Origin of the sequence: Oceanispirochaeta sp. M1 (assembly GCF_003346715.1) — a bacterium.
Classification (GTDB): domain Bacteria; phylum Spirochaetota; class Spirochaetia; order DSM-2461; family DSM-2461; genus Oceanispirochaeta.
In genome coordinates this window covers 57,539-172,881 of the sequence record NZ_QQPQ01000004.1, presented here as the reverse complement: position 1 = coordinate 172,881, position 115,343 = coordinate 57,539, and the positions used below count along the sequence as shown (strand labels likewise).

General features: G+C 44.5%; 106 protein-coding genes and 1 pseudogene (2 of these 107 running past the window's edge). 63 read left to right on the top strand and 44 right to left on the bottom strand.

All coding sequences use genetic code 11. The features are described 5' to 3' along the window. Together galU and DV872_RS04035 are read right to left on the bottom strand one after the other, a co-directional pair. Positions 1 to 427, bottom strand: partial view of a UTP--glucose-1-phosphate uridylyltransferase GalU gene (galU, locus tag DV872_RS04040; RefSeq protein ID WP_199563423.1) — the beginning only. Its footprint begins 500 nt before the window's first position; only the first 427 of its 927 coding nucleotides appear in the window; the start codon lies at positions 425 to 427; its stop codon lies off the left edge, out of view. Positions 428 to 455: 28 nt separating this feature from the next. Then, positions 456 to 1,457, bottom strand: a complete 1,002-nt coding sequence (locus DV872_RS04035) for a mevalonate kinase (protein ID WP_114628609.1) — start codon at positions 1,455 to 1,457, stop codon at positions 456 to 458. Between the two features lie 84 nt (positions 1,458 to 1,541). On the opposite strand from DV872_RS04035, the gene DV872_RS04030 reads away from it, so the two are divergent. Continuing rightward, positions 1,542 to 1,727, top strand: coding sequence for a hypothetical protein (locus DV872_RS04030; RefSeq protein WP_114628562.1), 186 nt, complete (start codon positions 1,542 to 1,544; stop codon positions 1,725 to 1,727). A 7-nt stretch (positions 1,728 to 1,734) separates the two neighbouring features. Here the strand turns inward: DV872_RS04030 and DV872_RS04025 are convergent, their stop codons facing one another. Together DV872_RS04025 and asd are read right to left on the bottom strand one after the other, a co-directional pair. Further along, complete coding sequence (locus tag DV872_RS04025; protein ID WP_114628561.1) at positions 1,735 to 2,397, bottom strand: outer membrane beta-barrel protein; 663 nt, start codon at positions 2,395 to 2,397, stop codon at positions 1,735 to 1,737. 78 nt (positions 2,398 to 2,475) lie between these two features. Continuing rightward, on the bottom strand, positions 2,476 to 3,597 hold the full coding sequence (gene asd, locus DV872_RS04020) for an aspartate-semialdehyde dehydrogenase (protein WP_114628560.1): 1,122 nt from the start codon (positions 3,595 to 3,597) through the stop codon (positions 2,476 to 2,478). 436 nt (positions 3,598 to 4,033) lie between these two features. Between asd and DV872_RS04010 the strand changes: the two genes are divergently transcribed. The 4 genes from DV872_RS04010 to DV872_RS03995 all read left to right on the top strand — a co-directional run bounded on the left by DV872_RS04010 (position 4,034) and on the right by DV872_RS03995 (position 7,602). Then, the gene (locus tag DV872_RS04010; RefSeq protein ID WP_114628558.1) at positions 4,034 to 5,746 is read left to right on the top strand and encodes an AMP-binding protein; all 1,713 of its coding nucleotides are present in this window, start codon (positions 4,034 to 4,036) and stop codon (positions 5,744 to 5,746) included. 177 nt (positions 5,747 to 5,923) lie between these two features. Beyond that, the gene (locus tag DV872_RS04005; protein ID WP_114628557.1) at positions 5,924 to 6,313 is read left to right on the top strand and encodes an STAS domain-containing protein; all 390 of its coding nucleotides are present in this window, start codon (positions 5,924 to 5,926) and stop codon (positions 6,311 to 6,313) included. Beyond that, on the top strand, positions 6,313 to 6,933 hold the full coding sequence (locus tag DV872_RS04000; RefSeq protein ID WP_114628556.1) for a response regulator: 621 nt from the start codon (positions 6,313 to 6,315) through the stop codon (positions 6,931 to 6,933). Before DV872_RS04005 ends, DV872_RS04000 begins: the two co-directional genes overlap by 1 nt. A gap of 24 nt (positions 6,934 to 6,957) precedes the next feature. Continuing rightward, positions 6,958 to 7,602, top strand: a complete 645-nt coding sequence (locus DV872_RS03995) for an ion channel (protein ID WP_114628555.1) — start codon at positions 6,958 to 6,960, stop codon at positions 7,600 to 7,602. Between the two features lie 217 nt (positions 7,603 to 7,819). On the opposite strand, the gene DV872_RS03990 is transcribed toward DV872_RS03995, so the two are convergent. Next, the gene (locus tag DV872_RS03990; RefSeq protein WP_158546821.1) at positions 7,820 to 9,124 is read right to left on the bottom strand and encodes a Y-family DNA polymerase; all 1,305 of its coding nucleotides are present in this window, start codon (positions 9,122 to 9,124) and stop codon (positions 7,820 to 7,822) included. Next, positions 9,121 to 9,603 carry a LexA family transcriptional regulator gene (locus tag DV872_RS03985; RefSeq protein ID WP_114628608.1) on the bottom strand — a complete coding sequence of 161 codons (483 nt, stop codon included), beginning with the start codon at positions 9,601 to 9,603 and terminating at the stop codon, positions 9,121 to 9,123. Before DV872_RS03985 ends, DV872_RS03990 begins: the two co-directional genes overlap by 4 nt. Positions 9,604 to 9,661: 58 nt before the next feature. Here DV872_RS03985 and DV872_RS03980 point away from each other — a divergent pair, with 58 nt between their 5' ends. Both DV872_RS03980 and DV872_RS03975 read left to right on the top strand, forming a co-directional pair. Continuing rightward, positions 9,662 to 11,059 (top strand): MATE family efflux transporter, encoded by a 1,398-nt coding sequence (locus DV872_RS03980; protein WP_114628553.1) that lies wholly within the window; start codon positions 9,662 to 9,664, stop codon positions 11,057 to 11,059. A 29-nt stretch (positions 11,060 to 11,088) separates the two neighbouring features. Next, positions 11,089 to 14,499, top strand: coding sequence for a DEAD/DEAH box helicase (locus tag DV872_RS03975; protein WP_114628552.1), 3,411 nt, complete (start codon positions 11,089 to 11,091; stop codon positions 14,497 to 14,499). A 6-nt stretch (positions 14,500 to 14,505) separates the two neighbouring features. Here DV872_RS03975 and DV872_RS03970 read toward each other — a convergent pair whose 3' ends face one another. After that, positions 14,506 to 17,316, bottom strand: coding sequence for a hypothetical protein (locus DV872_RS03970; protein WP_114628551.1), 2,811 nt, complete (start codon positions 17,314 to 17,316; stop codon positions 14,506 to 14,508). Between the two features lie 271 nt (positions 17,317 to 17,587). On the opposite strand from DV872_RS03970, the gene DV872_RS03965 reads away from it, so the two are divergent. The 3 genes from DV872_RS03965 (at position 17,588) to DV872_RS03955 (ending at position 19,722) form a co-directional block, all read left to right on the top strand. Further along, positions 17,588 to 18,253, top strand: a complete 666-nt coding sequence (locus DV872_RS03965; RefSeq protein ID WP_114628550.1) for a TIGR00266 family protein — start codon at positions 17,588 to 17,590, stop codon at positions 18,251 to 18,253. A gap of 74 nt (positions 18,254 to 18,327) precedes the next feature. Then, positions 18,328 to 19,023 (top strand): TIGR00266 family protein, encoded by a 696-nt coding sequence (locus DV872_RS03960; protein WP_114628549.1) that lies wholly within the window; start codon positions 18,328 to 18,330, stop codon positions 19,021 to 19,023. 3 nt (positions 19,024 to 19,026) lie between these two features. Next, positions 19,027 to 19,722, top strand: coding sequence for a TIGR00266 family protein (locus DV872_RS03955; protein WP_114628548.1), 696 nt, complete (start codon positions 19,027 to 19,029; stop codon positions 19,720 to 19,722). A gap of 49 nt (positions 19,723 to 19,771) precedes the next feature. Here DV872_RS03955 and DV872_RS03950 read toward each other — a convergent pair whose 3' ends face one another. From DV872_RS03950 to DV872_RS03925, 6 genes are all read right to left on the bottom strand, one after another. Beyond that, entirely contained in the window at positions 19,772 to 20,512 is a 741-nt protein-coding gene (locus tag DV872_RS03950; RefSeq protein WP_114628547.1) for a lipopolysaccharide assembly protein LapB, read from the bottom strand. Positions 20,513 to 20,624: 112 nt separating this feature from the next. Next, entirely contained in the window at positions 20,625 to 21,455 is an 831-nt protein-coding gene (locus tag DV872_RS03945) for a carbohydrate ABC transporter permease (RefSeq protein ID WP_114628546.1), read from the bottom strand. Further along, positions 21,452 to 22,375, bottom strand: a complete 924-nt coding sequence (locus DV872_RS03940; protein WP_114628545.1) for a carbohydrate ABC transporter permease — start codon at positions 22,373 to 22,375, stop codon at positions 21,452 to 21,454. The genes DV872_RS03945 and DV872_RS03940 overlap by 4 nt, the downstream gene beginning before the upstream one ends. Before the next feature lie 129 nt (positions 22,376 to 22,504). Beyond that, complete coding sequence (locus tag DV872_RS03935) at positions 22,505 to 23,767, bottom strand: ABC transporter substrate-binding protein (RefSeq protein WP_114628544.1); 1,263 nt, start codon at positions 23,765 to 23,767, stop codon at positions 22,505 to 22,507. Positions 23,768 to 23,887: 120 nt separating this feature from the next. After that, positions 23,888 to 24,532, bottom strand: coding sequence for a response regulator transcription factor (locus DV872_RS03930; RefSeq protein WP_114628543.1), 645 nt, complete (start codon positions 24,530 to 24,532; stop codon positions 23,888 to 23,890). Beyond that, on the bottom strand, positions 24,525 to 25,772 hold the full coding sequence (locus tag DV872_RS03925) for a sensor histidine kinase (RefSeq protein WP_114628542.1): 1,248 nt from the start codon (positions 25,770 to 25,772) through the stop codon (positions 24,525 to 24,527). Before DV872_RS03925 ends, DV872_RS03930 begins: the two co-directional genes overlap by 8 nt. 196 nt (positions 25,773 to 25,968) lie before the next feature. On the opposite strand from DV872_RS03925, the gene DV872_RS03920 reads away from it, so the two are divergent. The 17 genes and pseudogenes from DV872_RS03920 (at position 25,969) to DV872_RS03845 (ending at position 40,678) form a co-directional block, all read left to right on the top strand. Continuing rightward, complete coding sequence (locus DV872_RS03920) at positions 25,969 to 26,793, top strand: hypothetical protein (protein WP_114628541.1); 825 nt, start codon at positions 25,969 to 25,971, stop codon at positions 26,791 to 26,793. 375 nt (positions 26,794 to 27,168) lie between these two features. Beyond that, complete coding sequence (locus DV872_RS03915; protein WP_114628540.1) at positions 27,169 to 27,666, top strand: Na+/H+ antiporter subunit E; 498 nt, start codon at positions 27,169 to 27,171, stop codon at positions 27,664 to 27,666. Next, complete coding sequence (locus tag DV872_RS03910) at positions 27,659 to 27,919, top strand: monovalent cation/H+ antiporter complex subunit F (RefSeq protein WP_114628539.1); 261 nt, start codon at positions 27,659 to 27,661, stop codon at positions 27,917 to 27,919. The genes DV872_RS03915 and DV872_RS03910 overlap by 8 nt, the downstream gene beginning before the upstream one ends. Next, complete coding sequence (mnhG, locus tag DV872_RS03905; protein ID WP_114628538.1) at positions 27,919 to 28,254, top strand: monovalent cation/H(+) antiporter subunit G; 336 nt, start codon at positions 27,919 to 27,921, stop codon at positions 28,252 to 28,254. Before DV872_RS03910 ends, mnhG begins: the two co-directional genes overlap by 1 nt. Beyond that, positions 28,251 to 28,505 (top strand): hydrogenase subunit MbhD domain-containing protein, encoded by a 255-nt coding sequence (locus tag DV872_RS03900; RefSeq protein ID WP_114628537.1) that lies wholly within the window; start codon positions 28,251 to 28,253, stop codon positions 28,503 to 28,505. The genes mnhG and DV872_RS03900 overlap by 4 nt, the downstream gene beginning before the upstream one ends. Then, complete coding sequence (locus DV872_RS03895) at positions 28,498 to 29,184, top strand: Na(+)/H(+) antiporter subunit B (protein WP_199563422.1); 687 nt, start codon at positions 28,498 to 28,500, stop codon at positions 29,182 to 29,184. Before DV872_RS03900 ends, DV872_RS03895 begins: the two co-directional genes overlap by 8 nt. After that, positions 29,181 to 29,540: a sodium:proton antiporter gene (locus tag DV872_RS03890; RefSeq protein WP_114628536.1), complete on the top strand. Its 360-nt coding sequence runs from the start codon at positions 29,181 to 29,183 to the stop codon at positions 29,538 to 29,540. The genes DV872_RS03895 and DV872_RS03890 overlap by 4 nt, the downstream gene beginning before the upstream one ends. Next, on the top strand, positions 29,534 to 32,122 hold the full coding sequence (locus DV872_RS03885) for a proton-conducting transporter membrane subunit (protein WP_114628535.1): 2,589 nt from the start codon (positions 29,534 to 29,536) through the stop codon (positions 32,120 to 32,122). Before DV872_RS03890 ends, DV872_RS03885 begins: the two co-directional genes overlap by 7 nt. 60 nt (positions 32,123 to 32,182) lie before the next feature. After that, on the top strand, positions 32,183 to 32,623 hold the full coding sequence (locus tag DV872_RS03880; RefSeq protein WP_158546819.1) for a hypothetical protein: 441 nt from the start codon (positions 32,183 to 32,185) through the stop codon (positions 32,621 to 32,623). Continuing rightward, positions 32,620 to 33,534: a respiratory chain complex I subunit 1 family protein gene (locus DV872_RS03875; protein WP_114628533.1), complete on the top strand. Its 915-nt coding sequence runs from the start codon at positions 32,620 to 32,622 to the stop codon at positions 33,532 to 33,534. The genes DV872_RS03880 and DV872_RS03875 overlap by 4 nt, the downstream gene beginning before the upstream one ends. Positions 33,535 to 33,549: 15 nt before the next feature. After that, the gene (gene nuoB, locus DV872_RS03870; RefSeq protein ID WP_114628532.1) at positions 33,550 to 34,206 is read left to right on the top strand and encodes an NADH-quinone oxidoreductase subunit NuoB; all 657 of its coding nucleotides are present in this window, start codon (positions 33,550 to 33,552) and stop codon (positions 34,204 to 34,206) included. A gap of 74 nt (positions 34,207 to 34,280) precedes the next feature. Continuing rightward, positions 34,281 to 34,817, top strand: a complete 537-nt coding sequence (locus DV872_RS03865; protein WP_114628531.1) for an NADH-quinone oxidoreductase subunit C — start codon at positions 34,281 to 34,283, stop codon at positions 34,815 to 34,817. Then, positions 34,814 to 35,983, top strand: coding sequence for an NADH-quinone oxidoreductase subunit D (locus DV872_RS03860; protein ID WP_114628530.1), 1,170 nt, complete (start codon positions 34,814 to 34,816; stop codon positions 35,981 to 35,983). Before DV872_RS03865 ends, DV872_RS03860 begins: the two co-directional genes overlap by 4 nt. Before the next feature lie 5 nt (positions 35,984 to 35,988). Then, positions 35,989 to 36,768: pseudogene (locus tag DV872_RS27225) on the top strand (4Fe-4S binding protein); the annotation flags it as partial. A gap of 15 nt (positions 36,769 to 36,783) precedes the next feature. Further along, positions 36,784 to 37,773 carry an FAD-dependent oxidoreductase gene (locus tag DV872_RS27220; protein WP_370446648.1) on the top strand — a complete coding sequence of 330 codons (990 nt, stop codon included), beginning with the start codon at positions 36,784 to 36,786 and terminating at the stop codon, positions 37,771 to 37,773. 56 nt (positions 37,774 to 37,829) lie between these two features. Next, a complete protein-coding gene (locus DV872_RS03850) occupies positions 37,830 to 38,279 on the top strand; it encodes a ferritin family protein (protein WP_114628528.1) in 450 nt (149 codons plus the stop codon). Between the two features lie 128 nt (positions 38,280 to 38,407). Beyond that, complete coding sequence (locus tag DV872_RS03845) at positions 38,408 to 40,678, top strand: EAL domain-containing protein (protein WP_114628527.1); 2,271 nt, start codon at positions 38,408 to 38,410, stop codon at positions 40,676 to 40,678. A gap of 17 nt (positions 40,679 to 40,695) precedes the next feature. Here DV872_RS03845 and DV872_RS03840 read toward each other — a convergent pair whose 3' ends face one another. Next, entirely contained in the window at positions 40,696 to 42,426 is a 1,731-nt protein-coding gene (locus tag DV872_RS03840) for an ABC transporter ATP-binding protein (protein ID WP_114628526.1), read from the bottom strand. A gap of 104 nt (positions 42,427 to 42,530) precedes the next feature. Here DV872_RS03840 and DV872_RS03835 point away from each other — a divergent pair, with 104 nt between their 5' ends. From DV872_RS03835 to DV872_RS03815, 5 genes are read left to right on the top strand one after another with little or no spacing between them, the layout of a single operon-like run. Continuing rightward, positions 42,531 to 44,057 carry an NAD(P)/FAD-dependent oxidoreductase gene (locus DV872_RS03835; protein ID WP_158546818.1) on the top strand — a complete coding sequence of 509 codons (1,527 nt, stop codon included), beginning with the start codon at positions 42,531 to 42,533 and terminating at the stop codon, positions 44,055 to 44,057. Continuing rightward, positions 44,054 to 45,247: an iron-sulfur cluster-binding domain-containing protein gene (locus tag DV872_RS03830; RefSeq protein ID WP_114628524.1), complete on the top strand. Its 1,194-nt coding sequence runs from the start codon at positions 44,054 to 44,056 to the stop codon at positions 45,245 to 45,247. Before DV872_RS03835 ends, DV872_RS03830 begins: the two co-directional genes overlap by 4 nt. Positions 45,248 to 45,291: 44 nt before the next feature. Then, positions 45,292 to 46,155: a DegV family protein gene (locus tag DV872_RS03825; protein WP_114628523.1), complete on the top strand. Its 864-nt coding sequence runs from the start codon at positions 45,292 to 45,294 to the stop codon at positions 46,153 to 46,155. A gap of 17 nt (positions 46,156 to 46,172) precedes the next feature. Beyond that, positions 46,173 to 47,762, top strand: a complete 1,590-nt coding sequence (locus DV872_RS03820) for a DAK2 domain-containing protein (RefSeq protein WP_158546817.1) — start codon at positions 46,173 to 46,175, stop codon at positions 47,760 to 47,762. A 47-nt stretch (positions 47,763 to 47,809) separates the two neighbouring features. Then, complete coding sequence (locus DV872_RS03815; protein WP_114628521.1) at positions 47,810 to 48,517, top strand: glycerol-3-phosphate acyltransferase; 708 nt, start codon at positions 47,810 to 47,812, stop codon at positions 48,515 to 48,517. 33 nt (positions 48,518 to 48,550) lie between these two features. On the opposite strand, the gene plsY is transcribed toward DV872_RS03815, so the two are convergent. Genes plsY through DV872_RS03800 form a run of 3 tightly spaced genes read right to left on the bottom strand, consistent with a single transcriptional unit; the run spans position 48,551 to position 50,711 of the window. Next, positions 48,551 to 49,198, bottom strand: a complete 648-nt coding sequence (gene plsY / locus DV872_RS03810; protein WP_199563421.1) for a glycerol-3-phosphate 1-O-acyltransferase PlsY — start codon at positions 49,196 to 49,198, stop codon at positions 48,551 to 48,553. Further along, positions 49,195 to 49,992: a DUF1295 domain-containing protein gene (locus DV872_RS03805; protein ID WP_114628520.1), complete on the bottom strand. Its 798-nt coding sequence runs from the start codon at positions 49,990 to 49,992 to the stop codon at positions 49,195 to 49,197. The genes plsY and DV872_RS03805 overlap by 4 nt, the downstream gene beginning before the upstream one ends. After that, positions 49,992 to 50,711, bottom strand: coding sequence for a hypothetical protein (locus tag DV872_RS03800; protein WP_114628519.1), 720 nt, complete (start codon positions 50,709 to 50,711; stop codon positions 49,992 to 49,994). Before DV872_RS03800 ends, DV872_RS03805 begins: the two co-directional genes overlap by 1 nt. A 185-nt stretch (positions 50,712 to 50,896) precedes the next feature. On the opposite strand from DV872_RS03800, the gene DV872_RS03795 reads away from it, so the two are divergent. Genes DV872_RS03795 through DV872_RS03785 form a run of 3 tightly spaced genes read left to right on the top strand, consistent with a single transcriptional unit; the run spans position 50,897 to position 54,131 of the window. Next, positions 50,897 to 51,772, top strand: coding sequence for a cobalamin-dependent protein (locus DV872_RS03795; RefSeq protein ID WP_114628518.1), 876 nt, complete (start codon positions 50,897 to 50,899; stop codon positions 51,770 to 51,772). An 11-nt stretch (positions 51,773 to 51,783) separates the two neighbouring features. Then, positions 51,784 to 52,311 (top strand): lipocalin family protein, encoded by a 528-nt coding sequence (locus DV872_RS03790; RefSeq protein WP_114628517.1) that lies wholly within the window; start codon positions 51,784 to 51,786, stop codon positions 52,309 to 52,311. Continuing rightward, positions 52,308 to 54,131 carry a DegV family protein gene (locus DV872_RS03785; RefSeq protein ID WP_114628516.1) on the top strand — a complete coding sequence of 608 codons (1,824 nt, stop codon included), beginning with the start codon at positions 52,308 to 52,310 and terminating at the stop codon, positions 54,129 to 54,131. The genes DV872_RS03790 and DV872_RS03785 overlap by 4 nt, the downstream gene beginning before the upstream one ends. 10 nt (positions 54,132 to 54,141) lie before the next feature. Here the strand turns inward: DV872_RS03785 and DV872_RS03780 are convergent, their stop codons facing one another. Next, the gene (locus DV872_RS03780) at positions 54,142 to 54,759 is read right to left on the bottom strand and encodes a carbonic anhydrase (protein ID WP_114628515.1); all 618 of its coding nucleotides are present in this window, start codon (positions 54,757 to 54,759) and stop codon (positions 54,142 to 54,144) included. 68 nt (positions 54,760 to 54,827) lie between these two features. Between DV872_RS03780 and DV872_RS03775 the strand changes: the two genes are divergently transcribed. From DV872_RS03775 to DV872_RS03765, 3 genes are all read left to right on the top strand, one after another. Then, positions 54,828 to 55,718, top strand: a complete 891-nt coding sequence (locus DV872_RS03775) for a radical SAM protein (protein WP_114628514.1) — start codon at positions 54,828 to 54,830, stop codon at positions 55,716 to 55,718. A 64-nt stretch (positions 55,719 to 55,782) separates the two neighbouring features. Next, positions 55,783 to 56,490 (top strand): DUF2161 family putative PD-(D/E)XK-type phosphodiesterase, encoded by a 708-nt coding sequence (locus tag DV872_RS03770; protein WP_114628513.1) that lies wholly within the window; start codon positions 55,783 to 55,785, stop codon positions 56,488 to 56,490. Positions 56,491 to 56,560: 70 nt separating this feature from the next. Continuing rightward, positions 56,561 to 57,799, top strand: a complete 1,239-nt coding sequence (locus DV872_RS03765) for a 1-acyl-sn-glycerol-3-phosphate acyltransferase (protein ID WP_114628512.1) — start codon at positions 56,561 to 56,563, stop codon at positions 57,797 to 57,799. Between the two features lie 6 nt (positions 57,800 to 57,805). Here DV872_RS03765 and DV872_RS03760 read toward each other — a convergent pair whose 3' ends face one another. Further along, positions 57,806 to 58,198 (bottom strand): hypothetical protein, encoded by a 393-nt coding sequence (locus DV872_RS03760; RefSeq protein ID WP_147283091.1) that lies wholly within the window; start codon positions 58,196 to 58,198, stop codon positions 57,806 to 57,808. 202 nt (positions 58,199 to 58,400) lie between these two features. On the opposite strand from DV872_RS03760, the gene DV872_RS03755 reads away from it, so the two are divergent. After that, positions 58,401 to 60,416 carry an FAD-dependent oxidoreductase gene (locus DV872_RS03755; RefSeq protein ID WP_114628510.1) on the top strand — a complete coding sequence of 672 codons (2,016 nt, stop codon included), beginning with the start codon at positions 58,401 to 58,403 and terminating at the stop codon, positions 60,414 to 60,416. Between the two features lie 82 nt (positions 60,417 to 60,498). Here DV872_RS03755 and DV872_RS03750 read toward each other — a convergent pair whose 3' ends face one another. The 5 genes from DV872_RS03750 to DV872_RS03730 form a co-directional block, all read right to left on the bottom strand. Further along, on the bottom strand, positions 60,499 to 62,283 hold the full coding sequence (locus tag DV872_RS03750; protein ID WP_114628509.1) for an NADH-dependent [FeFe] hydrogenase, group A6: 1,785 nt from the start codon (positions 62,281 to 62,283) through the stop codon (positions 60,499 to 60,501). Then, positions 62,276 to 65,362, bottom strand: coding sequence for an NADH-quinone oxidoreductase subunit NuoF (gene nuoF, locus DV872_RS03745; protein ID WP_114628508.1), 3,087 nt, complete (start codon positions 65,360 to 65,362; stop codon positions 62,276 to 62,278). Before nuoF ends, DV872_RS03750 begins: the two co-directional genes overlap by 8 nt. Then, positions 65,352 to 65,891, bottom strand: coding sequence for an NAD(P)H-dependent oxidoreductase subunit E (locus DV872_RS03740; RefSeq protein WP_230391383.1), 540 nt, complete (start codon positions 65,889 to 65,891; stop codon positions 65,352 to 65,354). The genes nuoF and DV872_RS03740 overlap by 11 nt, the downstream gene beginning before the upstream one ends. Positions 65,892 to 66,122: 231 nt before the next feature. Continuing rightward, entirely contained in the window at positions 66,123 to 66,677 is a 555-nt protein-coding gene (locus DV872_RS03735; RefSeq protein WP_114628507.1) for a GNAT family N-acetyltransferase, read from the bottom strand. Continuing rightward, positions 66,667 to 67,329 (bottom strand): bifunctional 2-polyprenyl-6-hydroxyphenol methylase/3-demethylubiquinol 3-O-methyltransferase UbiG, encoded by a 663-nt coding sequence (locus DV872_RS03730; protein WP_114628506.1) that lies wholly within the window; start codon positions 67,327 to 67,329, stop codon positions 66,667 to 66,669. Before DV872_RS03730 ends, DV872_RS03735 begins: the two co-directional genes overlap by 11 nt. A 104-nt stretch (positions 67,330 to 67,433) precedes the next feature. On the opposite strand from DV872_RS03730, the gene DV872_RS03725 reads away from it, so the two are divergent. Next, a complete protein-coding gene (locus DV872_RS03725) occupies positions 67,434 to 67,745 on the top strand; it encodes a hypothetical protein (RefSeq protein WP_114628505.1) in 312 nt (103 codons plus the stop codon). A gap of 3 nt (positions 67,746 to 67,748) precedes the next feature. Here the strand turns inward: DV872_RS03725 and DV872_RS03720 are convergent, their stop codons facing one another. The 5 genes from DV872_RS03720 to DV872_RS03700 are packed head-to-tail and all read right to left on the bottom strand — an operon-like array spanning position 67,749 to position 72,417. Beyond that, complete coding sequence (locus tag DV872_RS03720) at positions 67,749 to 68,558, bottom strand: hypothetical protein (RefSeq protein ID WP_114628504.1); 810 nt, start codon at positions 68,556 to 68,558, stop codon at positions 67,749 to 67,751. Between the two features lie 59 nt (positions 68,559 to 68,617). Beyond that, positions 68,618 to 69,286, bottom strand: coding sequence for a CoA pyrophosphatase (locus DV872_RS03715; RefSeq protein WP_114628503.1), 669 nt, complete (start codon positions 69,284 to 69,286; stop codon positions 68,618 to 68,620). Between the two features lie 11 nt (positions 69,287 to 69,297). Beyond that, positions 69,298 to 70,191, bottom strand: coding sequence for a PfkB family carbohydrate kinase (locus DV872_RS03710; RefSeq protein WP_114628502.1), 894 nt, complete (start codon positions 70,189 to 70,191; stop codon positions 69,298 to 69,300). Positions 70,192 to 70,201: 10 nt separating this feature from the next. Next, complete coding sequence (locus DV872_RS03705; RefSeq protein ID WP_158546816.1) at positions 70,202 to 71,386, bottom strand: aminotransferase class V-fold PLP-dependent enzyme; 1,185 nt, start codon at positions 71,384 to 71,386, stop codon at positions 70,202 to 70,204. Between the two features lie 23 nt (positions 71,387 to 71,409). Then, complete coding sequence (locus DV872_RS03700; protein WP_114628500.1) at positions 71,410 to 72,417, bottom strand: aldo/keto reductase; 1,008 nt, start codon at positions 72,415 to 72,417, stop codon at positions 71,410 to 71,412. A gap of 140 nt (positions 72,418 to 72,557) precedes the next feature. On the opposite strand from DV872_RS03700, the gene ppk2 reads away from it, so the two are divergent. The 3 genes from ppk2 to DV872_RS03685 are packed head-to-tail and all read left to right on the top strand — an operon-like array spanning position 72,558 to position 75,257. Beyond that, positions 72,558 to 73,355 carry a polyphosphate kinase 2 gene (gene ppk2, locus DV872_RS03695; protein ID WP_114628499.1) on the top strand — a complete coding sequence of 266 codons (798 nt, stop codon included), beginning with the start codon at positions 72,558 to 72,560 and terminating at the stop codon, positions 73,353 to 73,355. Positions 73,356 to 73,364: 9 nt separating this feature from the next. Further along, positions 73,365 to 74,417, top strand: a complete 1,053-nt coding sequence (locus tag DV872_RS03690; RefSeq protein ID WP_216664356.1) for a DNA adenine methylase — start codon at positions 73,365 to 73,367, stop codon at positions 74,415 to 74,417. A gap of 3 nt (positions 74,418 to 74,420) precedes the next feature. Continuing rightward, positions 74,421 to 75,257 (top strand): DpnII family type II restriction endonuclease, encoded by an 837-nt coding sequence (locus DV872_RS03685; protein WP_114628498.1) that lies wholly within the window; start codon positions 74,421 to 74,423, stop codon positions 75,255 to 75,257. A gap of 72 nt (positions 75,258 to 75,329) precedes the next feature. On the opposite strand, the gene DV872_RS03680 is transcribed toward DV872_RS03685, so the two are convergent. Further along, on the bottom strand, positions 75,330 to 76,115 hold the full coding sequence (locus DV872_RS03680) for a hypothetical protein (protein ID WP_114628497.1): 786 nt from the start codon (positions 76,113 to 76,115) through the stop codon (positions 75,330 to 75,332). A gap of 352 nt (positions 76,116 to 76,467) precedes the next feature. On the opposite strand from DV872_RS03680, the gene DV872_RS03675 reads away from it, so the two are divergent. Continuing rightward, positions 76,468 to 77,004 carry a ferritin gene (locus tag DV872_RS03675; protein ID WP_114628603.1) on the top strand — a complete coding sequence of 179 codons (537 nt, stop codon included), beginning with the start codon at positions 76,468 to 76,470 and terminating at the stop codon, positions 77,002 to 77,004. Positions 77,005 to 77,138: 134 nt separating this feature from the next. Here the strand turns inward: DV872_RS03675 and DV872_RS03670 are convergent, their stop codons facing one another. After that, positions 77,139 to 77,417 (bottom strand): RNA-binding protein, encoded by a 279-nt coding sequence (locus DV872_RS03670; protein WP_114628496.1) that lies wholly within the window; start codon positions 77,415 to 77,417, stop codon positions 77,139 to 77,141. 405 nt (positions 77,418 to 77,822) lie between these two features. On the opposite strand from DV872_RS03670, the gene DV872_RS03665 reads away from it, so the two are divergent. The 3 genes from DV872_RS03665 to DV872_RS03655 are packed head-to-tail and all read left to right on the top strand — an operon-like array spanning position 77,823 to position 80,305. Next, positions 77,823 to 78,452 carry a GntR family transcriptional regulator gene (locus tag DV872_RS03665; protein ID WP_114628495.1) on the top strand — a complete coding sequence of 210 codons (630 nt, stop codon included), beginning with the start codon at positions 77,823 to 77,825 and terminating at the stop codon, positions 78,450 to 78,452. A 51-nt stretch (positions 78,453 to 78,503) separates the two neighbouring features. Further along, positions 78,504 to 79,643: a glycerate kinase gene (locus tag DV872_RS03660; RefSeq protein ID WP_114628494.1), complete on the top strand. Its 1,140-nt coding sequence runs from the start codon at positions 78,504 to 78,506 to the stop codon at positions 79,641 to 79,643. Continuing rightward, entirely contained in the window at positions 79,640 to 80,305 is a 666-nt protein-coding gene (locus DV872_RS03655) for an HAD family hydrolase (protein WP_114628493.1), read from the top strand. The genes DV872_RS03660 and DV872_RS03655 overlap by 4 nt, the downstream gene beginning before the upstream one ends. Here DV872_RS03655 and DV872_RS03650 read toward each other — a convergent pair. Further along, on the bottom strand, positions 80,289 to 81,254 hold the full coding sequence (locus tag DV872_RS03650; protein ID WP_114628492.1) for an alpha/beta fold hydrolase: 966 nt from the start codon (positions 81,252 to 81,254) through the stop codon (positions 80,289 to 80,291). The genes DV872_RS03655 and DV872_RS03650 overlap by 17 nt on opposite strands. A 191-nt stretch (positions 81,255 to 81,445) precedes the next feature. Here DV872_RS03650 and DV872_RS03645 point away from each other — a divergent pair, with 191 nt between their 5' ends. The 4 genes from DV872_RS03645 (at position 81,446) to uxaC (ending at position 86,659) form a co-directional block, all read left to right on the top strand. Next, positions 81,446 to 82,195, top strand: coding sequence for a FadR/GntR family transcriptional regulator (locus tag DV872_RS03645; protein ID WP_114628491.1), 750 nt, complete (start codon positions 81,446 to 81,448; stop codon positions 82,193 to 82,195). After that, the gene (locus DV872_RS03640) at positions 82,192 to 83,709 is read left to right on the top strand and encodes a tagaturonate reductase (protein WP_114628490.1); all 1,518 of its coding nucleotides are present in this window, start codon (positions 82,192 to 82,194) and stop codon (positions 83,707 to 83,709) included. Before DV872_RS03645 ends, DV872_RS03640 begins: the two co-directional genes overlap by 4 nt. Further along, positions 83,706 to 85,184 carry a UxaA family hydrolase gene (locus tag DV872_RS03635; RefSeq protein ID WP_114628489.1) on the top strand — a complete coding sequence of 493 codons (1,479 nt, stop codon included), beginning with the start codon at positions 83,706 to 83,708 and terminating at the stop codon, positions 85,182 to 85,184. The genes DV872_RS03640 and DV872_RS03635 overlap by 4 nt, the downstream gene beginning before the upstream one ends. Before the next feature lie 74 nt (positions 85,185 to 85,258). Next, positions 85,259 to 86,659, top strand: a complete 1,401-nt coding sequence (gene uxaC / locus DV872_RS03630) for a glucuronate isomerase (protein WP_114628488.1) — start codon at positions 85,259 to 85,261, stop codon at positions 86,657 to 86,659. Between the two features lie 48 nt (positions 86,660 to 86,707). Here uxaC and DV872_RS03625 read toward each other — a convergent pair whose 3' ends face one another. Further along, positions 86,708 to 88,297, bottom strand: coding sequence for a histidine kinase N-terminal 7TM domain-containing protein (locus tag DV872_RS03625; protein WP_147283090.1), 1,590 nt, complete (start codon positions 88,295 to 88,297; stop codon positions 86,708 to 86,710). A gap of 142 nt (positions 88,298 to 88,439) precedes the next feature. Between DV872_RS03625 and DV872_RS03620 the strand changes: the two genes are divergently transcribed. From DV872_RS03620 to DV872_RS03610, 3 genes are read left to right on the top strand one after another with little or no spacing between them, the layout of a single operon-like run. After that, positions 88,440 to 92,231, top strand: a complete 3,792-nt coding sequence (locus tag DV872_RS03620; RefSeq protein ID WP_114628486.1) for an ankyrin repeat domain-containing protein — start codon at positions 88,440 to 88,442, stop codon at positions 92,229 to 92,231. 59 nt (positions 92,232 to 92,290) lie between these two features. Then, complete coding sequence (locus tag DV872_RS03615) at positions 92,291 to 92,689, top strand: thioredoxin family protein (RefSeq protein WP_114628485.1); 399 nt, start codon at positions 92,291 to 92,293, stop codon at positions 92,687 to 92,689. A 60-nt stretch (positions 92,690 to 92,749) separates the two neighbouring features. Then, positions 92,750 to 93,556 carry a nitroreductase family protein gene (locus DV872_RS03610; protein ID WP_114628602.1) on the top strand — a complete coding sequence of 269 codons (807 nt, stop codon included), beginning with the start codon at positions 92,750 to 92,752 and terminating at the stop codon, positions 93,554 to 93,556. A gap of 48 nt (positions 93,557 to 93,604) precedes the next feature. Here DV872_RS03610 and DV872_RS03605 read toward each other — a convergent pair whose 3' ends face one another. From DV872_RS03605 to DV872_RS03580, 6 genes are read right to left on the bottom strand one after another with little or no spacing between them, the layout of a single operon-like run. Next, positions 93,605 to 94,255 carry a YdcF family protein gene (locus DV872_RS03605; RefSeq protein ID WP_114628484.1) on the bottom strand — a complete coding sequence of 217 codons (651 nt, stop codon included), beginning with the start codon at positions 94,253 to 94,255 and terminating at the stop codon, positions 93,605 to 93,607. Continuing rightward, complete coding sequence (locus DV872_RS03600) at positions 94,252 to 95,436, bottom strand: AGE family epimerase/isomerase (protein WP_158546815.1); 1,185 nt, start codon at positions 95,434 to 95,436, stop codon at positions 94,252 to 94,254. Before DV872_RS03600 ends, DV872_RS03605 begins: the two co-directional genes overlap by 4 nt. Positions 95,437 to 95,446: 10 nt before the next feature. Next, positions 95,447 to 96,508 carry a uroporphyrinogen decarboxylase family protein gene (locus tag DV872_RS03595; RefSeq protein WP_114628482.1) on the bottom strand — a complete coding sequence of 354 codons (1,062 nt, stop codon included), beginning with the start codon at positions 96,506 to 96,508 and terminating at the stop codon, positions 95,447 to 95,449. Continuing rightward, positions 96,505 to 98,190: a sulfatase gene (locus DV872_RS03590; protein WP_199563420.1), complete on the bottom strand. Its 1,686-nt coding sequence runs from the start codon at positions 98,188 to 98,190 to the stop codon at positions 96,505 to 96,507. Before DV872_RS03590 ends, DV872_RS03595 begins: the two co-directional genes overlap by 4 nt. A 19-nt stretch (positions 98,191 to 98,209) precedes the next feature. Further along, positions 98,210 to 98,890, bottom strand: a complete 681-nt coding sequence (locus DV872_RS03585) for a GntR family transcriptional regulator (protein WP_158546814.1) — start codon at positions 98,888 to 98,890, stop codon at positions 98,210 to 98,212. After that, positions 98,887 to 100,350: a sulfatase gene (locus DV872_RS03580; RefSeq protein WP_114628480.1), complete on the bottom strand. Its 1,464-nt coding sequence runs from the start codon at positions 100,348 to 100,350 to the stop codon at positions 98,887 to 98,889. Before DV872_RS03580 ends, DV872_RS03585 begins: the two co-directional genes overlap by 4 nt. Before the next feature lie 164 nt (positions 100,351 to 100,514). Here DV872_RS03580 and DV872_RS03575 point away from each other — a divergent pair, with 164 nt between their 5' ends. The 9 genes from DV872_RS03575 (at position 100,515) to DV872_RS03535 (ending at position 111,680) form a co-directional block, all read left to right on the top strand. After that, positions 100,515 to 101,441 (top strand): dihydrodipicolinate synthase family protein, encoded by a 927-nt coding sequence (locus DV872_RS03575; protein WP_114628479.1) that lies wholly within the window; start codon positions 100,515 to 100,517, stop codon positions 101,439 to 101,441. Positions 101,442 to 101,444: 3 nt separating this feature from the next. Continuing rightward, positions 101,445 to 102,950, top strand: coding sequence for a sulfatase-like hydrolase/transferase (locus tag DV872_RS03570; protein WP_114628478.1), 1,506 nt, complete (start codon positions 101,445 to 101,447; stop codon positions 102,948 to 102,950). Continuing rightward, positions 102,943 to 104,337 carry a sulfatase gene (locus DV872_RS03565; RefSeq protein WP_114628477.1) on the top strand — a complete coding sequence of 465 codons (1,395 nt, stop codon included), beginning with the start codon at positions 102,943 to 102,945 and terminating at the stop codon, positions 104,335 to 104,337. Before DV872_RS03570 ends, DV872_RS03565 begins: the two co-directional genes overlap by 8 nt. Before the next feature lie 102 nt (positions 104,338 to 104,439). Then, complete coding sequence (locus tag DV872_RS03560) at positions 104,440 to 106,134, top strand: ABC transporter substrate-binding protein (RefSeq protein WP_114628476.1); 1,695 nt, start codon at positions 104,440 to 104,442, stop codon at positions 106,132 to 106,134. A 131-nt stretch (positions 106,135 to 106,265) separates the two neighbouring features. Then, complete coding sequence (locus DV872_RS03555; RefSeq protein ID WP_158546813.1) at positions 106,266 to 107,705, top strand: sulfatase-like hydrolase/transferase; 1,440 nt, start codon at positions 106,266 to 106,268, stop codon at positions 107,703 to 107,705. Between the two features lie 44 nt (positions 107,706 to 107,749). Beyond that, a complete protein-coding gene (locus tag DV872_RS03550) occupies positions 107,750 to 108,736 on the top strand; it encodes an ABC transporter permease (RefSeq protein ID WP_370446647.1) in 987 nt (328 codons plus the stop codon). A gap of 8 nt (positions 108,737 to 108,744) precedes the next feature. Beyond that, complete coding sequence (locus tag DV872_RS03545; protein WP_114628473.1) at positions 108,745 to 109,659, top strand: ABC transporter permease; 915 nt, start codon at positions 108,745 to 108,747, stop codon at positions 109,657 to 109,659. 12 nt (positions 109,660 to 109,671) lie between these two features. Further along, positions 109,672 to 110,670: an ABC transporter ATP-binding protein gene (locus DV872_RS03540; protein ID WP_114628472.1), complete on the top strand. Its 999-nt coding sequence runs from the start codon at positions 109,672 to 109,674 to the stop codon at positions 110,668 to 110,670. Further along, complete coding sequence (locus DV872_RS03535) at positions 110,670 to 111,680, top strand: ABC transporter ATP-binding protein (RefSeq protein WP_114628471.1); 1,011 nt, start codon at positions 110,670 to 110,672, stop codon at positions 111,678 to 111,680. Before DV872_RS03540 ends, DV872_RS03535 begins: the two co-directional genes overlap by 1 nt. Before the next feature lie 80 nt (positions 111,681 to 111,760). Here the strand turns inward: DV872_RS03535 and DV872_RS03530 are convergent, their stop codons facing one another. From DV872_RS03530 to DV872_RS03510, 5 genes are all read right to left on the bottom strand, one after another. Continuing rightward, positions 111,761 to 112,447 (bottom strand): 4Fe-4S double cluster binding domain-containing protein, encoded by a 687-nt coding sequence (locus DV872_RS03530; protein WP_114628470.1) that lies wholly within the window; start codon positions 112,445 to 112,447, stop codon positions 111,761 to 111,763. Beyond that, on the bottom strand, positions 112,444 to 113,577 hold the full coding sequence (locus DV872_RS03525; RefSeq protein ID WP_114628469.1) for a uroporphyrinogen decarboxylase family protein: 1,134 nt from the start codon (positions 113,575 to 113,577) through the stop codon (positions 112,444 to 112,446). The genes DV872_RS03530 and DV872_RS03525 overlap by 4 nt, the downstream gene beginning before the upstream one ends. Positions 113,578 to 113,673: 96 nt before the next feature. After that, positions 113,674 to 114,291, bottom strand: a complete 618-nt coding sequence (locus DV872_RS03520; protein ID WP_158546812.1) for a GntR family transcriptional regulator — start codon at positions 114,289 to 114,291, stop codon at positions 113,674 to 113,676. A 97-nt stretch (positions 114,292 to 114,388) separates the two neighbouring features. Next, entirely contained in the window at positions 114,389 to 115,267 is an 879-nt protein-coding gene (locus tag DV872_RS03515) for a carbohydrate ABC transporter permease (protein WP_114628467.1), read from the bottom strand. A 13-nt stretch (positions 115,268 to 115,280) separates the two neighbouring features. Then, positions 115,281 to 115,343: the end of a sugar ABC transporter permease gene (locus DV872_RS03510; protein WP_114628466.1), read on the bottom strand. 870 nt of this gene lie beyond the right edge of the window; only the last 63 of its 933 coding nucleotides appear in the window; its start codon lies off the right edge, out of view; it ends in the stop codon at positions 115,281 to 115,283.

The following is a 115,343-nucleotide window of genomic DNA, read 5'->3' as shown; positions in this document are numbered from 1 at the left end:
CGGGAGGTGCACCGGCAGCTGCCTCCAGTACCGTATCTCCCAGAAGTACTGCAAAGGGTTCGTTCCCTACATGATCTTTTGCACAGCTTATTGCATGGCCCAGACCAAGCTGATCATGCTGCCAGACAAAATGAATGCGGACATCATCGGGTACTGTCTTAATCATTGCCAGTTCTTCGGTTTTGTTTTTCTCACGAAGCTGATATTCAAGTTCGAAATTTCTGGAGAAGTGCTCTTCAACGGATCTTTTTCCCCGACCGATTATCATCAATATATCTTTTATACCGGCATCTACAGCTTCCTGAACTACATACTGTATTGTCGGAGTATCAACCAGAGGCAGCATCTCCTTGGGCTGACTTTTAGTGGCCGGGAGAAATCTTGTACCATATCCTGCTGCGGGTATTACTGCTTTTTTTACCATCATCTGTGGCTCCTTTGTTCTGCTAGTTGTTTCAATGTAAGGTTATTCGGGGGCGTATCACACAGCAGCCCATGGCTTCCAGGGCTGCCTTCAGATGTCTGAAACCCTTTTCTCCATTGCTGATGCCGATAAGTGCACCGCCGGAACCGGTAAATTTGGCACTGGCTCCGGCCTCCCTTGCAGTCTGCACCATCCGGACATGATCAGGGTTCAGGTTCATAATGGAATGACGCAGGTCAAAATTGGCATTGATAATCCGGTCAAGAAGGGCTATTTCTCCTGCTTCCAGAGCAGCCCGGTAATCATCAGTCAGCCGGGCAAAACCCTTCATGGCTTTAATAATTTCTACATCACCGTTTTCCCAGCGGTAGCGTAGATTATTATGAAACAGCTCGGTGCCTTCCGCACTATCCACCTTATATGCGATGTAATAATCCGGGTGAACTACATTATCCAGCCGACTGTATTCGCCATAGCCTCTCTCTTCTATCAGACTTTTTTCAAAATCCATATGAACAATGCCGTTATATGCCTGGGCAACCCTGTCCTGAAGTCCTGCACCGATACCCAGCTCTTCTGTTTCAACCGAGAGCACCAGGGATGCCAGGAGATATTCGGGAATATCCACCTTGTAAAATGCCATGAGCACTCTCATTGATGCTGTAATTATTGCTGATGATCCGGCCAGTCCAAGATGGGCTGGAATATCAGTGTGATAGCGGATTGTGAAGTTACGTCTGTGTAAAGGGATTTCTCTCTTTGAACACCAGAAATGGAATTTTTTTAATGAGGCTTTTATCAGGCGGATGCCTCCGTAATATCCATACTGATCAACATCAGAGGCCATCGTTTCCAGGGAGGAAAATCGGGATTGATCTCTCCTGGCCGGAAGTATTTCCAGCTCCGGGCTGTCGTAAAGAGTCACGTCTGCATGAAAGTTACTGAAAGTGAATGCAATTGTTTTTCCAAAATAGCCGTCAGACGGATTTCCGATAAGGGCGGCCCGGGGATAGGCTCTAGCTTTATGAATCATAAGCAGTATTATCAAGCTGGGGAAAGGCCTTGTCAATTACATTTCCCTGCCTATACTTTATAGCAAATAAAAGAGGCTTGTTTTATGTTTGAACCCTTTAAAATCAGTGGAGATCGGGAGAACGATTATCCTCAGCTTATTGTTCCCATATCTAAAGGGGATGAAGTCCTGGCTGTTCTGGATATTGATAGTCCAGGCTTAAGCCGATTTGATGTTGTTGATGCCATGTGGATGGAACAGGCCGTAGAAATCATTTCCCGTTATTTCTGAATTTTTCTTAAAATTTAATACCACTGCCCAAGAGCAGCTCCAGGGTCTTGAATTCATTAGTACTGCCGTCGGGCAGTGAGTATTCTATTCTTACAGAGGCGGGAATAATCATTCTCATATCCAGAAACCAGGACATCTTTTTTTGTTTTCTGAACTCTAATCCACCACCCAGAACAAAGCCCATGGAAAAAGGCTTCAGATTTTTCATATCCGGTGTGAATCGTTCATTACCGTTGATTTCAATGCTTTGTTCAAGATGAAAGGAGTAGAGAAGTTGAAAACCGCCCAATATTCTGAATGCCTTATTACCCGAATCAAATTTGAAATCATGAGCAAGGGGAAGCATAATCTCTATTGAGTGGACTGTCTGTGTCCTTATGAAATTGTCAAAATCATCTGCCATTGAAGTTCCACGGTTCAGTACATAGTTAAGTTCCGGTGTAAATAATAAGTCCGGTGTCATATCGAATTCTGTAAACACACCTATTCCGACGGTAGGGATAACTTTGTTGAAACTGATGCTTCCGGCCTGGTCCAGAGTTTTGTACCATTCTGATCCTGTTCCACTGCTCAGTCCAAAATTGAAACGGACTCCGTAGTTGAATGCCCACAGAGGGGAGAGGGTAACTGTGGTTAAGAGAATCAATACTAGTTTCTGCCGACGGGTCATCAGAGCCTCCCTTACTATCAGTATAGCAAAGAAAACCCGCCTGAACAGGCGGGTTTTTATATTTTTTAATTTGACTGATTATCCTTCAAGATGATCCAGAGTTATATTCAGCATGCGTCTTACAGGTTCTGCTGCACCCCAGAGGAGCTGGTCACCTACGGTAAATGCTGTCAGATAATCTGGACCCATATTCAGTTTCCTGACTCTTCCTACAGGAACTGTCAGTTTTCCGGATACGGCTGCAGGTGTAAGGCCGGCCAGGGATTCTTCCTTGCTGTTGGGGATGAATTTTACCCAGTCATTGTCATTTTTAATAATATCTTCAATTTCATCCAGCGGCAGATCTTTGGTCATCTTGATGGTCAGTGCCTGGCTGTGACAGCGCATGGAACCGATTCTGACACAGAGTCCGTCAATTGGAATTGCAGGGTCGTTCATAAGAATTTTATTGGTTTCGGCAAATCCTTTCCACTCTTCCTTGGTCATCCCGTTATCCATGGCTTTATCAATCCAGGGGATCAGGCTGCCGGCCAGGGGAGCTCCGAACTGATCTGTCGGAAAATCAGCACTGCGCATTGTTTCGCTTATCTTTTTATCCAGTTCAAGTATGGCGCTGGCGGGATCAAGCATTCTTTCTCCGCTTTTACCCAGTACATCCATCTGTGAGATGAGTTCTTTCATGTTTCTTGCACCGGCTCCGGATGCTGCCTGATAGGTCATGGATGTCATCCATTCTACGAGGTTTTCTTTGAACAGTCCGCCCAGAGCCATCAGCATGAGGCTGACGGTACAGTTTCCACCCACATATGTGGTAATTCCAGACTTTAAGCCGTTGTCTATAACATTCCTGTTCACTGGGTCCAGTACGATAAGACTGTCTTCCTTCATTCTCAGGGTTGAGGCTGCATCGATCCAATAACCTTTCCATCCGGATTTTTTAAGTTCTGGGTATATTTTTTCCGTGTAGGAGCCGCCCTGGCAGGTAATAATTACGTCCTGATTTTTCAATAAATCAATATCAAAGGCATCTGCCAGCGGGGGCAGTTCTCTTCCGAAATCAGGGGCTTTCTGCCCGGCCTGGGATGTGGAGAAAAGCAGAGGCTCCATTGTTTTTCTGGTGAAATCGCCCTCGGACATCATTCTGTCCATCAGCACTGACCCTACCATTCCTCTCCATCCAATAATCCCGACTTTCTTCACGGTTTTCTCCTATTCTCTAGCAGAGTGAGTAACACCAGGATTCTAAATGCTCCCTGGTAGTGTAATCATCACTCTGATGTTTTTTCAGCACAGGGCTGAAGGGTTTTTGAAACTATACGTTTTAAGATAAATACTGTAAATAGGAGAGTTCTTGAAAGGATTTATTCCAGGAACTGGATTTTTTGTGGAATTGACTGTTTTTACGGTAATATGGTTTGAAACATTATATTTCATTCATAATTTCATGATTAGTTTGAATATACTGCACAAAATAGTGGAACTTTACTATTTTTCATACGATGAACATGTACTATTGTGTAAAAAAACTTTGACCATATGCATAATTGCGTTCAAGATGTGAGTGGTTATTCACAATACACTTTTTGAGTGAGTGATGTTAAAATAAAAGTACAAGTTTAAAAATGGAGTTTAATCAATGACATATGAACTAGATAAATACACATTGAGTGATACCTGGTCCAAAAGCCGCGAGGCCTATAAAGATCTGAATTTTCTCGGATATGCCGGAGAAGAGAGTGAGAGTTATGGTCAGGTAGCAAAAAATATTAAAAGAATCCAAAGCTATCTAAAAGATAACGGAGTACAGGTTGGTGACAAGGTTGCTCTGATCAGTGAGAGCCGCCCTGAATGGGGACAGATATATCTGGCCGTTGCAACTATGGGTGCTGTCTCTGTTCCCATCATGCCTGATTTTCCCAAAGAACAAACTCTCAATATAATTGATCATTCAGACTCTGTATTTCTTTTCATTTCCGAGAAAGTTCTGGAAAAAATTGCTGACAGTGCTCCTGCTAAATCCAATAAAATTGTTCTTATCAAAGATGGATTAAAATGCGGTAAAATACTAAAAGATAAAGATTCGGTCAGTTTTGAGGAATCAGGAAATCTGTTGAAGGATGACAGCTTCAAAGAAGATGATCATCTGTATGCTTCTGAAGAAGACGATATTGCAGCAATTCTGTACACATCAGGTACTACTGGTAATTCAAAGGGTGTAATGCTCTCTCATAAAAATATCACTCATAATGCCTATGTCGGAATACCGATTTGCGATGCTAATGAGGGAGATTCATTTTTTTCAGTTCTGCCTCTGGCTCATTCCTATGAATGTACCCTGGGACTCATTCTTCCCATGATAAGCGGAGCTTCGATTCATTACATCAAGGGTGCACCTACTGCAAGAATTATGCTGCCGGCGCTGCAGAAGGTCAGACCCCAGCAAATGCTCACTGTTCCTCTCCTAATTGAAAAAATATATAGAAGCAGTATTGCTCCCAAATTTGCTTCAAAAAAAATATTGAAGGCACTTTATGCCTTCAGACCTACCCGATTTCTTTTGAACCGTTTTGTGGCGGGTAAGAAACTGAAGGCTCTTTTTGGGGGGAATCTGAAATTTTTTGGAGTGGGCGGTGCTCCTCTTGCTCCAGATGTAGAGATGTTTCTCAGGGATGCGAAATTTCCATATTCTGTAGGTTATGGTTTGACAGAAACAGCGCCCTGTCTGGCAGGAGATACACCTGCCCTTTCAGTCTATAGAGCCATTGGCAAACCCTTTACCGATGTTCAGCTCAGAGTTGCTGATATCAACCCCGAGACCGGGGATGGTGAAATTCAGGCGACGGGACCCAATATTATGCTTGGTTATTACAAGGATGAAGAGAAGACCGCCGAAGTCTTTACTGAAGACGGCTGGTTTAAGACTGGAGACCTTGGATATCTGGATAAGAATAATGTCCTTTTTGTCAAAGGCCGTCTGAAAAATATGATTCTAGGACCCAACGGAGAGAATATTTATCCCGAGGAGATCGAGGCTGTGTTAAACAGAGACCCTTTTGTTCAGGAATCTCTTGTTGCAAGAATCGGTAATACCCTGGTAGGAAGGGTCCAACTCAATTCTGATAAACTTGATGATTTTTTTAAAAATTTGAAGGGAAAACCTGAAGAGCTGAATAAAATCAGAGAAGAGACTCTGGAGAAGATCAGACAGACTGCCAACAGCAGCCTCAATACCCTGAGCCGTCTGGGGAAAATGATTGAGCAGGAGGAGCCTTTTGAAAAGACTCCTTCTATGAAGATTAAAAGATTTCTTTATACATCACTCAAAAAAAAACCTGATACACATAAGTAGAAGATCTGAAGAGACAGGGAATCTGCAAGCAGTACAGCATTTGGTTGTACTGCTTTTTTTTTGACTCATAATGTCATATTTGATAAGAGCACTCTCTTATGTTACAATTATGCAGCTGGTACAAAGTTGTCAGTTAAGAATAAATTGGTCAGTTTAGATTAAAGGAGTAATTCTGTAATGTTGGATTTCAGCACATTAAACCGTCTAAATGATAATCAGGAAGGTTTGACTGTACAGTGCTCCATGAATGATCAGTTCGATCCACCTGCTGCTGTTGTGTCTCTTAAAGGATATCTTGACCATAGCAATTCAATAGAATTCGCAGATGCGGTTATGGACTTTTTCGGTTCTGACTGGGAAGATAATCCTTTTATCCTTGATCTGAGTGAGCTGCAGTATATTTCATCAAGCGGTATCGGAACATTCACCACAATACGTGTTCAGGCAGATCATAAAAACAGTCCTTTCTACCTCCTTAAGATGGATACGAAAGTCCGAGGTGTTTTTGATCAGCTCGGGTTTTCAGACTTTTTTAATATTATCGAAGATCTGGGGAGTATCGGCTGATGAAGGGGCGGGGGAGTATCTTTCATGATATGCGCTCGTCTTTGAACGGTGTCATCTGTATGGGAAGTCTTCTTGAAGAGACTGAGCTGACAGATGAGCAGATCGATATTCTTAAATACATGCTTTTATCAGCTGAAAAGACCCTGACTCTCATTAATGAATTTCAGAATAAGACAGTGGACAACGATTCTTCAAGGGGAAGCAGCAGTGTCAATGAAGAGGTCACCCCCCCAGGGAATAGTACTATAGAGCAAAATAAGACATTTTCAGTCCTTGTTGCTGAAGATGACTATGTGAGTCGCCTCTATCTGACAACCCTGCTCAGAAGGCAGAACTGGCATATCGATGAGGCCTGTGACGGCCTGGAAGCGCTGGAGCTTTTTGAGAAAAATAACTATCAGCTGATTCTTATGGATGTGAGTATGCCCGGTGTTGACGGCATACAGGCAGCTCAGAAAATCCGCAGTAAAAATAAAGATATTCCTATTCTGGCTATTACGGCACACGGTGAAAGTGAGCTGCAGGAAGACTTTATACAGGCCGGAATGAGCGATGTTCTCAGAAAACCGATTCATGATGAATTTCTTCTCAGTAAAATAAGATCACTTTGCTCTGTATGACAGCTTATACAGCAGGGAGTCCTGATGCTTCATAAATCCAGATTTCGTTCTCTTACTATTGTTTTGATTATTAACTTTGTCATACGTTATCTGCTGGTTGGGCAGACATCGGTTCAGAAGTTTTTTGGGGCTTTTCTGTATACTGTTATTGCTCTGGCTCTTGTCTGGGCGTATAGAAAAGAGAGACACCGACTTACGATCCTTCTGCTGCTCAATTTTATTATGACTGTTTTTAGATGGATCAATTTTTTTATAGAAAGTAATATTATCTATATATGCATCCTTATATCGGCTGTGCTCTTTTTTATGGCACTGGTTCAGAGTCTGTTCAGGAGTCTTGTCAGCTCACATGATGTGGATGCGGATACCCTCTATGGATCGGTTGCCATCTATCTTCTTATGGGAAATCTCTGGAACTCATTTTATTCCATTATCCTCTATTTCGATCCCCAGGCCTTTTATACGGCTCATGGAGACTTGGATCTTCTCTATTTCAGCTTTGTGACCCTGGTAAGTCTCGGCTATGGTGATATCGTTCCTGTGAGTGAGTTAGCCCGCCTTGCTGCTACATCTGAAGGCATTGTGGGAACCTTATACGTGGCCATTGTTATCTCGAGGGTTGTGGGATTATATGTCTCTGAAAAAGGATCTCTGAGAAGGGAGCAGTAACACTCCATTTATAAAAAACAGAAGCTGTCACAACGTAACAGCTTCTGAAATGGAGAAAGTAAAATGAAAAAATCTTAACTAACCCTGATTGTTAGGTTCATTACCTTGATAACAACAACGATTAGTTTATGTTACAGAATATAAAGAACTTATGTGTGAATCCTGTGATCATCTTATGGCCGTTTTCTGAATAGTAAACAAATATAGGGTGAAGTCTTTATGATTGTTCGGCTTTCAGGGGAGTCGGCAGCGGAGCTCCTGACCGGACAACAGGGATATCCTTCCACTTTGTTGTGTAGCAGGGAGACAGGTACTGCCTTTTCATCTGCCAGCAGCTTTCAGGCCGCAGGGGCATGCAGTGAAGTGTATGTCTGCCATAGCGGTTGTTTATATGATCCACCGCCTCCATTACCGCCGTTGATCTGTCATCCTTACTGTAAAAAAGATCCATCTGTTCCTCTCCCGTCTGTTCGATTTCACTGAGAAAAACGGATATTTTTTTGTAGCGGAAACCCGGACGGTAGAGCTTTTCCAGCTGTCTGCGGACAACGGCCACTATGGAGGGGGGATAATTCATGGGGAAACTGAGCTGTTCTGTTATTCCCCGGGCATATTGTCTGTCTGATTCCCTGAAGGGATTGGTCATGACCGAGGTATGGATTACCCGGCATGAGGAGCCCTGAGCCCGCATCTTTGCCGCGGCCCCCGAGGCGTAATCCGCACCGGCCTCCAGAATGTCCTCTTTTTCGGTCACGGGAAATGAGAAGCTCCGGGATGTCATTATTCCCTGTTTAGGGGAGGGTGTCTCTTCAAGGGTGAAACTGGGTCTGCCCCGGAGTTCCCAGAGGGTCTTGAGGCCTACCAGGGTCATCTCTTTTTTTACCCAGCTCTCCTCCTGAGCCATAAGGTCGGCGGCGCTGATAATTCCCCGGCTGTGAAGCTTGCGGGCATACTGTCTGCCGATGCCCCATATCTTCCCCACATCAGTGGCCTCCAGAATTTCCGGCCACTCTTCCTCTGCAGGGAAGCAGACTCCCCCGGGGATATTTTTAGCCCTTTTTCCGGCTATTTTAGCCAGAGTCTTGGTTGAGCCTATACCGACTGAAACGGGGATGCCCAGCCAGTTATATACTCTTTCACAAATTCGGCTGGCCTGGTTCAGGAGTTCTTCACGACTCCCCTGGAGTATAAGAAAGGCCTCGTCGATGGAGTAGACTTCCAGCTGAGGGGTGAATCCTTCCAGAATATCCATGACCCGGCGGGAGAGGTCGTCATAGAGGGTGTAGTTTGAGGAAAACACCGCCGCTCCTGCCTGTTTCAGCTGTTTCTGCACCTTGAACAGGGGCACCCCCCGGGGAATGTTCATCTCCTTAGCCTCCCGGCTCATGGCTACAAGACAGCCATCATTATTGGACAGTACAACCACAGGCCTGCCTGTCAGATCCGGGCGGAACACCCTTTCACAGGAGGCGTAGAAGCTGTTGCAGTCCACCAGGGCTGTCATCTTTCTATTCCTGTTCACCCTGTTTTCCCCGGCAGGAAGTTGTGAATTACATAGGTAACTACCCCCCATACCTGGAATTCCATCTCCAGTTCTATACGCACCGGATCGTAGGAGGGGTTACCGGGACAGAGCCAGAGGCGGCCCTCTTTTTTTACCAGTTTCTTGACGGTGAACTCTCCGTAGAGAATGGCTACCACAATCATATTGCTCCGGGGAGTGATGCTGCGGTCCACAATCAGCAGATCACCGCTTTGGATGCCCTCATCCACCATAGAGTCGCCTTCCACCCGGACAGTGAAGCTGGCGGCAGGGTTCTGTATCAGGTAGCTGTTAAAATCCAGCACATCTTCTTTATAGTCTGCGGCGGGGGAGGGAAAGCCTGCCTTGATCAGGTCTCCGTAGCAGGGCACTCCTTCTGCACTGTGTTCGGGAGGCCTCCATTTTTCCGGTCTGTCCAGAGTCGGAGCGTATTCTTCAATTTTAAAACAACTATTCATATGTATAGTATAATCCCTCAAGTGGAAACCCGTCAATTCCGGTAGAGTGACTTTTTCCATGACAAAAGGGTTTCTCTTCTGTAGAATGCCCCTCATGCTCAGAGAAAAATTATCTCTCCTGAAAAACAGCCGTACCCTACGTCCTCTTCTGAAGATCGCTGTACCGGTTATGCTGGCCAACGGAGCCGAAACTGTCTATAACCTGACGGACAGCTGGTTTCTCGGACGTCTGGGCCCCAGGGAAGTTTCAGGACCTTCCATTGCATTCAACTTCATCATGCTTATTATTCTGGCGGGTCTGGGAATCTCTGCCGCAGGGACCACTCTTATTTCCCGGGCTGTGGGACAGAAAAATCTGAAAAAAGCGGAGTTCTTCCTGGGGCAAGTTGCAGGACTTCTTATTTTTACATCTTTTATCCTGGCTGTTGCCGGATGGTTTCTGTCGGAGCCATTTTTGCGGCTGCTTCAGACTCCGGATGAGCTTTTTTCCCTGACTGCCTCCTATCTGAAGATTATCTGTCTGGGAGTTCCCTTTATGTATGGGTTTTTCATTATGCAGAGCGCCATGGAGGGGACGGGTAATACAGTAGCGGCCCTCAGGATTCAGCTGCTGGCAACGGCGGTGAATATTCCTCTGGATGCTGTGCTGATTTTCGGTGTCGGTCCTTTTCCCGCACTGGGTGTGGAGGGTGCCGCCCTGGCTACGGTTTTCTCCAGGATGATCGCAGCTGCTACAGGTATAATAATTCTCCTTCGGGGACGGCAGGGAATCAGGCTGTATCCGAAGTATATGCTCTATGACAGGAAATCCATGACTCTTCTGGTCAGAGTCGCACTGCCCTCATCCCTCTCTCAGATGGGCTCTTCTCTGGGATTTACCGTTCTTCACGGCATTGTAAACTCCTTCGGCACTCCGGTGATTGCCGCCTTCGGTATTGTTAACAGAATTCAGTCTCTTTTTTATATGCCGGCACAGGGGCTTGCCCGGGGTACAACAAGTCTGGTGGGACAGTCTCTGGGGGCCGATGATGCCCCCAGGGCGGCTTCTACAGTCAGGACTGGTACTATTCTCTCACTTCTTTATATTATCCCGGGTATGGTGTTCTGTTTTTTTTACGGATCTTTGTTCATCCGCTTCTTTGTGGATGATCCGGAGGTTATATTTGAAGGAGCCCGGCTCTTCCGCATTATGTCGCCATCTGTTATAGTTTTTGCTGTGTTCATGATTTTAGCCGGTGCTTTTCAGGGTGCCGGTGATACACGTTCGCTGATGCTTATGCATCTGGGACGTCTGTGGGCTCTGCGTCTGCCCCTTGCCTGGTTTATGGCCTTTTTTCTTGGATGGGGAATCATAGGTGTCTGGTATGCCATAAGTGTTTCCAACCTGATTATTACCATCATAGGAGTCTTCCGTTTCAAAAGTGGACGCTGGGCCTATGCTCTTAAGGGAGTGTAGAACCTTTTTATGAATATTAGAGGATTTTCTTGAAAATATTGTCTCCCGATTTTGCTGAACAATTTAATCCGGCCCTCCTCCCCGAAGCCAGGGGACTGAAGCGGGAAAACCGGGTATATAATCTCAAGGCCGAGGCCTATCGTCTCAGGGTATTTGTCCTGGGAGATCAGCCTATGCCCTTTGAGACTGAGCTTCATCATCGGGAAGATACGCTGTTCTGGAGCTGTGAATGCAGCAGCACCGAACCCTGTGTTCATCTGGCTGCACTGATTCTCAAGGCAGGGGATGAGAAATTCCCGGAGGACCACTGGTTTCATGAACTTCCTGTACTGGAAAAGGAGAGCAGTTTTTCTTCTCCCGATCCTCAGGATTCTCTCCAGGGAGATCTCTTTTCATTCAGCTCGGAACCTTCCGGGCTGAGGGAAGCCCCAAAAAGAAGCAGGAGCAGAGCTCCGGTTCCTCCCGAGGCAGCCGGTATTGATGATTCAGCATCACTTACTACTTCACCGTCAGCCCGGGGGGGCATCCGGGCAGCTGTCTCTGATGCCGCAGCTGTGTCGGCAAGTGATGATATTCCCCTTTTTCAGGGACTCTCGGATGATGAGTTTCATATTCAGACAGAGGCGCCCCGGTATGATCTTGTTTTTACTCTGGCCGGGAACGGTGAGACAGGTATCCGGGTCCGTCCGGCACTGCTTCGTCTACGGGAAGGACTTAGAAGCGGGGCAATCCTCCGTTATAAGGTCTCCCGGCCTATCTCTCCCCTCAGCAATGTACAACAGGATCTTCTGGATAAACTCTGCGGCTCAGATGAGAGTGGTGAAGGGGGATCTATGCCCCTTGAAGAGTGTCTGCATGAGGTACTTGCTCAGGATGAACTCTTTACCAGCGGCAGGACTCCCATCACCGTTCATAAGGCCGCAAGCCTGGAGACGGGATTCCATTTTAAAGAACTGCTTCATGACGACCGGCCTCTCTACAGCCCTGAGTACAGATTTGTAGATGAGACAGGTGAAATCCTTCATCGGGAACTGAAACGTTCTTCCATTGTTTTGAGGAACAAAAGGGTTTTCTGTCTGGACGAGGATAGTGGAAACCTCGCGTTTCTTCCGGAAGACTCAAATACATCCTTTTTTGTGAACCTCCTTCTTTCCAAGAGCCAGGGGTTTCTCCCTGCGGATATACAGGGAATTCTCCGTCTGACAGAGAAGATGAGCCATCATTCTCTGCATCTGGATGAAAACTATTCCCCTGTTTCAGTCAGAAAATCATCTCCGGGACCTGTTCTTAAACTCAGAAGCCGGCAGGATAAGACAGAAACCTTTTTCTTTTTCCGCTACGGACATCAGGATGTTCCCTATCAGTCAGCTCTGACCTGGATTCCACCGGATCTTTCATCTCTTAAGTCAGGATTAAATTCGGCAGAGGCTCCCGTGATTGTGATCTTAAAAAGAGACAAGGATCGGGAATCTGAACTTGTGAAGAAAATAGTTGAGGCAATCAGTGATCATCTTAACTTTGAAAAAGGCTATTACGCGGGACTTCTTATCGGCAATACAGAGGGGGATCTCCGCCTGGATCTATCACTGGAAGAGTTTTTGGCCTATTACAGCAAAAGACTCAACGCCCTGGGGGTGGAACTTCAGCTGGAGGATAGAAAGATCAGCAGTGCTGCTTCGGTCTCCTTCAATGTAGGGAACACCACTGACTGGCTGGAAGTTGATGCCATGGTGGAAGACCCGGACACAGAAGAGCTGAAAAAACTCTTTTTTGATGACCATTACCAGACCCTTGGACTCATCAGCACAGGTGACAGTTATGTCAAACTCAGCGAGAGTGATCTCCGGCAGCTTGAGTATTTAAGACGTCAGGGGATGAATGATGAAGGCCGCCTGGAAACTTCTGTCCGGAATTTCTCTGTTATTGATCATATCTATGAACAGATTGCCCAGAGGGATGAATCCCCGGCAGACGATATTCTGGAACAGGCCCGAGCAATACGTGAGGCTTCTCATGAGGAGAGTTTTGATCAGCCCGAGGGGCTGAATGCAACCCTGCGTCCCTATCAGAAAGCCGGATTCAACTGGCTTTTGAGACTCCATCAGACAGACTGTCATGGCTGTCTGGCCGATGATATGGGTTTGGGGAAAACACTGCAGACCCTGAGTCTGCTGCAGCATCTCAAGACTACAGGGGAGCTGAAGACCAGCCTGCTGGTGGCTCCGGTTGTCACACTGGCTAACTGGGAAAACGAGATTACAAAGTTTACCCCCGGACTTAAAAGCTATCGTCACGGGGGGAGCGACAGAATCTCCGAGGCCCTGCATTTTAAAGAATATGATCTGATTATTGTCAGTTATCACACCCTGAGAAATGATGTGGATCTTTTTCTTGAATTTGATTTTGACTACATCATTCTGGATGAGGCCCACTATATAAAGAATGCGGGGTCCAGGATTTTTAAGGCTGTCCGCTCTCTTAAAAGCAGTCACCGCCTGTCGCTGACAGGTACTCCTCTTGAGAATAACTCCATGGAACTCTGGTCCCAGTTCAGTTTTCTCAATCCGGGACTTCTGGGGAGCAGCAAAGAGTTTTTCAACCGTTTTGCCCAGCCCATTGAGAAGAAGAAAGATAAAGAGGCCCTCGGTATTCTCAGGGATACTGTCTCTCCCTTTATGCTGCGGCGAAAGAAAGAAGATGTTCTGAAGGATCTGCCTCCTAAGGAAATCATCATCCATTACAGCGAGATGATCCCCGCTCAGGCGGAGCTCTACAATAAATACAGGGATTTTTACAGAGCCCGGGTCAAGGGACTGCTTGATGATAAGGGACTGGCCGGATCTTCTGTAGAGATTTTTCAGTTTCTCCTTAAACTCAGACAGCTGGCCATTTATCCGCCTATGACCGGTGATGCAGATGCCGCCCTGGTGAGCTCCTGTAAGATGGAAGCCCTCAAGGATCTTCTGGATGAGGTTCTTACGGAAGATCATAAAATCCTGATCTTCTCCCAGTTTCTCGGGACACTCAATGCCATGGCCGATTTCTGTCGGGATCAGCATTGGGATTACTCAATGATTACCGGGAAGACCACCGACCGCTCCGAGGAGATTCGCCGTTTTCAGGAAGATGAGGATGTCAGAATATTCCTTCTCAGTCTTAAAGCCGGGGGCGTGGGTATCAACCTGACTGCCGCCGACTATGTCGTCCTCTTTGATCCCTGGTGGAATCCCGCCGCAGAGCGTCAGGCTATTGACCGGGCCCACCGTATGGGGCAGACCCGTAAGGTTATCTCCTACAAGATGATTGTCAGGGATACCATCGAAGAGAAAATCCTCAGAATGCAGGAAGAAAAAACCGCCCTGATGGACGGTATATTGAGCGATGACTCTTCTGTTTTCACAAGTATGAAAGAAGACGAGGTTTTGAGGCTCTTCGAGTAAGCTTTATTACTCTTCCAGCTCTTTAACTTTGAATCTATCCTTATACCTGTTATACAGGCTGTTGGTTCCCAGCATCATCAGACCAACTCCCAGAAAGACAAGCCCTTTAAGAAGTACCGTACTTTCGGACAGATCGATAAAGATAAGACGGATAACGCAAAGGAGCAGTCCTCCCTGGGATAGTATCCGGAAATGGGATTCTCCCAGAAACAGACTGGCCGAAAAGATAAAGAAACATTCCAGGGCCAAAAGCAGTGTCAGATAGCTGGAATCAAAACTCTCATACACAAAGAACGCAGTCACAAGGGCCAGGGAATAGAGAAGCAGACCGTGTTTGTATTTTTCCAGAGAGGGAAGGGCTGTGCTGCGAAAATCTTCTTTTCTGAAAAAGAGCAGCAGGGCTCCCAGGAGTGTCAGCAGGCTCAGGACTGCAGCTAATCGACTTACTTCCGGTCTATTCAGAAGACTCAGACTCACACCCGTAAGACTCAGCATATAGTACAGCAAACTGTAGAGCGGCATACGAGGGGCTGTTTTTCCTGCCAGTCTGTAGAGCAGAATGGAGAGTGTTACTCCACTCAGAGCAAAGGGTACCCAGGGGCCATCCACTTCTATTGCGATAAGAACTGCCGTTATCAGGAGTCCCAGATCAAGAGAATATTCCAAAATGCCTTTGAACAGTGGATGTAATTTTTCTTCAGCAGGTCGTCTCCACAGGAAGAATACCAGAAGAAGAGCCAGGTCAGAAAAATAGCGGAGTTTCCAGAATCCCCAGTTTTCTGAATAGTTAATATGCACCATAAAGTGACGGATCAGGAAGCTCAGAAGAAAGAGGATCGCCATAGATCTGAATCGCTGGGGGAGACCCGGCAGTCTAATGAGAAGAAGAACCCCGCCCAGCCAGAAAAAACCGGGTAGAAGGGGAGACACAGGATTAAAAAGTAAAAATGTTGTGATCATGAGGGTCAGGACGGCCATAATAAGAGCGCAAATGCTGATAAGCCTTGAGACCTTCTCCTCCCAGAAAAAACTCAATCCAATGCTTAGAACAAGGGATAGGATAACGGCGAGCTCCTGTACTCCAAGGGATTCCGCAGAGAGGAGAGTGTCTGCGGCCATAAGAGAGAACAGAACCAGGTAAGTCAATACTCCTGTCCCCAGTCCTCTGCTTTCTGACTGCCGGTAGGCGGTCAGTATGATGATCGACAGACCCGCAGCGTAAAGGTACTGATACGTTCCCCAGTCAGGAGGAAGCAGTATCAGGGCGGCACTCCCTGCCAATCCGGCAAGAAATCCTGTGATGGAAAATTCTCTCTTAAGTCTCCATGGGAAATCCTCACTCAGCCAGATCCTGTCCTCCCTTTTCCATAGCATTCTGTGATGAAGGAGGGCGGTCACAGCCAGAGCCGTAACATAAATGAGACTGTTCAATCCCTCTGTTTTCAGACAGAGAAAAAGCAGAATCCCCGCAGCCAGGAGGTAGGACCAGAGGGCAAAGCGGTAGAGTTCCCTGCGTTTTTGCCGGATTATAATCTGGAGAAACAGCAGTAATTCCACATACAGGAATCCGCTGATCATAATGGAGGGGACATCCCATCCCTTAAGGCTTACAAGTCCGGCGCAGAGTAAGATCTGCCCCATGACAACACTGCTGCTCCGCAGCCAGGGAATTGCTTTTCTGGCTGCCCGGTGAGAGAGGCTTAATGCCAGAAGACTTCCGGCAAACAGGACAATACTTCTTTCCGGTTTATCTCCGATATAAAGATACATCCCCACCGAGAAATAGAGCCAGTTGATCAGGTGTGTGAGAAATGGAAATACCTGGAACCGGGGGCTGGCATAACTTTTACGATAATGTACAAAGGTTGAGACCAGGAAAATCAGAGAGAGGGCAGCCGCTCCCTGCAGGCGAAGGGCATCAAACTGAGGTCCCCAGAGGCTGTACATCCAGTACATGTGATAAGCGAAAAATCCGCTGAGGACCAGTAGAAGATGGAGTTCCCAACGATTTTTATAACAGTGAATCAAGGCATAGAGAGTGATGACCACGGCCATAAGGAGGGATACAAAACCCGGCGGCAGCACAGAGAGGGCCAGAAGACTCAACAGACAGTGAAATGAGGCAAACTCCTCTTTTCTTCCCAGAGAGGAGAGGGCCAGGTTCACGGCAATTCCCAGAATCAGCAGTCCCAGGGATTGTATGGGATTATGAATCCACTGAAGGCCGGGTATTCCCGCAGATCCGAGGCAGGCAAACAGGAATATGGCGGCACTGATACTCCGCATCCACAGGGCCTGACGCTGCCATTTCTCTCTGTCTTTTAAAAGATAATAAAGAACTCCCGGCAGGGCCGCGAGGAGGAGCAGAAGAAGAAACCGGACAAACTCGTCAAACTTGAGGGCCGCGTAGATACTTAAGAAACCGGCTCCCAGAACCATAATCACAGAGCCTACAATACCGCTCCAGTTTTCCAGAAACTGTTTTTCAAGGCGCTGAAGAATGGGATATACTTTTTTCTCTTTTTTTCTCTCTCTGGTTTTTCGAAGGGGTTTTACTTCCTGAACAGCTGAGGTCTCATCGAAAGTCTCTGTTACATCAGAAATCCCGGTGTTCATATGCACAGGCGCTATATCTGACTTAAATAGTTCCCCTGTATCCTCTGATGCTGAATTCAAACCGGATTCAAGGTTTGAGACCCTCTTCTGCAGATCAGCATTGAGTTCTTCAATGGATCTGATCCGTTTCCTCAAAAACAATACAGCAATGAGAGGTGAGAAGAATATCCCCAAGCCCAGTATTACAGCTAATCCTTCCATTCTCACTCCTTAAAATCTATTCTCTTTCAGAAACTCTTAATTTAAAGCACATTACACAGGAAAATGCCAGAAAAAGACAGAAAAAGCGGCAGTCCTCCTGTCTCCTTGCAATATATTATAGATTTTCCGGAAGTAATTTTATTAAATCTAAACATGTATTCCTTTTTATTTTGCCTTATACTGCATATATAAATGTAACTTTAGGCCCTTAGGGCTGATTAAATAATCGCCGGAACCGTAAATCGGTTCCGGTAGCAAAAGGAGACAGCTCATGAAAACAGTCGTAGAGGGTAATCCCTCTTTCAGTCATGTGCATATTGATCTGGAACCGGGTGAATCAGTAACAGCAGAAAGTGGGGCTATGCAGTCCATGTCTGCCGAACTGGAGATGAAAGCCCGGAGTAATGGCGGATTCTTTTCCGGCCTGGTAAAAAAATGGTTCGGCGGTGAGTCGTTCTTTGTCAATGAATTCTCAAACGGCGGCAGCAGACCCATGCGGGTGACAATTTCCCAGAATGTTCCAGGTGAGATCAGGGAATTGAAATTGTCAGGAGATCAGGAGATCTGTCTCCAGAAAGGTTCCTGGCTGGCTTCGGCGGGTGATGTGCAGTTCAAAACCGTATGGGCAGGATTTGTATCCTGGTTTTCCGGTGAAGGACTGATCAAACTGAAAGCCTCCGGAAACGGAACCCTCTGGTTCGGAGCCTATGGCGGTATTATCGAACGCCAGGTAAAGGGTGAACTGAAAGTAGATGACGGTCACCTTGTGGCCTACGATCCTTCTCTTAAATTGAAAGTGGCTCTGGCCGGAGGATTGATTGCCAGTATTACAAGCGGTGAAGGTTTTGTCTCCAAAGTAGTCGGAGACGGGACGGTTTATATACAGACCCGCAGTCTTAAGGGATTGGCTTCATGGCTCAACCCCAAGTTCCGCTGACCCTTAGGCCTTAGTGGGAAATCACCAAGGTTCTGAATGAACCCTGGTAGGAAAAGAAAACAATGGAGAAGTTAATGAATATAGAAATTCTGAAACGTCCTTCCAACTCTGCTGCCAAGGTCAGCCTTGCTGCCGGTCAGAGTATGACAGCGGAAGGAGGAGCCATGATCGCCATGTCCGGCGATATGCATATAGAGACAAAGGTCAATAAGAATGAAGGCGGAGCAAAAGGCTTTCTTAAAGGAATGGCAAGAATGCTGGGCGGGGAAGGTCTCTTCATGAACCATTACACCGCAGGTTCAAATGGAGGAGATGTATTTCTCTCTGCCACATTACCGGGAGATATGGCTGTTCTTGAACTCGATGGAAGCAGAAGCATCAAAGTGCAGAACGGTTCCTTTGTAGCTCATGGTCCTGATGTGAATATGAATATTAAATGGGAAGGATTCAAGAATGTCTTTTCCGGAGAAAATATGATCTGGCTGGAGATGTCTGGTAAGGGAAAGGTCATTATTAATGCCTTCGGTATGATCTATCCCGTAGAAGTGGATGGTGAATACATTGTTGATACCGGTAATATTGCTGCTTTTGACGACAGTCTTGAGTTTAAGATCAGCAAGGCCGGAGGAAGCTGGATATCATCCATTCTTGGTGGAGAAGGTCTTGTCTGCCGTTTTAAAGGAAAGGGGACAGTCTGGTGCCAGACTCATGCGGATCAGACATTCGGAAGCTCACTTTCTCCCTTTCTGATTTCAAAGAAGGAGGATTAAATAATGGGATACGATATGGAAAAAACTGAATACCCCTACACACTTGAATCCCAGCCTGCCTACGGCATGCTGAATGTAAAGATCCCCAGTGGCAAAACTCTTAAAGTGGAAGCTTCTGCCATGGCCTGGATGGATACGTCCCTGACCATGAAAGCAAAAATGAAAGGCGGTCTGAAACGGCTTGTTTCGGGTGAAAACCTGTTTATTTCCGAGTTTACAGCTTCATCCGGGGATGCCGAGATGGGGATTGCCCCCGGTTCTCCCGGTGAAATCGGACATGTCTACCTGGAGGATGCGACTGTATTTATACAGAACTCAGCCTATCTGGCCTCATCCCCCGATCTGGAGGTCTCTGCTGAATTCCAGGGCTTTAAAGGATTTTTCTCGGGTGAGAAGCTGTTTATGGTCAAGTGCAGTGGTACTGGAGACCTCTGGTTCAATACATACGGCGGTCTGATCGAGATAGATGTGGAATCCGACTATGTGGTGGATACCGGATATATTGTCGGTTTTACAGAAGGCCTCAGCTATGATGTTCGTCCTGTGGCAGGGCTGAAGAGTACTTTCTTTTCCGGTGAAGGACTTGTCTGCCGTTTCAGCGGTTCCGGGAAGGTCTGGATTCAGACCCGTCTGGCCACAGCCTTTGTCAACTGGGCAGACCCCTTCAGGGCCGTGGAAAAAAAGGATGATAAAGACTGACTCATCTCCCGGGACCCTGTGTCCCGGGATTATCAGCTTGTAAGTAAATTCAGACTTTTAGTTTATTCAGCTGTTCTTCCACCTGTTCCCTGCTCAGGGTACTCAGGTAGGAGAACTTTTTAGTCAGAGCGGTATTCAGATAGGATACCGCTTTTTCTTTGTCATTTTTCTTCTCGGCCACAAGGGCAGCATTATACCAGGCATCAGGGAAGCTGGGATCTTTCTCCATCAGTTTTGCATAAAGTTTCTCCGCTTTGTCCCAATCATTAAGTTTTATGTAACAGAGTCCCAGATTATCCTGAATTACCGCAGATTCTCCATCATAGGCCTCGGCTTCAAGATTTATTTCCAGTGCGCGCTCCAGGTTCCCCTGTTCAATCAGAAAAAATCCGAAGTTGCTGTAGAAAGAACTTGTTCTGTAGTTTTCTGTCAGAAGTGCTTCAAGCTCTTCCACTGCTTCATCCAATCTGTCGCTTTTCCAGTGAATCAATGCGTTGTAGGATCGAGCGTGCTGAGCGTTGAACTTGGCTCCGGGATTATGAATCAGGTAGGTGAATATGCGCTCTGCATCATCTATAAAACCCTCTTTCAGGAGGAGGTATCCCACTGTCAGCTGATGCTTGTTGGAGAGCCCTTCTTCAACTGATTTTTTAAGCATGGTCACAGCTTTTTCTGTGTTGCCGGCCCCATAAACTTTGAGTGCCTTGAAATACAGGAGCAAACTCCGGAAGCGGAATCCTAGATAGATCAGCAGCATTACCGGAACCAAAATCAGGATAAAAATATTCATGGGAACCTCCGTCTATAAGACTTCTGAATAATAGCGGAGGGTGGGCAGCCTGACAAGAGATAAAACCCCCGCCTGGTGATACGGACGGGGGTAAAATAAGGAACCTGGTATCTCAGCCTTTTACGGCCCCTGCAGACAATCCCTTTACAAAGTAATTGGAGAGTAACAGGTATATGATTATTACCGGTATGCTCGCCAGTGACAGTACGGCAAATACAAGGTTCAGTTTGGTATCAAACTGACCGAAAAGCTGTCCTGTCGCCAAGGGAATTGTATAATTCTCTCTCGACTTGATCAGTACAAGAGGAAACCAGAATTCATTCCAGTTGGGAATAAAGCTGATAATCCCGGCAGCCGCCAGTCCCGGTTTGATCAGGGGGGATATGATTCTGGCGAAGATCCCCGGTTCGGAGCAGCCGTCAATTCTTGCTGCACTGCTCAGTTCATCAGGAACCATTTTGATGTAGTCGTAAAGAACAAATACACTTAAGGGTATGGCCATGGCAATATAGACAATGATCAATGCCCAGAGGGTATCAAAGATCTTCAGGTTGAGCATGGTGATCATTATATCGATAGTACCCAGCTTGATGGGTACCACAAGACCAATTACAAAATATACATAGATTGCTCTGTTGTATTTGAACTTGTATTTGGAGATGGCATAGGCCGCCAGAGCGGACATTGTAACTGCTGCTGATAAAGACAGAACCGTTACCCCGATACTGTTCAGGAAATATTTTCCATAATTTGATATTACAAAAAGATTTACATAAGCATCAATGTTGAAGCTTGTAGGGAGACCGAATGGATTCTTGAATATCTGAGCATTTGTCTTGAATGAGGTCATAAACATCACAAAGAGGGGGATAATAATACTCAGAGAGTAGATAAACATGGTCAGGTAAAGGCCGCTGCGGGCTACTGCACGTTTTACTTTCATTTTTCCAGTTCCTCCTTCTTTTTCGTAAAGAAGGTAAGGAATACTCCTACTCCTATAGTAACGATGATAAACATCATGGTGGCTACCGTTGCACCCATACCGGTTCCCCAGCCGCCCCGCTCAGGTGAGGAGAATGCGGTTCTGTAAAATAGAGAACCGAAGAGGTCTGTACTGTAGTTGGGATCACCTCTTGTGCCTGTCATGGCAAAGATGATGTCAAACTGGGTAAAGTCACCGATAAAAATCAGAATTGTCACAATTCCCACAATGGGTAGAACAGAAGGAAGGATTATATGGTAGATTTCCTGCCAGATATTGGCTCCGTCTATCTGGGCGGCCTCTATGATTGAATCACTGATACCGTCTATACCCGAGGTATAAAACAGTACGGACTCTCCAAAGAACTGCCAGCTGACGGCGATGGCGACAACATAGATTGCCGACCTGGGATCTCCGAGCCAGGGAATAATCAGTTGTTCCAATCCGATCATTTCAATAAATTTATCAAATACTCCATAGTAGGGGTTAAGTATCAGTTTAAAGATATATCCGACAACCAGGACGGATAGTGTTGTAGGTAGAAAGCTCAGTTTTCTGATAAAACCGGAACCTTTGAAGGTTCTGGAAATCAGGACTGCCATAAAGAATCCGAGAACATTCTGTACTACAGTAACAATAATAAAGAATTGGATGTTATTTTGGAATGCATTCCAGAATTTTACGTAATAGCGCTCTTCTGTGAAGAGGCGGATATAATTATCGAGACCGACAAACTCATTTGGGATTAGTCCCTCTCCCGTGTAGAGACTGTATTTCATAGAGTTTAAGATAGGCAGCAGCATAAATACTGTGTAGACGATAAATGCCGGGAATATAAACAGAAACAGAAATTTTGCATGTTTCCTTCGTGCCTCTAGCATAAAACTCCTCCTTGCTTTTTAAAACAGCTCTCTGTCTCCAGAGAGCTGTTATTTGGGTAACTACCAGGGCAGGTAACACCGGCCTGGTGGTTTTTCAGCTTAGGCCGAAAGGCCTAAGGTTAAGAGGGATCAGTAATACCAGGACAGTCCGTCATCAACATATTTTGCTGCTTGAGCGGGTGTCAGTTCATCGGCATACATTTTCTGAACGGCTTCTCCAAGAAGTTGGTTTCCACTGGGAGCCTGAGCTGACAGTTTTTCCCATACAGTTCTTACTGTAGGAACAGAATCTGCTACGTAGCTCTGCATCTGTTTGGCCAGATCGTTGGACAGTGTATAGCTGCCGGGTGTGTAACTGAAGAATCCGGGGAGCTCATCCATCATAAGCTGAGCGTAAGCAGGAGATGCTACCCATTTCATATAGGTTTTAGCTTCTTCTGGATATTTTGAGTTTTTATTCATACCGATACCGGCATCAACATGGAAGCAGTACTGAAGAGTATCGCCTTTTTTAGCAACAGGAGGTGCAAAGTAACCTACATCTTCCAGACCGCCGAGATCTTCGAAAATACCGATTTCCCAGCTTCCACCCATGAACATTGCTGCATTTCCTGTTCCGAAAATCTGCTGCATTGTTACATAGTCAATACCTTCAAATCTTTCGGGAAAGTAGGGCTGCAGATCTTCCATTCTTTCGAATGCTTCTACGAAGTTAGCATCAGTCATTCTGGCATCTTTAGCTATAAGTGCCTGTCTGGCTTCTTCACCACCGTAGAAGTTGGCACCGAGACCGGAATACATTACTTCATAAAGCATCCAGTTGTCTTTGGTTCCCTGGGCAAATACAGTTTCTCCACCGTCTTTCAGTGTCTCACAGGCTGCCATGAAGTCATCCCATGTTTCAGGAACAGATATACCGTATTTTTTAAAGATACTCTTTCTGTAGTAAACACCGTGAACAACACCTACGGAGGGAACAGCATAGCTTTTTCCGTCTGTAGCCCAGGCAGCTATTGCAGCTGATGGGAAACCGGAGAGTCCGGGGATTACACTGTTAAGTTCCTGAAGAGAACCTGTCTGATAGATCTGGTATCCTGAGTCATAGGAGCGCAGGAAAATAATATCAGCACCAACGCCGGCAGCCAGTGACTGTTGGAGCTGTGCATCGTATTCAGTATCTTTTACAGGCTGAAAATCAACTTCGATATTGGGATATTCTTTTGTGAATGCATCATTGATGCGATTCATTCTCTCGATATCCTCAGTTCTCCAGCTGGTGAAAACCAGCTTAACCTTGTCACTTCCACCGTCTGCTGCTTCCTGAGAGCCGCTGGCAAAAGCGAGGCCTGCTGTCATCGCAACAAGCAGGACCGCCAATAGTAATTTTTTCATAAAATCTCCTTAGAATGACTGGATTTTAGTAGTCATAGCTTATTGTAGGGGCACAATTGAAAAGGAGACAAGGTACTCAAGTACCGATATCGGTACCGTTTGATCAGTACAATACTATACCTAAAGGTGATTTTTGGAAATTCTGATTACTTTAAGGCGGTCATGGGTCCCCAGCTTATTGTAGATAAGGCTCACATGGTTTTTTACCGTCTGTTCAGCAATAAAAAGTTCGCTGGCAATCTCCTGATTGGTAAGACCGCTGGAAATCAGCTTTAAAACCTGTTTTTCCCTTTTACTCAGTTCATCGAACCACTCAGGCTTATCATGGATTATTGTATGTTTTGCAGAGTCCTGTGCCATATGTTTTATGATGGTTGGAGATACAAGAACAAGACCGTTCATGGCGGCTTCGATGGATGATATCAGTTTCTCCGGTTGAGTATTTTTCAGAAGGTAGCCGTCGGCTCCGTTATTCAGGGCGTTGTAAATATATTCATCATCATCAAAAGTAGTGAGCATTATAATTTTGATTTCAGGAAATTTCTTCTTGATGATTCCAACAGCCTCAACACCATTCATCTCGGGCATCCTGATGTCCATCAGTATCAGATCCGGTTTATGGATTTCAGCCATTTTAACGGCTTCCTTGCCGTTGGCCGCCAGTTCCAGTACCTTTATATTTTCGCTGCGGGTTTCCAGGACGGTTTTCAGACTTTCTGCAAATAGGGTCTGATCGTCTACAATAATCAGTTTTGTTTTATTCATTAATACTCCATGGAATTGTTGCTCTGATGGAAAATCCCATCGATGTATTTTCATAGGACAGGCTGCCTGACACTTCGCTGAGGCGTTCAGTCATACCTTTTAAACCGATTCCCTGCTCAATATCAAGGCTCCCTTTTCCGTCATCTTCTACATTTATTTTTATATGAGATTCTTCCCGCCAGAACTGGATTTCAATTTTCTTGGCATCTCCGTGTGTCAGGGCATTGGTCATGGCTTCCTGAAGGAAGCGGTAGATAATATGATCTACTCTTTTGTTCAGTTTCCAGGGAAGATTTCCAAATTCCACTCTTACATTGACCCCTGTGGACTCCATAAATATACCGGTAAGATTGCGGATTGATTCAATGCTGTTTTTTTCTTTGATTTTGGTATTTCTCAGAACCCTCAGGGACTGGCGTATCTCTTCGTGTCCATTTTTAGTAATTCCAAGAGCCTGGTGCAGAAGCTCCTCCAACTTTACAGGATTACTTTTAACCAGATCTGTACTGGCTTCCAGCATCATCAGCAGATTGGTCATGGTGTAGCCGACAGTATCATGAATTTCTCTGGTCAGCTTGAGTCTTTCATTCATCATACTTTTTTCTTCTGCCATATTGGCATATTTCTGAAGTTCGCTGTTAGAAGTAGAGAGCTTTTGTATTATTTTCTTCTGATAGCCAAGATTCTCCCGATCTTTCAGAAGATGGTTATGAGCACTTTTTATAATGATGCTCAAACTGGAGAACATAAGAGAGAGAATCATAAGTGAGAGTTTCATATCCAGACTTCTCTCTTCCATCTGAATCCCCCAGAAGACTTCATTGTGATTTGTGAAGACTACCGAGAAGATAACGGCTGCTGTGAGAGCAAGGATTTCAGCAGTGCTTAGAAGGAGAATAGCCTCCAGCATCATGATTATAATAAGAAAAAATTCAAACCAGATATCCTCACTGAAGGGTTTGGTCATTATATATTTACAGCCAAGCTGCAGGATAAATATCAATGAGATAACAATTCCTCTTGAGCTGCTCTCTTCCAGAGGAATAAAAAAAATGCCCACAGAGAGAAGAAAATTGAATATCAGGAGGATCGGAAACTGACTGCTCCAGGAGGAGGGCAGCCCGAAGCTGCTGCTGTTCAGGATAAAAAGGAGGGTTATTGCAACATTACACAGAATAATCATTGGAAAAATTGTCCACTTCTGTGCCCTTCTGTTGAAAAAAATCATGCTGCTTTTCATAGGAGTATTTAATACCGGATGGGGGGATAAGTCAAATATACATATTAATACAGCCTAACTATTGGCTTTCAAAAATAAATGAGATATATTAATAATAAACATAGAACTATTCATGATACCGCTTCTACCAGTAAGCAGTTGTGTCGGTTTTCATCAGTTCTATTATCAGATTATCTTATTGAAATGGGGTGGGTTTATGAAATTTTTAAAGTCATTATTACTAATTTTGTCAGCGTTTTTTATTCTGTTTGCATTTGTGTCATGTGAGGAAGAAGCGGCTGCAGCAGCCGGAGGAGGATTGACCGATTCAGAACGTAGTCAGGTATTAGGAACAGCTACAACTGCTATGTCAACAGCTGTGTCCGAGGCGATGTCTTCAATCTCCTATGGTGGTGCTTTACTGCAAAGTAATCCTGAAGATCTTTCGAGAGGAATCGAAAGAACTACTTATGATATTAACTATACGGGAAATGGTTTTAGTGTTACAGGAACTTTTTCCACCTCTTATCAGCTAACCATCACTTTCAATAACTATAGCTCTAGTGGAGTCACTATAAACGGAAGCTGTTCATACTCCGGATCTGCTGGAGGAATTTCAAGTACTGCCTCATTTACTATCAAATACGATGGTTATACATACAGTTTCCGCTGGACCCTGAATATGGATAGTTCCGGAAATTTCACAGGTTCTTATACTATCGATGGTGAGTCCTATAATTATAATGACAGTAGCAGTGATGACAGCAGTGATGACAGTGGAGCAACACAGTTCTGTTTTTATATTACAAGCGAATTGGGACATGGTTATATATACGTTTATTTGAATGGCAGTTCTGTTGGAACTATAACAAAGTATTTTGAAGGAGGTCAGCCGCCTGCTGGTACTGCCGGTACTGTAACAGTTCAGAAAAGTCCAGGTTCCTATACTTTCACTGCTAGTAGTCAGGATGGAACTACCTGGGGACCTAATACATATACATTGCAGGAAGGGCAGACATTTTTCCTTGAGTTAACAAATTAATTACTGATACAATATAAAAATAGCCCGGCACCCATGCCGGGCTATTTGTTTTTTAGAGATATTTGAATATCTCCTTTCCCTGCCTTAGAATATATCCTAGAAGATTACGACAGTTTTTCCTTTACGCCAATTAATAGTCATCGTATAATATTTTATAGATATAAAAATCATCATATAGGTTTGTTTGAATATCTGTTTTTTTTAATGAATCACTTTTTTAACCGGGGTGATTCATTTTTGTTTCTTTGGGTCCCGTATCCTCAGCGAATAAAATACCGGTGCTATTACATAGTTCCGGTAGTGTAAAGGCCCTTAGGCCTTGGCTAATAATCACCAGAGCTATGTTATAGCTCTGGTAGTGTAAAGGAGTCTTCTATGAAAACCTTCAAGGCCAGGATTGTTCTAGTCCTGATGCTGGGGGCGGTCTGGTTTCTGCTTACCTATCCTTTCAATACACAGGAAGGACTGGCTGGCGGAGCTATTCTGCTTCTTATTGTCCTGATGCCTCTCCCCGGTGGAGACCTGCTTGGTGACCTTAAATGGAGTCCCAAAGCTCTTATGGCACTTATTCTTTATTTCTTTTATTTTCTGGGGGCCCTGATCAAGTCCAACCTGGATGTTGCCTTAAGGGTTCTGCACCCGAAACTCCCCATCCGTCCCGGGATAGTCAAAGTAAAGACAAAACTTAAGACTCCTCTCGGCCGTCTGATGCTGGCTAATTCCATTACTTTGACCCCCGGGACTATTACGGTGGATACGAAGGGTGAGGATTTCTACATCCACTGGATCGCCGTTGAAGAGGGAGACTGTGAGGAAAAAACAAAGAAAATCGTTTCCGGTTTTGAAAAGTATCTGGAGGTGATCTGTGGCTGATTTATTATTTCAGATAGCAGCAGGTATCGCCGTACTGGCCATGGTTATATCCTTTATAAGGATGCTCATCGGTCCGGATTCAGTGAGCCGCACCGTAGCTTTGGACGGAATGACCATTATTTCCCTATCAATAATTGTCTGGCTGGCCTTCTGGTCGGGACGGGGTATTTATATTGATGTAGCCCTGGTTTACGGGCTGATCAGTTTTACGGGTGTAGTCGCACTGGCCCGTTACCTGGAAAGGGGGCTCTGATGCTGGAAATTATAGGTGGAATTATAGCCCTGGTGGGCAGTCTTTTTCTTCTTCTGGCATCTATCGGAATTATCCGTATGCCCGATGCATTTAACAGGATGCAGACAGGAACCAAGGCGACAACCCTGGGTAGTCTGCTCTTTATGACAGGTATTGCCATGGCCCGACCCGAGTGGTCAGGGAAAATGGTCCTGCTCATGGTTTTTATACTTTTTTCCAATCCTCTTTCATCCCATGCTCTTGCACGGGCAGCTCACAAGTTCGGAATACCCCTTGGGGAAAAAGCTGTGTGTGATCATTTGAAGGATGATCAAATAGAGGAGGATGATTCATGATTACCATTCTGATGATTGTTCTGGGAGTAATGATGATTGCCGGAGCTCTTCTGGCTGTTTATATGAAAAATCTGACGGCTGCTGTTATTGCCAGCGGTTCTGTCAGCCTGATTGCTTCTTTAATTTACCTTATTATGGCTGCTCCCGATGTAGCCATGACAGAAGCTGCCATCGGTTCGGGTCTTACTACTGTTGTATTTCTTTATGCCCTCAGCCGTATGAGAGGAAAGAAGGAGGAACCCCGTGATTAGCCGCTGGATTGCTTTTATAGCTCTGGTGCTGACAGCACTGGTCCTTCTTCCTTTTGTGAGCATGCCTGTGAGTGATGAACTGACTGATGTTGCCGCATATTACCTTGAAAATGGTCCGGAAGAGCTGGGTGCCGCCAATATTGTCACCTCAATTATCGTGACCTATCGAGGTCTGGATACATTGGGTGAGGTAGCCGTACTCTTTTTTGCCACAACAGGAGTAGGGATACTCCTGAGTAAAATGGGCCGCCGTGAAGACGAGATCCGCCCCGCATCTGAAATACTCAGCAGCGGTGCTTCTCTGCTCTATCCACTTCTGCTCCTATTCGGTGCGTATATCTTCGTACATGGTCATCTGACTCCGGGTGGTGGTTTTCAGGGTGGTGTCGTCATCGCCACCGGATTCCTCCTGCTCCTTCTGTCTCAAAGAGTCAAGAAGGTTAATCATGTGGTCATGAACCTGCTGGAATCTCTATCGGGTTTCGCCTATGTACTTATCGGGAGTGCCGGGATCTTCCTGGCAGGCGGTTTTCTGGATAACCGGATACTCCCTCTGGGTGAGTTCAGAACACTTTTCAGTGCCGGTGCCATTCCTCTTATTTATATTCTTGTGGGATTGAAAGTAGGAACCGAGCTTTCGGCTATTCTTGAAAATATGAAAGGGAGGGACCCGGAATGAGTCTTAATCTTATTGCCACAGTCGTTGGTTTTACCCTGCTTCTTGTAGGACTTTGGGGAATCCTGACCCGTAGAAATATTATAAAGATGGTCATCGGATTTTCCATCATGGATACGGGAATCCATCTGGTCATTGTCTCTCTGGGATATATAAAAGGGCGTACGGCTCCCATTCTGGATGGAGATGTGACCGGAGCTCCCGAGCTCACAATGGTTGACCCCGTGCCTTCGGCTCTTGTTCTGACAGCCATCGTTATCGGTCTGGCTGTAACTGCTTTGATGCTCAGTTATTCGGTGCGTCTCTACAAAGCTGCCGGAACCGCCCAGGTTCAGGATCTCAAGGAGTTAAAATGGTAAGCCCTGTTTTTCTTATAATAACGGCACTGGGGACTGCCTTTCTGCTTCCCCTGTTTGACAGGATCAGCCGGAAACTGAGTCAGGGGATATTCCTTCTGGCTCTGGCCTTTATGGCCTATATTGCGGGCTCATCCTTTGCTGCCGCCCTTAACGGTGCCCCCGCAGATATTTTCACGGCAGGTTTCAAGCCACCTGTCTCCATCAACCTCAGAATGGGTGTGGAAGAGAGCTTTGCAGTTCTTTCAGTTCTGACCGCCGCTCTTCTGGGTGCGATTCACCTGGGTTCTTTCTGGAAAAAAGACGGCCCGGGAGGCATGATGGCCTATCTGGCTCTGGCTCTGGGAGTGAGCGGGATCATTATGACCCGTGACCTTTTCAACCTCTTTGTGTTTCTGGAAATAACATCAATAGCCACCTATGGTCTCATTGCCCTGAAGGGAGATAAAAGAGCTCTGGAAGCCGGTTTCAAATATCTTATGGCCGGTGGATTGTCATCTATCTTTTTTCTCCTGGGAACTGTTTACATCTACAGACTTACGGGAACCCTGTCCCTGGACTGGATACTCCGTGACCCTGCAATGATTCAGAGCGTTTTCTCAAGCGGAGTAGGGATGGCGGCGCTGTTCTTTCTGACAGCTGCTCTCCTGATTGAACTTAAACCATTTCCCGCCAACGGCTGGGCTTTGGATGTTTATCAGGCCGCTCCCGAGGGAATTGCCGGAGTCATCGCATCGGCCAATGCGGGTGCCATGATCTTCGCTCTTATGAAGATCATGCCTCTGATGCCCATACCCCTGCTCAAGGTTCTTACGGGTATCGGATTTCTGACATTTTTCTTTGGAAACCTTATCGGTCTGAAACAGGATTCTGTAACCCGTATGCTTGGATTTTCCTCAACTGCTCAGATCGGTTTGTTGACAGGAGCATTGGGAATCATGTTTATTATGGGCGTACAACCCTTGAGTTTCCTTATTATTGCAGGTGGTATTTTTGTAAATCATCTCCTTGCAAAGGCCGGACTCTTCTGGATCGCCGGTCGCATTAAAGCCTCCGACAGAGAGGGCTGGAGAGGTAAAATGAGCGGAGCCTTTCCGGCGACAGTTATGGGCATCCTTGTACTTGCCTTAGCCGGATTACCCCCCTTTCCCGGATTTTGGGCTAAATGGGAACTGATCCGTCTCCTTCTGGGGACAGGACAGGTTCTCTGGACTGTTCTTATTCTACTGGGATCTTTATTTGAAGTAATTTATCTCTCACGCTGGTTTATCCTGTCGGTTCGCTCTGAGGAGAGTGGAGAACAGCCAGGCATGCCCTGCCGGGATGGAATTATTCCTGCAGGCCTCCTGATTGCCGCCGGACTCATCGCCGGGCGTGCTCTTGGAGGTCTGGAAATTCCACTTATTATGGTTCTTGGAGCGGGAGCGCTCCTCTTTGTGCTGGACTTCCTCCCGGGTAAACTAAAGGCCCTTATTTCTATGGGTCTTTTGGGATATTTCGGCTGGACTTATTACACAGCACTCAGCGGTTTGAATCTATTTTTCTTTGCTCTATTCATGATAGGCGGCCTGGTTTTCCTCTTTGCCTCAATGTACAGCAAAGAGAAACGGCCCGGAAATTATCCCCTTATGGTTATGTCCATTCTATCTCTGGGAGCCTTGACTCTGGTACAGAGCAACCTGGCTTTCTTTACAGCCTGGGAACTAATGGCAGTCTCCTCCTGGCTGCTTCTGCAGAGGGGTAAAGATTCAGAAGATGCCTCCCTGATTTACATCATGTTCTCCATGGGCGGGGCTTATGTGCTGATGACAGGTTTATTCCTGATGTCTTCAGATTTCATGCAGCTGGCCTGGATCATGATTGCCGTTGGTATGCTTGTTAAAACCGGCGCCCTTGGTGTACACCTCTGGTTGCCCGGAGCTTATGCGGAGTCGGAAGACGACGTATCGGGATTTCTCGCATCGGTGCTCAGCAAGGCTGGAATCTTCGGACTTATCCTTTTTGCTGTAAAAATCTTCCCTGTTGCACAGCTGGGACTCAGTTCCTCTGTAATAGGATGGATCGGTGCCCTCACAGCTGTGATTGCGGCTCTTATCGCCGTTTTCCAGGAAGATATTAAATATACATTGGCCTGGTCTTCAATGAGTCAGCTGGGCTATGTCATTCTGGCATTCTCCCTGATGAATCATGCAGGTTGGACAACAGTACTGTATCTGACTTTGAATCATACAATCTTCAAGGCACTGATCTTCCTGGCCGTTGCCGGTGTGATTATGAGGGCCGGTACAAGACAGATGTATCAGATGGGTGGGCTGATCAGCAGAATGCCTCTGAGTTTTCTTTCCGTGCTTATGGGTATAATCGCCGTTTCCGGCGTGCCTCCTCTATCCGGGTTCGGTGGAAAATGGCTGCTTTATACATCTCTCATTGAAGCCGGAAAATATCTTGAAGCGGGAATGGCCTTTTTTGCCAGTACCCTTGCCTTTCTTTACCTTTTCCGTCTGATTCATACGATCTTTCTTGGGCAGATTAAAGCTCATCATCGGGAAATAAAGGAAGCACCTCCATGGCTGATCATACCTTAGCTGCTGTTGATGGGGCTTTTAATGGCCTTCTCCTCTTTTCCCCATCTCTTTGTGGAGCCTATGTCGCAGATTACGGCAGCCTGGTTCCCCGAAGGAATGGCAATCGACTCAGCAGGTACTATCACCAATAGTTTCGGTTATTGGAACGGAAGCTGGGTAATGTATGTAACCATAGGTGTTTTTGCTGCACCCCTTCTCTGGCTTCTTATTGTTATGAGACGTCCTCAGAAGGTAAAACAGTTCAATATTGTTTTTGCAGCTGAGCGTCCGGATCGTCCGGAAACGACCCATTATGCCTACAATTTCTTTGCCCCCTACAGAAAAGCCCTTGGTTTTCTTGGGGGACCCGCAGTTGAAAATGTATGGAAAGGTGTTGCAGGGCTGACAGAAACCCTGTCTTCCAGTTTCCGCCGTATTTATACCGGAAACGGTCAGACCTATATGATCCATATCATTCTGCTTCTGACCCTGTCCTATTTTGTAATGAGAGGTCTGTCATGATTGAAAAGATTCTTTTAAAGGGCTTCTACACCCTGATTTCCTTATTTGTGATTGCCAACTATGGACTCCTCCTTATGGGTTCCATGGCCAGGATAAGAGCAAGGGTTCAGGGGAGAATCGGTCAGCCTGTCTGGCAGCCCTATATTGATATTGTCAAAAATAATGCCAAGAGATGGTCAATCTCCCACGGTGTTATGTTTTACCTTGGTCCGGTCTTCCGTCTTGCCGGAGGACTGGGAACCTATCTGTTTATTCCCGCTGTTCTGGGTTCTGCGGTATTCAGCAATTTCTCCTTCTCCGGAGATGTCATTCTGGTACTCTATTTTATCTTTTTCGGACAGCTGGGTATGGCTCTGGGAGCCGGACAGAGCGGTCATCCCTACAGCCCCGTCGGTGTCAGCCGGGGCCTGGCTCAGATGACAGCCTTTGAGGTCCCCTTTACACTGGCGGTAATTGCCCTGGCCAGTCAGTACGGAACTCTCTCCATCACTGAAATAGCCATGGCCCAGCAGGGCGGTATCCTGAGCTGGAGTCTGTTCACCAACCCTCTGGCCACAGTTGCCGGTCTATTCGCCTTTGTAGGAATGTCCATGCACAATCCCTTTTCCGTGGTCATTGCTCCTCAGGAGATCCCTATCGGTCCTCCCACAGAGTATCAGAGCAGTATGCTGGGGATGCTTCAGACTAACCGAGCCATCTTCAATGGAGCCAAACTGGTCCTTTATGTGAACCTGTTTTTCGGGGGAGCCAACAGCCTTCCCGAACTGGTAGTGAAGACCTTCTGTCTCTACTTTATCAATGTATTCGTGGGAGTATCCTTCCCTCGATTCCGTATCGAACAGGCTATCCGCTTCTTCCTTTTTGTCCCGACTCTTATCGGGCTGGCAGCGGTTCTGCTTCAATACGTCTAAAACTGAGGAGATTCTATGAGTAAAACAACAGATGATCTGACCACCAGAGAGGATCTGGATCGTCAGCTTAAATTGCCTAATGCAGGCCTCAGTGAGGAGGATAAACCTCTTTTCTGTGATGCCCCGCCCCAGACCATTGCTCCTTATAAGGGTATATGGGAAAATTTTCTGAACTGGGCACGGGCCAACTCCCTGTGGATTCTTGGATTCGGAACAGGATGCGGAGCCATCGAACTTCGTCCCCTGATGACCGCTCGATTTGATATGTACCGTTTCGGTGTGCAGCCGCGGCCCACACCAAGACAGTCCTGTGTCTTTGTTATCGGAGGTTATGCCTCCACAAAGACTATCAAGAGGATAGTGCGCTCCTATGAGCAGATGCAGGGACCCAAGTTTGTTCTTGGTCTGGGAAGCTGCACCATCAACGGCGGTATGTATTGGGACAGCTACAATACAATCAACAGACTGGATCATTATATTCCTGTTGATCAGTATATAGCCGGATGTATGCCCCGTCCTGAGGCTCTTCTTGCGGGAATCAAGGCTCTACAGGCCCAGATTCTTGCGGGAGATACGGAAAACACCAACAAGTATATCGAGAACTTCGAGTGGTATAAGGCCAATCAGAAGAAGATCATCACCGACTGGAATATGCCGGATTACAACTGGTGACCCCCTGGCCCTCAGGACTAAACAAGAAAATCACCAGAGCTGTAAATCAGCGTTGGTAGGAGGCTTATACAAAAATGACAGAATTAATGATGCGCATCAATGAGCGCTTTACCGTCGACAAGACGGATATTAAGTCGGACAGTCAGATCTTCCTGACAGTTCGGAAAAACCAGGCCGGTCAGCTGATCACCTGGCTTAAAGATATTGAAGGTTTTAAACATCTGATCATGGTCACCTGTGTGGATTGGCCCGAAAGGAAGAAGATGATACTCCACTATCTGCTTCATAATTATGACAGTGTTCAGGATATGGGAATCCTTGTGGAGCTGGGACGCGAGAATCCCGAGATGGAAGATCTCCATCACCTCTGGGCCCAGATGGCGACCTATCAGAGAGAGCTTTATGAAATGCACGGGGTTGATTTCCCCGGCAGTCCACGGCTGACAGAACCCTTCTGTCTTGAAGGCTGGAGTGAACTGCCTCCAATGAACCGTGATTTTGATACAAAAAAATACTCGGAAGAGACCTTCTTTCCCCGTCCCGGACGATCTACAAATGATCCGGAAGAGACCATGCGGAAAGAACTCTACCCCGGGAGGGCGGAATTATGACCATTTATGCCAATGAGAATAAATACCCCGAAGTCAAAGACGGTAAAGCCGAACTGGATATGTCTTCGGGGAAATATATGAAGATATGGCAGGGTCCTCAGCATCCCGGAATCACAGGGAATATGTCCCTGGAACTGACAATTGCCGGAGATGAGGTCTATGAATGTAAGACTCATCTGGGCTATCTGCACCGTGGATTTGAAAAACTGATTGAGCGCAGAACCTTTATGCAGAGCTTTCCCATAGTCTGCCGTATCTGTGTTCCCGAACCTGACTTTAATGAATATCTTTTTGCTCAGGGACTGGAAAACCTTTCAGGTATCCAGGCTCCCGAAAGAGCTCAATGGATCAGGACTCTCAATCTGGAAATGGCCCGGCTGACAAGTTTTCTGATGTGGATCGGAGGGCAGGCAGGAGCCTTTGGAATGGGGACGATAGGGCAGTGGACTGTAACCCACAGGGATTACATGCTGGATCTTTTTGAAGAACTCAGCGGTGGAAGAATCTACCATATGTATATTGTTCCCGGAGGAGTTCGAGCTGAACTTCCCGACGGTTTTGCCGGTCGTCTGGAGGATACTCTGGTGAAGGTTGAAAAACTCTGCAAAGAGATTGAACTGGTGATGTTCCATAATGCAGTGTTTAAGATGCGAAGCAAAAAACTGGGGATTATCGATCCAGCCTGGGTGGATGAATACGGAATTACAGGACCCAATATGAGGGGTACGGGAATCAAGCGGGATATCCGCAGGGATCAGCCTTATCTGGTATATGATCAGCTGGATTTTGATATAGTCACCGGCAGCGATTCTGATGCCTATGAACGAGCCTGGTGCCGTCTGCAGGAGATGCATCAGTCCATTGATCTTATTCGTCAAATCATGGTCCGCATGCCTGCCGGGGATATTCATACCCCCCTTCCCAATATTCTCCACTGGAAAATCCCTGAAGGAAGTACCTACCTCAGGGCTGAATGTACAAGAGGTGAATACGGTTACTTTATGCAGACAGACGGTTCGGGAATGCTGAGGCGTATGACAGTGAGAGGACCCAGTTACACCCACGCTGTGGCCCTGATGGAAAAGATGGCAGTGGGAACCAACATTGCCGATATTGCCGGTCTGATGGTATCTCTGCATACCTATCCGCCTGAAGTAGAGAGGTAAGGAAAATGAGTATAAAAGATGTAATTGCTCCTTTCGCGGTGTGGAAGAGAGCCTTTGAAAAACCCTATACCATCAGTAAACCCATTGATGAGAGACCTGGAGCCGAGCGCTACAGGGGATTTCATATCAATGACGGAGATAAATGTATCGGCTGCGGTACCTGTGAAGTTATCTGTCAGAATGAAGCCATTGATCTTGTTCCGGTAAAAGGGGTGGAAGCCAATAACGGTGACAGCGGACTGCGGCCTCAAATTGACTACGGCCGATGCTGCTGGTGTGCTCTGTGTGTGGATGTCTGTACCACAAGTTCACTCCGGATGAGCAACGAGTATGTCTGGGTGGATCAGGACCCTGAAGTGTTCCGTTTTGTTCCGGGATACGACAAAAAACCCTGGGATGACAGAAAAGAGGGCTATAGACGGGATTCCGACAATTACAGCCTTCTGAACTATGACCGTGTAGATATGAAGGCCATGGAGCCCGGGGAAGGAATCAAGTCCTTTGCCGAACTTATTCAGGGTTATTCCCGGGAGCAGGCTGTTAAAGAGGCTGATCGCTGTGTTGAATGCGGAATTTGTGTGGCCTCCTGTCCCGCTCATATGGACATACCCGGTTATATCCGGGCCGTGAGAGAGGGAAATACAGAAGAAGGTCTCAGACTCTTATATAAAACCAATCCCTTTCCTGCCTCCTGCGGAAGAGTCTGTACTCACCGCTGTGAGGATGTCTGTGCCATCGGTCATCAGGGAGATCCCCTGGCCATCCGCTGGCTCAAGAGGTATATCGCCGATCAGGTAGATTTGGGAAACTATGCCAATATACTGGGAGCTCCCGAGGAAGACAGCGGAAAACATATTGCCATTATCGGAGCCGGTCCCGGAGGGCTGTCGGCAGCTTATTATCTGAGGATGATAGGTCATAAAGTGACTGTTTATGAGGGAAGAGAAGCTGCGGGGGGAATGCTCCGCTACGGAATCCCCGAATATCGGCTGCCCTACGATCAGCTGGATAAAGATGTTCAGTCTATAACAGATATGGGTGTGGATATTAAATACAATACTCTCATCGGTCAGGAACTGAGCTTTAAGGATCTGGCCGGGAAGCATGATGCCCTGTTCTTCTCTACAGGTCTGGATTCTGCCTATGGTCTCGGTGTTGAAGGTGAAAATCTTCCCGGTATTATTACGGGACTCTCCATACTGGAAGATGTGACCAATGGAAAAGACCCGGAACTTGGGGATAAGGTTGTAGTCATCGGTGGTGGAAATGTGGCCATGGATGCCGCCAGAACCGCCCGACGCTATGGCGCCGAAGTCACAATTCTCTACAGAAGACGAATTGTCGATATGCCTGCTGATCAGGAAGAGATTGATGAAGCTCTTGAAGAGGGTGTTATTATGGTACCACAGGCCATCCCCATGAAGGTGGAGACTGCTGCCTCTGGTAAACCTGTGATGACCTGGGGACACGCAGAAATGGTGGATCAGGGTGCCGGTCAGAGACCCAAACCGGTACTGATCGAAAATTCTACTGAACTGACAGAAGCCGATACCATTGTCGCTGCCATAGGGCAGGGATCTGATTACCAGTATCTGCCGGAAGAGGGCTATGAGGGTGTTGAGATCAAACGCTACTCTGTTGTCATTGATAATATGTCCCGTACCGGAAATGCAAAGATCTTTGCGGGTGGTGATATTGCCAACTCCGTTAAAGATGCGGTTTCAGCCATAGCTGACGGCCATGCTGCCGCGATTGGTATTGATAAATACCTTCAAGCCCTTAGGTCTTAACAGAATTAAACGCTGGAGTGATATTACTCACTCTGATAGTAAAGGAGTACTAAATAATGCGCAGTTTTAATGAAATCATGGATTTTGCCATCGCCAGAGAGAAGGATGCGGTTCAGTTCTATAAGGATCTTCAGAACCGTTCCCGGTTTGCGTCCCAGAAATCTGTTTTAAATGAATTTGAACTGATGGAAGTCGGGCATGTGCGTTTGCTTGAAGGTGTAAAAGAGAGGCAGTCCACAGCAAAGCTGTCTCAGACTATTCCGGGGGATCTTAAGCTTTCCGATTATCTCCATGACGTGAAGATTTCTGATGATATGACCTATCAGGAGATTCTTATTGCCGCCATGAAAAAAGAGGAGAGGGCAGCTGCTCTGTACACAGTTATGAGAGATCAGTCTGAAGATAGTGAGATCCGCAAAGTTTTTACTCAGCTTGTTATTGAAGAGGAAAATCATAAAAATCACTTTGAGTCCCTCTATGACAGAGATATTCAGGGAGACAACTGATTCAAAGGCAATGATTTAGCTCAGAATATTGACAAGTTCAGCCCTTTTGTTCACTCTGCGGAAGGGCTCTTTTTATTAATAAAGTCCTCTATAATGCATTAGAATTAATTCCGGAGACAATTAGAAGTATGAAAAGAGATCCCCATGTCAGAGAATTAAGATTTCAGAGCATTCATGATAGCTTCTTAAAAGGTATAATTGCCAACCTGGCGGCTGTTGTTCTTACAGGAATTCTATTCTCAGAGTATATTTTTGCAGAAGGAATTTCCCTGGTTCTTGGACTTCTTCTGTTAATTAATATCATCCGCCTTCCCTATGTTTTTATGATCCGGAAAAGTCTCCTGGACAGAAACAGCACCTTGGCCTTGTTCTGGGGCTTCGGGAGTCTGCATTTTTCTACACTTTGCTGGGCCGCAGTTATTTTAATACTGTATCCCCATATTGAAACTTCCCAATATCTTATCTTTCTGGTTATCATTCAGGCCCTTGCAACAGGGGGAATGATCAATCTCTCTGTCAGTCTTCCCCTCTCATTGATTCATGTTAATATTCTGATGCTTCCTATGATCTATATTTCCTCTGTAGACACAGCGGCTTCAAATAATATGCATCAGCCTCTTGTCCTGTTTCTGTATTATATCTTCCTTGTATTCTGGTCTTTTACATTAAACAGACACATAAATAATACTTTTCATCTGAAATTGAAGCATATAAGCAGTCTAGAGAAAAATGTGCTTAATGAGAGACGATATGAAACCATTTTCGAAGAAGCTCCTGCTGGAATATTTTACTATGATCTCGGTCTGATTATTCAGAACAGTAACAGCAGTTTTACCCAAATTTTACAAGTTGAATCAGGATCAATGAACGGCTTTGATATGCATAATCTACCGGATAAAAGAGTTTTTTCGACCTTGAATAGTGTTACAGGAAATGAAAAGGGGTTTTATGAAGGTCCTTATCATACTGCCCATTCAAAGAATGATATCTGGATATCTCTTCGAACTTCTCCTATTCTGGGGAATTCTGGTGAGCTTATGGGTGGTGTCGGTATTGTTGAAGATCTCACCGAGCGTATACGCATACAGAACAGGATAGAATATCAGGCCTACCATGATACTCTGACTGATCTCCCAAACAGGCAGCTTTTAAAGGACCGCCTGGAACAGGCTTTGAAAAGTGTTCAGAGGCATGGTCATCTGGGGGGGCTTCTTTTTCTTGACCTGGATAAATTCAAACTGATTAATGATACCATGGGACATAGGATGGGGGACCTTCTTTTAATTGAAGTTGCCAGGAGGCTCAAGCTTCTCCTGAGGGAAGAAGATACGGTTGCCCGCCTGGGGGGGGATGAATTTATTGTCCTGCTCCCTAACTTGGATATCAGTGCGGAAAAGGCAGTTCAGTATACAGATCTTGTCTGCGGTAAGATTCATGATGCACTCTCAAACCCCATCTCTCTTGATAAGCAAAATATACAGACCTCCACCAGTATCGGAGTTTACGTCTTCACATCTGATGATGATTCGGCGGAGCATATTCTGAAATCTGCCGATACAGCCATGTATGATGCCAAGGATATGGGACGAAACAGGAGCAGTTACTACCATTCGGGAATGGAAGAGAATTTGAAAAAGAGGATGGTTCTTGAGGTAGAACTGAAGGAGGCTTTGAAGAATAATGAGCTCTCTATCTACTATCAGCCCATTGTTGAAACAGATAATGAGAAAATAGTGGCAGCCGAATCACTTCTTCGCTGGAATCACTCCACTAAAGGGTTTATTTCTCCTGAAGATATAATAAATGCTGCTGAAAGTTCCAATCAGATTCTGATCCTCGGGGACTGGATTGTAGGTCAGGTTCTCAGTCAGTTCCGGGAGTGGCTTGACCGCGGCATAACAGAGCTTGAATATCTTTCCATCAATATAAGTATGAAGCAGATTCTTCAGCCCGGTTTCGCCGAAGGTATGATCAGTAAAATCAGGGAGTCCGGAGTCCCTCCCCACATGATTGTCCTGGAGATAACCGAGAGTGTTCTTATCTCTGATTTCGATATGACTGTCTCCAAGATCAGGACCCTCAGGAAGGAGGGAGTCCAATTTGCTCTTGATGATTTCGGTACCGGGTATTCTTCTCTGAGTTACCTGAAAAGGCTGCCGGTGGATAAATTGAAGATTGACCGTTATTTTACCCAGACTCTTCTTACAAACCATGATGATTATGTACTTATTAAAACAATCCTCAGTATTGCAGAATATTTCAATCTCAGTGTTATCACCGAGGGAGTTGAAGAGCAGGCACAGGTTGAAAAGCTTAAGGAGATGGGCTGTCCCCTCTATCAGGGGTATTTCTGCAGCAAGCCCGTTCCTCCACAGGATTTTATTAAACTACTGTCTTAAATTGATTAAAGTTCCTGTCACTCTTCCACTGCTACAAGAGTGCCCTTATCAGCCAGTGATTTGTAGTAACCATTCATCTCCAGCAGTTCTGTATGGGAACCCTGTTCCACTATCTCTCCCTGCTTCATTACATAGATTCTATCAGCTTTCATGATGGTGGAAAGTCTGTGTGCGATGATAATCGTTGTTCTGTCACGGCTGAGTTTCCACAGAGCTTCCTGAATAAGGCTTTCTGACTCATTATCCAGTGAACTGGTGGCTTCATCCAGAATAAGCAGTTCAGGGTTTTTCAGAAACACTCTTGCGATGGATATTCTCTGCTTCTGTCCTCCCGAAAGAAGGACCCCCCTCTCTCCAACTTCTGTTTCGATTCCGTCAGTCAGTCCTGCCACAAATTCCTCAAGGTTTGCCATTACAAGAGCTTCCTGCAGTTCTTCTTCTGTGGCATCGGGATTTCCATAGGATATATTTTCCCTGATAGTACCGTCAAAGAGGAATACATTCTGCTGCACAATGCCTATGGATTTTCTTAGACTCTCCTGTGTTACTGAAGAGATCTTCTGTCCATCAATTGTTATTTCACCTTTGTTCAATTCATAGAAACGGGGGATCAATGCAGCTATAGTACTTTTTCCTGCTCCCGACTCACCGGCAAGAGCAATGGTTTCTCCTACTTTGATCTCCATATTGATATTCTTGAGAATCCAGTCGGGAGATTTTTCATAACGGAAACTGAGATTCTTTATGTTCAGACCGGCCCCTGTGGGCTGGAATGGGACAGCATCTTTACTATCTATAATATCCGGATCAAGTTCCATGACTTCGAGAAAACGTTCAAAGGAGGAGATTCCCTGCTGCATCTGTTCGGTGAAGTTAATCAGCCGGTCAATGGGTGGCAGAACAACTCCTACATAGAGGATGAACGCAAGAAGATCCACCAGGGCCAGACTGCCCTGAAAAATAAGTAATGTTCCTCCTGCAATAATACAGAAGTAGTACATCTCCCGCAGGAAGTCCATAAATGAGTGGAACTGGGCCATCTTCTGATACATGATCTCTTTTGCCATTCGAAAACTTGTATTGGTCTTATGGAATTTACTGTTTTCCATATTTTCATTTGCAAAGGATTTTACTTCTCGGATACCCTGTACGGAGTTTTCTACAGTACTGTTGATGTCTGCGATCTCTTTCCGGACCAGACGGAATCCTTTTCTCATGCGGGAACCCATTATCAGACCCCATATCAGCATAAAAGGGAGGGGGATAAGGGATATCAATGCCAGTTGGGCATTGAAAACAAACATGACAGAATACGCCATGATCAGGACCACTGTGGATATCAGAAGATCCTCGGGAGCATGGTGGGCTACCTCGGCAATTATATTGAGATCGTTGGATATCCGGCTCATGAGGTGTCCGGTTTTTACCTTGTCAAAGTAGTTGAAAGAGAGTTTCTGTATATGGGCAAAAAGGTCCCGTCTCATATCGGCTTCAATCCGGACACCAAGAATATGTCCCCATTTGACCCTGATGTAGGTCAGCAGGGCTTTTGCAATATAGATGGCGAACATAAGAGACAGAGCCTTGAATATCATGTTTAAATTTCCTGCCGGAAGGTATTCTCCCAGGAGGGTTCTGGTTATAAAGGGGAATATTATGGCAAGGACAGAAGCTGTGACAGCACAGAACATATCCAGGATAAAAAGATTTTTATGGGGCCTGTAATAGGAGATGAATTTTCTGATCATGGAGCCACTATACCCGATGAAAGTGCATCCTGCCAATCTGCTATTTCAGGGGAGGAATAATATTTCCCCCCCCTCTCATTATTACTGGTATACTAATGTTCATTATGAGCTATGATGCTGTTGTTATGGGTGCCGGTCTTGGTGGACTTTGTGCGGCTTTTGAACTTTCAAAAAATGGAATTAAAACACTGCTGCTGGAGCAGCATAACCTGCCTGGCGGATTTGCCAGCAGTTTTGTACGGGGTCGCTTTGAGTTTGAACCCTCTCTTCATGAGATTCCCGATCCGGCAACAACAAAGGATATTCGAAGTGTCATTCGTTATCTTAAAGATGATGCGGAACTTGATATTGATTTTCTGGAAATTCCCGAAGCTTACAGAGTCATTCTTACAGAGAAAAATCTAAATGTTCGTGTCCCCTTCGGCTGGGATAATCTTATCGATGTCATTGCTGACAATGTTCCCGGCAGCCGGGAGCCCCTTGAGAACTACCGGGATCTCTGTATTGAGGTTCAGGCAGCATTCGGATATCTCAATAATCATCAGGATGATCTCAGTTATCTCAAACTCCTCAGGGAACACGGCAATTTCATTCGAACCGGTTCCTATACCGCCGAAGAGGTGGCTGATGCTCTAAAAATCCCCCAGGCTGCAAAGGATATTCTATATCCTTACTGGTGTTATCTGGGAGTCCCCATGGAGCGTGTCTCTTTTTCGCTCTGGGCTTCAATGCTTAATGCCTATATGAGTCATTCGGCTGCCATTCCCACGCTTCGATCTCATGAAATTTCATCTGCCTTTATTCATGCCATAGAGGCTCAGGGCGGGGAGTGCCGAATGAACAGCCGGGTTGATAAAATCCTGACAGAAAATGGAGAAGTCCGGGGAGTTCGGCTCTCTTCAGGCGAAGAAATCTCCTGCCCGAATGTCGTGTGCAACAGCTCTCCCACCAGAGTCTACAGCAGTCTTATTTCTCCTTCTTCCGATATCCCGAAGATGGCTCATCAGAATGTTAACAGCCGGATACACGGATTCAGCCTGGCTGTGGTTTATCTGGGACTGGATATTGATCATAAATCACTGGGTCTGGAGGACTATAGTTATTTTATCGCTCCCCATATGGATACAGAGGAGCTGTATGAAGCAAGCCATGATTATAAATCAGAAAATATTATGCAGGCTTCTGTCTGCCTCAATGTCGGGAATCCCGGCTGCTCTCCCCCGGGGACATGCATTTTATCCATGACTGTAGGGCAGAGTGACGGGTCATGGGATAAAATACTCCCCGTGGATTATTTTGAAGCCAAGAAAGTCATAGCCGACATAATGATTAATCAGTTTGAATCGGCCACCGGGGTCGATCTGAGAAGTCATATTGAAGAGATTGAAGTGGCTACTCCACAGACATTTGCCCGCTATACGGGTGCCTGGAACGGACTGGTTTACGGATATGAGCCCGAACCCTGGGATGGGATAATCCCCCGGGTACTGGGTAAGGAGAAGGAAAACTATTTTAAGGGACTGGTTTTCTGCGGAGGATACTCCTACAGGGCCCACGGCTACAGCAGCTCTATCCTGTCCGGTAAAGCTGCCGCGGAAGATATTTTATCTTCCAGAGGGGATAAATCATGAAAATTGTGATTAAAAACAGCCTTCTGGATCTATTAGCCTTTGGAAAGCACCTCAAGATCAGGGAAAAATTATTTACTGCTGCTTCATCGGAGCAGAGGAGTGAAGGGAGTGTCAATCTTCTCTCCGGGTTGATTCATCCCGATTCACAGGATCTTGTTATTGATGAAGTCATTGATGAAAGCTCCGATATGAGATCATTTATTCTGCGTCCGGTCTCTTCAACACAGAAAATTGCAGCCTTCCGAGCCGGTCAGTATCTTGTTCTTTCCTCCCGTGAGGAGGGGCTTGTTTTAAAGAGACCTTATTCAATTTCATCTTCACCCTCCGAATCCATGGAAAGAAACTTTTATAAAATTACCATCAAAAGAAAGAAGCTGGATATGGATGGTTATTTCAGCGACCATGTATTCCGTCAGTGGGAGAAAGGGAGCAGGCTGAATGCATCGGGACCCCAGGGAAACTTCTATTATGATCCCCTGAGAGATGCAGATCGACTTATCTGTATCGCGGGAGGTTCCGGGATAACACCCTTCCGTTCGATGATTCCTGAATTATTGAGTCAGGATCTGGAAATCTTTCTGTTTTACGGATTCAACAAAGATGGGGACGATGTATTCTCCGCCGATTTCAAGGCTCTTGCAGATATGTATCCCGACTCCTTTTTCTATTTTCCACAAGCCATGAACACTCAGGGGGTACTCAGCTCTGCAATAATCAGAGACAGTCTGGATAAGGTTTCCCCGCAGAAGGTAGAATCATCCTTTTTTATCTGCGGACCTCCGGAAATGCACAGTTATATGGACGGAGAACTGGCTGCCTTTTCACTCAGGCCCAAATTTATTCGCCGGGAAAGTTATGGTTGTGGAACAGATCAAAGAGATCAGACTTTTAAAGAATACAGCCTGACCCTGAAGGGCGGGGCAGAAGATATTGAATTGACAGCCCGGTCCAATGAGACCCTTTTAACAGCATTGGAACGGGGAGGAGTAGATGCTCCTTCATCCTGCAGAGCTGGAGAGTGCGGCTGGTGTCGTTCTCTGCTCCTTTCGGGAGAGATCTCTGCGGATCAGGGACTTACGGGTATTCGTCAGGCTGATAAGAAATTCGGCTGGATTCATCCCTGTGTTTCTTACCCGAAAGGGAATATAATTTTGAGAGTACCCGAAAACCCGGAAAAAGTAGTAACATGAACTGAATGAGACATTTAGTCCTTCGGTCTTAAAAAGGAGTTTATATGGTATTAGTTGTCGATTCTGCACTTCAGCTTGAGCAACCCACGGTTAAAGCTCTGGGTATTGATGTTATTGAGTTTCCTATTTTTCTGAATGGTGAACCCTATCCTGCATCTATGGATATGAGCCGTGAGGAAAAGGATAAACTGCGTCTTATACTGAAAGATAAGAACAACAAAGTTACTACCTCCGGTTTAAGAGAAGAAGATCTTGAGAGGGTCTACCTTAAATACAAGGGAGAAAAGATCATCTCTCTTCATCAGAACAGTAAAGCCACGACGGCTACAGTAGCTGTTATTAACAAACTTTTAAAAGAGCATCCCGAACTTGATATCGAGCATATTAACTCCCGGCATCTGACATCGGCATACAGTGTCATAGTGCAGCAGGCTGCCGAAGCTGTAAACAGCGGGATGGAATATGATGATGTGAAGGATTTTATTCTGAAAGCCAGAGATAATACCCGCCACCTGGGTGTTGTGTATGACCTGTTTTATCTTCACCGGACCGGCAGACTGGGACTGGCAAAAGCCCTGATGGGTTCAGCCATGAAGATAATCGCACTTCTGGGATCCTTTGAAGAAGAACCGGGAGTATTAAAGTCTATCGGTAAGGTTAAAAATTACCATCAGGCAAACCAGAGATTCATCAAGATTATTCAGGATGATATGGCAAAGAAAAATGGAACAAAGCTGAGAGCTGTTCTTTCTGTTATCGGACCTCATGAAGAGGAGGCTCAGGAGCTTAAAAAACTACTGGATGAGCAGGATTTTGAAGTTCACGCCGAAGTTCACTACACCAATCACAGCAATATGCCCCATGCGGGACCCGATTTTTACGATATAGGATATACAATTTTTAAATGATCACGGAGACCGCACCAATGACCCAGATAGATCCGGATTTACTCAAGGAATCCTTTATAAAAGCTTCTCTTCATTTGGAGAGAAACCATAAGATTCTGAATAATCTCAATGTATTCCCTGTTCCCGATGGGGATACAGGGTCTAATATGTCCAGCAGTCTTAAGGCTGCCGTATCAGGACTGGAGAAGGCAAATCCACTGACCCTGCCAGATATCGCCAGGATATTCTGTGAAGAACTGAATCGAAACAGCAGAGGTAATTCCGGATTTATACTTGCCCGATTTTTTGCCGGATTCTTTGATGCTTCCGCTGAAAATGACGCTATCTCCATGAAGGATCTGAGAGAAGGATTCTCTCAGGGCTCCTTTCTGGTTAATACTTCACTGTTTTCACCTACCGAAGGGACGATGATCACAATCATCGCAGCCATGACTGAGTATATGAGCTCTGTGGATGTAGCGGATGTCCGGGAACTCTTCAGCGGCGCTCTGGAATGTGCCAGAACGGCCCTGGAGAATACTCCCAATGATTTGCCCGTACTTGCCCGTGCAGGAGTCATTGATTCAGGAGCCCTTGGGTTTATTGTCCTCTTTGATGGTTTTCTCTCAGCACTGACAGGAACCGAACCTCAGGTGGAAATAGAAGCCGATTACCGCTTTCCTCCCCAGACAGGGGATGATACTGATGGTGGAGATGATGTCAGTTTTCGTTTCTGCACAGAGCTTCTTGTCCGTTTGGATAAAGAGATTCCGGGTGGAGACCTTAGAGAATACCTCAAGGCCAGGGGCAACAGTATTGCCCTTGTTGCCGAAGATGATCTATTAAAACTGCATATACATACAAACAATCCCGGGGAGCTGGAAGAATATCTTTCTGCATACGGGGAAATTGAAAAAACAAAGATTGAAGATATGCAGGATCAGGTAAATCTCTTTAACAAGAAGGCGGATGCGACGGATAACGCCGTTCTTGTCTGTATTCCCGGTGATGGTTTTGCCGAAATTTTCCAGAATCTGGGTGCAGAGTACTCCATCTCTTATGATGAAAAACTACCTTCTGCCCATGAGCTGTGCGAGAAAGTGGGAGAGATTGATAATGATCACATCATTATCATTACAAATAATAAAAACATTATTCCTGCAGCTATCATGGCCAGGGATGAATGTGACAAGGCAGTATCAATTCTTCCCACAGAAAATGTATCCCGGGGAATTGCCGGGATGTACGGATTCAGTGAAAACGACACCATCGCAGAAAATGCACAGAATATGCATGACTGTCTGGAGTTTGTAAAATCCTTTTCCGTATTTGAAAGCAGTATGAATACACGATTTGGGGATGAGGATATCTCAAAAGGTGACTTTTTCTCTATTGCAGACGGTAAAATACTCTCTGTTGCCAAAACCCGGAGCAAGGTCATCCTGGAAAGTTTTGCAAAATATGATCTCACAGGAATGGGCAATATATCCCTTTTCAAGGGGAAAAAATTTGATGACTCCTGTCTGGCTGAGGTAAAGGAATATCTGCATCAGATAAATGATACTCTTGAAATAGAGGAATTATACGGTGGTCAGAACCGGGAAGAACTAATAGTTTCTCTGGAATAGCAGGGGCTGTTCCAAACATAAAACCAGAATAGAGGAGATAACTCATCATGATTTTTGTACTCAAGGTCCTTACGGCTATTCTTATTTCCTATCTTTCAGGGTGTGTAAATTATGCCATCATCATAACCCGGGTTGTTACCGGCAAGGATATCCGAACCATGGGTAATCTGAATCCCGGTACATCGAATGTAATGCGTCATGTCGGTAAAGTCTGGGGTTTTCTTGTTGCTTTTCTGGATGCCTTAAAGGCTATGATTCCCATTATTATCTTCCATTTAATATTTTTCAGGGAGTATAACAATTTAAACTTTGCCGTGCTCTATCTTATCGGGATTGCAGCCGTTCTGGGGCACTGTAAACCGATCTTCTACAAGTTTAAAGGCGGCGGCGGAGTAGGCCCTATGCAGGGAGTTTCTCTTTTCTTTGTTCCTGTTGAATATCTTGCATCCATGCTGATCGGCGGGATTATTGTACAGATTGTTTTTAAGAAGGCCAAATATAAGTTTTCCCAGTGGACACCTGTTATGTTTATAACACTCACTCCATTTATTACTCTGGCTACATACTTCTTTCTCCATATTCCACTCTTTGCCCATGTCTCTATTGGAGGCCACCTTCCGGCGGTTGTCATAGGGACTTTTGTCCTTTCTTTTATGATTCTGGGTATCAATATGCGTTTTATGAAACAGAGGAAATCAGAGCTGGAAACTATTCAGAATAATGAAGAGTGGGATAGTGATATAGCTCCTCGCTGAAATAACAGGGATCGACTCAATCAATTTGATATCTTAGTGATTCTTAGAGAATTTGGAAATTTTCCTCTCAGATCCATTAATAAGAGATCTGATATTTTTTCTATGAAGTAAGGTGATGATCATCCCAATAAGAATGAAGTAAATCATGAAAACAAGGGAGAAATCCTGTCTCTTCAATAGAACAAGTCCTGTATAAAATAAGGAAAGAGACCAGGCGGAAAAGATCGATGCCAAAGATATATATCTTGTTATTGTTGCTGTTAACAGGAACACAATCAGGCAGAGGGGTGAGAGTATCGGGATGACAGCAGTAATCCCTCCTGCTCCTGAAGCAACCGCCTTCCCCCCCTTGAATTTGGCAAAAACGGGAAATACATGTCCTGTGATGACTAATGACAGACATATAACCATCAACAATTCTCTTTGAACCAGTTCTGATGGTATGTTGTTTTTTTCCAAGTATAACTTAATAAAAAGAAGAGGTATTAAAGCTTTTAGAACATCAAATAGTAAAACAATAATACCTGTAATCAAACCCAGCTCTCTGTATGAGTTTGTCGCTCCCGCATTACCACTCCCTATCTCTCTTATATCGACTCCCCTGCTTATCTTTCCTGCAATCAGTGACACAGGGATAGATCCGATTAAATAACAAAGGATAGGAAGGGTAAACCAGATCACTTTCTTCTCCTGGTGGGGAGGGGAATTAAAAGACTTGTATTCTTTCTATAGGATGCAAATTCAGGGTTCTCTCCATATTTTTTTTCATTCTGTATCTCAAGAAGCGGAATCCCGCTGACTTTTAATAAAAATAGAGTAATGGTTACAGGTCCAAGAACTGTCAGCCATCCCCATCCTGAAAGTGTGGGAATTACTACAATAAACAGGCCCCACCAGACTAATATTTCACCAAAATAATTGGGGTGTCTTGAGTATCTCCATAAACCCGTATCCACCCAGTGACCCTTATTCCCTTCTTTAGACCTGTAAGTGAATTTCTGTGCATCACTAAAGGATTCAATAATAAGACCTGAAAGAAATACTGAGAGTCCTGTAATCGTTGATCCAGGAAAGGTTTGAACCGGTCTTGCTGTCAGAAAAAGGCTGAAAGGAAGCATTACTACCCAAACTACCAGAGTCTGGAGTATCCAGAACTTAAGGAATTTTAAGAAATCATTTCTTTTATCATCAAAGCGATCATCCTTGCCTATGGTGATAATCCTCTTTAAAAGGTAGGCACCCAGTCTTAAGGCCCAGATCATTATGGATATGGTCAGGAACAGCTGTTCTAAAATATAGCTATTACCAGCTGAAAATAGTAGAACCGGTGCCAGTATGAAAAAACTTAAACTGTAACTGAGATCTGTTACTTTGTCCGTTTTTAAAGTAGCGGCGAAGGCAAAAAAACCCATGTTTATAGTAAATGAAAATATAAGTGATGAAATTACAGGATTGGATTGTATAAACAGGATCATTATAAGGCTCCTTTGTAGCTATAGAAAATATCAGCAAATAACATCTGGTTCTTATCACTGTTTTGAGGGTCCGGAAGAATTGTTGGTCCGTGTATCTCTTTTATGGTTCCATCGGAACTATCCAGTACAAATTCTATTGGTTCCACCAGCATTCCTAAGAAGAAATTCTTTAGCTTCATCTCTATAATAATCTCTTTTTCAATCTCTGATTCATCAGATTCAATATAATTAAGTTTAAAAGGAATTAATAACTGTCTATCAAAAAAGGGAAGTAAAAACTCTATCTGTTCACCTTGCTGTACCCTTTCTCTGTTTTCAATTATGAATCCTCCGAGCATAGGTCCTGCAACCAGTCCTTCTCTCCACTTTATTGATCTCTCCCTTAGTATATTATCTACATTATAAGATATTATCATTTTGTCTTCTTCCCGGCGAATGGTCCCTCTCATTCCCAGGTCATCTAAAATAGTTTCATAATATACGAGTTCATTATCTATGAGTAACACAGATTCCTGAGCAGCCTTTGATCCATCTGTTCTATAATATATATGTTCTATTTGTCTGCTGTTTTCATATTCTTTGATTACTTCTTTCTGTGTATAAATAATCTCAGAGGTATTCTGTTTAAAAATAATACCTTCCATGCTTTCTCTTTCTAAAGAGTAAATAAAAACAGTATTGACTGCCAGTAAACTTAATAAAACTATTGCCTTGTTCATCATGTTTCTCCTTGTATAACCAGAGTGATTAAAATCACTTCTGTATATTTCTATTCAGGCTGAAGTTGATTGCTTCAACTCTTTTAGTTAGTTATTCCTAAAGTATCATGGTTTATATATAATAACAATATGAGATAAAATCAAGTAAAACTTGACAAATAATAACAAATAGATATATTTGAGGTATGGGAAAGAAACTATTTTCAGAGAATTTGAAATATTATAGAAAATTCAAAGGTATGACACAGAAACAATTGGCTCTTGATACAGGAGTCACTCAGGTGGCAATAGCCAATTATGAAGGGGGAAACAGATTCCCCTCAGAGGAACAGCTGAGGAATATTTCCCAGTCACTCCGTGTCTCACTTGACAATCTCATGTCTATTCATTTCCAAGAAGAAAAAAGTGGGCAAAAGGGGATGGGGAATCTTGATGAGTTTTTTAAGATAGTGCAGAAGGAAAGTACACTGAGAAGCCGGGAATACCTGAATCAGTGGCGAGATGAAGAAAATTTATCTCTTTCAGATTTATTTCATAAAGTTATTATTCCTCTGTTGATTGAGACTGGTGAGTTATGGAGACAAGGAGCAATTACTGCTGCTGAAGAGCATATAATTTCTGAGAGGGTGAGAGAACTTATTTACGTAAGTTGTCTCAATTATACTCAGAATCATAAACGGGATTACTCTCCTGTCTGGCTGGGATTGTGTGCTCCCGGAGAAGATCATGACCTTGCTCTTCTTATGAATGCCTGTCTTCTAAGGGAAGCAGGTTGGCAGGTCATTAATCTGGGGACTAATATTCCTATGGCAGATCTTAAGAAAGTAATAGAAACTCTAAAAGTTGATGTTGTTAATTTTTCAATAACTCGTCCCATACATATAAATGGTTTAAGAACGGCACTTGAAGTGCTGCAAGCTGAGTTTTCTAATAAAATCAAAGTGATTGTATCCGGCTCCGGAGCTGACAAATCGCTTCAAAATGAATTAGAAATTGTCCGGTATGTGTGCAGTACTCTGGCAGAATCTGTCAGCATGGCTGAGTCATGTATTGAGAATTAAAGAGGTATGAAATGAAAAAGAATTATATGGTAATGATATTTAGTATTATTCTCCTTCAAAATGTGTTTGCAGGGGGAACGAAGGAGACAGAAGTGAAAACCGTAGAGTATGTAGACATGGAAAAATTCTCAGGTAAATGGCTTGTGGCAGCTCTTATTCCTTCTCCCCTTGAGAAAAATGCTCAAAGAGGATTGGAGACATACACTGTAAAAGAAAATGGTGAAATTGATATTGAGTACAGTTATTATAAAAATAATAAACCTGAAAAGAAAAAGGTCATGACCCAGAAAGGGTGGATTATAGATTCCAGCACCAATGCACACTGGAAAATAAGTCCATTATGGCCTTTGAAATTTAATTACTATATAATTGAATTAGCCGACGACTACAGTTATACAGTTATTGGTACAGATTCAATGAATTATCTGTGGATTATGGTGCGTAGAGATGCTTTTGACGGCTTTGATCTTGAAGGAATTATTAATTCCATGACAGAGAAAGGTTACGACAGAAATAAAATAAAGATAATGAACCAATGAGGTTAAATGATATGGAAGAAACCAGTATTACAGGCTATGAGATATATCATGGATTTCTTTCGGGTTATCTGAATATCTCTCAAAATAGAGAATATCTTAATCAGATTAATGTATTTCCGGTCCCTGATGGCGATACCGGGAATAATATGGTGAAAACATTAAAAACAATAGTAACAGGAATGCGTTCAACAAAATCGGCTACATCAGTTATGAATGGTATTGCTGACCTGTCAATTGTAGGTGCCCGTGGAAACTCTGGTATGATTCTCTCCCAGTTCATAAACGGCATAGCAATAAATATGGATGAATCTGATGAGCTGAGCTGTAGCCGTTTCGGGATAATTGTAAATGAGTCTGTAGCTTTTGCTTATGAAGCTATGGAGAATCCACAGGAAGGCACAATCCTTTCTGTAATAAAAAAATGGTCAGAAGCCATTTTTACTGAGAGTACAAGAGTCAAAAATTTTCCTCAATTACTCACATTGGGCTTTGCTGCTGCAAAAAAAGCTTTGAATAAAACTCCCGAACAGCTGAAAGTTCTTGAAGAAAATAATGTTCTTGATGCCGGTGCCTGGGGGTTTGTAAGTTTTTTGGAAGGAATTGAGACCATCAGTGAAAATGGATTTACTCCCTTTCATATACGTAAAAAACTGAATAGTTATGAAATACCTGAAAATCATAATCATGATAGCGAGAAGATTCATAGGCATCAGGAAATAAAATTCAGATACTGTACAGAGGTACTTTTAACGGATCTTCAAGTTCCTGTGGGGGAGATCCGCAGTACGTTGAAAAAAATGGGGGACTCCCTCATTGTCGGGCAGGGAAGAAACAGCTGCCGTATCCATATTCATAGCAATCACCCGGATAACGTTATTAAGGTTTTGCAGCCCATGGGTACTATAGTGCAGCAGAAAGCGGATGATATGATCCGTCAGGAACAGATGGTTCAGAGTCCGATATCTAAAGTTGCTATTTTGACAGACTCTATTGCAGATATACCCCGGGAAATATTGGATAAATATCAGATTCATGTGTTGAATCTTAAATTGAGCTGGGATGATGATGAGTATCTGGATAGACTGACAATCACTCCGGAAGAATTTTACAGAATGCAGCAGAGTAGAAAATCTTTTCCGGGTAGTTCGATTCCCGAAAAACCCCTGGTGAGAGGATTGTATACAGCACTTTTAGATCATTATGATTCCATATTGGTTCTTCCCGTTGCAAAAGCATTGAGTGGAACCTGGATGCAGATGACCAAAACAGCTGAAGAATACAATCAGAAGAACCATAGAATTACCGTAATTGATACATGTCTGAATTCTGTTGCCCAGGGATTATTGGTTGTGGAACTGGCAAAAGCTGCAGCAGAAGGTTTGACTGTTCAGGAACTCAGTGAGAAGGCAGAGGAGCTAAAAAAGCGAATCAGAATTTTTGTCAGTGTGAGCACATTCAAGTTTATGGTCAAAGGGGGGAGGGTCAGTCCGTTAAAAGGATTTGCGGCTGCCGCTCTCAATCTAAAACCTATAATCTCACTGGATTCAAATGGCAAGGGGATAGCCTTTGATAAAGCCTTTACCAGCAGAGGACTCAATAGCAAAATACAGAAACTTATCAGAAATATCAGCGAAAGCAACGGAATAGAACGCTATGCACTGGTACATGCAGATGCACTGGCTAAGGCTGAACAATTTGTCTCCATAGTTTCTAATGAACTGGATCAGGAAAGCGAATATATAAGTTCAATTTCTCCCATTGTCGGCATGCACTCAGGTAAAGGAGCCGTGGCTATTGGTCTTATTACATCCAGAGCATAGCTGTTGAGGACTAATTGAGAAGATTGAAGCATTCCTCTTCTCTGTCATAACCGAATACCTCACCTGTTTCGATGATGTAGTACCATCCCATAATATCAAGTTCTCCCTTTTTGAAACGTTCGGCAATATAGGGATAGGTTAACAAGTGTTTCATCTGCTCCACAACATTGCTCTGCTCTGTCAGCCATTCTCTGGCAGAAGGGTCGTCAGGGGATACCTGTGCCTCAACCTGGGCTTTAATCGGCTCGGCAAGTTCCATCCACTTTTCAGTATGAGGCAACGCCTTATTACTACTTGTATAAAGAGATGCACATCCTCCGCAGTTGCTGTGTCCACAGATAATTATATTCTCCACTTTCAGAACCTGTATTGCGTATTCAATGGCCGAAGTTGTAGAAAGGTATTCATCTGCCAGGCGGTAGGGGGGAACCATATTTGCGATATTCCTGATGATGAACAGTTCTCCCGGGAGTGTTTTTGTTATCAGTGTAGGGACGATTCTTGAGTCGGCACAGCCTATAAACAGTGTATGCGGCTGCTGTTCTCTGCTGAGACTGCTGAACAGACTTCGATGCTTCTCAAAGTCTTCTTTTTTGAAATGTACGATGCCCTTCAAAAGTTTATCCATGAGTAAAATAGTAACAGAAGATCAGGATTAATGCATTAATAACAGTTGAAGCTGTGATATTCTCATGAATGATGGAGTGGATCAAAGCAAAAACCATACTCTCATCTTATAAGATGCAGTCTAAGTGGTTTGGGACTGAATATAATTTAAATCTCTACAGAGGCTGTTCCCACGGATGTATCTACTGTGACAGCCGGAGTTCCTGTTATCACGTTGATGACTTTGACAGGATCAGGCCTAAAGAGGGGGCATTGAAAATTCTGGAGAAAGAACTCGGCAGCCGCAGGCGCAAAGGGGTTATTGCCATGGGGGCCATGTCTGATCCCTACAATCCTCTGGAGGATACCCTGGAACTTACAGGGGGAGCCTTGACGCTTATTGACCGGGCCCGTTTCGGTCTGGGCCTTGCTACCAAGAGCAGCCTTGTGGTTCGGGACATTCCACTATTCCGCCGAATCAGCTCCCATTCTCCTCTCCTTCTGAAAGTGACAGTGACCACAATGGATGAGGCTTTAGCATCAATAATCGAACCCCGGGTCTCCCGTCCGGCGGAGAGAATTGAAGCTCTTGCCGAGATGAACAGTGCGGGACTCTTTGCAGGGATTCTTCTTATGCCGGTTCTTCCCTTTCTTGAGGATAATGCCGAGAATATTCTTGCTGTTATTGATGCAGGCCACAAGGCGGGGGTTCCCTTTATTTATGCGGGCTTCGGAGTGACATTGAGAGATAATCAGAGAGACTGGTATTATAAACAGCTGGACAGACATTTTCCCGGATTAAGTGAGAAGTATAAAAGATTCTTTTCTGATAGTTATGGCTGTGCTCTTCCTAAGGCGGCCGCTCTCGAGACACTTTTTAAAAAGGAATGTGAAGCCCGTGGCATTCTTTACAGGATGGATGATATTATCAGGGCTTATAGAAAGGACTATGACAGAGACAGTCAGCTGAACTTGTTTTAGAATCGCTTATTCTGTCCCCATGGTTTAAAGGGTGAATTGAAATTGGCCGTAGAGTATAAGTAATATGAGTATAAAAGAATCGGATCTTTATGATCCTCTTAAAATATATCTGGAGAACCAGGGATATTCCATCCGGGGAGAAGTGCAGGACTGTGATCTTGTGGCTCTCAAGGGTGATGAAATGATCCTAATTGAGCTGAAAACCAGAGTCTCTGTGGCACTTCTGATCCAGGCTGCCAGACGGAAGGACATTTCCGATTCAGTCTATATTGCCGTACCTGTCCCTCCCGGAAAAAAAGATCTTCCCAATTCCCGGGGATTGAGAAACCTTTTGCGAAAACTGGAAGTGGGGCTGATTCTTGTTCGTTTTATGAAAACAAAAACCAGGGTGGATATGGTTATGCACCCCAAGCCCTATGATAAGAGGATGCGCCCCAAAAAACAGAACGCCATACTCCGTGAAGTCAATGGGCGTTATGGTGAATTCAATAAAGGTGGTATTCCGAGTACAGAGGAACGGATCACAGCTTATCGGCAGGAAGCTGTACGTCTTGCAGTTCTACTTAAACGGCAGGGAGAAGCCTCTCCCAGGCAGCTCAGGGAGCTGAGTGCCAGACCGGATAAGGTGCAGCCCATACTGTCACAAAATGTATACGGATGGTTCGACAGAGTCCGGAGGGGTGTGTATATGCTTAACGAAGCAGGGCTGACAGCTCTTGAAAGATATGAAAAAGATTTTCCCGGGCTGACGTCTCTCTTTAAGAATCATTAATACTTTTTCCCTTGACCTCTCTATTAAAAGCTCACTATCATTTCTAGATACAACAACAAGAGGAGGCATCATGACCAAGGATATTAAAGTTAAAGATGGTAAGCTGGGACTCATGGGCCGATTTGTATGGCATTTCGGGCAGTTTGTTGCCGGATCCATCTATAATCCCAAACTGAATGTCAAACTTGAGAACTGGCATCTTCTTGAGGATATGCCTGCTCCTTTTCTACTGGTAGGTAATCATGTTACAAACTTTGATCCTGTAATGACATCATCCAACCAGTCCCGGGTTATACACTGGGTGGCAAATGACGCTGTTTTCCGTCATCCTTTTCTGCGATGGGCGTTCCAGCAGGTACAGACGATACCCATAACCAAGGGGATGTCCGACCTTGATACTGTGCGTTATATGCACAAAAAGGCGAGAGAAGGCGGTATTATCGGCCTCTATCCCGAAGGACAGACCAGCTGGGACGGACTGAACCAGCCCATGACCCCGGCAACTCCCAAACTTGTAAAACTGCTTAAAATCCCTGTCGTGGCTGTTGTCACCAAGGGGGGGTATATTTCACAGCCACGCTGGGTCTGGACAAAGGATATCCGTAAGAGCCGGGTCATTCTTGAAGTTAAAGTTCTGATTTCCCAGGATGAGATTAAAGCACTGAAAGTTGATGAGATTGAGGAACGTCTCCGAAAGGGTCTCTTTAATGATGATTTTCAGTTCCAGAAGGATAATCCCGTAAAACTGAAGAGTAATAATAGAGCAGAGACTCTGGAATTATTTACCTACATATGTCCAAAGTGTAAAACTGTGGATGCCCTTAAGTCAGAGGGACACGATGTGCGTTGCCAGTGCTGTGATTGGGAATTTACAATTGATGAATACGGGATTTTCCCTGATAAATCATCGGACTTTCCATTTGAGAGCCTTTCAGAGTGGAACCACTGGCAGCAGGATATTACATCAAAGATGACTGCGGATTATCTTGCTGAGGAAAATCCTGAAGAACCTCTTATTTACAATGAAAATCTTACACTTCTTACAGGCTCCGGGCTTGTCCCTCTAAAACCTCTGTGTAAGGGGGATTTGAAACTTTTTAAGGATAATCTTGAGTTTATCACCACTAAGGGTGAGACCTTGATCTTTCCCATTTCCGAGCTGGAAGCCCTGAGTATCTTTAAGCAGCAGAAGTTTGAATTCTATTATGAGAAGGTTCTCTACCGCTTCCATTATGGAACCCCAAGAGACTCTGCCTATAAATGGCTGAAATTCCTCGAGGAGATTCAGTCCATACAAAGTGCCGGTTAAGAAAAATCAAAATGTTAAACTGCCGCTGATTCCCAAAGAGATTCCCCTCATAAGCAGAATTACCGATTCACCCTGATCATATGTTTCTCCCGGGCTGACCTCGGAAAATTCCGTATAGTCTGCTTTGAAATTCAGATCATGCCTTATATCTCTAAAGGTGGCATTCAAATCAATACTGATATTATCAAAAGTAATGCCGAATCCGGCTCCTGCCAGATAACCGAAACCCCAGAGTTTATCAAAATCCATGGTTCCATCACTTAATACAGCCTGTCCGCCAGCTGTGGATAGATCCTTCTCAATATTGCCTTCCAGGGCTCTGAGGGTGAAGTTGTAATTAACACCGCCTCCACCGAATACCTCCAGATAAAAGGGACCCAGGGGAATATGTACTTTCAATAGTGCAAAAGGAAGAATGGAGTCTGAGTAGAACTGACAGAGTGATATTATTGCTCTGTCTTTTTTTAGTCGAGGTCTGAGAGAGTAATTTTTTATTGATATTAAAGAATCAATAAAAAAAGAACAAAACATCTTGACAATGGAATATATTATAAATACTATATAGGTATAAATAATTAAATTATGAACTGTGAGGATAATAATGAATAAATTACTGATTATAGGCGGTGTCGCCGCAGGAGCAACTGCAGCAGCTAAAGCAAGAAGACTTAATCCCGATGTGGAAATAACAATACTCGAAGCCGGACCGGATGTCTCTTTTGCCAACTGCGGTCTTCCCTATTATGTAGGCGGAGATATCAAGAGCCGCAGTAAACTTATTCTACAGAGTCCTGAGAGTTTCCGGGATCAGTACGGTGTTAAGGTTGTAACCATGACCGAAGCCGTCAGCATTGACCGGGATAATAAAAAAGTATTGGCACGTAACAGTGAAAGCGGTGATCAGACAGAATATGAATATGACAAACTGATACTGGCCCAGGGTGGAAAGCCTTTTATTCCCGGACTGGAAGGAGTCGACAAAAAACATGTTTTCTCCCTCTGGACTCTGGAGGATATGGACAAGATCAATGCATATATCGAAGATGAAAAACCCGAAACAGCTGTAGTTGTGGGTGGTGGATTCATCGGTCTTGAGATGGTAGAGGCACTGCGCAAAAGGGGATTAAAAGTCTCAGTTGTTGAGCTGGCACCCCATGTCATGTCAGTGATGGAAGCGGAAACAGCCGGTTTTATTCAGAAAGAGATGGCAGCCTGGAATATTGATGTACACACAGGCCGTTCTGTTACGGCAATAGCTGACGGCAATGTGAGTCTTGATGACGGACAGAAGATTGCGGCAGATATGGTCCTTCTCTCAGTAGGGGTTAAACCCACATTGAAGCTGGCTCAGGATGCGGGACTCTCAATCGGAAGCTCCGGTGGACTCGAGGTGGATGAATATCTTCAGACATCAGATTCTGATATCTATGCAGGCGGTGATATGGCAGAGATTCTTAACTCCGTATCCGGAACTAAAGTCCGTGTACCTCTAGCAGGACCTGCGAACAGACAAGGCCGAATTGCAGCCATTAATGCTCTTGCCGCTGATAAAAGTGAAAAGAAAAGCTATAAGGGTGCTCAGGGAACTTCCATCGTAAGAGTATTTGACGCGGTTGCCGGAAGTACAGGACTCAGTCTTAAACTGGCAAAGGCCAATGGAATTGATGCTCAGTCTATCGTAATAAGAAAAGAGAATCATACTTCCTACTATCCCGGAGCATCACTTGTGTCTATTCAGCTGATTTATGCAGCAGAGAGTGGAAAGGTGCTTGGTGCCCAGGTTTATGGTGAAGATGGTGTGGATAAAAGACTTGATGTACTGGCCACAGCGGTAAGTGCGGGTATGACTGTGGAAGATCTGGGAGAACTGGATCTTGCCTATGCTCCACCCTTCGGTTCTGCCAACGATCCTATCAATATGGCAGGATTTACTGCAGAGAATAGAATCAGCGGCTACAGTCCCTCCATAACTCCTGAAGAAGTGGAAGCCTTTGTTGAAAACAAAAAGCTTGCCTTAATTGATATAAGAGATTATTTCACGTTCCAGAAAGGCCATATACAGGGCGCAGTTAATCTGGCACCTGAAAAGGTATTGGAAGAGCTGGCTCAGGTTTCTGAAGATACGGCGATTCTTGTTCTGGATGATAATGGAAAGACAGCCCACAGAGTTGTTCGTCAGCTTCTACAGGCCGGTTATACCAAGAGCCTGTTTATCAGCGGTGGTTATCCCGGTATTGAGCATCTTGGATGGGCCGGTGGACTGAAGTTCCTGCAGATTCCTATGACTCCTCCTGAAGAGAAGTCTCTTGATGCTGTAGAAGCAGAGGATAGTGCCCGGGACATTGATACTGAAACTGCAGCAGCAGATGACGGAGCAGCCATTGTCGTGGATGTAAGAACTCCTGGGGAGTTTGCAGGGGGTGCATATCCCGATGCAGTCAATATTCCTCTGGATGAACTTCCCGGAAGAATGGAAGAACTGGGTGCCACTGACAGAGAAATCACTGTCTACTGTGCCTCTGGTGCCAGAAGTGCCTATGCAGCCCGAATGATGGAGCAGCAGGGGTTCAGCAGGATAACAAACGGCGGCGGTCTGATGCAGATGATGGCAGGCTGATCTATTTAAACTATTAAATCCTAAAAATACCCCCGGAACAATTCCGGGGGTATTTCACTTATAAGGCTTCTTTAGATACTTTTCAGACTCCCATATTCACTTTTTTCTTCTGCTTATATCCGGTGTGCAGAAGATGGTGTGATTTTTCTCCCAGCGGTTCTCCCAGAAAATCTCTGTAGAGAGATGCTACAGCCGGATTCTCATGAGACTTTCTGATGGGCTTACCTTCATCTTCCCTGAAGATTGCATCAATTCTGGCCTGCCTTACACTGTCGTTTGTAAGACGGGGCTGACCACCTCCTCCGATACATCCACCGGGACAGGTCATTATTTCAACAAAATGAAAAGTCTCTTCACCGGCCTTTATGGCCTCGAGTAAACTTGATGCATTTGCCAGTCCATGGGCTACGGCCAACCGTACTTCAACATCTTCCAGAAAGTTCCACTCTTTAACTGTATCTTTCAGAACCAGTGACAGCGTTTTAATCCCTTCCAGTGTGGAGAGAGGCTTAATATGAAGATCTTCACTTGGCAGAGGCCTGCCTGTGACAATCTCATGTACAGTTCTGAGGGCCGCCTCCATAACACCTCCGGTGTTGGCGAATATATCTGCCGCACCCGAAGATATTCCAAGGGGAGCATCCATCTCACTGTCAGGAAGATTAACGAAATCCAGACCCGACTGAAGGATCAGCCGTCCCAGCTCTCTGGTGGTCAGAACATAATCCACATCCTGATATCCGCTGTCGTTCATCTCTTCTCTTGCGGCTTCAAATTTCTTAGCAGTACAGGGCATGATAGAGACCACTGTCATATCCTCAGGGTCTACACCGGCTTTGGCAGCATAATAGGTTTTAGCCAGGGCACCGAACATCTGCTGGGGAGACTTGCATGTTGAGAGGTTGGGCAGAAACTCGGGATAATAATACTCGGTGAACTGAATCCACCCCGGAGAACAGCTGGTAAACTGAGGTAAAGCGGCTTCTCCGCCATCTTTTACTACAGTTTTCAATCTTTGAAGCAGTTCGGTTCCCTCTTCCAGTATGGTCAGGTCGGCAGCAAAGTTAGTATCGAATACTGCGTCAAACCCCATCCTTTTCAGTGCGGTAACCATCTTTCCAGTTACCAGGCTTCCCGGAGGCATATCAAAACACTCTCCCAGTGCGGCTCTGATGGCAGGAGCTGTCTGAACGATTACATGTCTTTTCGGATCTTCCAGGGCTGCCACCACCTGGGGGATATGAGTTTTTTCAGTAATAGCACCCACGGGACAGACCGCAGCACACTGGCCGCATTGAACACAGGCTACAGTGGAGAGCAGTCCGGCAAATGCAGGTGCTATTTCTGTACTGAACCCACGACCCTGGGGATAGAGGGCACCTACACCCTGAATGCTGTTACAGGCTGTTACACAGCGTCTGCATTTGATGCATTTGGCAGAGTTCCTCACAAGGGAGAACGTGGACTCATCATAGTATTCTACAGGTTTTTCTCCTGCCTCCGGTGCCTCTCTGATCCCGAGTTCATAGGCCAGAGCCTTAAGCTCACAGTCATCAGAGCGGTCACACCAACTGCAGTTACCTTCATGTTCACTGAGAGTCAGAGAGACAACTTCCTTTCTGGCTTCCCTGACTCTGGGACTATTTGTCATAATGACCATTCCATCTCTTATGGGGGTTGAACAGGCCGCTGCAAGTCTTGGAGCACCTTCAACTTCCACAACACATACCCGGCAGGCCGACATGGGCTCCTTTCCTTCAAGGAAACAGAGAGTGGGTATGCGGATTCCTTCTCTTCTTGCAGCAGTCAGAATGGTTTCACCCGGCTCAAAATCAATTTTCATACTGTTCAGTGTGCATTCAGACATGACTCTCCTCCCTGACTCTTACATTCTTACCATAGTCACAGCGCAGACAGCGTTTTGCCTGTCTTACTGCGGTATGTTCGTTCCAGGATTGTTCCACTTCTTCAAAGTTGTGAATCCTCTGCTGTGGATCCAGCGCAGGTACTTTTTTCCTTGGATAGGGCAGAGGATCTGCATCGGGATCAAAGGCTGTATCCAACTCCTTTTCCCAGCGCCAGAAGGCATGGTCCTCTCCTGTCAGCTTCAGATCTATACCCGCTGCCGCCAGCTCTCCGGCAGCTATAGCTCTGACCACCGTGGAGGGACCTTCCGCTGCATCGCCTCCGGCAAATATATTGTCCATACTTGTTTCCCCTGTCAGGGGATCTGTTTTCAGAAATCCGGCAGCAGTCTGTTCAGGGCTCTCTTTACCGAAGAGGGCAGGAATATCCATTCTCTGACCTATGGCGATAATCACCTGATCAGCCTCAAAAATCTGCTCATTATCCTGGGAGGCTGTAGATTTTCTACGTCCGCTCTTATCAAACTCACCTGCAATCATGGGCATACAGCGTACAGCTCTTACGTCACCTGTCTCATCTTTCAGGAATTCAAGAGGCTGAGACATACAGTGAAGGGTGATACCCTCTTCCAGAGCATCTTCGATCTCTTCTGAATAAGCCGGCATGGCTTCCTGACTCCTTCTGTAGATAATCCCCACAGATTCGGCTCCAAGTCGCTTTGCCGTGCGGGCAGCATCGAAAGCAGCATTTCCACCACCGATAATCATGACCTTTTCACCTGTCCGGGCGGAGCCCTTCATATTGTATTCCCCCAGGTAGGGGACAGCCTGAATAATTCCCCGGGCGTCTTCACCGGGAAGTCCCATACTCAGACTCTCAGAGGCTCCTACCGCTATAAATACAGCCTGGTATCCATCCTCTTTCAAAGACTCAATGGTAAAATCTCTTCCCATAACCTTTTCTGTATGGATACTGGCTCCCATAGTTTCAATCATTCTGATTTCTCTGGCCAGGGTCTCTCTGGGCAGACGATAGGCGGGAATGGTCTGAACCAGCATTCCTCCCGGTCTTACAGAGGCTTCAAATATATCAGGCCTGTAACCGAGTCTGGCCAGAAAATAGGCACAGGTTAATCCTGCAGGCCCGGCTCCTACCACGGCAATTTTTCTTAATTCGTTTTCAGGGTTTTCACGGCATTCAGGTGTCTGAATTGTAACTTCACGGTCCACCATAAAGCGTTTAACCCCTCTGATGGAGACAGACTCATCCAGTGTAGATCGGCGGCAGTGATCTTCACAGCTGTGAAAGCAGACACGGGCGCAGACTGCAGCGAAGGGATTCCTCTCTCTATGAAGCTTAAGAGCCTCGGCATATCTTCCCTCTCCTATAAGGGAGACAAAGCCCGGAACATCAACACTTGCAGGACAGGCGCTCTGGCAGGGAGCTCTTACCAGCTCGGGGCAGACTCCTGCAGCACAGTGATGGTCTCTTATATGCTGCTCATATTCTTCTCTGAAGTGCCGTATAGTTGAGAGCACGGGGTTTGGTGCCGTCTGTCCCAATCCACAAAGTGCTGTATCCTGAATACGTCCTCCCAGTTCAATCAGTCTTTCAATATCGCCATCCACACCTTCTCCGCCACAGATCCTCTCAAGGATTTCCAGCATTCTCTTGGTTCCCACTCGACAGGGGACACATTTACCGCAGGACTCCTCCTGAACAAATTCCAGGAAAAAACGGGCCACATCCACCATACAGGTTTCATCATCCATAACAATCAGCCCGCCCGAACCCATAATGGCTCCAAACTCTTTCAGGCTGTCATAATCCATGGGGACATTGAGGTGTTCTTTGGGAATACATCCTCCCGAAGGTCCACCCATCTGGGCAGCCTTGAAATTTCCCTCGCCCTTGATGCCTCCGCCTGTTTCGTAGATAAGGTCACCCAGAGGGGTTCCGATGGGTACTTCCACCAGACCTGTGTTGTTTACGGCTCCAGCCAGGGCAAATATCTTGGTTCCGGAACTTTTCTCTGTTCCCAGGGTACTGTAGTTTTCTGCGCCCATCTCCATAATAGCGGGGATATTGGCGTATGTTTCCACATTATTCAGAAGACTGGGTAATCCCCAGAGTCCTTTTTCAGCAGGGAAGGGCGGCCGGGTTCTGGGTTCTCCTCTTTTTCCTTCTATAGAGTTGATAAGTGCTGTCTCCTCACCGCAGACAAAGGCTCCCGAACCCATCCTTATCTCTATATCAAAGGAAAATCCGCTTCCCAGAACAGAACTGCCCAGGAGTCCGCACTCTCTGGCCTGGGATATGGCCTTTTCAAGACGTGCAACAGCCAGGGGATATTCGGCTCTTACATATGCATATCCCCAGGAGGCTCCCACGGCATAGGCAGCAATACTCATACCTTCTATCAGGCTGTGTGGGTCACCCTCCAGTACAGATCTATCCATGAAGGCTCCGGGGTCTCCCTCGTCACCGTTACAAAGAACTACCTTATTATCTCCAGCCGCCTTGCGGGTCATACTCCATTTCATCCAGGTCGGAAATCCGGCACCACCACGACCTCTCAGTCCGGAGGTTTTAATAGACTCAATAATGCTTTCTCCTGTTTCATTCTCTCTGATAATCTTTTCCAGAGAGCTATAGCCCTTACGAGCTAAATAATCATCAAGATTAAGGGGATCAATGGTGCCGCAGTTTCTGAGAACCACCTTTTTCTGGCCCTTTGCAAATCCATTATCCAGCAGCATATCCTCCAGAATCTTTCCGTTTTTAAGATGAGATTCCACCAGACGGGGGAGGTCTCCAGCCGAAACGGCTCTATAGACGGTATTTTCCACAGCAAGTACCGGTCCGTGAGCACAGGGGCCCATACATCCTGTACACTTAATTGTCCAATCAAGGTTCTCCTCATTCAGAATCTCCTGCAGCCTTTTCTGAATTTCAAGTGAACCCGAGGCGATACATCCACCTCCTGTACATATGCGTACTACTTTATTGTTTTCTGCTTTTCCATTAAGTGATTTTCTATATGTAGCCAGATCATCACAGTTTTTGAATTCAGGATGCATTTTCCGCCTCCTCTTTATAGGGTTCCAGAAGTTCCCTGATCTTCGATGGTTTTACCCTCTGGTGAACATCATCACCAATCATAACTACTGGAGCCAGCCCGCAGGCACCGAAGCAGCGTCCTATCTCCAGAGAAAATTTTCTGTCTTCGCTGGTTTCTCCCACCCTTATGCCCAGAACTTTTTCCAGGGCTGCCAGGACTTCCTTACCGCCTCTCACATAACAGGCGGTTCCCAGGCATACACGGACAACATGTTCACCCCTGGGGATTGTTGAGAAGAAAGAGTAGAACGAGACCACCCCTGTCACTTCGCTCAAAGAAATATTCAGTTTTTCACTGATATGAATAAGTATCTCCTGAGGAAGGTAACCCAGAAGATTCTGGGCTGACTGAAGCACAGGGATGAGAGCCCCTTCAGACGTTTTATAACGTTTGATGATATCATCTATCTGAGGAATGATGTCCGTCGGGATCAGTTGTTCTACTGTCTTCTGATCTGTGGGGACCCCTGCTGATTTCATAGCTTTCATGGATCTGCTCCTAAATGTGGTGTTGTTTATGCCATGAGTAGTAGTAGAGGCGGGAGCCTCAGCAGTGTAAGATGAAACTGGTTGGCTTTTATCAATAATAAACCCAAAAGGTTAATTCGTGTTAAATTTATTGATAAAAAATGGACGATATAGATGAGTATTCGAGTTGAATCTCTGTGTAAAGGGCATATGCCCGTGTATGAGTCTGTGTGAAAGATAATCCGTTATAGATCAGTGTTTATTTCTGTTGAGATATTCTTCTTTAAGAATGCCGTAAATTACATGATCCACAATCTTGCCGTAAAGATATTCGGCCCTCCGGATGGTCCCTTCTTCTTTGTATCCCAGGCGTATGGGGATCTTTCGGCTGTTCTTATTTTCAACGGCGCAGTGAATCTCTACCTTACTGAGGTTCATATCAAAAAATGCAATCTTTTCAAGTTCCTGAACCGTTCGGGTCATAACTCCCCTGCCGCAGATATCTTCGGAGAGCCAGTAACCGATATAAGCCGTAGCTGTTTTGTAATTATAACGATTGAATCCGGCAACTCCTGAGAGTTCGTTCTGGTAAAGAATACCGCAGGTGAGCTGTTCACCCGTTGCAAATCTTTTAAGACATGCGGAGATAAAGTAGTCTGTATCTCCCTGTTTCTGTATGCTGTCGACCCAGGGAAGCCACTGACGCAGCCAGGCCCTGTTTCTGTTTGTAAGATTGTACAGGGCTGCTGATTTCTCTCTGTTAAGAAGACAGAGCTGCAGTTCGTGATCAATATATCTATAAAACATACTGTGGGTCTCCTCCAGTACTGCGGAACATCAAGAAAAGATCTGCCGTAACCGAGCCGTCCTTTTCCTCATACTCTTCTACAATTCTGGATTCCAGCCGGAATCCACTCTCTATAAGGATACTGATCAGAACATCTGTATTATGGTAATGGAAGTATATTTCATCCTCTGAAAAACTTGTCTTTTCATAGCCTGGAGTTTTTCCTTCGGCCAGGGGCATGAAGCTCAGATAGAGAAGACCATCATCCTTTATCAGAGATCTCAGAATCTTCAGGAGATCATAGCATTCCTCATCATTGAGATGGACTATGATAAATGATAGGCATAGAGCATCGAATGGGACATTCAGATCATATCTCTTCAGTGAATCCCCCAGGGAGTTAACAGAACCCTGTATGAAAAACTGCTCAGGACATCTCCGGCGTGCAAGGTCCAGCATGGATTCAGAACTGTCCAGACCTGTAACGGAGTGTCCCTGACTCTGCATAATTTCTGCATTGATACCGCTGCCGCAGCCCAGATCAAGAATCCGGCTGCCTGGGCTCAGTATCTCGGCAAAATCATATATCCGTTTTTTGTATACTGAATAAGTACTGAATTTACTATCATAGTCCCCGGCTGAATTGTTATATGCCAGCATAGTTAAATCCATTTTGTCCTCCTGATTTTCCTACTATACATGATTCAGCATAAAATGAACCATTTGGATGTAAGATTTTCTGGTATTGGAGCTGCAGATAGAATAGATTTAAAGTAATGGTACATACAGCAGTCCTTGAAGTTATTATTGAGCACAGATTTCCGGAAATGCAGATAGCAATTCATCCCAACGATGGACTGGATCTGGATCTGATTACACGGGAGCATGGATTTTTTATCTTTGCCGGGACGTCTCTGGATAAATTTAAAGAGGGAAAGGGGCTGATTGGAGAGGGTGAGCTTCACCTTCTGAACGATTGTCCTCACGGTGTACTGCAGGTTTCAGAGAAAATCTCTCTTCGACTGGCGGGTTCTGACAAGGCCATGCTGATTCTTGATAATAAGAAAGTTCTTCTGGCCTATAAGTAGAATCTATATTTCTTCCAGAATCTCATCATTTCCCATATTCACTCCGGCTTTTACAGTAAAGGCATTGTAGCGGTTTTTCAGTGAAAAATAAGAACGTTTATATAGGTCATTCTGAAATTTAAACTGACTTATTTTGTCCTGTAGAATTGAGTTTTGTTCTTCCAGTTCACGGGCTCTTTCCTGTGACAGCTCCAGGGCATATTTCATCTCTATCATCTTTTTCTGTTCCAGTATCCGCTGATTCAGGTCATTGAACTGTTTCATGAACTGAGTCCGGACATCCGTATCAATAATATTCAAATCTGTAAAATCCATATTATCCACAAATGAGATAAGACGGTTGTAGAGAAAACTCACAGGGATTTCCAGGCTGAGACGAGAGTTCCCATCCTGATTTCTTGAAAAACTGACAGTATTTTCAAGACCTGCTATATGAAGAACAAACAGCTCATTCAGATCTACAGGTTTAACTGTGTTGAGTCTGTCAATTTTACTTTTAATTATTGTGGAAGAACTGGCAAATTTTTTGAGAAAGAGAAGTGTCTTGTTTCCTTCATTCAGATTAAGATCTTCAAGACGGATTCGTTCAAAGAGTCGTGTTACATATTCGAAGAGTTCTGTTAGCAGTCTGTATAGAAGATTTCCCCCGACGGAGAAGCGGCTGTTATCCCGCATCAGTTTCTGATAATTTTTAGATTTTAAATATTCATCCATAATCAGAATAACAAGATGACTGCCTGCTTTTCCGGGATTTCTTGTGAGATGTCCGTTAAATATGAGTACTTCGTTGTTGTCGATACTGTTCTGTTTCATAAAATAATGCTCATATATTATTTACGACCTGCCGCCCCATAAAAACAATTTAATTTAACTCATTCCAGTAAAAGAGGCAACATATCAACCAGAATCTGTGCAGTTATACCCCAGAGAATCCCATTGGAGGTTCTATAGGCCCATATCTTGTGGGGGATGCTTCCTTCCCAGGGACTTTTATATCTTTCCGGAAGGTCCAGCTCATGGGAGGGAAAATGTAATTCACGTTCTCCTGTTTTTCCGTTTTCCGAGTAGGGGTGAACCTTTACGGGGAGGTCATAGATAGACGGGCTGTTCTCTCTGAACCAATTCAGGGGGATGGTGAAAAGTTTGTCCACTTCTTCCCTGTTGGGCTCCAGATCTTCATAGTTTTCAATTTCAAGAATACCAACATAAGGCTGGACTACAACGCTCATGGGGGTAACCAGAGTACCCTGTGAACCCAGCACTTTTATCTGTTCCGGTACAACTCCGATCTCTTCACAGGTTTCTCTTATGGCAGTATCTCTGAAATCTGTATCCAGTGCAGAATCATATCTGCCCCCGGGAAAACATATCTCTCCGCCCTGTCTGATACCGGCCGCTCTTTTCTGAAAGAGTATGGACCAGTCGTTTTTTTCTTTAACAAGGGGAATCAGGACGGCAGAACAAAACATATTTTCCTGCCCGATGATGCGGGGATAATTCTCCCTGGACCCCAGGCTTTCCCTTATCATTTCAGGATTCATGGATTACCATTTTATTCTGCCAGAGCTGATAGAATTTTTTCATCCAGTTCTGGGGTCGCTCCGGAATGGCCTACTACAAAATCTGCAACCAGGGCGGCCTTCTTTCCGGCTTTTTCAAGTGAATCTCCCCTGAGGTAGTAGTAGAGGAAGGTTCCTGAAAAACTTTCACCTGCACCTATGGTATCTATAACAAATACCTTGCTGCCGGTAATCTTGAGAGCCTTTCCCTTTGTCTCTTTATGGTAGAGTTCAGCTCCCTCGTGCCCGTATGTTATAACAAGGAGTTTCATGGGGTATTCTCCGGAAGCTTTTGCAAAGAAATCTTCGGCGGTCATTTCTGCTCCGAAAACCAGTTTCGACACAAGGGGCAGCTCTTCATCATTGAGTTTCAGAATACTTGTGAACTTAAGAGTATTTTCTAATATCTCTTTGCTGTAATAGTTCTGTCTGATATTTACATCAAAAAACAGTTCTTTATAATCTCCATTTTCAAGGACAGTATTAAGAAGTCTTCTGTTACTTTCAGTTCTCTGGGCAAGGGTGCCGCAGTACAGAAGGTCCCATTTTTCGGCCATCATTTTCCTGAGAGATCCGTCATCCGGTGTAATACAGTCCCAGGCCGAACCTTCCCGGATATCATAGCTTGGAATACCGTTTGTGACCTGTACTTCAATAATCCCTGTGGGGTGATGGGGACTGGAATATATATAATCTGACTTAATTTTTTCGGAAGCCAGAATTTCTGAGGCTTCATTTCCCAGAACATCCTGTCCCAGGGCACTTAGCATATAGCTTTCGGCTCCGAAGCGGGAGAGATGGACTGCGATATTGGCCGGTGCTCCACCGAAATAGTCATCACCGTCTATTCTGTCAAAAAGAATTTCTCCAAAACTTAAGGTTTTCATAGTTCCTCCATCAGAGTGAATTTATGGCAAAAAAGGTAGTCAGGGCTTTTCTAAGCCTGAAAAAGTCATCTCTTTTACTCTTTCTGCCAAGGGATATTCTCAGAGAACTGCCACTCAATTCACTGTTGAACCCCATTTGTTCCAGTATCCGGGAATTGCCGTTAACCGATCCTGTACAAGCTGAAAAACGGCTTAAAAAAATTCCCTCTCTGTTTAAATGATAAAACAGATCTTCCATGGTTTTAGAACATTTTAACAAATCGGGGACAGATATGCATAGAATCCCCGGCGCATTCTTTTCAGGACTTAGTACTATAAGCTCAAAATCGGCGGCTGAAAGTATCTGAATCCCCTCTGTGCACAGTATTTCCCAGTAGTTCTGAAGTTCAGGCAGATCTTTTCTGTACAGCTCCACGGCTCTGGTCAGAGCCGAGGCGGCAGGTATGTCCGGAGTTCCTGTATTCCCTGTCTTATCATCACAGAGTTCAAGCTCCGGTTTCAGAACACAGACCCCCGTACCCTTAAGACCGTATATTTTCTGCCCGCTGAGGGAATAGCCGTGTGCATAAGGCATCCAATGATCACTCTCCAGCCTCGCCATGGCCTGGGGGGCATCCAGAAATACTCTTGTTTCGTTCTCTACGCAGATGTCCCATAATAGAGCACAATCCTGCAGAGCACCGGTCTCGTGGTTTACAGGTGAATAGATAAAGAGAGATTCCGGATTTTCCTTCAGATCGGAACGCAGCTTATCCGGATCTATACAGCCTTTACGGTTTACGGGAATTTGAATGAAGGGGATTTTCTGTTTTTTACAATAAGCTTTGGACTGTTCAATCACAGTATTATGCTCACAGCACCCTGTAATCACAGCTTTGGGAGGAATCCTGATATTCCGGAGAAGAAGAGACAGAGCATCCGTACTGCCCCGACAGAACTGTATGCTTCCATCTTCCATGGAGCTGAGGCTTTTCCATCTTTTTTTCAGCTCCTCCATATGATCCAGAACTTTCTGACCTGCCAGGTGAGGGGAGTCCGGGTGAGCCCATATTTTCATAGCGGTATTCTGGTAATGCGCCAGAACTGCAGGGTCCGGCGGGCATGCCGCATTATAATCTAAATAGACCGCAGTGGGCTCATCAATACTGACCCGGGCCTCTTTGAGTTTTTGTAGATGCCGGCAGTTACAGCTCAAGTTTATTCTCCTGTATCAGCATATTATTTCCGGTAGCTGTTTTTTTCCAGTATTCCATTGATTTTACTCAATTCATTGTCACTGAATTCAAGATTTTCCAGAGATTTAACATTTTCCTCAAGCTGGCTTACCCTGCTGGCTCCTATAAGGACCGTGGTAATTGCAGGATTATGCAGTATCCAGGAAATTGCCATCTGAGCCAGAGACTGGGAGCGTTGTTGGGCAATGGAGTTCAGCTCCTGGAGCATGGATATTACATTTTCGGTGATTTTCTCTTTTTTGAGGAAGCCGTCCAGAGCCGCCCTCGAGTCTTCAGGAATCTCGCCGCCCAGATATTTTGAACTCAGCAGCCCCTGGGCAAGTGGTGAAAAGGCTATGCCTCCCACACCCTCTTTTATCAGCAGGGAATCCAGTTCTCCTTCAACCCATCGGTTCAGCATGGAATAGGAGGGCTGATGGATCAGACAGGGGGTACCCAGATCTCTTAGAATCTCAATTGCATCGGCCGCCTCTTCCGCCGGGTAGTTTGATATTCCGGCATAGAGCGCTTTTCCACTTCGTACTGCTGTATCCAGGGCTCCCATTGTCTCTTCAAGGGGTGTTTCAGGATCGGGGCGGTGGGAGTAGAAAATATCAACATATTCCAGTCCCAGGCGTGCAAGACTCTGGTCAAGGCTTGAGAGCATATACTTTCTGCTTCCCCACTCTCCATAGGGTCCGGGCCACATCAGATAGCCCGCTTTTGTGGAAATAAGCATCTCATCCCGGTGTCCGTGAAGATGGGTTTTTAAGATTTTTCCGAAGTTCTCTTCAGCTGAGCCCGGGGGTGGTCCATAATTGTTGGCCAGATCAAAGTGATTTATTCCCAGATCAAATGCCTTGAACACCAGGTTCTCCATGGTTTCAAAATCATCATTCTCTCCGAAATTATGCCAGAGTCCAAGGGCCAGGCGGGGAAGTTTTATCCCGCTGATTCCGCAGCGTTTATACTTCATTTTGTCATACCTGTTTTCTGATGGTTTGTAATGCATTTCGATCCCCCTTCTTTGCTCACAAGTATAACTCAGTGCAGATGAACTTGTATTAAGTTTTTGAACAATACTATTTTATTGATTATAATACCCTTATACTCTTAGACCCTGACAGTCTGATAGAATAGAAAGGAGTCACCATGCCAGATAAAAAATCCAAAAAAAAGAAGCTGAAAAAACAGGAATATGATGAAGAACTTCTCCGTCTGCAGGTGGAACTTGTGAAGCTGCAGGACTGGGTAAAGCAGAATGAACTGAAGGTCTGTCTCCTTTTTGAAGGCAGAGATGCGGCTGGCAAGGGTGGAGTGATCAAGAGAATCACCCAGTATCTGAATCCCCGTTTCTGTAATGTTGTGGCCCTTGGTAAACCGACAGATAAAGAGGAGTCTCAGTGGTATTTTCAGCGTTATATTCCCTATCTTCCAGCCAAAGGTGAGATGGTTCTATTTGATCGAAGCTGGTATAATTGTGTGGGGGTTGATCGGGTTATGAATTTTACAACTCCTGTACAATGGGATGAGTTTTATAGAAGCTGCCCCGAATTTGAACGGATGCTGATCAGATCGGGGATGGTTGTGATTAAATACTGGTTCTCCGTCTCTCCGGATGAACAGCTAAAACGTTTTAAGGGAAGAATCGACGATCCCATTAAGCGTTGGAAAATATCTCCCATGGACCTGCAGTCTATTGAGAGATGGGATGATTACTCCATAGCAAAGGATGAAATGTTCAAATATTGTAATACAAAGGACTCTCCCTGGTATGAAGTTCCGGCGGATAGCAAAAAAAAGGCCAGATTAAACTGTATTTCCCATCTGCTCTCCTGTTTTCCATATAAAGAAGTACAGCCTATGGTAATTAAACTTCCTGAAAGACCGGTGAGTACCTATGACCGACCTCCTCTGACTGAAGAAAATCTTATACCGAGAAATTACTGAAAACTGAATATGAATCCTGATTTCAAACTCTATCCTCAACTTCGCTTTATGGGTAATAAATACCGTCTCCTTCCCTGGATAGAAGAAGAGCTGTCGGCTCTGGATTTTCATTCCGTACTTGATGCATTTACAGGTTCCGCATCAGTTTCTTATCTTTTCAAGACAATGGGCAGACAGGTCTATAGTAATGATTTTCTTAACTTCCCTTCTGTATTAAGCCGGGCTGTTATAGAGAATCCTTCAGTAACTGTGAATCCAGATGAAATCAGAATGCTCAGTGATTTTTCAAATTCCTCTGATTCAGAAGCCGGGAATGGGAATTGTTATGATTTTATAAAAAGAACTTATGAGGGAATATTCTATAATCCGGAAGACCTTGAGTTCCTGGACCTGATCTCCTGGCGTTTGACCAATTTGAATAATCCATATAAAAGATCTCTGGTCATGGCGGCTCTTATCCGCTCCTGTGCAAAAAAGCAGCCCAGGGGAGTATTTACCATCTCCGGTGATCTGAGCCGCTATGATGATGGGCGAAGAGATCTTAAGCTCAGTCTCCGTGAACATTTCACTGAGCAGATTGAGCAGTATAATAATGCTGTCTTTGATAATGGAGAGATGAACAAGTCATTCTGCGGTTCTGTTTTTGATCTACAGGAAATGCCGGTGGATCTGGTCTATATGGATCCACCATATGTACCCCGCTCAGACGATAACTGTTATGTTAAACGCTATCATTTTCTGGAAGGTCTGTCTAAATACTGGAAAGATGAAGAAATCATGTATAATACGAAGGTCCGGAAAATACACAAGAAATATACCCCTTTTTCCTACCGGGGTGATGCCCTGGAGGCATTTGAAGGGATGTTCAGGAAGTTCAGCAGGAGTATTCTTGTTTTATCCTATTCATCCAACGGATATCCTGATCTGGATGTACTCGTCTCTTTGATGGAAAAATATAAATCCAGTGTCGAAGTAAGAAGCAGGGATCACCGCTACCACTTCGGAACACATGATAAGGTCAGACGCTCCAAAGTGCAGGAATATCTGATTATAGGAAGATAGAAGATGAAGAAAATTACCCAGACAACTCCCGGTCTTCTGAATAAACTGAGTGCTCTTGAAACAGACTGGAAGGATGATTTCTCCAGGAGAGTCCTGGTATTCCTGAACAAATTTGAATCAGTCAATGATGATCCCTGGACTCTTGTTCGCCTTCTGGATGAGGATTTTGAGACTGCATCCACTATCATCAGGCTGTTTCTTGAAGTATCAAAGGATGAATATAATACCCTCTTGAGATCTCTGTTTTCTGACTCCAGATCTGCCGGGAAAAGTGGATTCAAAGCAAATCCTCTGGGATATGTGGAGACTTTACAGACCCTTTTTCTGTCCGGGAAAATCAGGGATACCATAAATAGAACCTATACCTGGGAAGATATTCTCACAGAGCGTCTGAAGGGCGGTCGGGGCAGTGCCATAAAAGGGCAGAAAAGAGGCCGGGAGCTGGAAGATTATGTGGAGGCAATTGTCGCCTCTGTGTTTTCGGAATATGAGGCCCGCTGCAGCTTTACAGGCATGGACGGTATCTCTACAGAAAAAGCCGATTTTGCAATTCCCTGCAGGGAAAAGCCGGAGATCCTGATTGAAGTGAAGGGTTACGGTGCCACCGGAAGCAAACAGACCGATGTAATAGGCGATGTTAATAGGATTATTCAGGAAAAGCGGCACGACACGGTGTTTCTGATCTTTACTGACGGGGTTACCTGGAAGGCCAGGGAAAGTGATTTCCGGAAGCTTGTTGATTTTCAGAATTCAGGATATCTCTACAGAATCTATACAAAAAAATTGAGTGCTGAATTTAAGCAGGACCTCATGCTTCTCAAGGAAGAAAAGGGGCTCTAGGCCAGTCATGCATTCTCTCCACTGTGATGATGGTGTGGAGAGAATTATGATGAAGGGGTGGAGAGAATTACATTAGAAGGAGTAGGAAACACCCACTTTCCAGAGAATAGTGTGTCTATTCTTATCCTCAGCGATATTTGTATTCTGATACCACATCTCTGTATAGGGAGAGAGGCCGTTATCGGCATTGTAGGACGTTTTTATTCCCACACGGTCTCTTCTTAAATCCTGAGCTGATTCTCCTTCGGAAATCACATGTCTGTACAGACCGATTCTTGCAAAAGGATTAAGTGAAATCCCGTTATCGAATTTATGGTTGTAATAGAGTCTTGCCTGAAATTCTACGGCATTTAATTCATCTTTTTTTTCAAATTCATTATAGATTCCGACAGCTGCACTCTGATTGTTATTAAAATTATGCTTATAACCGATTTCAGTTTCACTGTAGAAATTATTGTCCTGATTTGCATTAACCTTAAATGTGGGCATAAGATTTATATAGGTCAGCTGTGATCCCAAGGGGATTCCGAAGTTCATTTTAAATCTGTTTTCCATATTGCTGTCCAGATAGTCACCCCTGGCAGGTGTATTGATCCTGAGTTCATACTCCGGGTTGAAACTTACTTTACCCAGACCGAATGTTCCTCCCAGCATGATTTTCTGTCTGACAGTATGACCACTCTGATAGTCTAATTCATCAAAATAGTAATCACCGGCCATTCTGTTTTCAGCTTCAACCTTGAGGTAAAGAGGAAGATTGTCATTGGACACAGCAAAAGTCAGTGCCGGTGTAATCTGTAGATCTGATTCTCTGTGCTCTTCATGGATGTTTGTTTCATTTTCAAGATAGGTTCCCACTTTAACGGTCCAGTCATCAGCTGCAGATAGGGGAACAGCTAAGGTTATTAATAGGGAAATCAGCGGTAGAATTGTTAATTTATTGATAATATATTTCTCCTTTGTCTCATAGAATGTCTGAAAGTAATTTATAAAAATTATAGGTTCAGTATCGGGATATTCTCTATAAAAAATAGGTAATAAAACAAAACATTTATTTCAGATGCGGCCTGACTATAATCTATGATTTCCGCCTTTTGAGGAGTAATCTTAGTGTAGCTGTGCATGGTAAATAATTAAATATATAAAAAAAGGTGAAATAATGGTCAGGATTGATTATTATTACTATAAGACTAAGATAAAGAGGATTAAAATGGCATTAGATAAAAAAATGGCCCATGCTCTGAATGAGCAGATTAACGCAGAGATGTTTTCAGCTTATCTTTACCTTTCAATGGGAAGCTGGTTTGAAGAAAAAGGTCTGTTGGGAATTGCCCACTGGTTCCGCTGTCAGTATCTTGAAGAGAATATGCACGGCATGAAAATGTATAATTTTGTTTTTGAGCGTGGTGCCAGAGTGACTTTGAAAGCCATTGAAGCTCCTAAGACAGAGTGGACAAGTTACCTGGATGTGTTCCAGGAAGTTGCCGAACATGAGGCCCATGTAACTTCACTTATTAATAATCTTGTAAGAGTGGCGAGAGAACTGAATGATTATGCATCAGAGAGTTTCCTTATGTGGTTTGTTGATGAGCAGGTGGAAGAAGAGGCCACAGCGGGTGAGCTCGTTTCAAGGTTAAAGCTCATAGGGGATAATCCTAATGCCCTTCTGATGCTGGATAATGAGCTAAAGTCCAGAGGAGTCTCTCCTAATGTGCTGCCCATCCATCTTGGAGAACCTGTTGCTTAATAACTGTATAAGATTATATCGCTTCCCAATCAGGATGTTATATAATTAGAGAATACTTATAAATGAAAAAATCCTCCGAAAGGAGGATTTTTTTTGGCCTTTGCAGGCCGAAAGACTTTTATATAAATAAAAGCTTAGAAGCGGTTGTTGTCCCGGGGTCTTCTTTCGCGTTCGATAGCTTCGTTAACACGCAGGTTTCTGCTGTCCAGTTCCTGATTGTTCAGGGCTGCGATAGCTGCTTCTGCTGCTTCATCTTCTTCCATTTCAACAAAACCAAAACCTTTTGAACGGTTTGTTTCTCTGTCGAAAATGATTCTTGCGCTGAGAACATTACCAAACTGAGCAAAGTGGTCAGCTAGTCTGTCTTCATCGGTGTTGTAGTTTAAGTTACCTACATAGATTTTCTTGGGCATTGTGCATCCTTACCGGTCTTACCGGAATTTAAAAATAAAAAATTCATTTGAGAGCGTAACGACTTTATTACACATATCCTAGTCATGTGATTCTAAATCAGTTCGCTACTCTTATAAGGATGTACAAAAGGAACACGAAGACGGAAATCAGAACAGATAAGGAACTGCATAAATTAAAAAGAACAATTACGGTTTCTCAACCTACCTAAATAAATAACAGGAAATGACGTTACGGTCAATGATTTTTCTATGAAATGGCCTTATTAAATGGGTAAATTCTATAAATTTTGTGATATTTCTGCTAAATCACATCATTTTACTATTGATCTGAGGTAAAACCTGAACTATCATGTGATATATCACGAGACTGTTAAGGCCCTTTTTTTTGGTAATAAGGAACAGCTAATGCTTTTATCAAGAGATGTATATAACAGAATTCTAGAACAGCTGCTGGCGGGAGAACTCCTTCCGGGGCAGATAATAAACAGAAGACAGATAGCATCTGAGTTTGGTGTAAGTGTCGCCCCGGTTCTTGAAGCCATGCTCTTATTGGAACATGAAGGACTCCTCGAAACAATCCCCAGAAAGGGGACCCAGGTTCGTCTTGTACGACCTGAAGATGTGTTGGGTCAGTTTATGATTCGGGATGCAATTGAAAGTAAGGCTGCCAGGCTTTATTGGAATAAGGGGCTTAAGAATAATTCAGAGGATATCCTGGATTTTGCCCAACAGGTGGACGGGGCAACTCAGGATCTTCTGGATGACTGGAGACAGGAAATTCTTTTTCATAAAGAACTGGTTAGCCTTGCAGGTATTCCCGCTCTCACGGCTGCCTTTGACAAGACTATGAAACTCAATCTTTTTTTTACCATGACCAGAACTGTTCCGGAAGATAAAAAAAACATCCGGGATAATCATGTTGTTCTTATTCAGAATCTGCTGAAGGCGGTAAACACAGATGAGGCGGAGAGCATTATCAGAACTCATGTCTGGTTTGCCAAGGATTACCTGCTTGAAGGACAGCCCCAAATTTGAAAATCATCATTTGTTTGAACTAATATAAATAAATATACCCAGGAGATATTAATGAAAGTAGTCATCGCTTCGGATTCTTATAAAGGATCAAATACCAGTATTAAAGTTGCAGGAGCCATTGAACGGGGAATCAAAAAAGTTGATCCCACTCTGGATGTTGTTAAACTGCCTGTTGCTGATGGAGGAGAAGGTCTGGTTCAGGCTCTCGTTCCGGATGAAAACAAATGGATATATGTAGAAGTTAAAGGCCCCATGGGTGAATCCGCCAAGGCGGAATATGCATTATATGGAAATGATACTGCTGTAATTGAGATGGCTTCGGCTTCAGGACTTCCCATGGTACCTGAGGATAAAAAAGATCCCTCCATGGCCAGCACTTACGGAACAGGGCAGTTAATGAAAGATGCTCTGGACAGAGGATGCAAGACAATCCTTATAGGAATAGGCGGAAGCGCCACAAATGACGGCGGTACCGGTATGGCCAGAGCACTGGGAGTTAAATTCCTGGATTCTGACGGAAAAGAAGTTGAAGCTGTGGGTGGAAATCTTGACAGTATTGCAGATGTAGATCTTAGCGGTCTTCTGCCAGCTGTTAAATCGGCTACTATCAAGGTCGCCTGTGATGTGGATAATCCTCTCTGCGGTGAGCATGGTGCCAGTGCCATTTACGGTCCTCAGAAAGGCGCCACTCCTGAAATGGTTAAGATGCTGGATGCCAATCTCGCCTCTCTTGCTAAGGTCATGGAGAAGAAAACAGGACAGGATATGTCTGAAGTTCCCGGAGCAGGTGCTGCAGGTGGACTCGGTTTCGGTCTGATGGCGTTCACCGGCGGCGTCCTTGAAAAAGGTATCGACCTTGTTCTTGATTCAGTAGGTTTTGATGAATCCCTTGAAGGTGCCGAACTGGTAATCACAGGGGAGGGGAGAATAGACGGGCAGTCTGTTCGAGGTAAGGTTCCTGTGGGAATCGCTGCCAGAGCCAAGAAAAAAAATATCCCTGTTCTGGTTATTGCCGGAGACATCGGTCCCGGGATCAGTAATCTCTATGAATACGGAATTGATGCTGTTATGAGTACTGTTAACAAGGCAATGCCCCTCAAGGAGGCTCTTGAAAGATCTACTGAGCTTCTGGAAGACGGAGCCGAAAGAGCCTACAGAATGATTAAAATCGGAATGGATATAAAGTCTTGAGAAAACAGGCTCTCATATTTGATCACGACGGTACTCTGGTGGATTCAATCGATGCCGTCGTGTTCTGTACAAATCAAATTATAAAAGAAGCAGGTTATGCTGTAGCAGAGCCGGCAGAAATCCGTCATGGAATGGCATATGCAACACTCGAGCGTTTTACCTATCATACCGGTGAAAAAGATCCTGATGTTCTGAAAAAAATGAGCAGAGATTTTTATGTCTGTATGAACGAGCAGGGCGCCGGCATGGTCAGCTTATATCCGGGAATCAAGAAAGCCCTGGACCGCCTGGCTCGGGACGGCTTTTCTATTGGACTTCTGACAAATAATCAGGGGATCTTTACCCGCCGTGTGGCTGCTCAATTGAAATATTCCTACGATATGGAGATTATTCTGGGTGAAGACAATGTTCCAGCTCCCAAGCCCGATCCCCGTGGGTTGTTACAGGCCTGTGCCGGACTGGGAGCAGTTCCAGAAAACTGCTGGTATATAGGTGACGGTAAACCGGATTTTGAGGTAGCCAGGAACGCAGGCCTGAAGAGTGCCCTTGTTACCTGGGGAGCCCATCCCAAGGAAGAGCTGCTGAAGCTCGGAGCCGATCGTTATTTTGATACGGCACCGTCCATGGCAGATTTCTTTACCTCTCCTACAATCCCATCATGAAAAGATAGCTTTTATCATTGAAATCCGGGATATTTTCATGTCCGAAATCAGGGTATATGCAGATATCCTTGGGAGCTTTAATTTTATTATACATGGCAAACTGGCTTGATGGAGGACAAATGTCATCTATCAGGCCGCATCCCATCAATACCTCTGCCTTGATTCTCGGGGCAAGAAACTGCAGGTCTATATAACCCAGAGTGGAGAAAATCTCATCCTCTTTTTCGTGGAGAGGATCGAATTTCTTGAAGAAATACTGGAGCTCACTGTAGGCATCCTGACCCAGATCCATTTCCCATACCCTTTTATAATCACAGAGAAAGGGGAATTCCGGAGCAATCCTTTTAATCCGCGGTTCCAGGGCTGCACAGGCCAGAGTCAGGGCTCCTCCCTGTGATCCTCCAAGGGCACCGACCCTTGTTTCATCCACCTCCGGACGATTAAAGGCTATTCTTGCCATGGCTGCTGTATCAAGAAATATCTGTCTGAAAAGAAGTTTGTCAGGGCTGTCTGAGAGTCCTCTGATAATCTGACCCTTCCAGGTCGTACCCGAAACTCCGCCTCTGTCTTCTGATGTTCCTCCCTGACCTCTGCTATCCAGGGCAAATACTGAATATCCGGCAGCGGTCCACTGCATAAGCTCCGACCATGGGGGAGCCTCTCCGGTATAACCGTGAAAACGGAGTACCGCCGGATTTTTACTGGAATCTGAAGCTCCTGCGGGTCTGGCATATCGAACGTGGATACGGGAGCCTCCGACACCTGTAAAATAGAGATCAAAACAGTCGCTGTGATCTGTCTTGAAATCTGAAGGAATCAGCTCTGTCTGAAAATCCTGTTCATCAAGTTCTTTCAGAGCCCTTTCCCAATAATTGTCAAAGTCTGAGGGTTTGGGATTTATCCCCTTGTATTTTTTTAATTCCTTTAAGGGCATATCTACGATGGGCATTGGTTTCTCCTTTATGTTAATTCTTCCTGGTGTGGCTTCTACACCCTGCCGGGACTGAGGGCCTAAGGGTATTTTAATTCATTCTTTATGAATGGTGTATGAAAATATCCCTGATTACTCTTAATATATATTGACAGATTGGTTGACCAGTTGTATTAATGAATAAATTGGTTAACCAATAAGAGGGTTACATGTGTAAACAGTCTATTGTGGATTTGAAACTATTTGAATTGACTCAGAAAGAACTTTCTCCCGAGGATTTTATATTGAAAAGAATCCGGGAGCTCCTACATCAGGGAGAGCTTCAACCGGGAGCACGTCTGCCCTCGGAGAGACTGCTTGCCGAGACTCTGAACACAAGCCGGGGAAATATCCGTAAGGCTCTTCAGAAGCTTGAGTTTTATGGGCTTGTTGAAATCTCTCCACAGAGCGGGACAAGAATCAGCTCAATGGGGCAGGAGACTGTTGAAGAGTTGATGAAGGCTATACCGGTTTCCAGAGATCAGAAAATGGCTGACCTGATGGAGGCCCGTTTTGTGCTGGATCTGCAGTGTACAAGACTGGCAGCCGAAAGACGCAGTGACTCAGACTTAATACTTATTGAAGAGAGACAGGAAGTCTTTTTAAAGAAATTCTACTCACCGGGGAATAAGGATTATCTGGAAGAGGATTACCTTTTTCATCTGGCCATTGCCCATGCAACAGGGAACCATGTGCTGATCTCTCTCCTCAGTCAGTTGACTCCTAAAATCGTAACACAGGAGCAGCCTCATCTGAAACAGAGGGACAAGGACTTCTCAAGGATTCCAGGAGAGCATCAGAAAATTATAGATGCAATCCGTCTGTCAGATCCGGAGGCCGCAGAAGAAGCCATGCTGAGTCACCGGCAGTGGGCATTAAAACGTATTTTTACCAGAGACAAAACAGGAGAAGAAAATTGAAGCAGTTAAATTTGAATCAGGCTCAGGAAATGAAACTGGAGAAAAATAATAAACCAGTCAGAATCCTTCAGTTCGGAGAGGGGAACTTCCTCCGGGCCTTTATTGACTGGATGGTTGACGGCATGAATAAACAGAACCTGTTCAATGGTAAAATTTCAATTGTCCAGCCGCTTCCTCAGGGGATGATAGGCATGATGGGGGAGCAGGACTATCTCTATACACTTCTCCTCAGGGGTATTCAGGGTGGGGAAGTCACCGTTGAGAAGAAGATAATTGATGCGGTGGAGAGAGGCGTGAATCCCTATGAGGATTTTGAAGCCTATCTGGCAGAGGCTGAAAATCCTGATTTGAGGATTATTGTCTCCAATACCACAGAAGCAGGGATCGTCCTCCGGGAAGAGGACAGTCCCGGGGATACACCTCCTGTTTCATTTCCGGGAAAACTGCTTCTTCTTTTGAAAAAACGCTATGATCATTTTGAAGGAGATCCTTCAAAGGGATTTCTCCTGTTTCCCTGTGAACTCATTGAGGAGAACGGAACTAATCTTAAAAATATTCTCCTGGATCTGGCGGGTCGCTGGTATTCTGATTCTCCAGCCTTTTTAAGCTGGATTGATGAGGCAAATGTATTCTTTAATACTCTTGTTGACCGGATTGTAAGCGGTTATCCCCGTGACGAAGTTGAAGGATTATGGGAAGAGGCCGGATATAAGGATAATCTCCTTGATACTGGAGAGATCTTTCACTTTCTGGTTATTGAAGGTCCCTCAGAATATGAAAAAGAGTTTCCCCTGGTACAGGGAGGTTTCAATGTGAAGTGGTGTGATGATCTCACGCCCTATAGAACCAGGAAAGTCCGCATTCTGAACGGTGCTCATACCATGACCGTACTGGCTGCCTGGCTTTACGGCCTTGAGACTGTAAAAAACTGTATGGATGATGAACTTGTATCCGCCTATATTCGGAAAGGAATCTTTGATGAGATAATTCCGACACTGGATCTGCCTGCTGATGAGCTGTCAGAGTATGGTGCTGCCATTCTGGAACGTTTCAGCAATCCCTACATCAAACATTTTCTCTTAAGTATTTCTCTTAATTCGGTCTCCAAGTTCAAGACAAGGGTTCTCCCCTCAATTTTGGAATATATAAATAGAACGGGTGAGAATCCCAGGCTCCTCAGCTTTTCATTGGCAGCGCTTGTCTTATTCTATAAATCTACAGGATCAGATTCAGATTCTCTGACTGCCCTCAGGGCTCTGGATGGTAAGGAATATACGATCAGGGATTCTCCCGAAGTTCTGGAATACTTCAGTTCTTTATGGAACGATAGATCTTGTGACAGCCGGAAAGATGGTGAATCCATAATGGATCTTGTTCTGAAAAAAGAAGATTACTGGGGACAGGACTTAAGTCTGGTAGATGGACTTTCAGAGCTGACGGGTTCTTTTCTTTATTCTATGGTCAGAAAGGGTGTACCTTCGGTGATGGCAGAACTGACAGGTGTTTCAAAATGAGTCAAACCTATATAAGAATCAGCGAACGGGATAATGTGGCTGTGGCTCTGGAGAATCTGAGTGCCGGCAGTGATGTTCTGGGTGTGAAGGCTGCTTCAGATATTCTGCCGGGACATAAAATAGCCCTGACAAATATTTCATCAGGGGAAAGTGTAATCAAGTATGGCTATCCCATTGGACAGGCTACAGAGGATATCAAGGCCGGAGATCATATTCATACACATAATATTAAAACTCTTCTTTCTGGAACTGTTGAGTACAGCTATCAGCCTATAGATGGATCTGTTACATCAGCACCCGGCAGAACCGGTCATTTTTGGGGATATCCAAGGAAGAACGGCCGCAGCGCTACACGAAATGAGATCTGGATAATCAATACTGTAGGCTGTGTGAATAAGACAGCCGAAATTCTCAGCAGACGAATGGAGAAAGAGGCAGAAGGGAACTGCGACGGAGTCTTCAGTTTTTCCCACCCATTCGGCTGCTCCCAGCTGGGGCAGGATCATAAGACAACTCAGACTATTCTGGCTGATCTGGTGCATCATCCCAATGCCGGTGGTGTTCTGGTTCTCGGTCTTGGATGTGAGAATAACAATATCCCCGAGTTTAAGAAAGTTTTGGGAGAGTATGATGAAAGCCGGGTTAAGTTCCTCTCTACACAGGATGCATCTGATGAAATAGAAGAAGGCATGTCTCTGATCAGAGAACTTATGAAACAGACAGTCACTGACAGGAGGGTTGAATGCCCTGTTTCTGACCTGGTGGTGGGAATGAAATGCGGCGGTTCCGATGGATTGTCGGGTATCACCGCAAACCCTTTGCTTGGACTGTTTTCAGATGCTCTGGTTGCAGAGGGAGGGTCAACAATCCTCACTGAAGTTCCCGAGATGTTCGGAGCCGAAACCATTCTGATGAACCGTTGTATCAATAAGGATGTTTTTGATAAAACAGTCAGCCTTATCAATGATTTCAAGGATTATTTTACACAGCATAATCAGGTCGTGTATGAAAATCCCTCTCCCGGTAATAAGGATGGAGGAATAACCACTTTGGAGGATAAGTCTCTGGGGTGTATTCAGAAGGGGGGGCGGGCTCCTGTAAGGGATGTTATTCCCTATGGAGGAAGAGTCTCAGAGAAGGGATTGATCCTCCTTAACGGACCCGGAAATGACATTGTATCCACCACTGCACTGACCGCCGCCGGAGCCACAGTTATCCTGTTTACCACAGGAAGGGGGACCCCTCTGGGAGCACCGGTCCCTACAGTCAAAGTAGCCACTAACTCATCACTGGCTCAGAAAAAGAAAAACTGGATTGATTTCAATGCCGGTTCCGCTGTAGAGGGAACCGGTCTGGAGGATCTGACAGACAGTTTTTGGGATTTTATTCTTGAAACTGCTTCAGGTAGGCAGACCAGGAATGAGGAAAACGGCTACAGAGAGATCTCCATCTTCAAAGATGGAGTTGTGTTGTGAGAAAAATCATTGTAATATAGTACGGTGTAGTACGGCTGGGGTATTCAGCCCCGGCAGGAAAAGGAGTGTTGAAAATGAAATTTATAAACGATAATTTTATCCTGGAGAATAAAACTGCCGCTAAGTTATATCATGAATATGCAGAAGGTCTGCCGATCATTGACTATCACTGTCATCTTGATCCGAAAGAGATTGCCCAGGATATTAAATGGGAAAATCTGGCTCAAGTCTGGCTGGGAGGAGATCATTATAAATGGAGATGTATGCGCTCCAATGGAGTGGATGAATCCTATATTACCGGTGATGCACCTGACAGGGAAAAGTTTCAGAAGTTTGCTGAGACAATGCCCTACCTGCTGCGGAACCCCATGTATCACTGGTGTCATCTGGAACTGGCCCGTTATTTCGGCATAGATGATATCCTCCTGAATGGAGATACGGCTCAGGAAGTGTGGGACAGAAGTCTTCTGGTAATCAAGAATGGAATGTCAGCCAGACAGCTTATGATTGACAGTAATGTAAAAGCTGTATGTACCACCGATGATCCTGTCGATACACTTGAATATCACAAGGCCCTTGCTGAGGAAGGATTCCAGGTAAAGGTTCTGCCCACCTGGCGCCCCGACAAGATTCTGGCCATTGATAAACCCTTCTGGAAAGACTATATCATAAGCCTTTCTAAAGCCGCCTCTATTGATATAAGGGATTATGCCTCACTGGTGAAGGCCATGAAAATCAGACATCAGTATTTTCATGATACAGGCTGCAGACTCTCAGATCACGGTCTGGAGCGCTGTTATGCACTGGATTATAAAGAAGACGATATTCAGATTATCTTCAGCAAAGCTTTATTCGGCGAGTCTATAAGTGAATTTGAGGTAGATCAGTTCAGAACATCAATGATGATGCTTTTTGGTCGAATGGATGCTGAAAAGGGATGGACCAAGCAGATTCATCTGGGAGCTCTGCGCAGCAATAACAGCAGAATGTTTGAATCCATCGGTCCGGATACGGGATTTGATTCCATTGACGATAAGAATATTGCCGGAGATCTTTCACGCTATCTTGATAAACTTGATTCTGAGAAGAAACTTCCTAAAACAATCCTTTATAATCTGAACCCCCGTGATAATGAGTTGATTGCAAGTATGCTTGGAAATTTCCAGGACGGATCGGTTCCGGGAAAAATACAGATGGGTTCCGGATGGTGGTTCCTTGATCAGAAGGACGGAATGGAGAGACAGATGGAGGCTCTCAGTCAGCTGGGACTGCTCCGCCGTTTTGTGGGTATGCTGACGGACAGCCGTTCATTCCTATCCTATGCAAGACATGAGTACTTCCGACGTATTCTCTGTAATATTCTCGGCAAGGATATGGAGAAGGGGCTGATTCCCATGGATCTTGAACTTGTGGGATCTATGGTAAAAGAGATCTCCTATGAGAATGCCAGGGAGTATTTCGGCTTTGATCTTTAATAATCGATTAGAATGATAATAGGCTGCATCCATCCGGGTGCGGCCTATTTATTTTAAAGAACCCACAGGATCGGCTGACCTGTTTATATTCGTAAGATCCCCTTGAGCATTCATAACAGTACAGCGGTTTCTTCCACTGCCCTTGGCGTAGTACATGGCTACATCGGCATTTTTCATTCCATCTTCCAAAGCAGAAGCCCTGGTACCAAGGCCGACTATACCAATACTGATGGTTATTGAGATCTCTCCACTTATGGTCTTTACTGTACTCTTTTCAATCGATGCTCTAAGACGTTCTGCAACCTCTGCCGCAGATTCAATATCTGTTTCAGGGAGCAGTAGAACAAATTCATCTCCCCCCCAACGGGAAAAAAGATCAATCTCTCTAAGATTCTGCTGACAGATTCTCACCATCTCTTTCATAACCCGGTCACCCGTATCATGACCGAAATTATCATTTACATTTTTGAACTTATCAATATCTATCATACACAGAGACAGGGGGCTGTTATACCTGATACAGCGGTGCAGTTCCATCTCTGCTATATGGTTGAAATGCCTGCGGTTCAGAATTCCTGTAAGAGAGTCGGTTGTTGCATAGTATTCCAGCTGTGCTTCCATCTGTTTTTGTTTTGTGATGTCTCTGAAGGAGAATATGCGGCCCACATCCCTGTCTTTTCTGTCTGAAAGATAAGAAACCCTCAGATCATAGAAATTACTTCTTCCATCTTTTTTCAGATGCAGAGGCTTGGAGCTGTTATCCATCAGAATCCTGGCAGCAAGTTCTACTTCACAAAGATCGGTAAATTTCTCTCCAATCAGATCAATTGAAAGAAAATGCATGATTCTCTGAGCCGCAGGGTTGAAATCTGCAATGCGGTCCTGATCATCCAAAATAAGGACAGCGTCACTCATTCCCTTAAACGATTCACTCCGGCCAATAGGCCGCAGATCAAATAATTTCCTGCTGTAGAATGCCCAGATAAAGCAGATTGCCGTTATGGTATAGGCAAGGGGCGTGAGGTCATAATTTTCAATGGGTAAGAGGTCAAAAATATATAACGCATTGGATATCCAGGGAATCAGAACACCTAGAAGTATTGTTCCATATTGTTTTTTATATAGTGCCGATGCCGAGACATAGGCTCTCAGCATAATAATTGTAGCTATGATCATTACAATGTAGGCATAGGCTGCCCACATCATGAAAAGAGGGCCATAGCTCAGTGATAACTCTTCCTTTCCCTGTGAGGATATCAGCATATATTGACTGTAGAAAAGATTGTGCCAGGGATTGGTCCATGCAGAAATTACTGTAAGGACGGGAATAATAAAAAGATATGGGTAGTGTGTCCTTCTGAATGCTCTGGATATCCCCATATATTCCAGAACAAAGATGATAAAAAAGGTCGGAACCTGAACAATAAACATATACTGGGTGTAACAAAGCCTCATTCTGATCTCAAGAGGAAAACCCATCCATAAAAAAGCTTCCAGGAGAGCCCATATTGCATTACTGATCACTATTATAAATAGAGACAGTGCGCCCCGGGACATTCTATGTTTTAGAATGTAGGTACCCAGGATGGCATTGAGAACTGAGGTGAAAAGGAATGGAATCCAGTATAATGTATTCAAACGGTTGTCCTGAGAATGGTTTAGTTTTTTATTATCGGCGTGGAAGTATAGAAACTTCTTTAATAGGCCCAAATAAAAAAAACTAAGTATGAAAAGTCATATATGTTTTGAAAATCATCAGCTGAGGATGTAGAATAGCCATATGAAATTGAAACATCTCAGCTGTATTGTTACCATCTCTCTTTTATTTCACAGCGGTTCTCTCTGGGCACAGACGGGTCTATCACTCGATCTGACAAGAAAGGTCAGCAGCTCGGTATATGAAGTGGTCCTTGAAAAACCAAAAGATGATCCCATTGTATATGCTGAAGAACTTCCAATGGATCTGATTCCGTTCCATATCAGGAATGATGAGTTTGTATCAATCGGAACAGCCTTTGCAGTGGGAGAGAATCTTTTTCTTTCGGCCGCCCATGTTTTTGCCCTGGATTCAGATACCCTCCGATATAACCTCTCTCTGAGAGATCCTATGGGTAATACCTATAAGGTTGATCAAATCCTTAAATATGACAGCAGAAGGGATTATGTTCTCTTCACTACGGAGAACCTGAAACAGGAAAACTGGCTCAGGCTGAGTGACAAAGCCGGTATCAATGAGTATGTAAATGCTGTAGGGAATGCTCATGGTGAAGGAATCATCTTCCGGAACGGTCTCTTAACATCCATGACACCTGAAAGGGAGAACGGTGAATGGCACTGGCTTAGATTTTCCGCTGCAGCATCACCCGGGAACAGCGGTGGACCCCTGCTTGATACAGAGGGGAGTGTTATCGGGATTGTCACTGCCAAATCAGACAATGAGAATCTCAATTATGCCCTGCCGGTCTCTGAAATTGGTGACCTTAAGGCAGGAGAAGCCCTGCTGCATGTTAACTGGTTATATCAGATTCCTAATATAAACTATAAACACCGCCTTATCAAAGACTACTCCAAAGCCCTTCCTGCCGGATATAAAGAGCTTCATACAGTAATGAAATCCTGGAGAAAGGAGATTGTAGATGAGAGTATAGACGCTTTGAAAGAGGAATACAGAAGTGAGATTTTTCCTGCAGATACAGGTTCCGATGAACTTCTTACCCTTACAACAGCCACTCTTTTTCCCTGTATTATCAATGAAAAAGATGATTCAACCTGGATATTGAGTCAGCCTAATGAAATTAATACTTCTGAACTCGGGGCAGGAGGTTTTCTCAGAACTGGAAAGATCTGGGGAGATGTATTCTGGCAGCTTGAACTTCCTGAAGGGGAGATCCTTTCTGACTATTTTAACAATCCCGATGCTCTTATGGATAAAATTCTCTCGGGTTACAGGGTCACCAGAAACGTGGGTTCAGCAGAAGTCAGGATTAACAGTTTCGGTCCGAATCGTGAGACTTCAAGTCATACCGACCGCTGGGGAAGAAAGTGGATACGGGGAAAGTGGGAATTGGCTTTTGCTGATTATATGGCAGTATTATATGCATTGCCCACACCTTCCGGAGCTGTGGGAATCCTGAATTTTATCTCTAAATCCGAGACCTATGCCTATGACAGTGACTTCAGAGAGATGACAGATTTTTTCTATGTCTCCTATTATGCAGACTTCCGGCAATGGGAGAGTTTTATAAATTCTGAAGAACTTCGTCCTGGAATCTTTGACAATACAATTTTTGACTATCAGCTTGGAGAAAAAGTTCAGTTAAGAACACACAGTTTTGACCTTGTTTATGACGACGGATTGCTGGGGATTAAACACAAATCAAAGATGTACGTAATTCCCTCATTTTTCAAATCTGCCGGGGACCCGGGCTGGGACATTTCCAGAGTCTTTATTTATGAAGAAGATAAAAGTGATAACTTTATAGCCATGGAGAAATCCTTTCGTCCTTTTGATGAGCATGATGCAGAAAGCATGAAGACCTGGGATACTCTTGTTGAGAAAAAGTATCCATACAACAGCGATTCCATTGTTTCCAAAGGGAATACCTATATCTACGAAACTGCGGATCTGCAGGGAAGCCGGAATAATGATCCGAACAGCCGTTTTCTTTGGACATATACTGTAGCCAGGGATGGAGAGCAAAAAGAATCCGCCATGCAGACTGCCCTGAAAAAGATCAGAAACGGTTTTACTTTAAACAGTACCGAGAAACGTGCAGCTCTTTACGGTACGGGTATCAGTATTGATGAATCCAGTTATACAAAACTGAATGAATTAACAATCTTTCAGGCCATTGCCCTTGATGATGAGGACACTCTGAAGAAATTCATAGCAGACTCAATAGACCTTGAAAAAAGAAATGATGAGGGTAAGACCCCTCTGGCTGCTGCCCTCAGTCTGGCACAGGACAGTTCGGTATCACTTCTCCTTGAAGCAGGAGTAGAGATTAATACCCGGGATAAAAATGAGGCAAGTCCAATTCTGACCGCCCTGAGGAATATGCCGGAAACTGTGTCTGAAACTCTGCTGAATATGGGTGCAGATCCTGATGTTCGAGATAGGGATGGTTACACTCCCCTTATGGTGGCCTGTCAGAATGAAATGGGGGCTGTCGCCTCTGTTATCATGGGGATGGGAGTCCCTCTTGAACCAGTAAATGGTTTAGGGAGAAGCGCACTTTACTATGCCTGTACAAATCATCTTGATGATCTGGCAGTCAGAATGATCCGTAAAGGAGCCCCTGTAAGCCTGGAAGATGATGCTGATTATACCCTCTTTTTAACCGCGATTAAGAATTCTTCAGAAGAAGTGGTCAAACTTCTCATGGAGAAGGGGACAAGGCTGGAAGGAAAGACTTCCCATGACTGGACTCCTCTGATGATGGCTCTCCGATACAATAAACCCGCAGTGACAATGAAACTTATTGATACGGCGGATTATCTTGAAGCAAAAACCAGTGATGGCTGGACTGTTCTCCATATGGCTGTCCGTTATGGTAATCTGGATTCTGTTAAGGCTCTTATTGAGAAGGGTTCTGATATTGATGCCAGAAAACCGAACAAAGCAGATATCCTGATGCTCTCACTCTACAATGAGGAGAACCGGGATGTTGCTGATTATCTGATGGAAGAGTTTGAGCTTGATTATGACATTGTTGATACAACAAACTGGTCAACACTTATGATAGCTCTCCGCTATGGAACTGAGAAGCAGGCAAGACAGGTATATCTGCGCACTTCCATTAAAGGCGGGACTACTGAAAGCGGCTGGACTCCTCTGATGTTTGCAGTCAGAAATGGACATGACTCCTTGATCAAACCATTGCTGGAGGATGGAAATCCGCTGGATGCTGTAAATGATGATGGTCTGACTGCGCTGCATCTGGCCGCAGGATATTCGGATCTGGATACTACCCGTCTTCTTGTGGAAAATGGTGCAGATATCAATGCTGTGGACAATAACAATTATACATCCATGATGCAGGCTGCAAGAAAAGGAAAGCAGGAGTCTGCTGCCTATCTTCTGAATATGGGTTCTGATACTGATATTGTAAGTGATACCGGTTGGACTGCCCTTATGCTTGCTCTCCGTTACTGTGATCCTGTCCTTGCTGAAGCCATGCTTTACAAGGGAGCATCAGTAAATATTTCCAGAACTGAATCTGAATGGTCGGATCTGCACCTGGCTGTCCGCTATAGTTCACAGAAAGTTGGAAATCTGCTGATGGAGAGAGGTGCTGAACCTAATGCTCAAACAGATCGTAATACAACGCCTCTTCATCTGGCAGCTGAGTATAATGAAGGTCTTGTATCCGGTCTGCTGATGATCGGAGCCGATCCGGATTTGCAGAATGATTCAGGGGAGACTCCTATACATGTAGCAGTAGAAGAGCTGAAAGAAGAAGCTGTACGTGAGCTGTTGCTTGGTGGAGCCAGATCTGATATTGAAAATAATGATGGAAAAACAGCCAGTGAGCTTGCGCAGGATAAGGGTTCTCTGAAGAAACTGTTTTAAACTTTGACAAGTTATATGAATCATAGTATATTCAAGAAAACCTATATAAGGATGTCGTTTTGAATATACTATCGACTATTGTCATTGTTATTGCATTGTATTTCGGGTTTCAGTATTTTATGATTTTCAAAATGAAACAGAAAAAGGGGAAAGCCGCTCCTGAACTTTCAGGTTCCTACGGCAAGGCAGTAAAGAACAGCAAAACATCTCTTTTCTATTTTTACAGTCCATCCTGCGGTGCCTGCCGCAGCATGACACCCCTTGTTGAGGACTACACAAAAAATAATCCCCGATGTTTCAAGGTGGATGTCTCTAAAGATATGGAGACCGCCAGAGCCTTTGGAATCATGGGAACACCCTCCACCGTACTTGTTGAAAACGGGTTAATAACTGATTTTATCGTAGGTCCCAAGCCTGCCGGTGATTTTACCCGGCTTCTTGAAATGACAAGATCATGATTGACAATTTCTCCGTATCCCATGATTCTTAATATCAACAATCCGGGATTCGGGGAAATTATGAAAGAAACTATCAAGCTTCTCAATAACAGAAAATCTCTAAGAAGCTATGCCCGTAAAGAGGTCAGCAGAGAGATTAAAGATGAGATAATTCATGCAGCCATGAGAGCACCCACTGCAGGGAATATGATGCTCTACTCCATGCTGGAAGTTGAGAATCAGTCAATAAAAGAACGACTTGTGATTTCCTGTGATCATCAGCCTTTTATTGCTAAATCTCCCTTTGTTCTTATCTTTCTGGCAGATTACCAGAGGACCTTTGATCATTTCATGCATTCAGGAGTCGAGGAATACTGCAGAAGGGAAAGAAAAACAGTACGGACACCGGCTGAGGGTGATTTCCTGCTGGCCTGTAATGATGCCCTTATTGCTGCACAGAATTCTGTTGTTGCCGCCGAATCTCTGGGTCTGGGATCCTGTTATATCGGGGATATAATGGAGAATTATGAGATCCACCGTGAAATGTTCAATCTGCCCGATTATGTTTTTCCTGTAACCATGATCTGCTATGGTTATCCAAAAGACGGATATGCAGAAAAGGAGCCTATGATCCGTTTTGAGCAGGAGTTTGTCCACTTTAAAGACAGTTACAGACAGCTTGATGCAGATGATTTTAAGAAAATGTATGATCCCTTTGAGAAAAAGCTCTTTAAGAATGTGCAATATAAAAATCATGCCGACAATCTGGGACAGCATATGTATTCCCGAAAATTTGACAGTGATTTTTCCAGAGAGATGTCCCGATCCGTAAAAGCTGCCCTGAGCTTATGGCGATCAGAGGACGCCAAGTTGGATATTGAGAGGTAGGGAGCGATTTCTCCGGGGGGATTATATGGTGCTTCTAAATCCTCATTGTTAAATTAAATGCCCGGTGAATCCTGCATCCAGCAGGGAGCTGTAGGCTTCCATGATCTCCTGGGGGACCTTCTGCTTTATCTGAAATCCCCTTGCAGGATATTCAATAATCCTCTGTAGATCACCGGTCATAATATTAATAAGTTCATCCTTGCTGACATCATTATTGGGATAGTCATCAAAGTTGATTGGAGGGGAGGTTATCTTCAGTTTTTTACCAGGCCAATGGACCTTGATAGTCGCAAAAGCCCGGCGTTCCATATAGGGTTTCTGTACGGCAAGTATGTTCTGATGAGGAATCCCTTTTTCTTTCAGAATAATTTCTGACAGCAGAACATTTTCTCCTGTATTTTCAGCATGGCATTCCAGAATCATTCTATCCCGTGGTACTCCTGCAGCTTCAGCGCGATCAGCAAACATTTCGGCTTCACTTTTTCCCCAACCCGTCTCCAGCATATCGCCATGGTGGGCCATTCCTCCTGAAAACAGGATATACGGCGCCAGATCTTTCAAGAATAATGACGCAGCATAGTCCGCAACTCTGAGATCATGACTGCACAGTACAAAGATAAGGTCTGATTTCTCAATATCATGATTGATATGGTGGAAATCCCAGAGTCTGCGGGCGGCATCTTCAATTTGTTTTGTCATTTACTACTCATGTTCTCCAGTCTTTTATATACCTTAATCAGGAAACGGGGGATATGGAAGGGGCCTTTGAAGTGATTGCCCTTGAGTTCCACCTGAACAGATCCGTCTCTTCTCAGATAACCGAACCACTCTCCTGCCTCTCTATCCGGAAAATGTGCCCAGGTATAATCATGAATCTTGTCAAACCAGTCCAGATATTTCTGTTCACCGGTCATATCATATGCCTGTAGAAAGGCAATAACAGCCTCACAGTGAGGCCACCAGTATTTCATATCCCATTCAACTTGTGCCGGATGTTTACCATCAACATCGACAAAAGAGAATATTCCTCCGAATTTCTCATCCCAACCCCTTTCAATAGACCACTCTATTATGGGAAGTGTTCTTTTCAGCAGAGCATCATCACCCCTGTATTCGGCTTCTTCAAAGATAAACCAGGCTGTTTCTATGGCATGACCGGGATTCACACAGCGTCCTTCGGGACCTTCTGTTCTCTCACCGTCGGGACCTACTGTTTCCAGTAATACCTTCAATTCCGGTTTTACAAAATATCGGAAGAGTTCGTCTATCTGTCTGTCAATTCTCTGTGTGTATTCTTCTGCACGATCGGGGTCCGCCTGTCTCAGGATCTGACAGAGGCTTATCATCATCATGGTCATGGAGTGGCCACGCATTGATCTGACCTCAGGATCTATTTTTGCTTCCAATGTTCCTGATGCAGAAAGTCGGTTGATCAATGCATACAGATCACGGGCTTCTTCAAGTGCTTTGCTATCCCCTGATATTTCTGAATAGGCAGCAAGACCGATTGCTGCAAAAACTTCAGAGAAAAGATAGCGACGCATTACAAGTCCTTCACCCTCTCTGGTCGTTTCAAAATACATGCGTCCGTCTTCGGCCCTCCGGAGCTTTTCCCGGATAAAACGGATTCCGTTTTCAGCAATCTTCAGCCACTCTTCTTTCTGTTCAATCTCCTTATAGAGGGTGGAGAATACCCAGACAGCACGGCCCTGAACCCAGCCGCCTTTATCAGTAGAGAGGGGCTGACCTTCTCTATCCAGAAAATCCATAAATCCGCCGTGTTCCCAGTCTACAGAATTATTCTGCCAGAAGGGGACTACATCATCTATGAGTTCTTTATAATAAAAATCTTTCAGTTCATTGATTTTATTCTTTGTCATTTTTATTCCTTTAACCTTTCCAGTTCTGTGCAGCCTCATACATGGCCACAATATTATCAGTGGGTATATCCACCTGAAAGTTATGTGTCGGACCGAGTATGAATCCGCCCCCCCTCATATCATCAAGCAGCCTCCATACAGCTTCTCTTACTTCCGAGGGGCTGCCGTGGGGCAGTAGCTCCTGTTCATCGATCCCTCCTGAGAAACAGAGTCTGTCACCGAACTCTTTCTTCAACTCCTCAGGAATCATTCCGGCAGCCTTTACCTGCAGCGGATCAAGTACATCCACTCCTGTCTCTATCAAATCAGGAATCAGGTCTCTTACGGCACCGCAGCTGTGCTGGTAATAGCGGGCACCCTCAGCCTTGGCAATATCAGCCATGGCTTTCAGGGGCGGCTGTATGAACTCTCTCCAGGGCTCGGGGCCCATCAGTAATCCCTGTTGAGTTCCGAAGTCATCTCCCAATCGGAAAAAATCTATTTTACCCTTGGCGGCAGCCATCATTTTTTTAATAAAAGGGAGCTGGAATTCCAGAATACGGTCTATGAGAGCCTGGTAGAATTCCTTATTGATATAGAGATCCATAAGGCTCCGCTCTACACCTATAAGGGACTGTATGGGATATTGAAGAATTCCAGGGGAACTGAATCCGGGAGCTGTCATAATTGCAAAGTCTTTATAACTGTCACAGTCTCTGCTTAGATTTGTGAAGTCCCACCATGAAAGATCCGGCAAGGGCCAGTTTTTTGCATCTTCAGGAGATTCCAATTTTTCCATGGGCAGATCTTTTTCATTCCAATATCCTGCCTTGTCTTCGAATTCCGTATACTCCCAGGACACTCCCCAGTAATCTCTTTTTTCTGTATCGGAAATCTGAAGATTCGAGCCGATATATTCAGGTCCGACCCAACGGAAATCAATACCGAATGAGCTATAGAGCTCTTCAATATCTTCTATTTGAAGATCTTTCAGCAGTCTGCTTCTGACCTCAGGGACATCTCTGTACATAAGGGGAACCCTGTCTGCTTCTTCATGTGCCAGGGCCGCAAATACTCTTTCTCTGGAGGTCATCCTTTTATTACCTTCTCTTTTTTAAGAAGTTCTGTTATTTCTTCATCACTGTAATTACCGTTTTTCTGCCAGGCATTCAGATCAAGTTCCTGAAAATGGACTACTTTTTCATTTTTACTGACCTCAATGATTTCATCCAGATGGCTGTTCATGGCATCTTTTTCTTCTGTTTTTGTAATTTTATCCTGAAAGATCGGAAAGGCTTTATTTCTATAGGGCTTGGGGATATAGTCATCCAGTTTAATAAAATCACCATTTACCACAGTACCCGGCATTCCCCAGAGCTCTTCTTTTTCAACTAGAGCATCGTGTAATCTGACTTTGTGGCTGATCAGTTCTTCATTCATCGGAAGGACCATCAGGTTTCGGCATTCACCGGGATCATTGTTCAGATCAAAGAGCTCTTCCCGGCCGCCGCCGAAATAATAGTTGTATTTATATTGCTTATCCCTCAGGCTGATCCAGCGCCTGTTACCCGTAGAATATTCCACATACTGATATTCACGGTCCTTCTCAGCATTCCCTGATATAAGACTCTCACCCGGCAGGTCATGATCTCCCGGATATTCCAATTCGGCAGCATCCAGTATTGTGGGGTACAGATCGTTCAGATCAACCAGTTCATCATTGATCATACCGGCTTTAACTCTTCCCGGAAAATGGATGATCATCGGGATCTTCGAACAGCTGTCATAGGGAAGCCACTTCTGGTAAGTACCATGATCTCCCAGCATCTCTCCATGATCACTTGTTAAAATGATCATGGTATTATCTAGTTGTCCACTCTCTTCCAGTGATTCAATAATACGTCCCAGATTGCTGTCAATGTGGCTGACTGCAGCATAATAGAGTTCTCTCATTCGTCTGAGATAAGCCTTGTCGGGAATGTCTCCCAGCAATTTGTTCTCTTCGGCAAGAGGGCTTGTTTCCGTCTCCGATTCGTAGGCTTCAGGAAGATCTGCGTCTTTGTATAGATCAGCATATTCGGGTGGAACATCAAAAGGCGGGTGGGGTGCTATCCAGCCCAGTTTCAGCATCCAGGGATGTCTTCCTTTGTTTGTATCAATGAAATCAATGGCTCTGTCGGCAACCCATGTGGTTCCGTGATGTTCATCTGGTATCTGTGACTGTTGGGGAACCATATATAAAAGATTCCTTACTCCATGGATATTTTTTATATGTCCCAGTCCCTGTTCTTTGAGGTAGATGAGGTAGTCATCCTGTTCTCTGAAAGCGGGTACTTCCTGCATCAACTCCATATTGAGATAACCGTTATGTCTTCGGGGCGGGTAGAAGTGGTTTTTTCCTATGGTTCTTGTCTCATAGCCGTTATCAGAGAGAATTTCCGGAAATGTGGGGAGTCCCGGAGGCATTCCGAACCCCCAGCAGTTATCCGGATATCCATGATATCTGGCGGGGAGTCCTGTCAACAGGTTATGCCGGGCAGGCATACAGATAGGGTTTGGTGAATACGCGTTTTTATACAGCCTTCCGCCGGCAGCAAGTCTATCCATATGCGGTGTGTGCATGAACTCGGCACCTGCCGCTCTGATTGTATCCCATCGCTGCTGATCGGTCATTATCAGAAGAATATTTGGTCTGTTATCTTTCTTTTTTAACTGATCAACCCTGTACTGATGACTGACTGATGAGGACATAGCCTGTTTTTCTTTGTACTCCATAAATATCTCCTTTTTTTAACTAGAATTGACGTGACATAACCAGAAGTGCTTTTCTAAGTCCATTCTGAACGGATTTTCGAGCTGCCTGTTCGGCTGCATCGGGATCTTTTTCCTGTATTGCCTTGTAAATCATGCTGTGCTGATTGAATGTATCTTCAAAGCTGCTTCTGTCTATCAGGTTTGCCTGTTTTTCTTCATTCACCAGATAGATCCTGTCAGCTATATACAGAACCTTCTCCAGGATCAGATCATGCTGCTGTTTCATATGGGGATTTCTGGCTCCCCTGGCTATGATTCTGTGAAATTCAAGATCTATTTTGGAGAAGGTTGCCTGATCAAAATTATTGAGGTTTTCTTTCATTGCCTCAAGATTCATCTCCAGATAATAGAGCTGGGAGACATCCATCCTCTGGGTAAAAAGCCTGGCCAGCATCCCGTCCAGGGCTTCTCTGTAGTTATAGAGATCAATTATATCCTGCTCGTTATACTCTTTAATCTGGTAGCCGTTTTTTCCAGTACGTTCGATAAAGCCCTCATGGATCAGCTGCTGTACAGCTTCCCTGACAGGTATACGGGATTTATTAAGCTGTTCTGCCAGGAATATTTCTGTGATTCGCTGTCCTGGGAGTATATGTCCTTCCAGGACCAGATCTTTCAGTTTCTCATAGGATGTCTTCTCTACTGATTGATCTATACTCATGACAACCTTTCCTCCAAAGCCTTCCTGCATTCCGGGTATAGGGAATCATCTGTCTGGTGCATCCATATAATCAGTTTCTCTCTTAACCTGGCTTCACTTTGAGAATATTCAATATTCCTGGATAGGTTGATATTTTCAGACAGATCTTTTTCCAGATCATATAATTCCCACTTATCACTACGGTTCCAGATGAGTTTCAGTTGATTATCAGTGACCATTCTCCAATCGGTTTCTTTATGAAACTGCCCAAGAGGTTTTTGCTCTGAAAATAGATAGGTCTCTCTGTCATCAGGGGCTTTTTCCAGAAGCCAGGGGCTCAGGTCAGTACCTTCATAGCTGTCAGGAACAGAAAAATTATTCTGAGTGAGAATAGTAGGAGCAATATCCAGCAGAGTCGCCGCTGTTTCACTTCTCTGTCCCTGAGCCAGCCATGGGGCAGAAAAGAGGAGAGGAACACGCAGAGATTCCTCATAGGCCTGCATCTTATGCCATAAACCATGACTGCCCAGCATTTCTCCATGATCGCTTGTATAGATTATCAAAGTGTCTTCCAACACTCCCTGTTCATCCAGTTCATTAATCAGTCTGCCGATCTGGTGATCAATATAGGAAACAAATCCGTAGTACACGGCCATACTTTTTTTCCATGATTTCCAGTCATTGCCGTGATCTTTCCACAGTTGTCTGTAAAAACTTGTCTCCTTGCAATCCGGTTCGCCGTCGGAGGGGTGGAAGTTCTCGGGTTCTTCAATATCTTCCTCGTTATACATGGAGTACCAGGGTTCGGGAATCATGAATGGAGGATGAGGGCCGTTGAAGCCGCATCCAATAAAAAATGGTTTATCCCCGGGGCGTTCTTGCAGGTAATTCAGAGCAATATCCGTAATCCAGGCATCATTGTACTCTTCACCCTTCAGGGGGCTGACTTTTGTATGGGGGATGGACATGGGAGGCTGTCTGTGTGATCGAACTTCAAAATCATTCAGGGACCAGCCCCTTTCTGGGAGATTCTGTTTTTTCAGCCAATCTGTATACTGTTTATTGTCACATCCATAAGAATTGTCAAACCAGTCAGGCAGAATATCGTTCCCCAGATGCCATTTACCTGCGTAGCCTGTGTAATAACCACACTCTTTAAAAGGTTTTGTCAGCAATGGGTCTTCACGGAGGGACGTTGAATTGAGCATCATATCTGTTTCAACTCCCCATGCAAGATCATCACGTGCCCCGAGATCTTCCTCTTCAAGAATCCCCCTTGCCTGATGGGGATAGAGGCTTGTAAATAATGAGCATCTTGCTGGTCCGCATAGTGGTGCGGGAGACAGGGCTTTATCAAAATGTACCCCCCTCCTGAATAGCTTATCCATATGGGGAGTCTGAACAATCCCGTTTCCTCTGAAACTCATGGCTGACTGTCGATGCTGATCAGAAATAATAAGAAGGACGTTCTTGTTGTCCATAATTGCCTCCGGAGTTCTCTTTGTATCCCATTGTATACCGATGTATAAATAAATCAAGAAAAAACTTGACAATCTTTGAAAATAGGCAATAGACTGGTATACAAGATTGAATTATGAAAAAAATCAGTCCCGGTAAATCCGGAAACTGTATTCAGGAGAAGTAAATGTCCAGATATAAATTGAAAGATATAACAGGTGTAATTCCTGCATTAATAACTCCCTTTTCAAAAGATGAGTCTATTAATGAGAAAGGATTAAGAGATCTTGTTGAACATCTGATTAAGAAAGGAGTCAACGGCCTATATTTAACAGGTAGTACGGGTGAAGGTTTTCTGATGACTCCGGATGAGAGAAAACAGGTCGTCACCATGGTTGTAGATCAGGTAGATGGTCGTATTCCTTTAATGGTTCATGTAGGTGCCATCGGTACCAGGATCTCTATCGAACTGGCTCAGCATGCCGAAAAGGCCGGTGCGGATGTGATTTCATCTGTTCCACCATTTTACTGGAAGTTTTCAGATGACAGTATATATAAGTACTATAAGGAGATAACCGCTTCCACTAAGCTTCCTATGGTTGTGTATAACATTCCCCTTGCAGGACTTGTCGGATTTGATCAGATCAAGAGATTTGCCGAAATTGATGGTGTTGAGGGAATAAAATTCACAGCTACAACCCACTTTGAAATCATGAGAATGAAAGAGGAGATCGGTAAAGATTTTATGATCTATTCCGGTTGTGATGAAATGTCCCTCTCTGGACTCTCCTTCGGAGCGGATGGTTTGATTGGATCATTCTATAACCTGATGCCTGAAGTCTTTATCAGGATATATAAGGCAATGAAAGCTAAGGATTATAAATCTGCCGAAGAGCAGCAGATGGTAGCCAATGCATTGATTGTTCATTGTACAACAGGAAATTACGTAGGTATGATGAAACGGGCTCTGACCTGGATGGGGATTGATGGAGGATATTGCCGAAGTCCTTTTATCAATATCACGAAGTCAGAAGAAGAACAGCTGAAAAAAGATTTTAAAAAGATAAAAGAAGAATACAAGATTGAAGGCATCGACTTCCTGGAGTGCCTTTAAATCATGACTCGCCCCAATGTTCTCTGGATAGGTGCAGACCAGCTGAGGTTTGATACTTTGTCATCCAATGGAAACCCTTATTGCCGGACTCCCCATCTCGATACACTGGCGGAAGAGGGTGTTCATTTTGACAGGGCCTACACAACCTGCAGTCTCTGTTCTCCTGCCAGAGCATCCATGCTGACGGGCTTATATGCCTTTAAACATGGAATGGGTACCAATTGTGATATGTATCATTTTTTGGCTCCGGAACTCACAGATCCGTCTCAGCTGCTGCATCATCACTTCAAAAATGAGGGATATAGATGTGCTTTTGCCGGAAAATGGCATGTAGGTACAGAGAAAGGGCCGGGAGATTATGGCTTTGAAGGAATGAGTTTGCCAGGATATGGAAACATCCGTGAGAATGAAGAGTTTAAAGATTACCTGAAGGATAAGGGTCTTGAATATAAACCTGTTCCTGAAATCTTTTTGAACCCCGATAAGCAAACTCTGGTAACAGGTCGCTGGGGAGGTCCTCAGGAATCTACCCCTTCCCATTATCTGGCAGATAGAACAATTGAAATGATGGATGACTATTCTGGTAAAGATGAACCATTTTTTATTACATGTCAGTTCTGGGGACCTCATGGTCCGCATATGCCCTCGGATGAGTTTTATGGCCTTCATGATCCCGGGAAAATTGAGCCCTGGAAAAACTTTAAGGATGATCTTGATTCTAAACCTCGGAGAATAAAGAGGGAAAGGGATGATTTTTACAGAGATTATCCGGATGACTGGAGCAAGGCATCTGAAATTGTTGCCCGTTATTATGACTGTACCGCCATGCTGGATTTTGAAGTCGGTAGAATGCTCTCATGGATGGAAGAAAATAACATTCTTGATAATACAATTATAGTTTTTTCGACTGATCACGGTGATATGACTGCTTCTCATGGAGGTCTGCAGGATAAAGGTCTTCTTTATGAAGAAACACAGCATATTCCTCTGATGTTTTACTGGAAAGGTCATCTTCATAGGGGGGCGCGTAAAGATTTAGCCCTCAATATGGATATCATACCCACTCTGATGGATCTCTGTTCCATTCCAATTCCTCAGAATCTTGACGGTATTTCTCTTCAATCTGCTCTGTACAATGAAGAGGGCAGAGAACAGAGGGAAGAAGTACTTCAGGAATTTCATGGACTTCGTTTTCTTTATTCTCAGCGGGCTATGGTCAGCGATGACAATTGGAAATATATTTTTACTCCCGGTGATTATGATGAGGTTTATGACCTGAATCAGGATCCTGATGAGTTGAATAATCTGATTGATAATCCTGCCGCCCAGGACAAGATTGAAGAGCTTCGAAATCGCTTGAGAAAGGTGACTGCTCAGTCCGGTGATCCTCTCAAAGATTGTGTAAGCAAGTTTTTCGGTGTCTGGCGTACAGGCTCCGGTCAGATTGATGCCACATCATTTTTTGATGATTCCCTGACTGCCGGTCTGAAGGGGGAAACAGGTGTCTGAAAAACCGAATATCATTTTACTTTATTGTGATCAGCTCAATGCCCGTCTCCTTGGATTCAATGGGAACAAAGATATTAAAACCCCTAATCTGGATGCCCTTGCCGAAAGGTCTTTTGTTTTTGATAACGCCTACTGTAATAATCCAATCTGTACTCCCAGCAGAATGAGTCTGCTTTCGGGTCAATATGCATCCACACATGGATACTATGGTCTCTATGGCGAAGAGCCTCATCCCCTGACCAGTATGTTTAAAACTTTTTCTGAACAGGGATATAGATGCGGTGCACTGGGGAAACTTCATACACCCCGTTACTGGGTGGAAAAAGATGCAGATTATGTATATGACGAGTTTCTGGAGTTTCCCAAGTATCTGGAAGGGGCAGGGCTGTATGAAGACAATGACAACCGTTTTTATGAGGGTGTTGTTACAGGTAAACCTTCAAAACTCCCTTATGAACACAGTTGTGAATCTGCTCTTGCCAAACTGACTCTTCGCTTTGTGAATCAGAATGTAGAGAAAAATGAAAAGGTAAAAGCCGACGAGCCCTGGTTTGCCTGGGTCAGTTTTGCAAGACCTCATCAGCCCTATACACCTTCCGAGCCTTTTGCTTCTCTCTATCCTGCTGAGTCTGTTTTCCTCCCCCCTGTGGATGATTGTGAAAAAGACTCTGTGAAAAATCAGAGATCTGTTGTGGAAGAAGAAAAACTCAGAGAGTGTGTTTCATCTTATATGGGTCTGATTTCCCAGATAGATCATAGCATCGGTCTGATTCTGAAAGGTCTGGAAGATTCCGGGCAGCTGGAGAATACGATTCTTGCGTTTACAACAGATCATGGTGATTTTGCAGGAGAACATGGACTCTACTCAAAAATCGGAGGTATCAGCTACAAGGCTGTTACAAAGGTCCCTCTTTTCTTCTGTGATTTCCGGAACAAAATAAATGGACGCTCTGATGAACTTATAGAATCTGTAGATGTTTTTCCGACAATTTGTGATATGGCCGGCCTGGAGACACCGAATACTATTCAGGGATTTTCCTTCCATAAGCATATAAACGGCAAAGATCAGAAGAAGAGAAGTTCTGCACTGACAGAAAATATTCATAGAAAAGCCCTGGCAACCAGGGAGTATCGCTATATCTCTAATTTAGAGAATGAAAAAGATGAGCTCTATGACCTGATAAATGATCCCTGGGAGCACAATAACCTGATTGATAATGAAGGGTATAAAGACAAGGTTGCCGAGATGTCCAGACTGCTGTTAAAGAGACTGTCTCAGGCCAGAAAACCATATAACAGCTTGAATGGTTTCTGGTATCACCACCAATACGATGATGATGGCAGAATGGATACAAAAAATAATGCTGAGCCAGGAGCCCAGTGGTAAACATGTACATTATTTTCTGCTTTTGCAGAAGAATTGTAAATAAAGAGGATTGCAGCGCTTCAATAACTGCAATTTGAATTGATTTAATTTAGGAGGATTCTTATGAAGAAAGTGCTCAGTGTTGTATTACTGACCATTCTTATGACTGCCATGGCTTTTGCAGCAGGTGGTCAGGAAGAGTCTGCAGGTTCATCTGCAGATATGGGAAATATGGATTATGCCCTTGAACAAGTCGGCCCTATAACAGGTAGTCCCTTAAGTGATATCCGTGTCAGACAGGCAATTGGATATGCGATTGATATGGATGCCGTTTGTGCCAGTCTTTTTGAAGGAAAAGCCGTTCCTGCAGACAGCCTCATTGAAAATGGTCCCTGGAAAGCAACGGGACTGGATCGATATAAATATGATCCTGAAAAAGCCAAGGCTCTTCTGGCAGCAGCCGGTTGGGATTCTGATTATGTCCTGGATGTTGTTTATTACTATGGCGATCAGCTTACAGTAGATCTTATGACAGTAATGCAGGCATACCTTGGTGAAGTAGGAATGCAGATGACCTTCAGACGTGTGACAGGTGATGTTGCCAGTCAGCTCTGGGTTTCTCCTGCCAATCAGGAAATCGGACCTGCAGAAGTAGACTGGGACATTGCCTATGGTGCCATCGGTTCTGCTGTTCTTGGTGGATTCTTCGGCCGTTTTACTTCTACCGCTGCCAACAATTCTCATACCCCTACAGATGTAAAATATGATGCTCTGGTTGATGCTACCCGTTCTACTGCGGATGTTGCTAAACAGATGGCTGCATACAATGCACTGTCCAAATATGAAAATAAAGCTCTGTATGGCCTTCCTCTCTATTACCAGCAGGTTTTCGTTGCTGAAAGTAAACGCGTTGACAGAAAAGGTATACCCTATGGAAACGAGCAGTTTGCTTACAACTGGAGAATCATTGACTGGGATGTTACACCCGATAAAAATGGTGAAAGAACCCTTTATATGAACTCCGGACCCACTGAGTTCTTCCAGCATACATTTGTAAATCCCGGCCTTATGAGCACTAATAAACTGATCTTTGATCGTCTGATCACAGCTGATGGGTCCCTCACTCCGTCTCAGGGACAGCTCGCTGAAGATTACTCTTTGAGTGCAGATGGTCTTACTTTGACCATGGATCTCAGAAATGGTGTGAAATGGCATGACGGTGTTGATTTTACTGCTGAAGATGTACAGTTTACAATTGAATATACCCTGAAGGTCCCCGGTATCAACCCCATTGTTGAAAAGACTTATGCCTCCATCGAAGGTGCTGAAGCCTATAAATCCGGATCAGCTGATTCTGTAAGCGGTATTCAGATTGACGGTGACAGAATTACAATTAAGTTTGCAAAACTTGATCCCGATGCAGTATTTTCTTTTTCACAGTGGCCTCCTCTTCCCAAGCACCTTCTTGAAGGTACTGATCCTGTAACTGCTCAGCAGAACTCCTACTGGCAGAAACCCCTGGGAACAGGACCATTCATGGTAGATGAAGTGAATATGAATGACTACTGTACCCTCGTTCCCTTTGATAAATACTGGGATAAAACAGGTACAGGAAATATTGAAAAAGTATTCCTGACACCCTCAATGGATTCCGATCCTAACCTGGTTGTAAATGCTGAAGCTGGTATGATTGATTACGCTTTTACTAAAGTAGTTGCTGATGTTCAGGCTATTGAATCCATGGATAACATGAAAATCATCCCTGTAGACATTCGCTACACAAGACTTCTTTACTTCAACAAATTTGATAGAAAATAATTAAATTGATTTTGGTTCAGGCAGGATGACTAGCAAAAAGGAAATCCTGCCTGTTTTTATCCCTTTTTTATAAATGAGTTTTAGACAAGCAGGTAGGTTTTATTGAAATGGCAGCTCCAGAAGATAATTTTATGAAAGATGAAAGGCCTAATGTACTGATGATCTGTGTTGATCATTGGCCGGGAGCTCTCCTGGGCTCTGCCGGTCATAAGGGTATCATGACGCCTACACTGGATCAGCTCTGTGATAACGGAATCCTATTTACTGAAGCCTATTCCTGTACTCCCACCTGCATTCCAGCCAGGCGTACTCTAATGACGGGTACCAGTGCCAAAACCCATGGAGACAGGACATTTCAGCAGACTTTAAGAATGCCCGAAGGGATTCCTACACTGGCTGAAACAATGAAATCTGCGGGTTACCAATGCAGTGCTGTAGGCAAACTTCATACATATCCTCAAAGAAACCGTCTAGGTTTTGATGAGGCTCTGATCTGTGAAGAGGGGAGGCATCATCTTGGCCTTGATCGTGATGATTATGAGTTATATCTGGCCGAGAATGGACAGCTCGGTGCTGAGTTAAGCCATGGAATGAGTGTTAATCAATATACAGTCAGACCCTGGCATCTGGATGAAAAATATCATCCCACTCACTGGATTACAAAAAATATGTGCCGCAGTATTCAGAGACGAAATCCTGAAAAACCGGGATTCTGGTATTGTTCCTATACGGCTCCCCATCCTCCCATTACACCTCTGCATGATTATCTTGATATGTACCGTGATATTGAAATGGATGAACCCTATACAGCCGAATGGGCCGAAAACTATGACGAACTGCCTTATGCCCTTAAAAATCAGATAAACAGGAAAAGAACTCCTACTGGTCCCAGGGCAATGGAACAGGCCAAAAAAGGGTTTTATGCCCAGTGTACTTATGTGGATCATCAGATCAGATTACTTCTGGGGACACTCTGGGAGGAGGGGCTTCTTGATAACACCATGATTATTTTTACCTGTGATCATGGAGATGCCCTGGGAAACCATAATCTCCTGGGTAAAAAGCAGATGTTTGAATCCACAGCAAAAATCCCCATGATATTTGTTCCACCTGCCGGAACCGATATGGAGGGACTAAAAAAAGATAATTTAGTCTGTCTACGTGATGTAATGCCTACGATACTGGAACAATGTAATATACAGCTTCCCGACTCAGTTGAAGGACAGTCGATGTTTTCTGAGAGCTCTCGAGCCTATCTCTATGGTGAACATGATGAGGGTGATACAGCTACCAGAATGATCAGACAGGGTGATTATAAACTCATCTACTTTCCAACGGGTAATAGAAGCTATCTATTTGACTTGAAAAATGATCCCTGTGAACTTAATAATCTGGAAGAACATGAAGAATTTTCTTCCATTCTGGAGGAGTTAAAATCACTGCTGGTAAAAGAGCTTTATGGTGATGATCTTAAATGGATAAAAAATGGAACATTAATTGGTCTTCCTGATAAGGAGTATCAAGTTTTTGCTGACAGAAACCTGAGTGCTCAGAGAGGGTGGAGGATATAAATAAGAATATTCACTTCGGAGTTTCCGGAGCTATAATAAAATGATTGATACTGAATATAAGGAGAAGAAAATTGCTGACGTTTATTCTTAGACGCTTACTGATTATCATTCCGATGATTATTGTAATAAGTTTTCTTGTATTTGCAGGAATTGAATTGACTCCTGGTGATGCTGTTTCTTACATGGTCAGCCCCGATATGCTGGCCGAACTGTCGCCGGAGGCTCTTGATTCAATGCGGGACAGTCTGGGATTGAATGATCCCTTCATCGTCCGTTATTTCAACTGGGCCGAAGGGGTCTTCAAGGGAGATTTCGGCTATAGCCTGGCCAGCGGTGTACCTATCTCGGACATCGTATTTGACAGACTGCCCGCCACATTGGAGCTCTCTCTGGCTGCTCTGATATTATCATCAATATTCGGGAGTATTCTGGGAACTATCTCGGCTATCAAAAAAGGATCTTTAACGGATACGGTATTTACGATTGTAGGAATGATCGGAGTCTCCATTCCCCGGTTTTTCTTTGGACTGGTGGCTATCATGATCTTTTCATTGAAGCTGGGCTGGCTTCCCCATGGAGGCCGTCTGTTGCCTGGAATGGAGACATACTGGGACAGACTGCCCCATCTTATTTTACCAGCTCTTGTGCTGGCATTTACCCTGACTGCCGGTGTTATGCGTTATTCCCGGGCCAGTATGCTGGATGCCCTGAATAAGGAGTACATACGTACTGCCCGGAGCAAGGGACTTCCCGAATGGCGGGTCAACCTTGTTCATGGATTCCGTGTGGCTTTGACCCCTGTAATTGTTCTTGTCGGATTCCGTCTACCCATGCTTATAGGTGGAACAGTAGTCATCGAGAAAGTCTTTCAATGGCCGGGAGTCGGGAAGGAATTTGTGGATGCTGTGCAGTCGCAGAATCTGCCGCTGATTATGATGATCGCCCTGTTTACGGTCATGGCTGTTCTGGTTGCCAGTTTTCTGGTGGATCTGTTTACAGCCATGCTGGACCCGAGAATCAAGCTGGATTAGGGAAGGATATGAGAAAAACAAAACTTGATAAAAAAATGGATATCATGCGGGCCCGGGAAGAAGCCGGCCTGCTGAAAAGTGATGAGAAGAGCAGAACTGTAAAAAAGTTCAAGAGTAATAAACTTGCCGTTGCCGGGCTGATCATCTTTGGAATTATTATGATCATGACACTCCTGGCTCCTGTTTTTACACGTCATGATCCCATGAAAATAGATATTATGAATCGACTGGAATCACCTTCATCAGAGCATATCTTCGGTACTGATAAAACTGGACGTGATGTTTATGCAAGGGTTCTTTACGGTGGGAGAATCTCTATCTTTGTAGGTCTGGGTTCGGCTATCGGGTCGGCTCTGATCGGAGTGGCTCTTGGCTGCTATGCGGGATATAAGGGAGGTTGGCTGGATACCATCGTCATGAGAGCATCTGAGATGCTGATGTCTTTTCCCCGGATCATACTGGTTCTGCTGCTGGTCTCCATTGTAGGACCCAGTCTCTGGAATCTGATCTTTATTTTTATTATTTCGGGATGGGGGCCTATCTACAGGCAGACTCGTGCCAAGATGTTATCAATCCGGGAAGAAGAGTATGTTCAGGCATTAAATGCATTCGGTTTGAATGATCTTGTCATCTGTTACAAGCATATGCTGCCCAATGCTTTTGGTCCTATCATGGTAAATATAACTCTGAGTACGGCTATGTTTATTCTGCAGGAGACCTCATTGAGTTTCCTCGGTCTGGGTATCCCTTTGAACATTCCCACCTGGGGAAACATTCTCAATGTGGCTCAGGATATAACAGTACTGAAAGAATACTGGTGGATATGGCTCCCCGTAGGGATTGTCATTTCAATTTTTGTTCTCAGTGTCAATCTCATCGGAGATGGGCTTAGAGACAGTTCTGACCCATCACAACAAGGATAAGGAGGTTCGTTGATGAAAGATGATACAATCATAACTGTTGATGACCTGAAAACCTTCTTTTATACAAACAGCAGATGTAATAAAGCGGTTAACGGAGTCTCATTCAAGGTTCGAAAAGGAAGAACCCTCTGTGTTGTAGGAGAGTCGGGCTGTGGGAAAAGCGTAACAGCTTCCTCTATCATGCGCCTTCTTACAACTCTGTCCCGTATAGAAGACAGTGCCATTACCTATCACTCGGATAAGGGTGATGTCAGAATCGATCAGCTGAAGAAAAACGGGAAGGAGATGAGGATGCTCCGGGGCGGAGATATCTCCATGATTTTCCAGGACCCCATGACCGCCTTGAATCCGGTGTATTCTGTAGGCTTCCAGATAATGGAAAATCTGATCTATCATACGGATTTGTCTAAAAAGCAGGCCAGGGCTCGATCTGTAGAACTGCTGAAGCATATGGGAATTCCCATGCCGGAGCAGAGATTTCATGAATACCCCCATCAATTTTCAGGAGGAATGAGACAGAGGGCCATGATCGCCATGGCCATGAGCTGTAATCCCAAGGTGCTAATTGCAGATGAGCCGACAACGGCTCTGGATGTAACTATTCAGGCTCAGATTTTTGAGTTGATGGAAAAACTGAAAGATGAAAATGACACAGCCATTATGATGATTACCCATGATATGGGTGTTGTGGCAGAGCTGGCAGATGATGTTGTTGTCATGTATATGGGAAATATCGTGGAAGGGGGTACTATCGATCAGGTGCTCAGAAAGCCGGCTCATCCCTACACAAAGGCTCTACTGGAATCCATTCCCATCCTGGGAAAGGGGAAAGAGCAGGTCATTGAACCAATACGGGGAAATACCCCGGACCCTCTGAACCGTCCAAAGGGTTGTCAGTTTGCACCCCGTTGTGACTTTAAGACTGAAGCCTGTGAAGTAATGCCCGATGAAGAGTTTTTTGAAGGAGAACACAGGGTTCGATGCTGGAATTATAAGGAGGTACTGAAATAATGGTCAAAGATAAGGAAGTCCTCCTGAAATTAAGAGGAGTCAAGACATATTTTCCTGTAAAAAAGGGTGTGTTCAAACACACAGTCGGACATGTTAAGGCTGTTGACGGTGTAGATCTGGATGTTTATAAAGGTGAAACAATTGGCTTGGTAGGTGAGTCTGGATGTGGAAAAACCACATTGGGGAAATCAATTCTGCAGCTGGTGAAATCTTCAGAGGGCAGTATGGAATACAGTTTTGACGGAGAAGTCAGAGATCTGTGCGGGCTTTCAGAACAGGAGATGATGGATGCCCGGCAGAAATTGCAGATTGTTTTTCAGGATCCTCATTCCTCATTGAATCCTGCCTTTACCATATTCGGATCTCTCCAGGACCCTCTGAAAAGGTTCGGGATACAGAGTAAAGCTGAACGGAGGAAGATAATCGGAGACCTCCTTGAGGCTGTGAATCTCCGTCCCGAATATATGGATCGTTATCCCCATGAATTTTCCGGTGGTCAGAGACAGAGAATAGGTATTGCCCGGGCTCTGAGTGTCCAACCCGAACTTATTGTCTGTGATGAGGCAGTCTCAGCACTTGATGTTTCCATTCAGGCACAGGTTTTGAAACTGTTACAGAAGCTGAAAGATGAAAGAAATCTGACTTATATTTTCATAACCCATGATTTGAGTGTTGTTGAATATATCAGTGATAGAATTGCTGTTATGTATCTGGGTCGGATTGTTGAGCTTTCCCATGCGGAAGAGCTTTATTCCCATACACTGCATCCCTACACTAAAGCTCTATTATCAGCAATTCCTGTAGCGGATCTGGATAGAAAGACAGACAGAATCGTACTGCAGGGAGATGTGCCCAGTCCGGTTAATCCTCCTTCGGGCTGTCCTTTTCATCCCCGTTGTCCTCAGTGTAAGGATATCTGTAAAAAAGAAATTCCTGTTCTGAAAAAGTACAGTGTGAATGGTAAAGAACACTTTGGAAGCTGTCATTTGATAGAGGCTGATTTAGCTTGATTCACAGGAATCGAATTGTTAATTGATTGTTTATGCAGATTTTTAGAGCCGGGGATCCTGATGAAAAGATCCCCGGCTTTTTATTTACCGACGGGACATACGGAACGGCAAAGTCCACATTGCTTCGTATAGCCCAGGGGAGAGCTGCCGCCGTTCTCTTTCCTGTAATCGAGACAAAAATCTTTATTCACAGGAAGATAGGGCTCTCCCTGACCCGGCTCTCTGATAGCTCCGGAGGGGCATATTTTAATACATAGATTACATTTTATGCAGGGATCTGATGACAGGGGCTCATCAGCTGATAATTCAGCATTTGTCAGAATAGCCCCCAGTTGAACTTCCGGTCCATATTCCCCGGTAAGTATGATACCTATCCGGGAAATGAAACCAATACCCGCGGCCTGAGCAGCATGTCTGAGGGATATCCTTCCCTCAGAATCCTCTCTCTTTCGTATCGGGTAGAGTTTATAGGAACCTGTCACAGGAAAGGCTTTAAAGCCCTGCTTCTCGATATATCGTGATGTGGAATAAGCTGCATGCATCATCATATGCTTTGTCAGATCCTGAGAATAGGCCTGGGCGTCTTTATCCCGGCTCCTGGAGAACACATCCAGATGTTTAACACAGAATACCAGCACTGACCGGCAGTCAGGAAGCAGATCAAGGGGATGTTGACCGGGCAGAGAACCATCAAAGGCCTCAAGAGAAGCAATCCCCGCCTTATCGCTGAGAGTCAGGGCATATGTTTTTAATTCTTCAGAAGTCAAGTATCAGACCTGATCAGGTCCACCATCTTCTGAAAATCTTCCATGTTCATATCCGGTGGAATGGAATGATCTGTATGACAGATCCAGCCGCCTGTCTTAAACATTTCTTTACGGGTTTTCAGTTCCTCTTCCAGGGGCAGCCAGTCTTTACCCAGGAGGTGGGCATCTATATTGCCGTAAAAGGCCAGGCGATCCCTGTATTTTTCAACCATTGTTCTTATATCAAGCCCCGCTGAGGCCTGAAGGGGGTTCATGACCTTCACACCACAGTCAATCAGAGGCTCATAGAGCATCTCTGCATTTCCACAGCTGTGCATCCAGAAATCAATCCCTTCACTTTTAAGGAATTCTCCAAGTTTTTTTACAGAGGGCTGCAGTACATCCATCCACATATCAGGAGACATAAGAGGGGCGTTGCTGCCTCCCAGATCATCAACCATAAAATAACCATCCGGTCTCATGCCCTCTTTCAGACACTTTTTAAGTATATCCAATGTCAGGTTAAGATGAGTGTCAGCCATTTCACGGACCCAGTCCGGCTCCAGGGCAATATCCATCAGAAGATTGGAGAAATCTCTGTGACGCCAGGTCGCTTCCCAGGGGCCGTAGTTTTTGAAGAGAATGTACCGTTCTCTACTATTCACACTGTCAAATTTCTTTTTGGCTCCGGACCATGAGGGGTAGGGGAGGAAATGCTCAAAATAGTTGTGATCATCGATTCTTGCTGTATCATCTTCATCTAATACAAATCGGGGTTTAACCTCATTTTCCCAGGTTTCTCTGTCTTTTGTTTCAGTCGATACATAGTGAATGGAGCCGGATTTCTCCCAGGGCTTTTCGGCGGTATAGCCCCATCTGTCTGTATAAGTATAGTTCTCTCCGTCCCGGGAGAGTATCTTCTGTTCATAACGTGGTGAGGCATCCAGATACATGCATGCAATATCAAAATCAAAATAATCATCCACACTGGTTTTGCTTTTATCTGAAACATGAGGATAAATTTCAATATTTGATGGGAGGCCCTGATCTTTCCATATGGTTAAAGTGTCTGTCCAGAAGTCTTCATGAACTGGAATTCTATCCGGTTTCTGCCAATTAATTGCAGAAGCTACTCTTTCTCGGGATGTCATAAATATATCCTTATCAATATATGATTTAATTGAGTATATTATATAACATGTATACAAGAATTGTAAGAAACTATTACACCATAATATTAAAGAAAATCAGTTTTCACTAAGGTATCGGTTGATTTTTCTGTGGAGGTGATTTTCCACGAAACCCGCACCTTCCAAGTCTCTGTTTTTCAGATTATCAATTATTTTTTGATGTTCGATCTGAGTTTCTTCAGCGAGGTGCTTATCCATCATTTTATAAAACATATGACTGCTTCTCAGGTTTAGACGTTCAAAAAATGTTTTAAGAAGTTCATTTCCTGAAATACAGATAATATGATAATGGAATTCATAATGAACCTGTGCAAACTTCATCATATCGATAGGCTCCTGCAGGGTCAGAGAGTCCATCTCTTTTTTAAGTTTTTCCAGCCTCTTTATTTCTCTCTCACCCGCATTTTCACAGGCCTGCATGAAGGCAAGCCGTTCAAGTGCAGAGCGGACCTGCATGATCTCAACAAGATCCTGTGTTGTTTCAGTTTTTACATAGGTTCCGGATTTAGGTTTGATTACCACAAGGCCATCAAGCTCAAGGCGTTTCAGAACATCTCGAATAGGAGTGCGTGAGCAGTTGAACTCCTCAGCCAGTTTAATTTCAGATATTTTCTGTCCCGGTGTTATTGTTTCATTGAGTATTCTTGATCTGAGTTCCTGATAGATATCCGACATTGCCAAACCTTTATTTTTATTATTTGATAAATGTAACCTATTAAGCATAGTTTTACCAGATAATATACTGAACCCCTCCAGTGAGGAGGGGGGATACTTATCCTTTTACGGAACCCATCATAAATCCTTTTACAAAGTACTTTTGAATAAAAGGGTAGATACAGAGAATCGGCAGAGAGGTTATTACAATAACAGCCCCTTTTATGGATTCAGAAGGTAGTGGTTCATCATCCAGACTGCCTCCTATGTCTCCCAGTTGAGGAACTTCCAGTATCCGTTTAAGCAGATTCTGCATGGGATATAATTTCAGATCATTGATAAACATCTGTGCGTCAAACCAGGAATTCCAGTGCCATACGGCATAGAACAGAGAAATGGTTGCTACCGAGGGAAGGCAAAGGGGAAGAATGATTCTGAAAAATATGGATACATGGCTGCAACCGTCAATAATGGCTGCCTCTTCAAGACTGGCGGGAATCTGTTTGAAGAATGCAACCATCAGGAAGATATATTGAATATTCATCATCCATGGAAAGATTAGGGACCATAATGAATTAATCATCCCCAGATTTTTAATCAGTAGAAACTGCGGGATGATCTGTACAGGAAAGACCAGGCACATCACAAGCAGTATCTGTATGAATTTTCTGCCAGGTAAGTCGTCCTTTGATAATCCGTAGGCCATCGCTGTAGTGACGGAAATCTGTAGAAATGTTCCGACTATGGTTCTGAAGAACGTAATGCCGTATGCATTGTAGACCATCTTATTTTTCAGAATCATCTTGTACGAAGAAAAATCAAAATTATCGGGAATCAGGATCATCCCGGTACGGGTAAGATATTCCTGAGTGGAAACAAATGAAGACATCACTACCGACAAAAAGGGGACAAGAAAAATCAGTATCAGTAGAAACATCAGCAGAGTGTTGAATATACCGAAGGCCTTTTCTCCCCGGCTTAATAAAATATCGCTCATAGTATAACCTTCCTCAGCCGTAGAGACTGTGATTTGAGAATTTTTTTGCAACTGTATTGGACAGCAGTACCAGAGC

Coding starts and splice junctions, on each gene's coding strand:
- DV872_RS04035 (WP_114628609.1), bottom strand. CDS start 1,457: ATGATTCATAAAGCTAGAGCCTATCCCCGGGCCGCCCTTATCGGAAAT.
- DV872_RS04030 (WP_114628562.1), top strand. CDS start 1,542: ATGTTTGAACCCTTTAAAATCAGTGGAGATCGGGAGAACGATTATCCT.
- DV872_RS04025 (WP_114628561.1), bottom strand. CDS start 2,397: ATGACCCGTCGGCAGAAACTAGTATTGATTCTCTTAACCACAGTTACC.
- DV872_RS04010 (WP_114628558.1), top strand. CDS start 4,034: ATGACATATGAACTAGATAAATACACATTGAGTGATACCTGGTCCAAA.
- DV872_RS04005 (WP_114628557.1), top strand. CDS start 5,924: ATGTTGGATTTCAGCACATTAAACCGTCTAAATGATAATCAGGAAGGT.
- DV872_RS04000 (WP_114628556.1), top strand. CDS start 6,313: ATGAAGGGGCGGGGGAGTATCTTTCATGATATGCGCTCGTCTTTGAAC.
- DV872_RS03995 (WP_114628555.1), top strand. CDS start 6,958: ATGCTTCATAAATCCAGATTTCGTTCTCTTACTATTGTTTTGATTATT.
- DV872_RS03985 (WP_114628608.1), bottom strand. CDS start 9,603: ATGAATAGTTGTTTTAAAATTGAAGAATACGCTCCGACTCTGGACAGA.
- DV872_RS03980 (WP_114628553.1), top strand. CDS start 9,662: ATGACAAAAGGGTTTCTCTTCTGTAGAATGCCCCTCATGCTCAGAGAA.
- DV872_RS03970 (WP_114628551.1), bottom strand. CDS start 17,316: ATGGAAGGATTAGCTGTAATACTGGGCTTGGGGATATTCTTCTCACCT.
- DV872_RS03965 (WP_114628550.1), top strand. CDS start 17,588: ATGAAAACAGTCGTAGAGGGTAATCCCTCTTTCAGTCATGTGCATATT.
- DV872_RS03960 (WP_114628549.1), top strand. CDS start 18,328: ATGAATATAGAAATTCTGAAACGTCCTTCCAACTCTGCTGCCAAGGTC.
- DV872_RS03955 (WP_114628548.1), top strand. CDS start 19,027: ATGGGATACGATATGGAAAAAACTGAATACCCCTACACACTTGAATCC.
- DV872_RS03950 (WP_114628547.1), bottom strand. CDS start 20,512: ATGAATATTTTTATCCTGATTTTGGTTCCGGTAATGCTGCTGATCTAT.
- DV872_RS03945 (WP_114628546.1), bottom strand. CDS start 21,455: ATGAAAGTAAAACGTGCAGTAGCCCGCAGCGGCCTTTACCTGACCATG.
- DV872_RS03940 (WP_114628545.1), bottom strand. CDS start 22,375: ATGCTAGAGGCACGAAGGAAACATGCAAAATTTCTGTTTCTGTTTATA.
- DV872_RS03935 (WP_114628544.1), bottom strand. CDS start 23,767: ATGAAAAAATTACTATTGGCGGTCCTGCTTGTTGCGATGACAGCAGGC.
- DV872_RS03930 (WP_114628543.1), bottom strand. CDS start 24,532: ATGAATAAAACAAAACTGATTATTGTAGACGATCAGACCCTATTTGCA.
- DV872_RS03925 (WP_114628542.1), bottom strand. CDS start 25,772: ATGAAAAGCAGCATGATTTTTTTCAACAGAAGGGCACAGAAGTGGACA.
- DV872_RS03920 (WP_114628541.1), top strand. CDS start 25,969: ATGAAATTTTTAAAGTCATTATTACTAATTTTGTCAGCGTTTTTTATT.
- DV872_RS03915 (WP_114628540.1), top strand. CDS start 27,169: ATGAAAACCTTCAAGGCCAGGATTGTTCTAGTCCTGATGCTGGGGGCG.
- mnhG (WP_114628538.1), top strand. CDS start 27,919: ATGCTGGAAATTATAGGTGGAATTATAGCCCTGGTGGGCAGTCTTTTT.
- DV872_RS03900 (WP_114628537.1), top strand. CDS start 28,251: ATGATTACCATTCTGATGATTGTTCTGGGAGTAATGATGATTGCCGGA.
- DV872_RS03890 (WP_114628536.1), top strand. CDS start 29,181: ATGAGTCTTAATCTTATTGCCACAGTCGTTGGTTTTACCCTGCTTCTT.
- DV872_RS03885 (WP_114628535.1), top strand. CDS start 29,534: ATGGTAAGCCCTGTTTTTCTTATAATAACGGCACTGGGGACTGCCTTT.
- DV872_RS03880 (WP_158546819.1), top strand. CDS start 32,183: ATGTCGCAGATTACGGCAGCCTGGTTCCCCGAAGGAATGGCAATCGAC.
- DV872_RS03875 (WP_114628533.1), top strand. CDS start 32,620: ATGATTGAAAAGATTCTTTTAAAGGGCTTCTACACCCTGATTTCCTTA.
- nuoB (WP_114628532.1), top strand. CDS start 33,550: ATGAGTAAAACAACAGATGATCTGACCACCAGAGAGGATCTGGATCGT.
- DV872_RS03865 (WP_114628531.1), top strand. CDS start 34,281: ATGACAGAATTAATGATGCGCATCAATGAGCGCTTTACCGTCGACAAG.
- DV872_RS03860 (WP_114628530.1), top strand. CDS start 34,814: ATGACCATTTATGCCAATGAGAATAAATACCCCGAAGTCAAAGACGGT.
- DV872_RS03850 (WP_114628528.1), top strand. CDS start 37,830: ATGCGCAGTTTTAATGAAATCATGGATTTTGCCATCGCCAGAGAGAAG.
- DV872_RS03845 (WP_114628527.1), top strand. CDS start 38,408: ATGAAAAGAGATCCCCATGTCAGAGAATTAAGATTTCAGAGCATTCAT.
- DV872_RS03840 (WP_114628526.1), bottom strand. CDS start 42,426: ATGATCAGAAAATTCATCTCCTATTACAGGCCCCATAAAAATCTTTTT.
- DV872_RS03835 (WP_158546818.1), top strand. CDS start 42,531: ATGAGCTATGATGCTGTTGTTATGGGTGCCGGTCTTGGTGGACTTTGT.
- DV872_RS03830 (WP_114628524.1), top strand. CDS start 44,054: ATGAAAATTGTGATTAAAAACAGCCTTCTGGATCTATTAGCCTTTGGA.
- DV872_RS03825 (WP_114628523.1), top strand. CDS start 45,292: ATGGTATTAGTTGTCGATTCTGCACTTCAGCTTGAGCAACCCACGGTT.
- DV872_RS03820 (WP_158546817.1), top strand. CDS start 46,173: ATGACCCAGATAGATCCGGATTTACTCAAGGAATCCTTTATAAAAGCT.
- DV872_RS03815 (WP_114628521.1), top strand. CDS start 47,810: ATGATTTTTGTACTCAAGGTCCTTACGGCTATTCTTATTTCCTATCTT.
- DV872_RS03805 (WP_114628520.1), bottom strand. CDS start 49,992: ATGATCCTGTTTATACAATCCAATCCTGTAATTTCATCACTTATATTT.
- DV872_RS03800 (WP_114628519.1), bottom strand. CDS start 50,711: ATGAACAAGGCAATAGTTTTATTAAGTTTACTGGCAGTCAATACTGTT.
- DV872_RS03795 (WP_114628518.1), top strand. CDS start 50,897: ATGGGAAAGAAACTATTTTCAGAGAATTTGAAATATTATAGAAAATTC.
- DV872_RS03790 (WP_114628517.1), top strand. CDS start 51,784: ATGAAAAAGAATTATATGGTAATGATATTTAGTATTATTCTCCTTCAA.
- DV872_RS03785 (WP_114628516.1), top strand. CDS start 52,308: ATGAGGTTAAATGATATGGAAGAAACCAGTATTACAGGCTATGAGATA.
- DV872_RS03780 (WP_114628515.1), bottom strand. CDS start 54,759: ATGGATAAACTTTTGAAGGGCATCGTACATTTCAAAAAAGAAGACTTT.
- DV872_RS03775 (WP_114628514.1), top strand. CDS start 54,828: ATGATGGAGTGGATCAAAGCAAAAACCATACTCTCATCTTATAAGATG.
- DV872_RS03770 (WP_114628513.1), top strand. CDS start 55,783: ATGAGTATAAAAGAATCGGATCTTTATGATCCTCTTAAAATATATCTG.
- DV872_RS03765 (WP_114628512.1), top strand. CDS start 56,561: ATGACCAAGGATATTAAAGTTAAAGATGGTAAGCTGGGACTCATGGGC.
- DV872_RS03755 (WP_114628510.1), top strand. CDS start 58,401: ATGAATAAATTACTGATTATAGGCGGTGTCGCCGCAGGAGCAACTGCA.
- DV872_RS03750 (WP_114628509.1), bottom strand. CDS start 62,283: ATGTCTGAATGCACACTGAACAGTATGAAAATTGATTTTGAGCCGGGT.
- nuoF (WP_114628508.1), bottom strand. CDS start 65,362: ATGCATCCTGAATTCAAAAACTGTGATGATCTGGCTACATATAGAAAA.
- DV872_RS03740 (WP_230391383.1), bottom strand. CDS start 65,891: ATGAAAGCTATGAAATCAGCAGGGGTCCCCACAGATCAGAAGACAGTA.
- DV872_RS03735 (WP_114628507.1), bottom strand. CDS start 66,677: ATGTTTTATAGATATATTGATCACGAACTGCAGCTCTGTCTTCTTAAC.
- DV872_RS03730 (WP_114628506.1), bottom strand. CDS start 67,329: ATGGATTTAACTATGCTGGCATATAACAATTCAGCCGGGGACTATGAT.
- DV872_RS03725 (WP_114628505.1), top strand. CDS start 67,434: ATGGTACATACAGCAGTCCTTGAAGTTATTATTGAGCACAGATTTCCG.
- DV872_RS03720 (WP_114628504.1), bottom strand. CDS start 68,558: ATGAAACAGAACAGTATCGACAACAACGAAGTACTCATATTTAACGGA.
- DV872_RS03715 (WP_114628503.1), bottom strand. CDS start 69,286: ATGAATCCTGAAATGATAAGGGAAAGCCTGGGGTCCAGGGAGAATTAT.
- DV872_RS03710 (WP_114628502.1), bottom strand. CDS start 70,191: ATGAAAACCTTAAGTTTTGGAGAAATTCTTTTTGACAGAATAGACGGT.
- DV872_RS03700 (WP_114628500.1), bottom strand. CDS start 72,417: ATGCATTACAAACCATCAGAAAACAGGTATGACAAAATGAAGTATAAA.
- ppk2 (WP_114628499.1), top strand. CDS start 72,558: ATGCCAGATAAAAAATCCAAAAAAAAGAAGCTGAAAAAACAGGAATAT.
- DV872_RS03690 (WP_216664356.1), top strand. CDS start 73,365: ATGAATCCTGATTTCAAACTCTATCCTCAACTTCGCTTTATGGGTAAT.
- DV872_RS03685 (WP_114628498.1), top strand. CDS start 74,421: ATGAAGAAAATTACCCAGACAACTCCCGGTCTTCTGAATAAACTGAGT.
- DV872_RS03675 (WP_114628603.1), top strand. CDS start 76,468: ATGGCATTAGATAAAAAAATGGCCCATGCTCTGAATGAGCAGATTAAC.
- DV872_RS03670 (WP_114628496.1), bottom strand. CDS start 77,417: ATGCCCAAGAAAATCTATGTAGGTAACTTAAACTACAACACCGATGAA.
- DV872_RS03665 (WP_114628495.1), top strand. CDS start 77,823: ATGCTTTTATCAAGAGATGTATATAACAGAATTCTAGAACAGCTGCTG.
- DV872_RS03660 (WP_114628494.1), top strand. CDS start 78,504: ATGAAAGTAGTCATCGCTTCGGATTCTTATAAAGGATCAAATACCAGT.
- DV872_RS03650 (WP_114628492.1), bottom strand. CDS start 81,254: ATGCCCATCGTAGATATGCCCTTAAAGGAATTAAAAAAATACAAGGGG.
- DV872_RS03645 (WP_114628491.1), top strand. CDS start 81,446: ATGTGTAAACAGTCTATTGTGGATTTGAAACTATTTGAATTGACTCAG.
- DV872_RS03635 (WP_114628489.1), top strand. CDS start 83,706: ATGAGTCAAACCTATATAAGAATCAGCGAACGGGATAATGTGGCTGTG.
- uxaC (WP_114628488.1), top strand. CDS start 85,259: ATGAAATTTATAAACGATAATTTTATCCTGGAGAATAAAACTGCCGCT.
- DV872_RS03620 (WP_114628486.1), top strand. CDS start 88,440: ATGAAATTGAAACATCTCAGCTGTATTGTTACCATCTCTCTTTTATTT.
- DV872_RS03610 (WP_114628602.1), top strand. CDS start 92,750: ATGAAAGAAACTATCAAGCTTCTCAATAACAGAAAATCTCTAAGAAGC.
- DV872_RS03605 (WP_114628484.1), bottom strand. CDS start 94,255: ATGACAAAACAAATTGAAGATGCCGCCCGCAGACTCTGGGATTTCCAC.
- DV872_RS03600 (WP_158546815.1), bottom strand. CDS start 95,436: ATGACAAAGAATAAAATCAATGAACTGAAAGATTTTTATTATAAAGAA.
- DV872_RS03595 (WP_114628482.1), bottom strand. CDS start 96,508: ATGACCTCCAGAGAAAGAGTATTTGCGGCCCTGGCACATGAAGAAGCA.
- DV872_RS03590 (WP_199563420.1), bottom strand. CDS start 98,190: ATGGAGTACAAAGAAAAACAGGCTATGTCCTCATCAGTCAGTCATCAG.
- DV872_RS03585 (WP_158546814.1), bottom strand. CDS start 98,890: ATGAGTATAGATCAATCAGTAGAGAAGACATCCTATGAGAAACTGAAA.
- DV872_RS03580 (WP_114628480.1), bottom strand. CDS start 100,350: ATGGACAACAAGAACGTCCTTCTTATTATTTCTGATCAGCATCGACAG.
- DV872_RS03575 (WP_114628479.1), top strand. CDS start 100,515: ATGTCCAGATATAAATTGAAAGATATAACAGGTGTAATTCCTGCATTA.
- DV872_RS03570 (WP_114628478.1), top strand. CDS start 101,445: ATGACTCGCCCCAATGTTCTCTGGATAGGTGCAGACCAGCTGAGGTTT.
- DV872_RS03560 (WP_114628476.1), top strand. CDS start 104,440: ATGAAGAAAGTGCTCAGTGTTGTATTACTGACCATTCTTATGACTGCC.
- DV872_RS03555 (WP_158546813.1), top strand. CDS start 106,266: ATGAAAGATGAAAGGCCTAATGTACTGATGATCTGTGTTGATCATTGG.
- DV872_RS03545 (WP_114628473.1), top strand. CDS start 108,745: ATGAGAAAAACAAAACTTGATAAAAAAATGGATATCATGCGGGCCCGG.
- DV872_RS03540 (WP_114628472.1), top strand. CDS start 109,672: ATGAAAGATGATACAATCATAACTGTTGATGACCTGAAAACCTTCTTT.
- DV872_RS03535 (WP_114628471.1), top strand. CDS start 110,670: ATGGTCAAAGATAAGGAAGTCCTCCTGAAATTAAGAGGAGTCAAGACA.
- DV872_RS03525 (WP_114628469.1), bottom strand. CDS start 113,577: ATGACATCCCGAGAAAGAGTAGCTTCTGCAATTAATTGGCAGAAACCG.
- DV872_RS03520 (WP_158546812.1), bottom strand. CDS start 114,291: ATGTCGGATATCTATCAGGAACTCAGATCAAGAATACTCAATGAAACA.
- DV872_RS03515 (WP_114628467.1), bottom strand. CDS start 115,267: ATGAGCGATATTTTATTAAGCCGGGGAGAAAAGGCCTTCGGTATATTC.